We start from the raw sequence: 115,343 nt of genomic DNA on the forward strand, positions 1-115,343 counted from the left end.
GCGACCAAGTTGTGTATCCGGTATTAGCATTCGTTTCCGAATGTTATCCCAGTCTTACGGGCAGGTTACCTACGTGTTACTCACCCGTCCGCCGCTAAGCATCAGGAGTGCAAGCACTCCATCAACTYCGCTCGACTTGCATGTATTAGGCACGCCGCCAGCGTTCGTCCTGAGCCAGGATCAAACTCTCCATTTAGGTCGACTTGCATGTATTAGGCACGCCGCCAGCGTTCGTCCTGAGCCAGGATCAAACTCTCCATTTAGGTGTTTGACTTGCTCATTACTTTTTTGTATCGCTTTACATTAACCGAAGTTAATGTGGCAGTTTCACTCGTTGTTCAGTTTTCAAAGAACAATTTCTCTTGCTTACGTTTCGTTCGTGTCTGCCGTATGTCTCAGCGGCGACTCATATAATATATCACGGGNTTCACTCGTTGTTCAGTTTTCAAAGAACAATTTCTCTTGCTTACGTTTCGTTCGTGTCTGCCGTATGTCTCAGCGGCGACTCATATAATATATCACGGGTGCCTATACCATTGCAAGTGTTTTTTTTAAAAAATATCAATTCTTTTTTTAATAGTGTTTTTCCTTGTACCTCAAAGCCCTGAATCCCTTATATATAAAGGGATAAAGCCGCCCAGCACATACTCTGGACGGCTTTATTTTACTATTACTTTTACGTTTTGACGACCTATACTCTCAATAATAGTAGCTTTATAAAGCTTAATCTATCCCATCTATACTTAGGATGGAATAACCTCATTGATATGCAGATGCCGCTCTACCGTTAAGTTAATAATAGATCCTTCAATGGAAACCCATGGTCTGGTTGGATGCACATGATCAGAAAACACGATCTCTCCTACCCGTTCATCACTAAGCCTAACCTTTGTTCCATTATGGAACTGCGTAACCTTCTCAACAAACACTCGAACATAAGTCGGATCAAGCTTGCCGAAAGCATCGCTTTGGATCTGCTCTAGAACTAGATAAGGCGAGACCGCCTTACGATAAGACTTGTTCAAGGTCATAGCATGAAAAATATCAGCAATAGCTACAATCTTCCCGTATGGATGGATTTTAGCCGCATCAATGCCAAGAGGGTATCCCGTTCCGTCTACCCGCTCATGATGCTGAAGAGCAGCCAGCTTGGCACCATCGTTCAGAGATGCTACATTTTTGAGCATTTGGTAGCCCAGCACGGTATGTCGTTTCATCTCTTCCAGCTCTTCTACGGTTAGCGCAGTCGGTTTGGAAAGAATCGAGCGATCAATACGCGTATTCCCAAAATCATGAAGCAAGCCGCCAAGAGCAACTTGCATCCATTCTTTTTGAGGAAAGCCGTTCCACTGCGCAATAAGATAAGAGGTGAGCGCACAAGCAATGCTATTATGAAGCAAATAATCACGCTCCATAAAACTGCGCGGCACAAACGTCAAAATCTGATAGTTCTTAATATGCTGCAGCAAATTCTCCATCTGATTGCGAATATCCATAATAGGGATGCCTTCCGGCGCTGCATGATCATTAAATACTTGTCTCAGCAGCACCAGCATCTTGTCATATTCATCATGCAGGGATGATGCAGCAATTGGCTTATCGTCCACTTGTTTGGAGTCAGCGCCTGCTTTTGCATCTTCAGACGCTTTAGCAGCAGCTGGTCCATCAACGGCCACGCTTGAAATAATGAAAGCTCTCAAAATTTCAAGCTCGCGGCCAGCAATAACCTTGCCTTTTTGAAGTAGCACCCTTCCTAAAGGGGTAAGGACATCTTCACTAATCTTATCGCCTAACTTCACTTGTGATAAAGTCACCGTTGGCACAACGGTTCCCTCCCCATGTCCTGGATTCCCCTGATATAAAAACTATTCGTTCTCTTCGCTGTCTGAAGGCTGTGCAGCATCAAATTCAGTTGCTTCGCCTTCTTCCAGGTCATCGCTCACTTCTTCACTGCGGGCAATACGAGTAACCGTTGCTACTGTATCTTCATCGCGGGTATTAATCAATTTAACGCCCTGCGTATTGCGGCCCATTGTAGAGATGCCTTCCATGCTTGTACGAATCAATGTGCCTGATGCAGTCATAATCATCAGATCCTCATCATTTACAACGACCTTCAAGCTGACGATTGGGCCGTTCTTATCCGTAACGTTAAGCGTCTTAATCCCTTTACCGCCACGATTTTGAATGCGATATTCGCTCATTGGCGTCCGTTTGCCATAGCCCTTGGACGTAACGATCAGCACATCATTATCATTCATGACGATATCCATATCAATAACAGCATCGCTGTCATCAAGCTGGATACCCTTCACGCCTGTAGCCGAACGGCCCATAGAGCGCACATCATTTTCAGAGAAACGAATCGACATGCCTTCCGCCGTACCCATAACAATCTCCTGCTGACCGTCCGTCAGCTTGACGCCAATCAGATCATCGTCTTCACGCAGCGAGATGGCAATGAGGCCGACTTTGCGAATGTTGATATAGTCATCGAGAGGCGTTTTCTTCACGACACCTTGACGGGTTGCGAAGAACAGATAGTGATTCGGGTCAAAATCCTGTACAGGAATAACCGCATTAATCGTCTCGCCCTGCTCGATTTGAATTAAGTTAATAATCGGCGTACCGCGTGCTGTCCGGCTGAGATCAGGAATCTCATAAGCTTTCAGCTTGTACACCTTGCCCTTATTGGTGAAGAAGAGCAAGTAGTGATGCGTATTGGATACAAAAAGATGCTCGACAAAGTCATTATCCTTCGTATCCATGCCAACGACACCTTTACCGCCCCGCTTCTGGCTCCGATAAGTCGTAACCGGCAGGCGCTTGATATAGCCGCTGTGTGTGATGGAAATAATAACATCCTCACGAGGAATCAAATCCTCATCTAGAATTTCCTCATCACTAGCCGTAATTTCCGTACGGCGCTCATCGCCAAAACGATCTCTAATCTCGTTGAGCTCTGTGCTAATGATTGCAAGCACCAGCTGCTCATCAGCGAGAATCGCTTTGAACTCGGCAATTTTCTGTAGAAGCTCTGTATATTCTGCTTCGATCTTATCGCGTTCCAGACCTGTCAGGCGCTGCAAACGCATATCGAGAATGGCTTGTGCCTGCTCGTGGCTAAGATCGAATCGAGTGATCAAGCCTTCACGAGCAATTTCAGCTGTTTGGGAACCGCGTATTAACGCAATAACCTCATCCAGATGATCCAGCGCAATCCGATAGCCTTCCAAAATATGAGCGCGAGCTTCAGCTTTCTTCAAATCGTATTCCGTACGACGACGGATAACCTCGATTTGATGCTGCAAATAATGATAGAGTACTTCACGCAAATTCAGCGTCTTTGGCTCGCCATTAACGAGAGCCAGCATATTAATGCCGAAGTTGGACTGCATTTGCGTCTGTTTGTATAAGTTGTTAAGCACAACGCTAGGATTCACATCACGGCGAAGCTCGATAACAACCCGCATGCCTGTACGGTCAGACTCATCGCGCAAATCCGTAATGCCGTCGATCTTCTTCTCCCGAACGAGCTCTGCAATTTTCTCAACGAGACGGGCTTTATTTACTTGATAAGGCAGCTCATATACGATAATACGCGCTTTATTGCCATTCTCTTCAATCGTTGCCCGCGCACGCATGGTCACCGTTCCGCGACCCGTCAAATAAGCTTGACGGATGCCGCTTAATCCCATAACAATACCTGCCGTCGGGAAATCAGGACCTTTTACATAATCGATCAATTCAAGCGGTGTTATATCCGGATTAGCAATAAGCGCCTGTACACCGTCAATGACTTCCCCCAAATTATGCGGAGGAATATTCGTTGCCATACCTACAGCTATCCCTGTTACACCATTGACTAGCAAGTTAGGAAAACGCGCCGGCAATACCGCAGGCTCCTTCTCTTCACCGTCATAGTTCGGAATGAAATTCACTGTTTCCTTGTTAAGGTCACGCAGCAGCTCCATTGCAATCTTCGATAGACGAGCTTCCGTGTAACGCATGGCTGCTGCCATGTCACCATCAACCGAACCGAAGTTGCCGTGTCCATCTACCATCATGTACCTCATTGAGAAATCCTGTGCCATACGCACCATGGACTCATACACAGCCGAATCACCGTGAGGATGATACTTACCGATAACTTCGCCTACAATCCTTGCGGATTTTTTGTGAGGCTTGTCCGGTGACATCCCAAGCTCCGACATTGCGAATAAAATCCGGCGATGAACAGGCTTGAGTCCATCCCTTACATCGGGCAATGCGCGACTTACGATAATACTCATCGCATAGTCCATAAAGGAATCGCGCATTTCCGTGCCAATATCACGGTCTTTAATCTGCGAATATTGTTCTTCCGCCATGCTTTACCTCCCTGACGTCTATCTGCAAACCTGTAAACATCATTGTCTCTCTAGTTCTTTCTTAAATAAGACGATACTAAACCTAAATTCCACGAACATAGACGAAAAAATAGGTTAAACACCGTATTCCGTTACGCTCCGATTGCCATAAACTAAACAAATCCAACTTTTATTATACCACTCATTCTAAACTCTGTCTCCTGCCGGAATAAGAATCGATAGGCTCAGGCAGTGATTTAAAGAAAGGGGAATCAAGCTTGTCTATACAGCGCGTTACTAGCAAATGGGCTAAAACGCAGGTGCTCCTGCGCTCCGAACATTTGCGCCAATACATGCCTGCTACCGAGCTGTTCAGCAAAGAAAATCTGCTCGCAATGCTCACCGAGTACAGCATGGTTTATGTGAAACCCGTCAACGGCACCTTTGGAAAAGGAGTCATTCGGGTCGAGCAGTATGCCGCTCCTGGCCGAGGCTTCCGATACCAGATTGAAACCAGCGTTCGCACGTTCGCTACCTTCGACCAATTGTACAACAGCCTTTATCGCTATCAAGTAGGCAAACGCTACCTCATCCAAAGGGGGATCTTCCTGCTTCGCCATCAGAAGCGGCGCTTTGATATCCGCGTAATGGTGCAGAAAAATCCGCAAGCCAGCTGGGAAGCGACGGGCATCATCGGCCGTCTCGCCCATCCCGCAAAAATCGTCACCAACTACCATAGCGGCGGCACGCCAATGCCATTTGAACAGCTTATGAATGGTCATTTGTCAACATCTGAACAGCAAGCGTATAGACAGCGTTTGAACAAGCTTAGCCTATCCATCGTTCACCAAATGCTTCAGGCTTATCCGCGAATAAAAGAAATCGGTGTCGATATTGCAATCGATACGAAGCTGCGCCCATGGATACTAGAGGTCAATACTTGTCCCGATCCGTTTATTTTTCGCAAGCTTCCTGACAAGTCCGTGTTTAAAAAAATATATCGATACGCCGTTGCCTATGGCCGGTACAAAAGAAAATAGCCGCTACTAGTGCATATCTTCATACTGTGAGCATAGCCCCGTACAAAAACGCATTCTAGAAACGACTATTTTTAATTTCAAGCGGCAAGCTATGCCACTGTACTTAAAAGATTCAGCAATTAACGATCCCAAGGAAAGCTAAATGTCGAGATTTTTAACGCTTAGAGCATATTGCTGGATGAAGTTACGACGCGGTTCAACGTTGTCGCCCATCAGCGTATCAAAAATCGTATCGGCTTCAATGGCGTCATCAATCGTTACTTGAAGCATGGAACGGCTTTCTGGATCCATCGTTGTTTCCCAAAGCTGGACAGCATCCATCTCGCCCAAGCCTTTGTAGCGCTGAATGTTAATTTTACCGGTTTGACCAAACTCAGCAATAATTTCATCACGTTCCTTCTCGTTCTGCGCATAACGAATGACCTTGTTGCGCTCGACTTTATAGAGCGGCGGCTGGGCGATATAAATATAGCCCGCTTCGAGAATTTTGCGCATGTAGCGATAGAAGAACGTCAGCAGCAGGGTACGAATATGCGCGCCGTCAACGTCGGCATCCGTCATAATAATGACTTTGTGATAACGCGCCTTCGCCAAATCAAAGTCCTCGCTGATGCCTGTTCCGAGCGCCGTAATAATCGCCCGAATCTCCGCATTGCCGAGAATACGGTCGAGTCTTGCCCGCTCAACGTTCAGAATTTTACCACGCAGTGGCAAAATAGCCTGGAAGTGACGGTCACGGCCTTGCTTAGCCGAACCACCGGCCGAGTCACCTTCTACGATGTACAGCTCGCTGATTGCCGCATCCTTGGAGGAGCAATCCGCTAGCTTACCTGGCAGCGAGCTGACTTCAAGCGCACTCTTACGGCGCGTCAGCTCACGCGCTTTGCGCGCTGCTTCCCGTGCTCTGGCAGCTTGAAGGCCTTTTTCTACAATTTTGCGGGATACAGCCGGGTTCTCATCGAGAAACTCCTGAAGCTTCTCTGCAAGCAGCGATTCGACAATACCGCGAACCTCGCTGTTGCCTAGCTTTGTCTTCGTTTGTCCTTCGAATTGCGGCTCGGGAATTTTGACCGAAATAATCGCTGTCAAGCCTTCACGCACATCATCGCCGGAGAAATTGGAATCATTGTCCTTCAGCAAGTTCGTTTTGCGGGCGTAGTCATTGATAACCCGCGTGAGCGCACTTTTGAAGCCGGACTCATGCGTTCCGCCCTCATGGGTATTAATATTATTCGCGAAGGAATAAATGTTTTCGCTATAGCCGTCGTTATACTGGAGGCCTAATTCCACCTGGATATGATCCTTGGAGCCCTCCACATAAATCGGCGCTTCATGCAGCGCTTCCTTGTTGCGGTTCAAAAACTGGACGAATTCATTAAGGCCGCCTTCGTATCTGAACGTATTGGTCATCCCTGTACGCTCATCCGTCAGCGAAATTTGAATTCCTTTATTTAGAAAAGCAAGCTCCCGAATCCGGGACTGCAAAATATCGTATTCATAAACCGTCGTCTCCGTAAAAATCTCTGGATCCGGCTTAAAGTTAATCGTCGTTCCAGTATCTTCTGGCGATGTCTCGCCGATGACCTGAATGTCTGATTCCGGCGCTCCGCGGCGATATGCCTGCTGATGAATCTTCCCTTTAAGCTTGACGGTTGCTACTACGCGCTCCGACAAAGCATTAACGACAGACACGCCGACCCCGTGCAAGCCCCCGGAAACTTTATAGCCTTCTCCGCCAAATTTACCGCCGGCATGAAGCACGGTCATGACGACTTCAAGCGTCGACTTCTTCAGCTTGGCATTTTCTCCGACAGGGATACCACGTCCATTGTCGACTACGGTAATGCTGTTATCTTCATGAATCGTGACATCAATTTGATTACAATAGCCAGCAAGCGCCTCGTCGATACTGTTATCGACAACCTCCCATACGAGATGGTGGAGTCCCTTGCTGCTTGTGGAGCCAATATACATACCAGGGCGTTTGCGGACGGCTTCCAGTCCCTCTAGCACCTGGATCTGACTCTCGTCATACGTATGCTGCGGATTCAAAGACATTAATGCTCACTGCTCCTCTCAACTGCTCTTGCTACACGTTATTCTGGCCCTTGTCAGCCATTCGCTACAAAATGATGAGCCCGCTTCTTCAAGGTGGAGGATGAAATTGGCGAATAATAGATTTTCTGCTTCGTCACAACGATGGATTTCGGCTCCTCTTCGCCAATCGTCTCCACGTCCTTGCGCTTGCGAGCGCCTGCAACGAACTGCTTGGATAACTTGGAGGATTGCTCTATGGATATATCGAAAATGGCTACCAGCTCGGCAGCCCGAATAATTTTCTCGCCGCCCAAATGGATATACATGCTCCCCCGCCTCCCGATCGTTTGCGCTTATCCGCGCGTCACTTGGCCTTCACGCACATTATAGATACAAGCGTCCTGCAGCTTGCTAATATTGACGCTCTCAAGCCCGGTTGTCGTGATGAACGTCTGCACCTTGCTCTGAAATGTTTCTATGAGCTGCGTCTGCCGGTGCTGGTCAAGCTCAGACAGAACATCATCAAGAAGCAGCAGCGGATATTCCCCAATCTCCTCAGCAATCAGCTCAATTTCTGCCAGCTTTAGCGAGAGTGCGGTTGTGCGCTGCTGTCCCTGGGAACCATATACAGATGCCTCTTTGCCGTTAATAAAAAAGGCCAAATCATCGCGATGAGGCCCAACGAGCGACATCCCTCTGCGAATCTCCTGCTCTTTCACTTGTGTTAACTTTATCATAAATTGCTCAAATAAAACAGATTCATCTTCCGGCTCCCCGCTGCCAAGCGATGGACGGTAGGTAATCGTGAGCTGTTCGCTGCCAGCCGTAATGCCAGAATGGATCTGCTCAGCCCAGCGCTGCAGTTTATGTATGAAGTGTTCCCTTTTTTTCATAATTTTAACACCTAGCTCGGCGAGCTGTGTATTCCATACATCCAGCATCGTCTGCTGCATGGAGCCGGGGGATGCAGACTTCAGGTAGTTATTGCGCTGTACAAGCACCTTGCCGTATTGCTGAAGGGTATGCAAATAACCGGGCTGCACCTGACCGATTTCCATATCCAGAAACCGTCTGCGTACACCCGGCGTGCCTTTTACAATTTCGAGATCCTCCGGCGCGAACATGACCACATTCAGCGACCCGATGAAGTTGCTCAGCTTGCGCTGCTCGAGCCCGTTAATTTTCGCTTTCTTCCCCTGCGTCGACAGCAGCAGCTCAAGCTGCGCCGTACCATAGCGCTTGTCTACCATGCCTTGCAGGCGAGCCGAATCCGCTTCCCAGCCAATCAGCTCCTTGTCCTTGGACGTGCGGTGCGATTTGGTGAGGGCAAGCGCAAATATCGCTTCCAGCAAATTCGTCTTGCCCTGGGCGTTCGGACCGACGAACAGATTGACCTGATTACTCGTCTCCAGCTCAAGCTGTCCGTAGTTGCGGTAATTTTGCAAATGAATATTTTTTAAAAACACGTCTGCTGCCCCTCCCGGTCCTTAGCTAATCGTTATGAACCGGTAACAGTAAAGACGCCGAAGCCTTCTACTTCGACACGGTCCCCGACATACAGCTTGCGTCCACGTCTGTTATCCGTCTCGCCGTTGATCGTAATCTTGTTCTCCTGCAGAAAAAATTTAGCTTGTCCACCTGTGGATATACAATCCGATAGCTTTAAAAACTGCCCCAACGGAATATATTCGGTGCGAATGGCAACTTCCTTCATCGTGGCTTGCCCACCTTCCTCTTCTCGAGCTCTATTCATATCTTTCGCTAGCCTTCTCGCGAGGCTGCTACGTTGTTGTCCGGTAAGGCAAAATCACGTACATGTTGTACGAATGATCGGTCGGCTTAATGATAATCGGGCTCATAGCACCTGTAAAGCCGATGAAAATTTGCTCGCTGTCAATTACTTTGAGCACATCGAGCATGAACTTGGAGTTGAAGGAAATGCGCAGCGGCTCGCCTTCAAATTTCTTGGCATCGATCTGCTCGGTTACGCGGCCAAGCTCGGTCGAGCTTGAAGAAATTTCGATCGAATTGTCATCAAGCGTAATCAGTCGAACAATATTCGTCTTCTCTTCACGCGACATCAAATAAGCACGGTCGATCGCATCCATCAAATTTTTGGTATCGACGACAAGTTCTGTTTTGTACGTCTGCGGAATAATCTTGGAAGTATCCGGATACATGCCATCAAGCATACGTGTATAGAACAGCACATTTCCAAGCTTAAACATGACCTGGTTGTCGGCAACGACAATATCCACGAGGGCATTTTGCTCAGGGACAAGCTTTGACAGCTCGACCAGCGTTTTTGCAGCAATAATGACATTGGAGAAGCGATATTCCGGATCGGTTTCGGTATGCGCATTGCGGCTTGCCAGACGGTGGCGATCCGTTGCTATAAATTTCAGCTGCTGATTGTTAAGCGTCCATAATACGCCAGTCAATACGGCGGTTTGCTCATTGGTGGAAGCGGCTAGTACCGTTTGGCGGATCATCGTTTTCAACAAATCGCCTGGCATTTGAAATAAGCCATTTTCTTCAATAGACGGCAAAATTGGAAATTCCTCAGGATCAAGACCGACCATTTGGATGTCGGAGGAGCCGGAGCGGATCATTGTCTGGAACTGAGCGCCAACCTGAATTTCAACATTATCGGAAGGCAGCTTTTTAATAATCTCGACAAAAAATTTAGCAGGGAGAACAACGCTTCCCGGTTTATCCACATGTGCAATAAATAAATTATCGCGTTCTACCGGGATGAAGCTTTGAATAGATATTTCAGTATCGCTTGCCGTTAAGGTTACACCTTGATGAGTTACATCTATTTTGATTCCACCGAGAATCGGGATGGCTGGTCTGGAGGAGATTGCTTTCGCTACCTGCTGGATCGCATCGTTTAGTTCATTTTTTGAAATCGTTAATTTCATAATTTCTCTCCTATATCCGCAGGGAGACATAGCGAATCATAGTGGATGTTCCGCGAATGTCTTATTCCGCTTATGGATGATGTTTTTTTAAAGATTTTTAGTAGTCGTAGTAGTAGGGGGCCTGAATATGTGGATAAGCGGGACAAGTGCTGATAGATCAAGCCTATCCACATGTGTATAGACTGTGCATAGGCTTGTGTTCGTTTTCCGTATAAAAGTGGATAACTTTTCAGCGCAAATTGTCCTGCTTAACGGCTTACGTATGATTTTTGATTTTTTCAGTCAGGTTTTGCAAAATTTTGTACAAGTCCTGATCAATTTTAAGCTGCTGCGTAATTTTCTCATGGGCATGAATGACCGTCGTATGGTCCCTTCCGCCAAATGCTTCGCCAATCTTCGGCAGCGAGTGGTCCGTCAGCTCGCGAGAGAGGTACATGGCGATTTGCCGCGGATAGGCCACAGCTTTCGTCCGTTTGCGCGCTTTAAACTCCTCAAGCCGCAATCCATAAAACTCCCCGACTTTCTGCTGGATCTCGTTGATGGTGATCAGCTTCGGCCGGCTTGAAGGAATGATATCCTTGAGCGCTTCGGCTGCCAAATGGGAGGAAATATCCTGATTAATGAGCGAGGAGTAGGCGACAACCCTGATCAGGGCGCCTTCCAGCTCACGAATATTCGTATCGATCTGGTTAGCGATATAAACCATCGCTTCATTGGGAATATCGAGATTTTCGGCCTTGGCCTTCTTGCGCAAAATGGCAATTCGCGTCTCCAGGTCAGGCGCTTGGATGTCCGTAATTAAACCCCATTCAAAGCGGGAACGAAGGCGTTCCTCCAGGGTCGGAATTTCCTTCGGCGTGCGGTCGCTGGAGATGACGATCTGCTTGCGCTCTTCATGAAGCGCATTGAAGGTATGGAAAAACTCCTCCTGCGTCCCGTCTTTACCAGCCAAAAATTGAATATCGTCAATAAGCAAAACGTCGATATTCCGGTATTTATTGCGAAAGCTTTCCCCACGGTTGTCACGAATCGCGTTAATAAATTCATTGGTGAATTTCTCCGACGAGATGTACATGATCTTCGTATTGGGGTTGTGATCCTTGATATAGTGGCCGATCGCATGCATCAAATGCGTTTTTCCAAGGCCAACGCCGCCGTAGAGAAACAGCGGATTGTACGCTTTGGCCGGTGCCTCGGCTACCGCAAGCGATGCCGCATGGGCAAAGCGATTGTTGGCGCCGATAACGAATGTCTCGAACGTATATTTGGAGTTCAGCACATGCGTGTGGCTTTCTTCCTGTACGACGGGCACATCCATTGCTCTGGGCGGCATCATAGCTGCCGGTTCAGCGCTTCGAGCCTCTTCAATGGAAAAACGCACATCGACCTGTCTGCCTAGAAATTCAAACAGGGTTGTGCGAATTAGTTTTGTATAACGGCCTTCCAGCCATTCAGCTGCAAATGTTGTCGGTGCCGTAACTTCAAGCAAAGTATCATTCACGAACGAAGCCTTAGTTGCCTTAAACCAAGTATCAAAACTTGGCTTGCTCAGCTTCGTCTGAATAATTGACAACACTTGCTGCCATATATCATAAGCATGGCTGTCCACAGACGTCACTCCTTATCAAAATCGCCGAAACGGCGCAATTAAGCCATATTCTGTCGAATGAATGTCATTTTTCCAAGGAAAACATCCACAATATGAAGAAATGAAAACGGTTGAGTTATAAATAGGGGATTAACTTGTTCACATTTTTATCCACAGGCTGTTAATAAGATTGAGGATAAAGGGAAGGTATCCACATATAAAACATATTCATCATAGCAAAAGATCCCTTGTATTTCAACGGATTCGAAGATTTTATCCACATATTCAATAGCTTGTGTATAAAAGTTGCGCACAACACTAGATATTGTTTATATCTTGTTAAGATTTCGACAAAGTTCGTAAGTCGGCTGAAAAAGTTGTGCACAGCTTATTCATTTTCTGCAAAATCGCCGATTTCATTTATTTATCCACAGCTTTCGATTTCTTGTCTGAAAGGCGCAGGGTGAGTTGACTTTCCGAAGGGTACGTGCTTTAATTGAACTACCTGTTTTTTTTAAGAAGAAGTACGGGAGGTGCAGAGTAAATGAGACCTACATTTAGACCGAATGTTAGCAAACGTAAAAAAGTGCATGGATTCCGCAAACGGATGAGCACGAAAAACGGACGTAAAGTTTTGGCGGCGCGTCGTCAAAGAGGCAGAAAAGTTCTTAGCGCATAAGCAAAAGACCACGTCGGGTGGTCTTTTTTTTTGCCTTGCCCACGATACTTTTGAACATATTAAGGAAAGAACGGTGAAATGGAGTCGTGCAAAGAAGATTGCGTCTGCGTAACCGTAGCGACTTTGGCCGGGTCTACCGGGGAGGCAAATCGTTCGCCAACGGGCAGTTCGTCGTATATTGGTCGAAGCAGCCTGTGGCGGAGCCTTTCCGACTGGGCATTTCAGCAAGCAAAAAAATCGGCAATGCGGTTGTTCGCAACCGGATGCGCCGTGTCATTAAAGAAATCATCAGGCTCAATGAGGCACGGATCGTTCCAAAGGTCGACTTTATTATTATTGTAAGAAAGCCTGCAGTAGCGATGGAGACGAGCCAACTGGAAAAAAGCATTATGCATGTGTTAAGGAAGGCCGGGCTCCTTAAACGCTAAGCGTAGAAGGAGTTATTGTCCTTTGGAAACCGTCCGTTTTGCGTAGAAAAAGAAGCTCCTGAATAATAGAAATGGTTATCCCTGACCATATTAGAAAAACGTTTACATAGGTACCGAAAATACCTCATGACCTTCCTTTCTTTTGTCCTACCAATTATGGTATAGTTTAAAGGATGAGAAGGTATAAGAAATATGTCTGTAACGATGCAGATTTATCTCATGCGAAACTGCGTAGTTTGTGCTGAATGGCGACGAAACCGTTTATGCTGGATAGGCGAAGCATCGGCTCTCAAGAGAGGAGTTTTCATGTTGTTTCGGAAAGAAAACCGTAAATGGCTTTTTGTTTTAGGCATGCTAATGGCAGTGGTAGTCATTGCAGGCTGCGGTTCGCAGGTAGCTCAAACGACGAGTACAGAGGATTTGCTTAAGGGAAACTTCTGGCAGAAAAATGTCGTTTATTATTTTGCGCTTACGCTTGATACGTTCGCAGATTGGTTCGGCGGTGCTTATGGCATAGCCATTCTGCTCATTACCATTATTGTAAGAACAGCCATTTTGCCGCTGACGATTAAGCAATATCGCAGTTCGAAGGCTATGCAGGCTTTGCAGCCGCAAATCGCTGAGATGAAGAAGAAATACAAGGATGACCCGAAAAAGCAGCAGGAAGAGACAATGAAGCTGTTCCAGGCCAATCAGGTAAATCCGATGGCAGGATGCTTGCCGCTCATTGTACAGATGCCTGTATTTATCGCGCTCTATAATGCGATATATATGAACCCTGAGGTGCGTACGCATGCTTTCTTGTGGTTGCAGTTAGGGGAGAAGGACCCTTATTACATTCTTCCGGTTATCGCCGCGGCGACAACTTTCATCCAATCGAAGATGATGCAGAAGCAGCAGACGCAAACAATGCCTGGTATGGGAGCGATGCTTGCCATTTTCCCAGTGTTGATTTTCGTCATGGCGATTAATTTCCCAGCAGCTCTGCCGCTTTACTGGATTTACAGCAACATTTACACAATTATTCAAAACTATTTCTTGTATGTGCGCAATGCTGACAAAAAAGGCAATGACGATACAGGCACCAACGATAAACAATCTAAAGGTAAGGGTAAACGTAAGGGGGCCCTCGCGAAATGAAGAAAATCGTTGCATCAGGGAAAACGGTAGAAGAGGCTGTACAAAGTGGTTTGACACAATTAAATGTGGCTGAGGATCGTGTGAGGGTGGCTGTTCTTGAGCAGCCGTCCAAAGGATTCCTCGGTTTGATCGGCGTGAAAGAAGCGAAAGTAGAACTGGAGCTTATTCCTGATCCAACAAGTGAAGCTGAGCAGTTCCTTCTGGAAGTGGCGAGCACAATGGGACTAGATGTATCCATTGAACGCAAGCAGACGAGGGAAGGCACGCAGCTTTCGATTTCAGGCGGGGGAGATCTCGGCATGATAATCGGAAGGCGCGGGCAGACGCTCGATGCATTGCAGTACTTGGTTAATATTGTGGCAAACCGCTATTCGGACAGTCATCTTCGTATCGTACTTGATGCAGAGGATTTTCGCGAGCGCCGGCGCAAGACGCTGGAAGAGCTGTCAGAGCGCCTTGCGGGCAGAGTGATTCGCACGAAAAAAGAGGTGGTGCTGGAGCCGATGTCTTCCCATGAGCGGAAGGTCATTCATTCCCAGCTGCAAAATCATCCTCGTGTGAAAACATACAGTAAAGGTGATGAGCCGCATCGGCGGATTGTCATTGCACTGAAGTGATAAAGGTAGAACAGATTCGCAGCAATGGCTCCCATGGTCATTGCTGTTTTTCCATTTGAGAGGTGCTGAACACAATGATACAAGATACGATAGCCGCGATTTCAACCGCTGTTGGAGAGGGCGGCATTGCCATTATCCGTATTAGCGGCCCGAATGCTATTGCGGGGACAGCTGCGCTATTTCAGAGCCGAACGGATCTGCGTGAAGCAGACAGCCATACGGTGCATTATGGGCATATCGTTCACCCGGCTACCGGCGAGCAGATTGAAGAGGTGCTGGTGACGCTTATGCGTGGGCCGCGATCTTTTACAGCCGAGGATGTTGTGGAAATCAATGCTCATGGCGGCGTAGTGGCGGTTAAGAAGGTGCTTGATGTCGTGCTGATGCAGGAAGATATGCGATTAGCTGAGCCTGGGGAGTTTACGAAGCGGGCCTTTCTGAACGGGCGCATCGATTTAATGCAGGCGGAAGCGGTCATCGATCTTATTCGTTCAAAGTCGGATCGCGCTTTCTCCATTGCGCGCAAGCAGGCCGAAGGCTTGCTGTCGAAGCGGATTAAAGCACTCCGGCAGACGGTCATTGAGCTGCTGGCGCATATTGAAGTAAATATCGATTACCCCGAGCATGATGTCGAGGAAATGACGACTGCTTATATTCGTGATCAAAGCCAAATTGCGCTGGACGAAATCGCTAAGCTTTTAAAAACAGCAAATGAAGGCAAAATATTAAGAGAAGGTATTATGACGGCAATCGTCGGCAGGCCTAATGTGGGCAAGTCATCATTGCTTAATATGCTGGCGCAGGAAAATAAAGCGATTGTGACCGATATTCCCGGCACAACGCGTGATGTTATAGAGGAATATGTCACGCTTAATAATATCCCGCTGAGGCTGCTGGATACAGCAGGCATTCGCGAGACGAGCGATCTCGTCGAGCAGCTCGGGGTGGAGCGGTCCCATACGGCGCTTGCGGAAGCCGATCTTATTTTATTCGTGCTGAATTATAATGAGCCGCTGCATGCCGATGACCGTGAACTGCTGGACCGTATGGCGGGACGCCAAGTGGTATTGGTCATTAATAAAACCGACCTGCCAGGCAAGCTCGACATGGAAGAAATCGAGAAGCGCTTTAGCCCGGAGGCAATTGTCCGCATGTCGGTTCTGCAGGAAGCGGGACTGGATCATTTGGAGAAGGCGATTAGCGGGATGTTTTTCGAAGGCAAGCTGGATTCCGGCGATTTGACCTACGTCAGCAATGTGCGGCATATTGCTTTATTGAAACGGGCGCAGCAGTCGCTGCTTGATGGTATTGAGGCATCAGAAGCAGGCATTCCGATTGATGTGATGCAAATTGACGTGCGCTCTGCTTGGGAGTCGCTCGGTGAAATTCTTGGGGATGCCGTCGGAGATTCATTGATTGATCAAATCTTTTCGCAATTTTGTTTGGGCAAATAATAAGCGGTCAATAGCCTCCGGACGAACATCCATCAGGCTAGCAGCGCTTTGGGAGGTACTTGGAATGGGATACGAAGCAGGGCAATATGACGTTATTGTCATCGGTGCGGGGCATGCGGGCAGCGAAGCTGCGCTTGCGGCAGCGCGTATGGGCTGTGAGACGCTATTGCTGACGATAAATTTGGATATGGTAGCCTTCATGCCATGTAATCCGTCGATTGGCGGACCGGCGAAAGGGCATGTTGTACGTGAGCTGGACGCTTTAGGCGGCGAAATGGGCCGTAATATTGATAAAACCTTCATCCAGATGCGGATGCTGAATACAGGCAAAGGGCCTGCGGTTCACGCGCTTCGCGCACAAGCTGATAAGTTCGCCTATCAGCATGAAATGAAGAAGACGATTGAGGAGACGCCTAAGCTGACGCTGCGACAAGGAATGGCGGAGGAGCTGATGGTGGAGGAAGGCAAGATAGTGGGGCTTGTGACAAAAACAGGCGCAATCTATCGCTCGAAGACGATTGTCCTGACAACAGGCACCTATTTGCGCGGCAAAATCATTATGGGCGAGCTGATGTATGAGAGCGGACCAAATAATCAGCAGCCGTCGCTGAAGCTGTCTGCAAGCTTGAAGGAGCATGGCTTCGAGCTGGTACGTTTCAAAACTGGTACGCCGCCACGCGTACACAAGGATACGATTGATTTTTCAAAAACAGAAATTCAACCGGGCGATGAGCAGCCGAAATTTTTCTCGCATGAGACAATTTCCTCTAATAATGAGCAGCTTCCTTGCTGGTTGACCTATACGTCAGAGCAAACGCACAAAATCATAAACGATAATTTGCATCGCGCGCCAATGTTCTCGGGAGCAATTGAAGGCACAGGCCCAAGATACTGCCCATCGATTGAGGATAAAATTGTACGTTTTGCCGATAAGCCAAAACATCAAATTTTTCTGGAGCCGGAGGGTCTGCATACGTCGGAGTATTATGTACAAGGACTTTCCACAAGCATGCCGGAGGATGTCCAATTGGGCATTTTACGATCAATCCCAGGATTGGAAAAAGTTGAAATGATGCGCAATGGCTATGCGATTGAATATGACGCGGTCGTTCCAACACAGCTTTGGCCTTCATTGGAGACAAAGGTTGTCGACGGGTTATTCACAGCTGGACAAATCAACGGAACTTCCGGTTATGAGGAAGCGGCTGGTCAAGGTGTTATTGCCGGCATTAACGCTGCCCGTAAAGTGCAGGGGAAAGAGCCGGTCATTATTGCACGTTCCCAAGGCTATATTGGCGTAATGATCGATGACCTTGTAACGAAGGGAACGAATGATCCTTATCGTTTGCTGACTTCCCGAGCGGAATATCGTTTGCTGCTTCGCCATGATAATGCTGACCTGAGATTGACGCCAATTGGCTATGAGATTGGTTTGATTTCGGAAGAGCGTTATGAAAGCTTTTTGAATAAAAAAGCATTGGTTGAGCAGGAAATTGAAAGATTGCGTACAACAAAAGTGAAACCAGAAGAAGCACAGCCCGTATTAAAAGCTGCGGAATCAGCTGAAATTCCGTTTACAGTAGATGCGTTATCGTTGCTTCGCCGTCCGGAAATTACGTATGTGATGCTGGAAAGCATCACACCTTCAGAGCTTGCTTTGACAGAGGAGATGAAGGAGCAGGTCGAAATTCAAATTAAATATGCTGGATATATCGAGAAGCAGCTGCTGCAGGTTGAACGATTGAGCAAAATGGAGAAGAAGCGTATACCGGATGATATCGATTATTTCGACGTGCAGGGACTTGCTTCGGAAGCGAAGCAAAAGCTGTCGGATATCAGACCGTTGTCGATCGGTCAGGCTTCCAGGGTAGCTGGCGTAACACCAGCCGATATTTCCATACTGCTCGTTTATTTGGAGCATTATAACCGCGTTGTAGCGGCGAGAGGATAGAAGAACAAACGATGGAACAGACGATAGAGTGGTTTCCAAAGCTGATGCAGGAGCGGGGAATAGCCTTATCCCAGCATCAGCTCGATCAGTTCGATACGTATTATCGCTTATTGGTCGAATGGAATGAACGTATGAATTTGACCGGTATAACAGAGCGTGAAGCCGTATATGAAAAGCATTTTTATGATTCGGTTTCCCTTTCTTTTTTTATCGATATGGAAGCAGTCAGCAAAATAGCGGATATCGGGTCCGGTGCAGGCTTTCCGAGCATTCCGCTTAAAATTTGCTTTCCGCATTTGAAAATTGTGATTGTTGATTCCTTGAATAAACGTATCCAGTTTCTTAATGCTTTAGCAGAGCAGCTGGGTATTGCTGACGATGTCAGCTGTGTTCATGGCCGTGCCGAAGATATCGGCAGACTGCAAGGCCATCGCGATGCATACGACTTGGTAACAGCAAGAGCGGTTGCCAGGCTGAATGTACTGAATGAGTTTTGCTTGCCATTTGTACGCAAGGGCGGTCTGTTCGCAGCGATGAAAGGTTCGCAAAGTGAGGAAGAGGTTCGGGAAGCGGGGACCAGCTTGAAGGAGCTGAAAGCTGCTGTTCGTTCCGAGCACAGCTTCACTTTACCATTTGAACAATCCGAACGGCATATTGTGCTGATTGAGAAACGTGAAGCCACTCCGCGCAAATATCCCCGTAAGGCGGGAACACCGCTAAAACAACCTATTTTATAAAGAAGATTTAAAGGATCCAATTTATAGATTTTAAGATTGAGGCAGATAAATGGAAATGGTAAGTTTAGGATGTTTCACGTGAAACATTGCTTACTATTTCCAAATTTCTGCTTGTATTTTTATTTGGCATTCAAGGCTGTCAAGCAGGAAATACTTAGGCGCAAGTAGAAATAATAGAGAGAACAAATTAGCAGGATGCGCTGTATTTTTGCAGAGCAGCACACATTTTTTGAAATAGGAGCAGGCATAAGGTTTTGCTATATGCTGCTTATATTTTCTAGAATGAAACGCACCGCGCCGCCAAAGGTTGGAGACAGCCGATTCACCTTATTCGTTAGCATAGATAAGCAAGGCACATAACATCTGCTAGCTGTTTCAAGGCGCAAGTCTTAAATCGTTAGTGGGGCAGATGGATTGTTTTCCTTTAAAAGGATAAGAATTTATAAGGTTCACCCTTATAATTGGCTTATATTTCACCCTCGAAACGGCAGCTTTGCCGTCAGAGGACGACGCAGCCGTTTACGCTTGAAATATAGGAAAGTATATAATTTGGTTATCCTATCTCTATATTTCTCGGAATGAAACGCGCCGCTCCGCCAAGGACGGAGACAGCCGTTTCACCTTGCATTCAAAATCATTTGTAGCCGTCTGTAAATTTTCCGATTGTCTCGATTGAAGTGGAACAGAATACAAGCAAGACTGTTATTTGGCAGCACATCTTTGAAGCTGGCTCTGCTGATGGGGCCGTTTCTTGATCGGGTGGTAGTGGATAAATGAAAGAACAACTTTCTCGTTTGTTTGGTTTGAATGACCAACGCAGCAACAATAATGAAGAGGTTAAACAAATTCCGGTTAATGAAATCGACACGAGTCCATTTCAACCGAGGTCGATATTTGATGATGAACGAATTGATGAGTTATGCCAGACGATTAAGACGCATGGCATTATTCAGCCTATCGTCGTGCGAATGCGGAACAACCGCTATGAAATTATTGCGGGAGAACGCCGATGGCGTGCTGTGACGAAGCTTGGTTATGATACGATACCAGGCATTATTCGTGAGTTTAATGACTCGCAGACGGCATCAATCGCATTAATTGAAAATTTGCAGCGGGAAAATCTAACGGCTATTGAAGAGGCTGTTGCTTATCAGAAGCTGATTGAGCTGCATCAATTGACGCAGGAAAGCTTGGCGCAGCGATTGGGCAAGAGCCAATCAACGATTGCCAACAAACTAAGATTGCTGGCACTTAATGAGGTAGTTAAAAGTGCGTTAATGGAGCGTAAAATTACCGAGCGGCATGCACGGGCATTGCTGGCTCTGCCTACTGAAGAGCTTCAGCTTCAAGTGCTGGAAGAGATTATTTCCAAAGAACTCAATGTAAAGCAAACGGAAATTCGGATTGCTTTCCTGAATGAAACGGTTAAAGCCAAAAAAGCGAAGCGGGTATCTTTTACGAAAGATGTTCGGCTTGCTCTTAATACGATTAGACAGTCTATCGAGATGGTGTCAGGCTCAGGCTTGCAAATTAAGACAAATGAGAAGGATCACGAGGACCATTATGAAATTGTGATTCACATTCCTAAACGTTAAGCGTATGATTCGTTAAAGGGGCTCGCAAATCCTCATTTGCATGTAGATACTATTAAATGCGATAATAGATTTAACTGCTGCCGTCCTCGCTGCTTGCTGAGGGCGGCGAATCCATTTATGCTAATATTACTACTAGGCGATGTCCCGCTACTGGACGGTTACCGCTTGTATTGCTTCTTTGTTAATAGCTTTTACACAGAGTATAGAGGTGAAAGACTTGTCTAAAATTATAGCAATAGCGAATCAGAAGGGTGGCGTCGGCAAGACGACGACATCAGTTAATTTGGGTGCTTGTCTCGCGACGCTTGGCAGACGGGTACTGCTTGTTGATATTGATCCGCAAGGCAATACGACTAGCGGAGTAGGTATAAATAAGGCAGATGTTGAAAGCTGTATTTATGATGTGCTTGTTAATGATATCGACCCACACGAAGCGTTGGCTGATACGAAAATTCCCGGCTTGAAAATTATCCCTGCTACCATTCAACTTGCTGGGGCGGAGATTGAATTAGTTCCAACTATTTCCAGAGAAGTTCGTTTAAAGAAAGCGCTGCATTTATTAAAGGATCAGTTTGATTACATTTTAATCGATTGCCCGCCATCATTGGGTTTATTAACGATTAATTCCTTGACTGCTGCTGATTCGGTCATCATTCCTATTCAATGTGAATATTATGCCCTGGAGGGCTTGAGCCAATTGCTGAATACGGTAAGATTGGTGCAAAAGCATTTAAACACGACGCTGCAAATTGAAGGTGTATTACTTACGATGCTTGATGCCAGAACGAATCTGGGCATTCAGGTTATTGAAGAAGTGAAGAAATATTTTCAACAGAAAGTATACCAGACGATTATTCCACGTAATGTGCGTTTAAGTGAAGCGCCTTCTCATGGACAAGCGATCATTACGTATGATCCCAAATCGAAGGGTGCAGAAGTATATCTTGAACTGGCGAAGGAAGTGATTACGTATGAGCAAGCGGCTAGGTAGAGGTCTGGATGCGCTTATTCCATCGCTTTCGGTAAACGATGATGATAAAGTCATTGAAGTTGCAATTACACAATTGCGGCCGAACCCTTACCAACCACGAAAAACATTTGATGAGCAGTCGATAAAAGAATTGGCCGAATCGATTAAGCAGCATGGTGTCATTCAGCCGATTATTGTTCGTACTGTAATGAAGGGCTATGAGATTATTGCGGGTGAACGTCGCTTCAGAGCGTCTCAGCTTTGTGGCAATACGACCGTTCCGGCAGTTGTCAGATCTTTCTCGGATCAACAAGTTATGGAAATTGCGCTGATTGAAAATTTGCAGCGTGAAGACCTGAATGCGATAGAAGTGGCGATAGCTTATCAGAATCTTATGGACAAATTCAAGTTAACTCAAGAAGAGCTTTCTATGAAAGTAGGCAAGTCCAGATCGCATATTGCTAACTTTGTAAGATTGCTGGCATTGCCAGAGTCGATTAAAGATAATGTTTCACGTGGAACAATTTCCATGGGACATGCTCGGGCTCTTGCAGGCATTAAAGATTTAAAGGTGCAGCTGGAACTGGCTGAACTCATTATCAATCAAGGCTGGAGCGTACGTGAGCTTGAGGAAGCGATTCAAAAGCTTGAGTCACTTAAGGATGAGGACAGCAATGATGGCAAACAAGCGAAAAGCAAAGCGAAAAAACGTGATCCTTATATTGAAAGTTTAGAGGAGTCGCTCAGAGAACGATTCAAAACAACGGTGAAAATTAAGCAGCAAAAGGATAAAGGTAAAATTGAGCTTCAATATTATAATAAACAGGACTTGGAACGGCTTCTGGAGATGCTTCAATACATGGCGTAGTCTTGATAAGATAGCATACCCGAGGTGTAATCTTTGATCCTGAAGATTAAACTAAGGTATGCTATTGTTATGAGAAGACACGTAAGTGATGGTGGGAGTGGATGAATGATGAAGGCTAATGGTGAGGAAATCATTTATTTAGATCATGCTGCAACATCATGGCCGAAGCCTAACTCGGTTATTGAAGCGGTGCAGCATGCTATGATGCATGACGCGGCTAACCCGGGGAGAGGCAGTCATCGCATGGCTGTGCGTGCTAGTCGTGTGTTGTTTGATACACGAAAGCAGCTAGCTAAGTTGTTTAAGGTGAGAAACCCTAATGATATTGCCTTTGCAGGGAATACAACAGGCGCTTTGAATATGGCGATAAAAGGGTATATAAAAGAAGGCGATCATGTAGTTGCTACTGGGATTGAGCATAATTCCGTAAGACGGCCGTTAGAATTTCTAAAGCAGTCGCTCGGGATAAAGGTTACCTATGTTGAGGCAGATGAACAGGGGAACATAACGGTAGATCAAGTGCGAGATGCGCTTATGCCACAGACGACGCTTGTTATCGTAAGTCATAGCTCAAACCTGCTCGGAACCATTGTTCCTTTAGCTGAGATTGGCGAGCTAACCCGCCAAAGAGGTGTAAAGCTGCTAGTGGATGCGGCTCAAAGTGCGGGGATTTTGGAAATTGATGTTGAAGCAATGGGAATTGATATGCTGGCTTTCCCTGGACATAAAGGGCTGCTCGGCCCACAGGGCACAGGGGGCTTGTACATCCATCCGGAGCTAGACCTTGTCCCAATGCTGCATGGAGGAACTGGAAGTCAATCTGAGGCAGCTGAGCAGCCTTATGTGCGTCCGGATCGATATGAAGCAGGGACGCAAAACACACCCGGCCTGGCAGGTTTGAAGGCAGGCGTAGAATATGTTCTGAATGAGACGGTTCATAAAATCCATACTAAGGAATGGACACTTACACAGCAGATGATGGAGGGGTTATCCACGGTAGAAGGAATCAGGCTGCTTGGACCGAGGCTTGGGGAGCAGCGGACCGGCATGGTTTCTTTTGTAGCGGATGGCGTTGATCCTTCGGAGATGTCTTTTATTTTGGACCAGCATTATCAAATCGCTGTACGTGCGGGCTTTCATTGTACGCCGCTTGCCCATGCCAGTGCGGGTACGATGGCTACAGGAGCGGTTAGAGCGAGTGTGGGTTATTTTACAACGGAAGCGGAAGTGAGTGCGCTCGTTGATGCGGTGCGTGAAATACGTGCGCAATATAAAATTTGATTTATTTCTGGGGGCGGAAAGGTTTACATGAATGATTGGATGAACAACCCTTTATACGGTTTGTTGGCATTGCTGGTAGTGCTGCTTTTTATTATTTTAATTTGGATCATAAGGCTTGGAAGAAGGCTTAAAAAATTACGCAAGCAGTACGTAGAGGTTATGGGTGATACGGGTATTACGAACATTGAAGAAGTCGTTATTGGGTTGAAGCAGGAAATAGCCGAGCATGCCAGGCATTCGAGAGTAGTAGAGGCGAAGCTGGAACAACTGGAACGGCGCCAGCTTGAGGAGAAGGGACGCTTGGGTGTTATTCGCTATAATGCATTCTCGGAGCAAGGAAGCGACCTTAGCTTCTCCATCGCGATTGTAAATGCGGCGCAAGACGGAGTCGTCGTGTCGAGTATTCATAGCAGGGATAGTGCATATGTGTATGCCAAGCCATTAGAGGCCGGACAATCAACGTATCCGTTAACACCGGAAGAGCTGCAGGCAATTGCGAAAGCGAAATAAAAAGGATGAGCCAAAAGCTGGAGACTGGATCATTCGGCTGATGCAGCTTGTTCCCTAGCCTGAAGCATAACACGATTGCTGCCCATTATAGCGGAGAAAAGGCTGAAAGCAATAAGGTCGGCCATCTTAATGACAAGATGCAGACGAGTATTTTGCAGCACGAAATATTCCATAAAACCGCCCACATTCACAATACCGGTTATGTGCATATCACCGACAGGCGGGAGCTCCTTATTAACGCCGGCGCCAGGGCGTACCGGACCCGTCCCGATATGAACAGAGCCGATGCTGGAAACTTGTCCTAAACAAGCATCGATGCCAATGATGAATGGATTGTGATGGTTTTGATGGATAAGTGCCAGTGTATCGGTCAAGTTCATCGCGTGAACCGGCTCTTCCAGCGTGCCGTATAAAGTAAAGTAAGGGCTGTTGTATTTTGCGAGAGAGGTTCCGATAATGGGGCCAAGCGAATCGCCCGTTGAACGGTCAGTGCCCACGCATACAATGATGAGCGGTCTGGCGCCTGCAAGCTCGTTGAGCATAAGGGAGAGGCGGTTTACGATTAACGTCATGGCGTTGGTATCGGTATGCGGAACTTTCAACGGCACTTCTTTCAAAAAAGAAAGTTTCATAGAATCCCTCCGTTATAGCTAATATGTTATCTAGTATATGGATAGGACAACCATTTTATACGTCATAAACCCACTGATTACGTTGCGTAAAAAGAGGGAGAGGAGAAAAGTGGCTTATGTTGATTGCTTTTGATTCCACACAGCAGGCGTTGCGAGCGGAAATGCTGCTCGAATATGCAGAAATTGAAATAGATATTTGTCCGACTCCTAAAGAGATTACGGCAGGCTGCGCCTTGTCCATTCATTTTCCAGAGGATGATTTGGATACGGTACAGCAGGTCATTGTGTCTGAGAAGGTTGAAATAAGAGGGATTTTTAAACCTATTCATTCGGGATATGAACAAGTGAATCTGTAGGAGGAAATAGCTCTTGAAAACACTAAACATGTACAAAAACTTCATGGATTGGTTGACGAATGTAGAGACATGGCAGCGTTTTGGTGAATCTGCGATTCGCATAGCGCTCATTATTGTTATTACGCATTTGCTTATATGGATTGTCAACAAATCGATTGATCGTATATTATCAAATAAACAAACGAGTCGTTTGCCGATGCAGACTAGAAGGATGGTCACGGTAGGACGGCTGCTCAAAAATATCGTCATGTACGTCTGCTATCTAATTGGCGGCATGCTGTTGATGTCGGAGCTGGGCATTCAGCTGGGGCCGCTGCTAGCAGGTGCCGGAATCGTCGGTTTGGCTATTGGGTTTGGCGCGCAAAGCCTGGTGAAGGACATTATTACGGGTTTCTTTATTATTTTGGAGGATCAGTTTGCTGTAGGGGATGTCATTCAGGCTGGACAGTTCAAAGGGACGGTCGAGGTTATTGGATTGCGGACGACTAGGCTGCTGAGCTGGACAGGGGAGATTTTCATCATTCCGAACGGCATGATTAATGAGGTGACGAACTTCTCCTTGCGGAATTCTGTAGCCGTCGTGGACGTTTCGATCGGTTATGAGGAAGATGTAGATCGGGCAACGAGCATTATTCAAGCAACGGTAGATAAGCTGGAAGATGAAAATCTTGCGAAGCCGCCGGAGGTGCTCGGCATTCAGCTCATGGGCGCAACGGAAGTGAAAATCCGTATTATAGCGGAATGCTTGCCTAATACGCAGCATGCGCTGGCCAGAAAAATTAATTTGCAGGTGAAGAAAGCACTGGTTGAGAACGGTATGGATACGCCGTATCCACGCATGGTTACCTATCATCGCGATGAGAGGAGCGGAGAAAGAAATGGAGCGTAAGCAATTTGAGCTTGGCGATGTCGTCCAGATGAAAAAGCAGCATCCTTGCGGATCGAATGAAATGGAAGTGATTCGAATGGGCATGGATATTCGCATTAAATGTGTAGGCTGCAAGCACAGTGTATTAATACCGCGGGCTAAATTTGAGAAAAATATGAAAAAGGTGCTGCGTTCCACCGCTTCTGCTGATGGCGGGCAAGCGCCGGCCCAGACAGAGCAGGACCCGATTTAAGATTGTTAACAGAAATGAATGATGAAGGAAATGAATGACCTCCAGCCTTATCGTTAAGGGCGATGGAGGTTTTTTTGTTGTTTTTCGGCACTTTCATTGTTTACAGCTTGGAAACAAGGTGGACGTCTTTCGGATACTTATGCTCCGTATAGTATGTTTTGACATTAGAAATACTATGTCTTAGCGATCAGGAGAGAGTGGAGGAAAGAAGCCGATGTGTGGAATTTCCGGAATCATCCGATATGGCAATGGAAGTGACCCAACGGATAGAGAGATTAGCAGCATGATGGAGCAGATGGGACATCGAGGCCCTAACCAATCCGGCATACAGCTTATGGATAGAGCTGCATTAGGCTTTAACAGGCTTTCTATTGTAGATATTGAAGATGGCGCCCAACCGATGACCAATGAAAATGGACAGGTTTGGCTTATTTTTAATGGAGAAATATACAATTATAAAGAGCTGAGACTCATGCTGCAGAGCAAAGGCCATCAGTTTCGCAATCGAAGTGATTCAGAGATCATCGTGCATCTCTATGAGGAATATGGTATAGACTGCGTGCACCATTTGAGAGGCATGTTCAGCTTTGCCATTTGGGATCGGGCGGAGCAACGGCTGTTTGCTGCGCGGGACCATTTTGGGATAAAGCCGTTTTATTATGCGCAGGAGGGGCACCAGTTTCTTTTTTCATCGGAATTAAAAGGGCTCCTGGCTGTAAGCGGGCAAGTGCCGCAAGTGGATTATGCCAGTATGATGCACTATTTGACCTTTCAGTACGTCCCTCAGCCGCAGACGATGTTTGAAGGGGTTCAGAAGCTGGAGCCGGGACATTTTATGCTTGTCGATCGGGAGGGCAGGGTAACTAAGCGGCGATATTGGGAGCCTGCTTTTGAACCCGAACAGCGGCCGATAGGCACGTTTATCGAGGAAATCAGAGCCGTGCTGCGCGATTCGGTGAAGCTGCATCGCCAAGGGGATGTGCCGCTCGGCAGCTTTTTATCAGGCGGAATTGACTCGTCGGCGATTGCGGCGTTATCGATGCAGGAGCAGTTAACGAAAACGTTCTCGGTAGGCTTTGCAGGAGAGGGTAATGAAAATGAGTATGCCCGGGCAGCGGCAAAGGCGATTGGCTCCATGCATGATGAGGAGGAAATCACGCCTGAGCAATTTTTTGCAAATACGCAGAAGGCAGTATGGCATTTGGACGAGCCCGTTGCTGATCCGTCAGCCATTGCGTTATACAGCTTATCTCAGCTGGCCGGGAAGCAGGTAACGGTCGTGATGTCAGGGGAGGGAGCGGATGAGCTGTTCGGCGGCTATGGCATCTATGGCGAGCCGCGCTCGTTGCGCCCTGTATCATGGCTGCCAAACGGCATGAAGTCGCGGCTGCATCGCATGGTGGAGCGGGTTCCGCTCGCTTTTCGCGGGAAAAACTATTTGCTGCGGGGGTTCTCGCCGATTGAACAGCGTTTTTATGGAAATGCTAAGCTGTTCAATGAATCAGACAAACGACAAATCGCGCTGCTTGGCTCCGAGCGTTTGGAGGCGATGCTGCCTTCGGCTTCATTAACAAGCGACGTTTATTATAACAGCCGCCATCTGGATGATCTGACTCGTATGCAGCTGATTGATATGAACTTTTGGCTGCCGGGTGATATTTTGATGAAGGCGGATAAAATGAGCATGGCGCATTCGCTGGAGCTGCGCGTTCCTTTTCTCGATAAAGAGGTGTTTGAGGTGGCCCGCAAAATTCCAGCCGAATACAAGCTGGCAAATGGCACGACCAAATACGTGCTGAGGGAAGCGATGCGAGGCATTCTTCCAGAGCCGTTATTGCAGCGGCCTAAGCTCGGGTTTCCGATCCCGCTGCGCAAGTGGCTGCATGGCAAGTTCGGGGATCAAATGCTGGAGCAAATTAGCGTTGTGCCGCAATGGTTTGATGTCCATGCTGCGCGTCTCATGCTGATGCAGCACCGGGAAGGCAAGGGCGATTACTCGCGGAAGCTATGGGCACTATATATTTTCGCAGTGTGGCATTCCACCTTTATTGGCGAATATCGCTATGGGCAAGCTCGCACGCAGCAAATGCAAATAAGGACGAATCGACTGCATGCAAGCGGCATAAAAATATAAGAGGTTTTAGTTGCATCGGGGCGGCAAATATGATAAGATCTTCTTATATGCGGAGAGGTACCCAAGAGGCCCAAGGGGGCTGACTCGAAATCAGCTAGGCGTGTCAAAGCGTGCGTGGGTTCGAATCCCACCTTCTCCGCCATTCTCGCACATATGCGCTGTAACGGCGATTGTAATACTATAGAGTTGATATGAAAAGGCTGATTCCTGGTTGAAACGGGAATCGGCTTTTTTGGTTGTGCTTGACTTGAATGAAGCCAGCTCCTTAAGGGGCTGGCTTCACTTCCATCGTTCTTTTGGACAGGATAATAATAAGCGCCGCTGTAACTGACAATAGGGTACAGCACGTAAACATGGCAGGGTAGGAGCTGCTTTGCAGTAGAATGCCCATTGCGAATCCGCCAAGGGAAAAACCAAGATCGTAGGACGATAAAAAAATCGCCATCAGCACATAGCGGCTTTTCTCTGGCAAAATAAAAGAGAGATAGGTCGTCAGCGTCGGATAGAGCAGCGCCACGGCAAAGCCATTACATACGGCTGACACATATACAAATGCGCCTACGATGTCCAGCATGGCTAACAACTGGCTCCCAAGCGCAGCAGACAACAGCAGCCCGGCCATGAGCCACGTATTCCAGCTGCCATTGGACGGGATTTTTTTGCGCAAAACAAAGCGGCAGGTGATGACGACCAGGCCCTGTATCGTTAAATATATGCCTGCATCCCCTGAGCCAGCGGCAAGCATAAATAGCGGAAGAAAGGTAGCAGTGGCTCCAAACACGCAGGAGGCCAGCAGCATAACGATGCTGCTAATGAGCATGGGCGGGCTTTTCCAAATCGTACCGAGTGATACAGCCATATCGCGGAGCGTATAGGTTTTATCCTGCAAGGTCCGTTTCGGAAGCGCCGTACGATAGAAAATGAGCAGAGGAACGGCAGCCAGTACGATCATCAGCAGGGCGAATAGCAGCTCGCTGCTGCTTTGCCATATTTGTAAAGCGGCGATCGGAATAACGAGTGACGGGACCATTGTAAATAACGTGTACATGGACAGCCCCTGGGCGCGATCTTTATTTTCCAACGATTCCACGATCCCCACCTGCATCGTCATGGAGAAAAAAGCCGTTATAGCTCCCTGTAGAGCTCTAAGCCATATGTATTGCTCCGTTCCGCTAACGGTATAAAGGAGAAGGAGGACAGCATGGGCGCAAAGCAGCCATTTCATAACGGAAAGCGGCCCATAACGTCCAATGAGCTGTGCAGCAAAGGGTCTGAGGAGCATGCAGGTAAACATATAGGCCCCCATAATTAAACCAATCTCCGCCTGATTCATGCCCACCGCCTCGCTTCGGAGCGGCAAAATAATCGTTAAAGCAGAATTGGCGGCGAAAAAGAAAAAGGCCAAAACATACAAGCGAATAAAGGAAGCAGAGGAAGGATGCTGCTTCGTCGTTACAGAATGCAAGATAATACCCACCTTTGTGCAAATCAATTGCTGTGAATTATAATCCAAACCCTAAATTCCAAACCCTCAATTTCATACGACATACTCTGATTACTTTACCATGGAACGAGCATTTTATAATGAAAAAAATAAGCATGCAAAAAAGGAGCTCTTGCGAGCTCCTTCTCCTGACGGTGTTTGATCGATTGAGTACATTTTCACACTACTTTGCAACAGAAACATGGGAGCAATCACTGTTCAATCAGTACCAACGTTTCCGCTGCTGCGTATTCGTTAACTGACCTGTCCATTCTTTTGGCAGGCGGCATATACCGCTTTACTTTTGGAGATGGACAAGTGTGCGTGTGTTACGGACATTGTCTTTGGCACAACCCTCCGCTTCTAAAGCTCAGTGGACAAATTCCTCTTGTAGCAGCCCTTGCACTAAAAAGTCCAACGGAACCACACCTCTCTTCACACCGTCATAAATTAGAATGCCCACGCTGGGCGAAAGCTATACATGCGTTTTGAAATATTAGTGGCCCATTCGCTTCCATTTGCGTTCATGGTTCGTGTTGTCCGGGAAGCGCTGGCCTTTGCTCAGTTTCACCTTCTGCGGATTTTGAATGCCTTGGTGAAAGGAATTGACGCCATCCTCGATGTACGTGCCATCATTCGGCGCCTTATCACCAGCGGAAAACAACGTTCCTTCGCCCATCTTAAATTACCTCCTGTATATGATGTAGATTGCCACTTAAGCAGTTATGCCGTAATGGCATAAGCCTGCAAGCAGTATGAGTTCAACTGCCCGCTACCTTAATATGAGCCGGGGGGCGGGCGTTCATGAACACCAGATAACGGGAGGAAATAGAAGCTTGTTTTTGGGCTATATATTTGGTATAGTTAGAGGATGCGAGTAAGAACCTCGCTCCTTGCTCCATTTATGGGGCCGTTAGTCCAAAAGGAGGTGAAACATAATGCGCAAATACGAAGTGATGTACATTGTTCGTCCTGATGTTGAGCAAGAAGCTCTTCAAGCTGTCGTTGAGAAATTTAATGGCATCATCTCCAATGGTGGAGAAGTTACGAAACAAGATGTTAGCGGTAAACGCCGTCTTGCGTATGAGATCAACAAGATTCGTGAGGGATACTACGTTCTGGTTCATTTCAACGGAACTACGGAAGTCGTTAACGAACTTGACCGTATCCTGAAGATTACGGATGAAGTTATCCGCTTCTTGGTCGTCAGAGACGTAGCTTAGTTGAAGCCAAGGATTGATCGATTGGGAGGTCAGAGACGATGTTGAATCGTGTAATACTTATTGGTAGATTGACGAGAGACCCTGAATTGCGTTACACGCCTGCTGGCGTTGCAGTAGCGCAATTTACAATAGCAGTTGACCGTCCGTTTACGAGCGGTCAGGGCGAGCGTGAAGCGGATTTCATTCCGGTAGTCACGTGGCGTCAGCTAGCCGAGACATGCGCCAACTACTTGCGTAAAGGCCGCTTAACAGCGGTTGAAGGTCGTATTCAGGTTCGGAACTACGAGAACAACGAAGGCAAGCGCGTCTATGTGACGGAAGTAATCGCTGACAACGTCCGTTTCTTGGAATCCAACAAGGATGCGGGCGGAGCGCGTGAAGATAGCGGTGGTATGAGCGGCGGAAGCGGTTCTTTCGGAGGCGGTTCTTCCTACGGTAACGGTGGAGGAGGCGGAGGCGGCTATAACAGCAACAACAACAGCAATAACAATAGCGGCCGCTCCAGTAACAACTCACGTAACGACAACCGTGATCCGTTCTCGGATGATGGTCGACCGATCGATATATCTGAGGATGATTTGCCATTTTAATTGAAAGGATGGATTCGAATGAGCTTTAAGCCAAGAGAAGGCGGAGACGGAGAGCGTCCAGAACGCAAATTCGGCGGCCGCAAAGGCGGACGTAACAAACGCCGTAAAGTTTGCTTCTTCACCGTGAACAAAATCACTAAAGTTGATTATAAAGACACGGACCTGCTTAAAAAGTTTATCAGCGAGCGCGGCAAAATCTTGCCACGTCGTGTAACTGGAACAAGCGCAAAGTACCAACGCCTGCTGACTATCGCGATCAAACGTTCGCGCCAAGTAGCATTGCTGCCGTACACTACAGAATAGATTTTTCTATTCGAAAGAAGTCTGCCTGAGATTCGTCTCGGCAGGCTTTTTTTATGCTTATTTACGATGGCTGATTCAGGCAGGCAAGCTGAAAAACGGCAAAAAAATAAACCCACAGCGTGGGTCTAAACATTTATATTAATTAAAAGGGGGGTTGAGTACTAGTATAGAGGTTGTTTATTAAAGCAAGATGAAGAGAACTTTGCAAATACATTACTAATCATTGCAAGTCAATTCATGTCATTTCAAGCCTGTGGAGCGACACTAGGAACGGTTGCTGGCTCGCGGTTGCTGGTCAGCTTGCGTGAAAGGACAATCAGAATCACAGCGAGCAAGACGCCGGATGCGCCAATCCACGTAATGCTAGGCAAGGAGACTTTGGCGACGATTAGTCCGCCTGCGCTTGCCCCAACTGCCATAGCGAGCTGCAGCACGGAAGTGTTCAGGCTCAGCATAATGCTCGATGCGCTTGGCGCAAGCGTCAGCAAATTGTATTGCTGTGTAGGCCCGGATGACCAAGCAGCAAATGACCATAGCATAAGCAGCGGGAAAACAATAGCCGAGGAGCTGGCACTGAAGGAAATGAGCAGCAGGGCAGCGGCATGAACAAGCATGCCACCCATTAATGTACGCTTCACGCCCCATTTGTCTGTGCTGTAGCCGCCTAGCTTGGAGCCGATCAGGCTGGCTACCCCAAATCCGAATAAGGCGATGCTTAGTGTATTTTCGCTCATAGCGGTCACTTGCAGGAGGTAGGGCGATATATACGTATAAGGAATCGAGTAGCCGACTATCCATAGAAAAGTGACGCCTAAAGCAGCAGCAATTTTTGGTGTCTTAAGCAAGGCCAGCTGCTCGCGCAGCGGTACAGAAGGCTCGCCATCGTATCGCGGAATGGCAAAGACAATCATAATGATGGCAAGCAGTCCGAGCACGCCAATGCCACCGAAGACGCTTTTCCAGTCATAAGATGCGGCTACCATACGGCCGATCGGAATTCCGATGATTAGCGCGGCAGTAAACCCGGTGACGACGGTGGCGATTGCGCTGGCCTGTTTGCCGGGAGCGGCCATTTTTGCAGCAAGCGTTAGTGAGGTTACGACGACGACGCCTGATCCAAGCGCCATAATGATGCGCGCAGCGATGAACAAGCCGAAGCCTGGCAGAGCAATGGCAAGCAAGTTGCCAAGCACAAAGACAAACATCGCGTAAAGCAGCAGCTTGCGCCGTTCAATCCGTCCCGTCAGGGCCATCAGAATAGGTGTGCCAAGCGCGTAAGTAAGCGAGAAAAAGGTAATGAGCTGGCCGGCGGCACTGACCGATACGCCAATATCCTCCGAAATTTTATCCAATATCCCAGCAATGACATACTCCGATGTTCCAACCAAAAAACTAATTAAGGCAAGCAAATAAATTTTCAATGTGTTCGACAGCATGATGATAGTCCTCTCCACTTATATTTCTATATTTCTAAAAATATAGAAATATAAACTAAAAAAATTATGCCAGCAAATAAGGAGCGTATTTCTGTATAACGTCCATATCCGGGCTGTAGTAAATAAACGTGCCTTCCTTGCGCATTTTTAACAGGCCGCATTCTGATAGCTGCTTCAAATGATGGGAAAGCGTAGAGCTTGCAACCATTTCTAATTGCTGTCCAAGCGTGCTGCAGCACTGATCAGGCTGCTTGGCAAGCAGTTGGGCGATTTTGAAGCGGGTCGGTTCTCCGAGCGCTTTATAAACTTTAACGGCTGCTTGAATGGCTTCCTGCTCCTCCATGCGTAGTCCCTCCTCCATTGCTATTTCTATATCTGTAGAAATAAGGCTAACATACTGGCCCCTGATTAGTAAAGCTTTAATTTCAGGATATGCTGAGATGAGATTTTCTTTGTTATATCCCCCGTGGGGGGATATAATGAGGGGATTAAGCTTAAAGGATCAGGGGGCTGGGATGCCATGCTGGAAGCTCAACAGGCCGGAATGACAACACGGCGGCAAAAAATAAAAATCATATTAGCGCTTGCTGTGCCGACAATGATTGAGAACTTTTTGCTCACGATAGTTGGATTTATCGATACATTATTTGTTTCTAGAATCGGTCTGAATGAAGTAGCTGCCGTTGGGGTGGGCAACACGGTTATAGCGGTCTATATTGCGCTATTTACAGCTTTAGGAATTGGCACCTCTTCACTAATAGCCAGAGCAGTAGGCGCCGGGGATTTCACTAAGGCTACGGCCATAGCCAGGCAGTCGACATGGATATCGGCGTTTACAGGCTTAGCATTAGGCATTGTAAGCTTATTTTTTGCGGAGTCCATTTTGCGTTTAATGGGGGCAGCTCCAGATGTTCTGGCACAGGGGGTTATTTATTTTCAAATTGTTGCGGTGCCTTCCTTGTTTATATCGCTTATGGCGATCTTCGGAAGCATTTTGCGTTCTGCGGGCAATACAAGAGCGCCGATGATTGTTGGCATATGGGTCAATCTCATTCATATCGTGTTGGATTATGTACTCATATTCGGCATTGGCGGCTGGGAAGGCTGGGGAATTGCCGGAGCAGGCTGGGCGACGTCCATAGTCCGCGTCATTGGAACTGTGGTGTTGTACAAATACATACAGCAATCTAAGCTTTCTTTTTCCCTATTGAAAAAACAATCTGTGCAGAGCTACACATACCCGCTATTAAATTTATCATTACCGGCTGCGGCAGAACGGTTGATTATGCGTGTCGGACAAATGTTTTATTTGGGCCTCGTCATTCGAATAAGTACCGAAGTATACGCTGCGCATTTAATAGCAGGCAATGTGATTGCCCTGTCTTATCTGCCTGGTTATGGCTTGGCAGTAGCAGCTACAACGCTGGTTGGCCAGCAACTGGGGGCGGGGCGAACGCGGGATAGCTATGAATATGGGCTGCTGACGGCGTGGATAGCCGTAGTGTTCATGACCATAATCGGCATCGTTTTCTGGCTTGGATCAGGAATAGCGGCAAGCTGGTTTACAGGTGAGAACGTCATCGTTGAAATGGTCCGCACTGCGCTCGGCATTGATGCATTTGCCCAGCCGTTTCTGGCGATGAGTCTAGTCCTTGCAGGCGCTCTTCAAGGGGCAGGCGACACGAAGAGTCCAATGTATAGTACAATCATTGGTATATGGGGAATACGAGTGCTGGGCATTTATGTGCTGTGCTTGCATTTTCAGATGGGCATCGCAGGCGTCTGGCTGGTCAGCGCGATTGATCAACTAATGCGCTCCATTTATTTGATGCAGCGCTTCAAGTCTCGGATGAATGCGAAACAGACGATCGTTCAAGTCGAGTAGAGGGGGATGTGCATTGGAGCAGGATCATACACACACGCATACACATACGCATGAGCATAAGCATCGCAAACAAATTATTAATCGATTGGCCCGTATTGAGGGGCATGTTCGATCCGTGAAGGAAATGACGGCTGACGGGCGTGACTGCTCTGACATTTTGCTGCAGATTGCAGCGGTGCGCAAGGCGCTCGATAATGCGGCCAAGCTGCTGCTGAAGGATCATCTGGAAAGCTGTGTGGTGGATGCCATTCACCATGGGGAGAAAAAAACGCTGGAGGATTTGAATAAGGCGCTGGAGCATTTTATACGCTAGATAAAGCTTGCTGCAAAAGGTAAAAACAAGCCGTGTTTCTCTGCTGCAGAGAAACACGGCTTGTTCTATGTTTTTTTATTCTAAACAGCTATTCAGTCTTCCTGCGGGTGAGCGCCAGCATAAGGAAGGAAATGAGAACGATGGCAATCGTCCATGCCCAAGCCATCGTCATGTTGCCACCGTCTACAGCGACGTAGATCGCGGTTGGCACCGTCTGGGTAACACCCGGAATATTGCCAGCAATCATGAGTGTTGCCCCGAACTCGCCGAGCGCTCTGGCGAAGCCGAGTATATAAGCGCTGATGAGAGAAGGCCATACAAGCGGCAGCGTAATGTAGCGAAAAATCTGCGATTCATTGCCGCCCATAGAGCGGCCCGCATCCTCTAAATTACGATCTACTCCTGAGAAGCCAACCTTCATCGTCTGGTAGACGAGGGGGAAGGCAACGACTATGGAGGCGATAACCGCCGCCCACCAGGTGAAAATGACTGGAGCATGAAACACCCACTCGATCAGCTTGCCCATCCAGCCTCTGCGGCCGAGCAGCACAAGCAGCAGAAAACCAACGACCGTCGGCGGCAGTACAAGCGGCAGCATAAATAGTGTTTCAAGCAGCAGCTTGCCTTTGAACTTTGCTTTCGACATCCATCTTGCAATAAGGACTCCAAGCAAAAGGGTTACGACACTCGATAGTAAGGCAACCTGTAGAGAAAGCCGGATCGGCGTCCAAAATGCGGGCCAATCTATGCCTGCCCCAATCATTTCGCCGCGGAGAACCCGTATTTAGTAAATACGTTCATGGCATCTTCGGATTGCAGGTAAGCGTATAAAGCTTCCGCTTCACTTTGATGCTTCGTTTCTTTCACAATACCGATTGGATATACAATTGGCGTATAAGTTTCTGGATCAACAGCAGCAGCGATTGTCACTTTATCGGAAGTCAGTGCATCTGTACGATAGACGAAACCGGCGTCTACATTTCCTGTTTCTACATATTGCAGCACTTGGCGCACGTCTTTCGCTTGGACAAGCTTGGATTGCAGGCTGTCCCACAGCTTAGCGTTCGTCAAAGCTTCCATTGCATAGTTGCCAGCAGGCACGCTCTCTGGAATACCGATTGCGATTTTGCCAAGGGTATCTTGGCTGAGGTCGGCAATAGCGGCTACTTCCACTTTGCTGTCAGCTCCCGTTACAATAACGAGTTCGTTAGCCAGAAGTTTTATTTGCTGGTCTTCCGCAATAAAGCCTCCTTCAACGAGTGCTTTCAGGTTTTTGGAAGAAGCAGAGAGGAACAGGTCAGCCGGGGCGCCTTGTTCTATTTGCTGCTGCAATGCGCCGGATGCGCCGAAGTTGAAGTTTAAGGAAATAGATGGATTCGCAGCTTCATAAGCTTGCTTGAGTTCTTGAAGGGCATCGGTCAAGCTGGCAGCAGCAGAGATCGTTAAATCTACTTTCTCGGCAGGTGCAGGAGCCTCGCTCGCCTGCGGAGATGCCGATTCTACAACAGCAGCGCTGGGACTGCTTGCGCTTGTGTCTAAGGCAGCCGTTCCAGTATTGTTCGCCCCGCACGCCGCGCATACAAGCAGCACAGCCAACATGAAAAATAGTGCAGCAGGTTTCTTGAAAGGTGTAAGCATAAACTCTCCTCCAAATATAGTTTATTATATCTATTTATAACTAAACATCATTATAGACTGGTGTCAATTCGACTGTAAAGTGAGATGGGAGGTTTGAAATAGATTATGCTACAATTAAAGGTATGAAAATAATAACCGAATTCAGCCTGCGACCTGGGCTGAACGAGGCTAAGGAGATCCCATATGTCCGCTGACATCTCATATACAACTGAAGAAATTGCCAAGCTTCTAAAGATTTCCAAACTAACCGTATACGATTTGATTAAAAAAGGAGATCTGCCCTCCTATCGGGTAGGCAAGCAGATGCGAATTGACGCTTCCGATCTGGAAGCGTACAAGCTGCGGGCAAAAGGCCTCCAAGCCAGTGCGCCTGCCGGCAAGACAATGGCTTCCCAGCAGCAAGGGTCTCCATACGCGAACGCGCTGGATTTATCGGACCGAAACGCTGCCTTGTCAACAACTGGCGGGGGACGCCCGATCGTCATTACCGGACAAGATATGAGCCTGGATATTTTGGCCAAGCATATGGAGCGGGAGGGACCTGGCTTGCGCCCGCTGCGCTCCTATGTCGGCAGCATGGACAGCCTGATATCGATGTATAGAGGAGAATCAGACATCGTTAGCACGCATTTGCTGGATGGCGATACAGGGGAATATAACGTTCCCTATATTCGTAAACTATTGATTGGGGCACCTTATATCGTTGTTCATATGCTGACGAGGAGCGCAGGCTTGTTCGTGCAGCAGGGCAATCCGCTTAAGCTGGCAAGCTGGGCCGATTTGGCGAAGCCAGGACTTCGCCTCATTAATCGGGAGCGTGGGGCCGGTGCGCGCGTGCTGCTGGATGAGCAGCTTCGATTGCACGGTATTCCGGCAGCTTCAATACTAGGCTATGACCAGGAGCAGACGAACCATCTTGCAGTAGCGGCGCAGGTTGCGTCAGGCGAGGCTGATGTGGGTATTGGAACGGAGAGGGCTGCAGCGATCGTCTCCCGCCTTACCTATATACCACTCGTTCAGGAGCAATACGACCTGGTTATGCTGAAGAAGCCGGACAATCAACTATTCATTAATGCGGTCATTCGCATTTTACGGTCGCAAAGCTTCAAGCAGGAGCTGGGAGCCATCGAAGGGTATGACTTGACCCGTACAGGGGAAATCGTTGCAGAAAGCTGAGAACATCATAAGCAGGAAGAAGGAACAGCGGATGGACCATTTTAAAACAGGAAAAGAACGGTTTGTACAGTTTATTTTAAATAATAAATTCGTCATATTTTTGCTCGTGCTGCTCCTGGTTAGTCTGAATATTTTTGTCATGAGCAAAATCTCCTACGTGTTCACGCCGCTCGCTGTATTGTTCAAGACGGTGCTGCTGCCGATTATTTTGGCGGGTGTAGCTTATTATTTGCTGAATCCGATTGTAGATTATTTGGAGACGAAGAAGGCTCCGCGTATTTATTCCATCTTTGTGATTTTTGCGGTTATTTTAGGGCTGCTTACGATTTTGCTGACGGTGGTCATTCCGCTTGTAACTACACAGATCGTCAGTCTGGTCGATAATTTGCCGGGCTATGGGGATCAGCTGCGAACGAAGTTTGATGAGCTGATGCACAGCGGAGACCTGCGGGATATTGAGCGGTGGCTCAATGTTAACCCTTCGGATTTGAGCGGCAATATTACGAAGCGGGCGACGGAGCTGCTGAATGGGGTATGGCAAAGTTTAGGTTCATTCGTGGGGGCGCTTAAAGATGTCGTGCTTGCCGTCATTACGCTGCCATTTATTCTTTTCTACCTATTAAAAGATGGCAAAAGGCTGCCGGATTATATTGCGGCTATACTGCCAATGAACATGAGAGCGCACACGAAGCGCATTATGGGCGAAATGAACGGCCAAATCAGCAGCTACATAAGAGGTCAGATTATTGTAAGCTTCTGCATTGGGGTGCTGCTATATATTGGTTATTTGATCATTGGGCTTGAATATTCGCTGGTGCTGGCGCTGATTGCCGCATGTACAGCCATCATTCCGTATCTGGGCCCAGCTATCGCGATTACGCCAGCGCTCATTGTTGCGATGGTAACCTCACCCGTCATGCTGCTGAAAATGCTAGTGATCTGGACGATTGTCCAGCTTATCGAAGGGAAGTTTATTTCCCCGCAAATTATGGGAAAAAGCATGCATATTCATCCCATTACGATTATTTTCGTCATTTTGACCGCTGGAAATTTGTTTGGATTGGCGGGAATTATTTTAGCCGTTCCAGGTTATGCGGTGCTGAAAGTTATTGCGACGAATTTCTTCCACTGGCTGCAAGCCCGTTCGCCGCTTTACGCAGCGGAGGAAGTGAATGCGGATAATGATTTTAAGCTATAATATAAGCATTATAAAACGAAGGGCTGCTTGCAAAAGCAGTCTTTTTATTAAAATATAAGGAAGTATAATCTGGCTGCATAACATTTTCCTCTATTTCAACGCGTAACGGCAGTGCCTTCAAAGGGCTGCAATGCCGTTTACGCTTGAACTTTTCAAAAGTAACTAAAAGTTGTAATTGCAGTTTTTGTCGCAAAGGAATAAAATGAACATGAGTGTGGTCAAGTCCCTCTAATGATGCATCCTTATTGTGAAACATTTCACAATTTCAGGTTTTTTTCAGAGGCGGCTTGCAGTTGTAACGGCGTTTAACTAATCATGCAACAATCAACGCAAGGGAGGCATTTTTCGTATGTCGGAAACATTAACAGAGCAAGAAGTACAGACGGGATCTGTACGTAGTGAACTGGACGTTCTGGAGCAATTGCTTAAACCGGAAATCCAAAGCTCGCTGAATCAGCTGGTAGAAAGCTTGCCTAAGCTTGCTGAAATGGTTACTTTGATGACCAAAGCTTATGATGTGGCAACAACTGTAGCGAATGACCAAGTGCTTATGGGCGACATGAAGCATGGTATCGAAGAATTCGTTAAGCCAATTACGGACAAAGCAAAAGGCATTGCATCGGCTGCTGTAGAAGCTAATGATCGTGCACATGCAGAGCCTACGACAATCGGTCTGTTCGGCATTCTCAAAATGCTGAAAGATCCTCAGGTCCAACAAACATTGCGTTTCGCGCAATCGTTCTTGGATGTATTGGCAGAGCGCAACAAACAGCGTTAAGATCGGATCAGAATGAGAACGGAGGATCAGTATGTCTAAGCATATTTTGATTTTGGGTGGCGGTTATGGCGGTTTGCTGAGCGCATTGACAACTCGCAAATATATGTCCCCCGAGGAAGCAAGCATTACCGTTGTTAACCGTATTCCATCGCACCAAATCGTAACGGAATTGCATCGTCTGGCCGTTGGCGGCGTTCATGAGAACAACGTTGCTTTGCCGCTGACGAAGCTGTTTAAAGATAAATCCATCAATTTGGTTATCGACACAGTCGACAAAATTGATCCGGACCAGAAGCAAGTTCACCTTTCCAGTGGTGCAAAAACTTCCTACGATACGCTTGTTATCGCTCTTGGTGGCGAAACAGCATTTTTCGGCATCCCAGGCCTTGAAGAGAACAGCCTGACGCTGAAATCGGTTGAGGAAGCAAACCGCGTGAGCGCGCACATTCAAGAGCGCCTTGCTGCGTATGCAAAATCCAAAGACAAAGCTGACGCAACGATCGTTGTTGGCGGCGGCGGCCTGACTGGTATTGAGCTGATCGGTGAAATTGCCGACATGCTGCCAAAATGGTGTGAGCAGTACGGCGTTAACATCAGCGAAGTATCGGTATACAATGTTGAAGCAGGCCCGTCGATTCTGGCTGGTTTCCCTGTGGAGCTTGTTGACCGTGCGAAAGCAAGCCTTGAAAAACGCGGCGTTCAACTGCTGATGGGTATTGCGGTTACAGAAGTAAAAGGCAACCAAGTTATTTTGAAAGACGGTCAAACGCTTGTGGCTAACACATTCGTATGGACTGGCGGCGTTACAGGCAACCCTGTCGTAGCAAACTGCGGTATTGAAGTAAACCGTGGCCGCGCTACAGTCAATGAGTTCCTGCAATCGACTTCGCACCCTGAAGTTTACCTGGCTGGCGACAACGCAGTTGTATTTAGCCCAGACGGCCGTCCATATCCGCCAAGTGCACAAATCGCATGGCAAATGGGCGAAGCAATCGGCTACAACCTGTTCGCGCAATCCAAAGGCTTGCCGCAAAAATCGTTTACATTCGTTAACTCCGGCGTTCTTGCGAGCCTTGGCCGCAAAGATGCAATCGGAACCGTTGGCGCAAGCCAGCTTCGTCTGAGAGGCACTACAGCTTCCCTGATGAAAGAAGCAAGTAACGTTCGTTACCTGTCGCATGTTAACGGCTTGTTCTCGCTCGTTTACTAATTTAATTTATTAATTAATAACCATAATAAGTCCTCGTTTAAACGGCAGCAGCTGTTTGGGCGAGGACTTTATTTTTCTCACTGAAAAATGGTACGATAAGGCAAAAAGGGGGACAACGGCCATGGAGCATTATATTAAATATTGCCTGGGCAAGAAGGGCGCTTTTGAAGATTATCCTTTCGGACCGGAAGCGCTGGTTATGAAGGTTGAGGGAAAGATGTTTGCCTTAATTTCTGACGACCGGAAATCGATATCGCTCAAATGCGACCCTATCATTGCTGAAAATTTACGCGAGCAGCATGCGGCGGTTATCCCTGGCTACCATATGAATAAGAAGCACTGGAATACGGTGCTGCTGGACGGCAGCCTGGAGCAAGAAGAGGTCGAGAGCATGATCACCCACTCCTATGAGCTGGTTGTAAAGTCGCTTCCGAAGGCGGTACGCGAGAGCATAAGCGGCAGTTAATGGGCGGAAAGTATGGTTTTCGAGGCTCATTTTAGGTATAATAAAAGTATTGAGCGTTTAATTGAATAAAAAGAAGTTTTTCGGAGGAGTCTGTCAACAACGGGATTTCTCTGTCTGCTTGTAAAGAGCCCGTATATATGCGGGCTCTTTTTTTATTTTTTTGCTGCAAATAAGGAGGGAAATTAAATGGAATTTATTTTAACGTTAATGCTAATTATCGCGGTGTCCAAAATAGCAGGAGCACTTTCCGTCAAGGCTGGCCAGCCTGCTGTACTCGGAAAGCTGCTTGCAGGTATAGTCGTTGGTCCCGCCTTGCTTGGGTGGGTAGACAATAGCGACTGGCTGGCTCATTTCTCAGAAATCGGCGTGCTGCTGCTCATGTTTATCGCAGGGCTTGAGACGGATCTGGAGCAGCTGCGTAAAGACTGGAAAGCGTCATTTTCAGTGGCGCTAGGGGGCATTATTTTGCCATTCGCCGGAGGATATGGGGCTGCTGTCTTGTTCGGCTTGTCCTCCGCGCAGGCGATCTTTCTGGGGCTGCTGCTCTCCGCCACCTCGGTCAGCATATCGGTGCAAACGTTGAAGGAAATGAACAAGCTGAGCTCCAGGGAAGGCACGACGATACTAGGAGCGGCGGTTGTAGATGACGTGGTGGTCGTTGTTTTGCTGGCTGTTGTCATGAGCTTGCTTGGATCAGGAGGAGATGTATCGATTCCCCTGATGCTCGGGAAAAAAGTGCTGTTCTTTGCTGTTATTATTGCCGCGAGCTGGTGGCTGGTGCCGTTCGTCATGAAGCGGCTGGCCCGCTTCCCGGTTACAGAGGCAGCGATAAGCGCTGCGCTGGTTATCTGCTTCGGCTTCGCTTATTTCGCAGACGCTATGGGCGTTGCTGGCATTATCGGAGCATTCGCTGCGGGGATTGCGATTGGGCAAACGCCGCTTCGCCACACGGTTGAAACGAAGATCGAGCCGATCGCCTATTCGCTATTTGTACCTGTTTTTTTCATCAGCATTGGGCTTAACGTTACTTTTGCGGGAATAGGCGAGCAAATAGGGTTTATCGCTTTGTTATCCGTTGTTGCGATACTGACAAAGCTGTTCGGCGCCGCAGCCGGAGCAAGACTCACAGGCTTCAATATGCGCTCGTCCATAGGAATTGGGGCGGGAATGATATCTAGAGGCGAGGTAGCGCTCATTATCGCCGCTTCCGGCTTGCAGTCGGCGCTGCTGCCGCAGGCTTATTTTACCCCGGTCGTACTCGTTATTATGGTGACAACGTTAGTCACCCCGCCGCTCATGAAGCAGCTGTTCAAGCGGGAGCAGCCAGCTAACTAACTAATGCAAGGGACAAGGAGTCGGTTATGGGGAAATTGCAAAAAGAATTTATCGTCAATGTCAGCGCAGTGTCCTTTATTTTAAGCGCGATTTACAGCTTTGTATGGATCAAAGCGGATTACTATTTTTTATCGCATGAAACGGACATCAATGGGGATTTCGGTTTTGCTGTGTTCTTTATATTTTTTGCTAGTTTATACGTTATACATGTCCTTATGTGTGCGATCCATTATGCTGCATTTCGTATAGGCGGTACAAGGGCAAGAGCAGCTACTAAGTTTATTCTGTTTAACGGCGCAGGCGGCCTTTTGATCGGGGGTATTTGCTATTTAACGGGCAGCGCTGTTCCGCTTTCGCTTGTCTGCTCGCTCGTTGTAATCTCTATCATTTCAGGGCTTCATCGTACATGGTCTCCGTCATGAGGCAGGGGCAACAAAACATTCGAAAAAACGGGGCGCCTCTCATTTAAGAGATGCACCCCGTTTTTATTTTATTGGCCTTAGGCCGTTGTCTCGACCTGAGTCTCTATTTCATCCGTTTCAATGATCAGCTCAACCTTCTTAATTCGGTGCTTGCCGATCTCACGAATAATAAATCGCATATTATGATGATGAAGTTCTTTGCCGATGCGCGGATCTTGAATTTCGCTGTACAGCCAGCCGCCGACCGTATCGACTTCCTCATGCTCCAGATTGACCCCTGTAAGCTCGCTCAATTCGTCGAGTGATACTTTGCCGTCAAGCAGGTAACAGTTGTCAGCAAGCTTCTCAATGTCCTTGCGCTCGTCAGCATCAAATTCATCACGAATTTCGCCAACAATTTCTTCTAAAATATCTTCAATCGTAATGAGGCCTGACGTTCCGCCGTATTCATCCATCAAAATGGCGATATGCACTTGCTCCTGCTGCATGCGCTTGAGCAGCGTTTTGACAGGCAGCACTTCGGAAACCGTAAGTACAGGATGGATCAGCTTTTTGAAATCAAACTCTTTATTATGATGAAATTGCAAAAACATTTGCTTCGTATTGATCATGCCGATAATGTTGTCTTTGCTGTCTTGTGCGACAGGAAAGCGTGTATATTGTTCTTTATGAATGATTTCCATGTTTTCAACTAACGATTTATTGGAATACAGGCAGATCATATCGGTGCGGGGCACCATAATCTCCTTCGCGAGCATTTCGTCAAAAGCGAAAATGCGGCTCACGTAGCCATACTCCGTGTTGTTGATTTTGCCGCTCTGGTAGCTGTCATTCAGAATAATCTGAATTTCTTCTTCGCTATGAGCGTCTTCATGCTCTTTCACCGGCTTTAGTCCGAACAAGCGCACAAGCGCATTTGCAGAACCGTTCAATACCCAGATGAAAGGATACATAATTTTGTGGAACAAGATGATTGGCTTTGCTACTGTAAAGCTGATGAATTCCGCTTTTTGAATCGCCCACGTCTTCGGAGCAAGCTCACCAATAACGACGTGCAGAAAGGTTACGGAAGCAAAAGCGATAATAAAGGACAATACGTGACTGACTTCACTACTTATACTAAGCTGTTGAAAAAGAGGGAACAGGATTTTCTCCACTGTCGGTTCACCTAGCCAACCTAATCCGAGCGCTGTAATGGTAATACCAAGCTGACAGGCCGACAGATAACCATCCAAATTGCTTGTAACCTGTTGTACGGCAAGAGCGTTTTTCTTGCCTTCAAGCACTAATTGATCGACCCGGCTTGCCCGGAGCCTGATAACAGCAAATTCCGTTGCTACGAAAAAGGCAGTCATCACAATTAATAATGCAATCAATAACAGATTAAGTCCTATACCCATGTCTACTTTTCACTATCCTTTTTAAATGAATTTTAAGTTCTTATGAACTAATATACCGAACTCAAGGGTCAATATGCAATCTCGCCATTCGTTGTTAGCAGGCCATATGAGGCAAATTACAGGCAAAAATGCGAAAAATGTTGATATTATTGGCTATTATCTCATCTTTACATTCCTATATCGCGGGCGTATGATAAGTTCATTCGAACTTGAAATGGTTCAGTACAAGTAGGAGGAAAGCGATATGGAGTCTTTCACGCTTACTCGAAAAGAAATGGCTTGCCTGCTGATGGCGCTGGATGGACAGGATGGACATCGTCCTTTGCAGGTGCTGCAGGATGCCTGGAAGAAGACGCACCGCAATGCATTGGAAGCTGGAGCTTCCCTGCCAGCCTTCTTATCCACGGCCCTTCCCCCCATTCTGGAGAAGATGATAAAAGGCAATGAGGTGAGAGGCTTCTCACTGCAGGAAATCGCTACGCTCGGCCATATGGTGGAGTATTCCAACATGTCTATTACCTCTATGCAGAATTGGGTGAAGCGCGATTTTAAGGCGTATTTCAATTGTCCAAAAATGGGCAAAAAATATTCGCTGAATCAAGCGGCGCTGTTGTTCGTCATTGATGATTTGAAGTCGAATCTCGATTTTGAGTCGATTCGCAAGCTGCTTGAGATTTTATTCATCAAGCCGGAGGATGAATCGGCCGATCTAATTGGCCCGCTTGAGCTATATGCGTCTTACTCGGCCATGTTTGAAGAGCTGGATGCGAATAATGACCAGCTTCTAGATACCTTTGGCCATGTGAAGGGCGGCAGCAAGCAGGATGCATTGACGGAAAATGCGATTAGAGCATCGGCGGACCGTTTTGCCCAGAAGCTGCCGGATTTGACGAACGACCAGTCGGAGGCGCTCCGCAATATTTTGTTCATTGCGGCGATTTCGATCCAGACGGCGTATTTCCACTCGCTGGCTCGCCGGTATTTGAATGCTACCCTGTTTCTGCATCGGTAATGATGCGGCAGGGGACCTGTCCGATTAGACCGGCTGTGCAAGTGTGCGCAAGGCGGGTAAATAATAAGGCTCCTATCCTAAAGCGGACGGGAGCCTTATTTTTGAAATATAGGAAAGTATATCGAAACGCTATCCTTTCTCTATATTTCTCGGAATGAAACGCGCCGTCCCACCAAAGGATGGAGCCAGCCGTTTCACCTTGAAATATAGGAAAGTCTATTATAACGTTATCCTTTCTCTATATTTCTCGGAATGAAACGCACCGTCCCGCCAAAGGATGGAGCCAGCCGTTTCACCTTGAAATATAGGAAAGTCTATTATAACGTTATCCTTTCTCTATATTTCTCGGAATGAAACGCGCCGTCCCACCAAAGGATGGAGCCAGCCGTTTCACCTTGACCAAATTACTTGAATTGTGCAGCTTGCTTCTCGGCGATGTCGCCAACGTAAGGCAGCTTGAATTGTTTGCCTTGGTAAGCTTGAAGCATCAGGAAGATCCAGAGAGCGAAGCCGAGAATACCAAGCAGGGCGCTAATCAGTGACCCGATAAACGGAATGATGTTCAGCACCATCATGACCACGGTTAAGCCGCCGAATGTAATAATCGATTGCATTGCATGAAATTTCACGTACCGGCTGTTTTTCTCCAATACAAGGAAGATAATTCCAGTGACAAAGCTCAAAACATAACAAAGCAGCGCTGCGACCTTAGGATCGAGCCCAGTTGAGGATTGATCAGGTTGATTAAATTGTTGCATTTGTGTAGGTCATCCTTTCTGATTCTAAAAATGAATGTGCGTTACACTATATTCTTCCTTACCCGCTATTATTCCTGCCAAAACTCGCTAGAATACATCATTTGGTAGCAAAGTCTTGTAAAAGTTTTGTAACTTATGGCTTAGTGTTGTCGTTTATGATGATGAGTGTGCTTCTTGAGCACTATAATCTTACTAGTTAGGAGTTAGAGCAATGTCAAAATGGACAAAAAAGAAGAAGTGGATATATACGCTCTGCGCAGCGGTGCTTGTGCTTGGAACGGCGGGCTATTTCAATCGTGGAGCGCTTGCTATGCTGGGCTTCAACTGGTTTCTCTCCGATCAGGTAGCTACCCAACTGGAGCAAACCTATAAACCAATAGAAGGCCGCGAACCTATTCAGGTCGGCAATATGAATACGAATCCGTTCGCCCTTATGCTGCTCGGCGTTGACCAGCGCGGCAAGGAGACGGGAAGATCGGATACGATGATTTATACGGTCATACGTCCGAAGGACGGCGCTATTCTCATGGTGTCCATCCCGCGTGATACGTATACGGAAATTGTGGGTAAAAACAAAGAGGACAAAATTACGCATGCGTACGCATTTGGTGGAGCCAAGATGGCGATAGAGACGGTCGAAAATCTATTTAACCAGCCTATCAACTATTATGCCGCTATTAATTTTCAAGGGTTCAGAGATGTTATTGATGCAATGGGAGGGATTTCCCTGCCGATTGCAGAAGATATAGTAAATAAAGATCCCGATCACGAAAAGTTTGTCGTGAAAGGCGGTCAGGATGTATATAATGGCAATGATGCGCTGAATTATGTTCGTTACCGTGAAGATGCCGGAGGCGATATGAGCCGTACGGGAAGACATCAAGTTTTTCTGAACCAGCTGCTGGATAAAGTATCTGAGGTCGGCCAATGGAGCAAAATTCCTGATCTGATTGACATTATGGGTGAAAATTTCAGTACGGACATCCAGCCTGACCAGATGATCAAGCTGGCGCAGCAGTTGCTGCAGCAGGATAACCGCACGATATACAGCCATACGCTGAAAGGCGAGGGACACAGGCTGACGAACGGCGGCGCATGGTATTATTTTGCGGATAAAGACGATTTGTCCAAGACGCAGGCGATGATTGGCAGCTGGCTGAACCCCGATACGGCAAAGCAGGATTTAATTATGCCGGATGAGTACGCTTCGAAAGTGCAGAAGCCGGTTGGCTCATTGTCCAGCGCAAGCGACGCTGAGTAGACTGCGGGCAGTCTCATGGCGGTAAGCGAAGGAAGAAATGGAGTTGAGTGACGGATGAACATTGCGTTTTTTCTGCTGCCCAAGCAGGAAGTCGTAACGGTAACGCATGACGCAACACTTAGGCAGACGCTGGAGAAAATGGAGCATCACCGTTATACAGCCGTACCGATTATTAATGCCGAAGGCGAATATGCAGGTGCTGTCACAGAAGGCGATTTATTATGGTTTATGAAAAATAGGCCGGAGCTGACTTTCGAAATGACGAATAAAGTCAAGCTGGCGGACGTCCCGCTGCGGCTGAATCACCGCTCGGTTCGAATTGACGCGAACATGGAAGACCTCATTATGCTGGCGAAGGTGCAGAACTTTGTGCCGGTCGTCGATGACAGCGAGCATTTTATTGGCATTGTGCGGCGCAGTGAAATTATTGATTATTGCCAGACGATTATGCAAAGCGCGATTGCGATTGAAGCATAGTCTTTTTCAAGGAAGGCGGAGAGCAGCGGCTCTTCGCCTTTTATCAATGTAAGACCTCTGTTGCTGAGATCACGCAGTTCGGGAGGCTCACTCCATTTTTGACGGACTGAGGTTCCGCTATTCTGGCTTTTGATACGGTTTCTGGCTCTAAGCGGACTGGAAAGGCGTTATTGTCTTAATTTTCCCGCCAAAATGGCTATTTGCAGCGCATTAGCGGCTCCTGAGTCCGCAAGCTGTACCCAAACCTGCGATTCTGTTGAAATAGCTGCTGCTGTGTCCGCCAAGTTTATCTTTGTTCAAGATGTAAAGGCATAAAGCCCCTAATCGAAGAGTACGCCATTGCCTTTCGTTACGTGGATTCACATTCAGGATAGGTGATATTCCCAGTAGGAGTAGGAATACGTATGAAGCTACATTCGATTATCATTTGGCTCGCTTACGTTGGCATACACGTCCTAACATTTCATCGCGAAACGAGCATTGCCTACAAAGTAAGGCAAAGCCGTTTACGCTTGAAATATAAGGTATTATAAATTTGTCTATATAAATAAGCTTCTATTTCATCGCGAAACGAGCATTGCCCACAAAGTATGCCAATGCCGTTTACGCTTGTTGGATGCGGTGAAGCTTATTTATGATATAATGGGGTCTGGCAAGCATGGCGGCAAGAATTACGAATATACATGTGCAAGAGGTGAACGGTTTGAAGACCGGTATGAAATCTGTTTTATGGAGCGCGGCAGCACTGCTCCTGTTATTGTCCATAGCTGTACCTGTTCTTAATATTTTGACCATATTGTTTCTTATGGTTCCTTATGTGGTGTTGTACACAGCGCTTCCCGCGCGTGGGTTCATTCTGCATATGCTGCCGGTATGGGTGCTGTCCTTCCTCATATTAGGAGCTCCAGCGTTAATTATCGGTTTGTTTTTCCTTGTTCCCTCTATAGTGATGGGGCATATGTTCAAGAAGCAGCTGCCTGCACATAAAGTGCTGTCAAGAACGGTTATTACGCTGCTTGTACTGTTTTTGATGGAATTTGCAGCTTTTGAAGTGATTTTAGATTTGTCTCTGACTAGCGAAATGGGCAATTTTGTTCGCTCCGTATTTAATGATCCACAATTGCAGCCTTTGCTTCCTGTGGAATGGAGCGATGAGTATACCGAGATGCTCATTCAAATGATGCTGAATACGATTCCGCTCGCTGTTATTAGCGTATCGTTCTTTTACGCTGTTGTTACCCAGTATATTTCACGGCGTGTGCTTGGTTCTTCAGGCATTGAGGTGCCGAGAATGCCGCTGGCGAAAGATTGGATGCTGCCGCGGGTTTTAGTCATTTATTATGTGATTGTTTACATTCTAAGCCTGTTTGTCAGTCCTGACAGCAAATCCTTCATCGGAGTAGCAGTGCTTAATTTGCTGCCATTGCTGAGGCTGGCTTTTGCAATTCAAGCCGTCGGTTTCTTCTTCTATTTGGCTCATGAACGTAAATGGAACCCGGCTATCCCGGTGCTGATTGCAATACCTGTACTAATTTTCTCACCGCTTAGCTTAATCGGTGTGCTTGATGCTGCTTTCCCCATCCGCAAGTCATTTACGAAGAAATCCTAGCACAGGAGCGATCAGGAAATGCCAAAGTTTTTAGTTGTTCGCTGGCATGGCATGCATCAGTTGGCGGCTTTCGCTATTATGGCGGTTATGACGACAGCACTTGCTTGGTTCGAATGGCGAATCGGGCTTATTGCTCTGCTGTTTATGATCGGTTTCAGCGTATATGGTTTTCTGGCGGAGCGGGCGTTCCGCAAAGATTTAAAAACGTATTTAGGTACGATTTCTTACCGGGTAAAGAAGGCTGGCAATGATGTGATTAGCGAGCTTCCTTTCGGTATTATATTGTATAATGAAGACAAGACGGTTGAATGGCATAACCCTTATATTGCTGAGATTTTGGGCCATGATTCTGTCGTGGGCCAGACCATCGCAGAGCTGTTCCCCTCCTTGCACCAGTCAAAGGACAAGGAACGCGAGGCAGAGCAGCAGGTTATAGTGGGGAACTATGTTTTTCAACTGATTTTCAAGCCGGAAGAACGTATTTTGTATGTGAAAAATATTACGGAGCTCTGGCATCTCTCCAAGAAATATGAAGAAGAGAAGCTGGCACTTGGTATCGTCATGATTGACAGCTTGGATGAAGTGACGCAGGGCATGGACGATAATCAGCGTTCGGCGCTGCTGTCCAAGGTGACGACAGAGATTACCGAGTGGGCGCAGCGCTATCAGCTTCATATTAAGCGGCTTACCTCAGACCGGTTTATGCTCATTACGGACCTCAAGACCCTTAGACAGCTGGAGCAATCGCGGTTTGTCCTGCTCGACGAGGTTCGTGAGCTGACCTGTGATCAGAAAATCCCAACAACGCTCAGCATTGGCTTTGCAGCCGAGGCAGAGAGCATCGTCGAGCTGGGACAGTGGGCGCAATCCAGCCTTGATATTGCCCTTGGGCGCGGCGGGGATCAAGCAGCTGTCAAAATCGGCGGCAGGCAGTCCTTCTATGGCGGCAAGTCCAATGCGGTCGAGAAGCGGACCCGCGTTCGGGCTCGCGTCGTGGCGCATGCGCTTAGAGATTTGATTAAGGAAAGCGGCAATATTATTATTATGGGCCATAAGATGCCGGACATGGATGCAATCGGCGCAGCTATTGGGATTACGAAGGCGGCGCAAATATTCGGCAAGGAAGCTTTTATCGTGCTGGAGGGCATTAATCCTTCGATTCAGAAAATGATGGAGATGCTGCGCGAGGATGAGCGTTTCTCCAAACGGTTCATTACGCCGGAGCAGGCGATGTCCATGACGAACAATAAGACGCTGACGGTTGTCGTCGATACCCATAAGGCATCGATGGTGAAGGAACCGCGGCTCATTGGAGCGCATGGGAAAATCGTGGTCATCGACCATCATCGCCGCGGCGAGGAGTTTATTGCGAATGCGCTGCTGGTTTATATGGAGCCGTATGCGTCCTCCACTTGCGAGCTCGTTGCCGAGCTTCTTCAATACATTGCGGATCGGATTGTGCTTGATGTCCGGGAAGCGACCGCGCTGCTCGCTGGCATTACGGTAGATACGAAGAGCTTCTCCCTTCGTACCGGTGCCAGAACGTTTGAGGCGGCATCGTTCCTGCGTCGCAACGGTGCGGATTCGATGCTGGTGCAGCGGATGCTGAAGGAAGATTTGGAAGAGTATGTCCGCAAGGCGGAAATTATTAAGCATGCGAGCGTGCATTATGAGCATATCGCGATTGCGGTTACCGAGCCGGGCCGCAAGGTTGGCCAGCTGTTGATTGCGCAGGCAGCAGATACGCTGCTCAATATGACCGATATTTTGGCATCGTTCGTCGTTGGCGAGCGCACAGACGGCCTAATTGGTATTAGCGCGCGTTCGCTTGGCGACATGAACGTGCAGGTCGTAATGGAAAGAATGGGCGGAGGCGGGCATTTAACGAACGCTGCCGCCCAGCTTGAAGGCACCGTTAGTGAAGTTGCGGAGAAGCTTAAAGCGGTACTAAAAGAAATTGATAAGGAAGAGGGGTTATTTGAATGAAAGTAATTTTTTTGGCAGATGTTAAGGGACAAGGAAAAAAAGGCGAGGTTAAAGACGTATCCGAAGGTTATGTGCGTAATTTTTTACTTCCTAAAGGACTGGCAAAGCCGGCATCAGACGGCAATCTGAAGACGCTCGAAGTGCAAAATGCTTCCGAGCAGAAGCGTAAAGCGCAGGAGAAGGAAGATGCGAAGACGCTTGCGAAGAAGATGGAGGAAATGACGATCGTGCTGAAGACGAAGGCTGGCGAAGGCGGCCGCCTGTTCGGCGCCATCACATCCAAGCAAATCGGCGAGCAGCTTGCTGCACAAGGCGTTAAGGTCGACAAACGTAAAATTGAGCTGGAAGAACCGATCCGCACACTTGGCATGACGGAAGTGCTTGTGAAGCTGCATCCTGAAGTGAAAGCCAAGCTGCGCGTTCAAACAACGGAGGAATAATAGATTATAGGGGGAAATGATGAGTACAGAGCTGAAGTTTGATCGCGTTCCGCCGCAGAACATGGAGGCGGAACAAGCCGTTATCGGTGCCGTACTGCTGCAGGCGGAAGCGCTGATTACAGCTATGGAGCGTCTTCGCAGTGAAGATTTTTACAGCGGCCCCCATCAGCGCATATATGAAGCGATGATTGAATTGGCTGAAAATAATCAGCCGATCGATCTTGTCACGCTGACTGCGCATTTGCAGGACCAGCAGCTGCTCGACGAAATTGGCGGCGTGTCTTATTTGGCACGGCTGGCCAGCTCCGTTCCAACGGCAGCGAATGTCGATTATTACGCGCAGATCGTAGAGGAGAAATCCTTGCTGCGGCGTCTGATCCGCACGGCTACGAATATCGTAACCGAAGGTTATGCCGGAACAGAGCAGGTGGGTGCGCTGCTCGGCGATGCGGAGCAGAAAATTCTCGAAATTTCCAATCGGCGTTCCAGCAGCGGGTTTATATCTATCCGCGACGTGCTGATGGAAGTGTTTGAGAAGGTCGAGCATTTGTATATGAACAAAGGCGGTACGTCAGGCATTCCATCGGGCTTTGTCGATTTGGATAAAATGACGTCCGGCTTCCAGCGCAGCGATCTTATTATCGTTGCAGCCCGTCCTTCCGTTGGTAAGACAGCATTTGCGCTGAATATTGCCCAAAACGTCGGCGTGCGCGCACGCGAGACCGTCGCCATATTCAGTCTGGAGATGTCGGCAGCCCAGCTTGTGCAGCGTATGATTTGTGCAGAAGCGAACGTGGATGCAGGACGGATGCGGACAGGTTATCTGGAGGGCGACGACTGGGAAAAGCTGACGATGGCGATTGGTGCCTTATCCGAGGCGCAAATCTTTATTGATGATACGCCCGGCATAACGGTTGCCGATATTCGTGCGAAATGCCGTCGTCTGAAGAAAGAGCGCGGGCTTGGCATGATTTTGATCGATTATCTCCAGCTCATTTCCGGCCGCGGCAAGGCAGGGGAAAATCGGCAGCAGGAAGTATCGGAAATTTCCCGTACCCTGAAGCAGATTGCCCGTGAGCTTGAAGTGCCTGTTATCGCGCTGTCGCAGCTCAGCCGGGGCGTTGAGCAGCGTCAGGACAAGCGTCCGATGATGTCCGACCTTCGGGAATCCGGTTCGATTGAGCAAGATGCTGATATTGTATCCTTCCTTTATCGGGATGATTATTATGATAAGGAATCGGAGAAAAAGAATATTATCGAGATCATTATCGCCAAGCAGCGGAATGGACCCGTTGGTACGGTAGAGCTGGTGTTTCTGAAAAATTTCAATAAATTCGTCAGCTTGGACCGTTCTCATGAGGATCCATCGCAGGCATCTTAATGATATCCGAACAATTGTAGAGCTACTTCTACAATTGTTCGTTTTTAGTTTGACTTCTATTTCGGGTACTGCTACACTAATATTGCTGTCTTCGTGTGACACCCGTTGTTCTCGTACGAAAGGGAAAACCGGTGCAATAGAAGAACAGTAAATTTCGGTGTGTCTATACACCGGACGGGGGTATGTTTATGTCTACGGTTGTTGTGGTTGGTACGCAGTGGGGAGACGAAGGAAAAGGCAAAATTACCGATTATCTGGCTGAAGGCGCCGACGTCGTCGCTCGCTATCAAGGCGGTAACAATGCCGGGCACACTATTCTCATTGACAATAAGAAATATAAATTAACGATGGTACCTTCGGGTATTTTTAATCACAATAAAGTGTGTGTCATCGGTAATGGTATGGTTATTAACCCTAAAGCGCTAATTGAAGAAATTAACTATATTCAAGAAAACGGGTTTTCGACTGAGAACTTGAAAATCAGCGATCGTGCCCATGTCATTATGCCTTATCATATCGTACTTGATGCATTGGAAGAAACGCGTAAAGGCGATAATAAAATTGGTACAACGGGCAAAGGCATCGGTCCTTGCTACATGGATAAAGCCGCTCGCAACGGCATTCGGATTGCCGATCTGATGGATGCAGAAGAGTTTGAGCAAAAGCTGCGCCGTCTTGTTGTTGAGAAAAACCAAGTGATTGAGCAAGTATTCGGCGGCGAGCCGCTGAATGCAGACAGCATCGTTGAGGAATACCTCGCTTATGCTGAAGTGCTTCGCTCGTATGTAACGGACACGTCCGTTGTACTGAATGATGCGATTGATGCTGGCAACAAGGTGCTGTTCGAAGGCGCGCAAGGCGTTATGCTGGATATTGACCAAGGTACATATCCATTCGTAACTTCGTCCAATCCATCCGCTGGCGGCGTATGTATCGGTTCTGGCGTAGGCCCATCGAAAATTCAGCAAGTTATCGGAGTAGCGAAAGCTTATACAACACGTGTAGGCGATGGCCCATTCCCAACGGAGCAAAACAATGCAATCGGCGATTTGATTCGCGATAAAGGCCACGAGTACGGTACAGTTACTGGCCGTCCGCGCCGTGTAGGCTGGTTCGACAGCGTCGTTGTGCGCCACGCTCGCCGTGTTAGCGGAATTACAGGCTTGTCGCTTAACTCGCTTGACGTTATGACGGGCATTGAAACGGTTAAAATTTGCACTGGCTACAAATATAAGGGCGAAATCATTACGCACTATCCAGCAAGCCTGAAAATGCTTGCGGAATGCGAAGCGGTATATGAGGAGCTTCCAGGCTGGTCCGAGGATATTTCTGGCGCAAAAACGCTGGATGATCTGCCAGTGAACACGCGCAATTACTTGAACCGCGTATCGGAGCTGACAGGTATTCCGATTGCGATTTTCTCAGTCGGCCGCAACCGCGAGCAGACAAATCCGGTTGTAGCTATTTACGAATAGACGAATCCGTTAGACGGATATAGAAGGGGAAGACAGCTGCGAATGCTGTCTTCTTTCTTTTTTTTCACAATAATGAATGAAAAGGGATGATGAGGGATGAAGAAGGAGATTCAGCTTTTGGCCATTTCGGGGAGCTTGCGTGAGAAGTCTTCCAATACTGCGCTTATGAATGCTATTATCGCGCTTGCTGAGGAGCATGTACGTTTCAGCGTTTACAGCGGGCTGGGCGAGCTGCCGCATTTTAATCCGGATTTGGATGTAGAGGAAGGGCCAGCAACGGTTGGGGAGCTGCGGAGACAGCTAAAGGAGGCAGACGGCGTCCTCATCTGTACACCGGAATACGGGAATGGCGTTCCAGGCTCCTTGAAAAATGCGCTCGACTGGATCGTGTCCTCTGGCGAATTCGTCAATAAAAGGGTGGCGGTCGTCACCGCATCGCCATCTCCGATGGGCGGGGATAAAGCCAATGCTTCGCTGCTGCTCACGCTGAATATGATTAATGCTATTATCGTAGATCACGGCGTAGTGATGATTCCGCATATCACTCTCAAGATGAGCAAAGAAGGCGCAATTACGGATGAAGAAACGAAGCAGCAGCTGCTCGCCATGCTGGCTAGTCTGGGACAGCCCCATTCCAAAGCTTTATAGATTCATCGCGCCAAGCAGCGGTTATGCGCCCTTTCTCTTGTCCATAATGGTAAAAGAAACCATTCAAATGTTATGAGCTAGCAGGTCTCATTATACGGATGGGTCAAGCAGGAAGGGTATGGTGGAGAGCATGTGGAAGATGACGGGCTGGCTGGCGAAAACGGTGGCGGCAGGAATCATTATAAGCTTTTTGTCGATTTGGACGACGGGCTATATTGTGAGCAGTTACTTGGATACGATTTTGAAGCAATATAATTTGCCCCTGGAAGTAAAGCCGATGGCGCTAACTGGATTATGGGGAAAAATGTGGGGCGCTGATCCGCTGATGGCGGATACAGGCGGCTCTAAAGGGCAGTCTGGCGCCTCGCAGACTGGAAAGGATAGCTCAGGGGCGAGCAGCGGCAGCTCGGCTGAGCAAGGAGAGACGGGGGCGCAGAAGCCGGATGGATCGATTTCTTCAGGCGAGGACGCAGCGGCAGGGGAGGATTCCCCGCTCGCCATCGATGCTTTCGGGCAGCAAGCGGAGCCGCCGCTTACCGATATTGGCATTGGCGGCGGGACGAAAGCGGATAGCGGCGCGGCCTCAGGCATAGGAGCGGGCAGCACAGAAAGCGGTACAGAAGGCAGCACGACGAACGGGGATGCGGAAGCAGTGGACGGAGAGCAGCCTTTAGCGGAATCAGAATCCGGCACAGGCAGCTCCTCCATTGACGGTACGGAAACAGCGGTTACGACGGATCAGCTGAACCAGGTCAAGAGCCAAATGAGCGACACGGACAAGACGGAGCTGTTCGGATTATTAATGACCAAGCTGCCCCAAGAAGCTTGGCAGACGATATCCGGCTACATGGAAAATGGCCTTACAGATGAAGAGCTGACCCAGCTTCAGCAGGTCATTGCCCAGCATTTGAGCAAGGAAGAATACGAGCAAATTATGAGTATTCTGAAGAAATATTAATATTAAGCGGTATTCGGAGAGGTTGCTCCTCGTATTAAGGCTATGTTAAAGTAATATTCGGGTGTTCTGTCGGGACAAAGGGCCCTGATATGAATCGGAAGACCTAATTAAGATAGCGGCATTAAGGCGAGAAGGAGACGATCATGACCGATTTTAGGGGAACGGGTCGGATCCGAAAGGCGTGGAATACCTCCATTCAGTTCTTTCGGCAATTCCGAACACAAGACTCGAAAGGCATCAATCAACAACCGTCCGCAGCAGTGCAAGCGACATCGACAACTACAGCAGCTACTAACTATAAAAAACCTATCATCCTTGCAGGCGGAATAATCGCGATTTTGGCAGCAGTCGGAATTGGCGGTATACAATACGTTAAGGCTAACACGAATGACTATTATCACTTATATATGAACGGCACCGAAGTAGGAACGGTCGGCAGCCCGCTGGAGGTTGGAGCGCTGCTTGAGCAGAAGACATCCGAAGCACAGCAGGAAACGCCAGATATTCCAATTATGGTGGAATCAGGTCAACTTACATATACGAGTACAAGTGCTTACAAAGGCAGCCCGGATACGCAGCAGACGCTTGCGAAGCTGGAAGGTCTGCTTACAACCCACGCAGTTGGCGTAGAGGTGAAGGTAAATGGCAAAGTAATCGGTATTGTGAAGAGCCAAGCAGCAGCAGACGCCGTACTCGCACGGGTGCAGAGCAAGTATGCACCGGAGGAGAAGACGGAGAAGGATTCAACGAAGGTTCGCGCACTCGCTTTTTCACCAGAGGAAGAAAAGGCGGACGAGAATACACCTAAGGCAGGCAAGGAACTGACGGATGTTGCTTTCGTAGAGAAGGTGGAGACGGATGCGGTATCGACTTCGCCTAGCGACATCGTTTCAGACAATGATATGTACAAGCTGCTCGTAGAGGGCACGATTAAGCCAACGAAATATACGGTACAGCAAGGCGATTGCGTCGGTTGTATCGCTCAGAAATTTGATATTTCACCGCAAGTGATTTATAAGAATAACAAAGGTATTGAAGATGATATGATCAAGGTTGGAGATGTACTTGATCTTACCGTTCGCCAGCCGGAGCTGTCGGTCCGGACAACCGAGAATTTGACGGAAATCGTGACGATCGACCCGCCAACTGAGGTTCAGAAAAACGATGATATGCGTGTTGGAGAATCCAAGCTGATTAGTGCAGGCGTCAGCGGCTCCAAGAGCCTGACCTACAAAATCGTGAAAGAGAATGGTTACCTAATCAGCGAAGAGCTGGTAGACCAGCAGGTCATTAAGGAAGCTGTTCCAACGGTCATGATGAAGGGCACGAAGGTCATTTTGGGCGAAGGAACGGGATTATTCTCTGCTCCCGTATCGGGCTATTCGGTGTCCAGTACGTTCGGAACGCGTTGGGGCCGATTGCATAAAGGGATTGACATGACGGGCGGCAAAACGATTACAGCAGCCGACAATGGCGTTGTTATTTTTGCAGGCACGAAGAACGGCTACGGCAATGTAGTCATCATTGATCATAAGAATGGATATGAAACGCTGTACGGGCATCTTGACTCGATTAGCGTCAGCGTAGGCGATATATTAGAAAAAGGCGATACACTGGGTATTATGGGCAACACGGGACGTTCTTACGGTGTCCACCTTCATTTTGAAATTCATAAAGACGGAGAGCTTCAAAACCCGTTGAAATATTTATAATCGGACTTATACCATCAGGGGGAGTGCAGCCGAAGCGAAAGCTTGCGGCGGCGCTCCCTTTATTATTTTAAAAATATAAGCATTTATAAGTTTCACATCTATAAATTGGCTTATATTTCTCGGACTGAAACGCGCCGCGCCGCCAAAGGACGGCGATAGCCGTTTCACCTTGGCCCAGTCGCATGAAGGAACTTTAATTGGGAACTAGGTATGGCAGTATGGTAAGATAGTATTGCTATGTGTATAAAGTTATACCCTAAAGTATGGGAAGATTAAACAGATAAGAATTAGGAAGCGACAGGCGGTGTGACGATGCACGGTAAAATTTTAGTGGTCGACGACGAACAGCCGATTGCAGATATATTGAAGTTCAACTTGGAGAAAGAAGGCTACGAGGTCATTTGTGCTTTTGACGGCGGACAGGCTGTGGAGCTTGCTTTCGCAGAGAAGCCGGATTTAATGCTGCTTGACTTGATGCTTCCGGTGAAGGATGGCATGGATGTGTGCCGCGAGGTTCGCGCAAAGCTGCATATGCCGATCATTATGCTGACGGCGAAGGATACGGAAATCGATAAGGTGCTGGGCCTAGAGCTTGGCGCAGATGATTATGTGACGAAGCCGTTCAGCACCCGCGAGCTGCTGGCAAGGGTGAAGGCCCATCTAAGAAGGCAGCAGAAGTCGGCTGAGGTTACGGTAAGTGCTGCAGGCGTGCACGGTTCGGATGGCGGACAGGACGCGCAGCAGGAGAAGCAGGGTCTGCGTCTGTTTAATTTGTTCATTGATACCGACATGTATGTCGTCTACAAGGACAATCAGCCGCTTGATTTGACGCACCGGGAATACGAGCTTGTGTATTATATGGCGCGCAACAGCGGCAAGGTCATGACGCGTGAGCATTTGCTGCAGGCGGTATGGGGCTTTGAGTATTTTGGCGATGTGCGAACGGTGGATGTGACGATCCGCAGGCTGCGCGAGAAGATCGAGGATGATCCGAGCAGGCCGGAGTTCATTATGACACGGCGCGGGCTTGGCTATATGATGCGAAGCACGAAGCCAGGAGGTTACGGTTACGTATGATGGGGCGGCGATTTTTTCGCACGATCCAAGTGAAGCTGGTCATTATTTATTTGCTGCTGATTTTGGTAGCGATGCAGTTAATTGGCGTTTATTTCATCAGCACGGTTAAGACGTCGCTGACGGACAGCTTCACGAACAACCTCAAGGAGCAGGCCGATATATTGTCCAAGCTGGCGGCGCGCCACTTATCGATCAAGCCCGGCGGGGATTTGGATACGAATGTGGAAAGCGCGGAAGGGCTCAGTCTCGTCGTTCGCAACTTGTTCAGCATTAGCGGCACAGAGGTGCAGGTGCTCGACGCGAACGGCAAAATCGTTGCGACGTCCGTTCAGGTGCCGGAATCCTATGTAGGCAAGAAAAACCCGTCGCTCGCCGTGAGCCGGGCGCTGGTGGGCATTCCAGAGAACGAGGAAGAGATCATTGACGAAAATAATGTCCGGAAAAAGATCATTGCGCTGCCGGTAACGGACAACGACAATGACAATGTGCTCGGCGCGGTCTACATGGTCGCGTCGATGGACAGCCTGTATGACACGGTGAACCGGGTCAATCAGATTTTTTTCTCAGGAACGCTTATTGCTTTGGGGCTGACGGGGGTGCTGGGCATTTTGCTTGCCCACACGATCACGAGCCCGATTCAAGGACTGACCCGGCAGGCGGCAGCGGTCGCTGAAGGCAAGTTCGATTTCAAGGTTCCGGTGCTTGGTGATGATGAAATTGGGCGGCTCAGCATGGCGTTTAACGATATGACGATCCGGCTGAAGGAGGCGCTATCGGTCAATGAGGAGGAGAATGAGAAGCTGAATTCCATTCTCTCGAATATGAGCGATGGCGTAATTGCAGCGGATGAGCATGGGAAGGTCATCGTCTGGAATCGGCGGTCGCTGGAAATGCTTGATCGCAAAAGCTGCGAAAATTGCAGCCTGACCGAGCTGCTTGCGCTGCCTCAGCAGCGGCTGGACGAGCTGCGGCAGGGCAAGGAGCAGACGCTCATTCTGGACCGGGGCGAGGAAGCGGAAATGGATGAGGCGGAAGGGATTATGCGCGTCACCTTTACGCCCATTCATCGCCGGGATAAAGGGACGACCGGCACTATTGTCGTCCTGCAGGATGTCACCGAGCAGGAGAAGCTGGAGCAGTCGCGCCGGCAGTTCGTTGCGAATGTCTCCCATGAGCTGCGGACGCCGCTGACGACGATCAAGAGCTATGCAGAGGCGCTGAATGACGGAGCGCTGGCAGAGCGGGAGCTGTCGGAGCGATTCGTTGGCGTCATCAGCAATGAGACGGAGCGGATGATTCGTCTCGTAACCGATCTGCTGCATTTATCGCGGCTGGATTCCAATCAGGCGCCTATGCGGCGCAGGCAGACAAATATCCACGATATGCTCGACGAGGTGGCAGACCGGTTCTCGTTCCAGCTGCGCCAGAAGTCGATTCGGGCTTCTATCCAGGTCGATAGCGAGCTGACGGAGGCTTGGCTGGACCGGGATCAAATTGATCAGGTGCTGGACAATCTTTTTTCCAATGCGATTAAATATACGCTGGACGGCGGCAAAATTCAGCTGAGCGCCCGCAAGCAGGAGCAATCGCTAATAGCAATCAGCGTCAAGGATACGGGGATTGGCATTCCGAAGCGGGATTTGCAAAAAATCTTTGACCGCTTCTACCGCGTAGACAAAGCGCGTTCGCGCAATATGGGCGGAACGGGGCTCGGCTTGTCCATTGCCCGGGAAATCGTCAAAGCGCATGGCGGCACGATTTCGCTTGATTCGGAGCTGAATGTCGGGACGACGGTTACGTTCACGCTGCCGATGCTGGAAGAGGACGGTGAGCGGAGCTAATGGAACGGGCGAAAACGATGATATTAATTTTTTTGGTCGCCTTTAGCCTCATGCAGAGCTATTTTCTCGCTTATAGTATGCCAGGACTTGGCGCTACGGTACGCACAGAGCAGGACTACATCAATGCGGAGCCGCTTGGCGAGGAGACGACGGTGGAAAACGTTATTTTTCCCGATGAGCTGATTATCCACTTCGGCGGGGACAAGCACACGGTGCTGTATCCAGGCATGACCTTCTATAACATGATTCTCAAGGATCGCATACAGGGCCGCGAGTTTAAAGGGTTTCAGCGGAGCCCGATTGATGTAATGGATTGGGAGCAGGTGCGGAAAAAGGATGCCGGCGTTGAGCTGCGCTTCCAGAATGGCGTGCCTGTTGATCTGCTGCGCAAGCTGCTTAAGGTGCAGGGCGACATTATGTTTCTAAATGAGACGATTGACCGCATCTGGATTTTCAAAACGAGCAATACGGAAGAGGTGCGGACCTTCTTCTTTAGCGAGGGTGGCGATATCGTCTATGAATCGGTTCAGGCCGATTTGACGGTTCGCGATGTGCAGGATTACGTCGGCTTCGGGGAATATCAGACGAATTACCAGTATGCGGACGGCGATCTGTATATCCCGGATAAGCCGCTGCAGTCGGTGGAAATGGTTTATCCGTATACGGTTTATTCTGCGGATGTGGTGCAGCGCAATCTGTTCTTCGATCCAGGAACGACGAAGGCGCTCAAGGATCGAAGCGGCGCACAAATCTATACCGATGGCAAACGCGGGCTTCAAGTGGAGCAAAGCGGCAACTGGATGATTTATACCGATCCGGCAGCGTCGAAGAGCGCGGATAATATATTGAGCGATAATATGTACGCCGCAGTGGAGTTTGTGAATCAGCATGGCGGCTGGGATGGCACGCATCGCTTCGTTAATCCTGTACTGGATACGGACAGCAAGCTGGGCAGAACGGTGCTGTTCCAGCAGTATTTGGAGCAATATCCGGTGTTGGAGGCGGCAGGCTTTCAGTACGGCTGGATTCGGCTGATTTTGCAGCAGGGCGTGGTGACCGAGTATAACCGTTCGCTGATTACGCTTGGCGATCAGGCAGAATCGAGGGAGCCGCGTTATTTGCCGGGTGGCGATGATCTGCGCAATGCGTTGGAGCGTTATGCAAGGCTATCGGAGGTCGTTAGTATGTTCCCAGCACTGCAGGCGGTGCCGAAGGAAGGCAGCAAGCTGGATTTTGTCCCCGTATGGGGCGTGAAGCTTGCGGATGGGACGCAGGAAGTGCTAATGGAGGCTTATCCAACGGGCTACATTCCGCTGGAAGCAACGAATGGTGCTGAAGGAACGGCTGGAGCGGCGAAGTAGGAGGTGAGAGGCGTTTGGATTGGAGCAGAGCGAAAAGTGTGTTGATCGGCAGCTTCCTGCTGCTTAATATTTTGCTTGGCTATCAGGTATGGCTAGAGGTGCGGGAACAGTTGGACATCAACAATCACTCCGCGGAGCTTCCGCCGGACACCGCCCTGGTCATGAAGCAGAAGCGCATCGAGCTGAACGCCAACTTGCCGCTTGAAACGCCAAGCATGCGTGATTTAACGTACCAGCTCCAGTCGCAAAGTCTGGAGGAGCAGGAAGTTGTGAAGCTGGAGACGCCAGTGGATAGACGAATTGTATTCTCGCAAGCGGATTTGCTGACCGCATTAGGCGATCAAATTCCGGACATTGAACAGTATGCTTTCGATCCATTGGGCAGCAAGGCAGGTGTATTCGTCTTGTACCGGATGGTCGAAAACCGGCCGTTGTTCGAGGTCAAGCTGGAGCTGTATTACAGCAATCAGAAAATTACAGGTTTTAAGCAGTCGCGCATTGAGGTGCTGGAGAGCAATGATGCGAAGCAGCAGACGGTGCTGCCTGCAGCGAAAGCGGTAGCGCCGTTCATTGAGCGGAATTTGCCGGATGGCTCGGTCATTACCGATATCCAGCTTGGCTATCATGGACAGACGTTTGATACGGAGATGCAGGTATCCGCGCCCTATTGGCGTGTGCTGGTGGAGGATGCGGACCGCCCTTATTATATCCATGCGGTAAGCGGTGAGGTTGCCCAGGATAAGGAGCAGTAGGTGAAGGCGCAGAGTTATTCAGCGACAGGCTCAAGTGGGAGAAAGGATAGGACGAGGCGGAAATGGGACTATGGTTTACAGTACTGGCAAGCGGTTCAACGGGGAATGGCACAATTATTAATAATGGCGACAAGATGGTACTCGTCGATGCGGGGCTTAGCGCCAAAAAAATGGAGGAGCTCATGAAGGAGCGCGGAGTGTTCGGCCATCAGCTGGACGCGCTGTTCGTCACGCATGAGCACTCCGATCATATTAAAGGGCTCGGCGCGTTTGCGCGCAAGCACGAGCTGCCTATTTATGCGAATGAAGCGACTTGGGGCGCAATGGAGCGGCATGTCGGCAAAATCGATGCCGATAAGCGCATTGTAATCGAGACGGGAGATACGCTTAACTTTGGATCGCTGCAAATACAGTCTTTTCCGATTTCGCATGATGCTGCGGAGCCGGTGGGCTATACCTTCGTCGATCAGGGCGTTAAGCTGAGTTTGGCGACCGACCTTGGTTATATGAGCGATAAGGTGAAGCAGGCGATCATTGATTCGGATGTGCTGGTGCTGGAATCCAATCATGATACGGAGATGCTTCGGATGGGGCGTTATCCATGGAATACGAAACGGCGCATCTTAAGCGACGTCGGACATTTATCCAATGTAGCGGCTGGGGAAGCGCTCTGCGAGCTGCTGACTGACCGGACAAAACGGGTGTATTTGGCCCATCTTAGCCTTGATCATAATTTAATGGACTTAGCGATGCTAACCGTTAATAACATATTAGAAGACAACGGGATTTTCTTCAAAAAAGAGGACTTCCCCCTGCGGCACACGTATCACGACAAGCCTACTGAATGGGACGAAGTGAAGAAGAAATAAGCTTGTGCAGCTGTTCATCCATTTGCCCGTCAAGCTGGCTAGTCTTGGCTTGTAATTCCTCTACTGTAACAATGCCTTTCTCTAGCAGAAGCTCTAGCAATGCGCTTAAGGTCAGAACGGTGCGATAGTGCTCCTCTTTCAGATCTGCGAGCATCGCGCCGAGCTGCACATGCTCCCAAGCGGATGGGATGGAAGTAGGTTTTTTCATTAAAAATCAAGCTCCTTTGGCAATGAAGTGGAAAGCAAATCATCTTTTAACAAAAAATTTTTCTAGCTGCGGATTGTAATCTATTATTATTGTAGTCCAATCTTCCGAAATTATTCCTAGCAGCATTTATTTCGATCGAGAGATATACCAAATAGTCTTGATGTCGGCCGGACATCGAGAGGAGAGATAGATATGGGATTATTCGATGACGATTTCTATTCGACGAAAGTATCCAGACGCACACGCGCCTTCAGCAAGGAGCGGCGCATCTTGTCAAGCAAGCAGACGAGGCGGAATTGGTCCAGTGTGCGCATTGCCTTTATCTCTTCATCTACAAGCGCAATAGCGGCTGTGCTGCTGTTCGGGCTGTTCTTTAATGGCGGGGTTGGCGGCAGCGCCAAAGTGCAGGCGGTTTCTACGGCGAAGATGTCCGATGACAGCGAATCGCTGGAAATGAAGACGATTCAAGCTTCAGCGAAGGTCAGGCCAGCTGTCGTTAGCGTTATTAATGAGCAGCGGCAGGCTTTCAGCATGGGCGTTCCGAATGATGAAGGCGATGGCAGCAAGAGTGAAAGCAAAGACAGTATAGAGAAGAACAGCTTGCAGCAGGCCGGCGTTGGTTCAGGATTTATTTTCAAAAAAGAAAATGGCAAAGCCTATATAATGACAAACTACCATGTCACCGTCGATGCGGATGCGCTTAAAGTGACGCTCATTAGCGGCGAAGAGCGTGCGGCGAAAATGATTGGCGAAGATCAAATTTCTGATCTGGCTGTATTGGAAATCGACGACAAGGGCATTGATACCGTTGCGGAAATTGGCGATTCCTCTGCCTTGCAGCCGGCTGAATTCGTCATTGCCATCGGCAATCCGCTCGGGTTGGGCGATTCCTTATCCATGGGTATCGTGAGCAAAACACGTCAAATCGTTCCTGTATCGTTGAACCAGGATGGCAACTATGATTGGGAGCAAGAGGTTATTCAAGTGGATGCGTCCATCAACCAAGGCAACAGCGGCGGACCGCTCATTAATTTGAACGGCCAGGTTGTCGGCATCAATAGTATGAAAATCGCAGATATCGGCGTGGAAGGCCTCGGCTTCGCCATTCCGACGAATAATGCGATGCCAATCGTAAACGATTTGCTGGAAAAAGGCTATGTGCCGCGTCCGTATTTGGGCGTGTACACGATGGACCTGGCGCAATATTTTGCGCAGCAGGGCGGCAGCGCTGGCGGGAAAGCCGGCAGTTCGACAGATGGCAGCGACGATGAGGCTGAAGGCGCGGCGCAGCTTATTTTGCCGGAGGATGTCCGTGCGGGCGTCATTGTGCTGGAGGCGGTCGGTCCAGCGAAGGAGGCTGGTCTCCTCTTCAACGATGTGATCGTCAAGCTCGATAAGCAAGCGGTTGGCAGCACGATGGAGCTGCGGAAGTACCTGTACTCCAAGAAGCATATCGGCGACAAGGTAGAAGTGACCTTCTACCGGGACGGCAAGCTGACGACGGCGCAACTTTCGTTAACCGATAAGGTGGAAGAATAAAATATCGTCATCCTATTAGGGAGAGCGGTCGTGGACAGGAGGAAGCCTGTTGCGGCGGCTCTTTTTTTCTTTAAAATATAGGAAAGTATATGATGTTTCCATCCTTTCTCTATATTTCTTGGAATGAAACGCGCCGCCAGAGGACGGCGCGTTTCACCTTGACGTATAGGAAAGTATATGAATTTTCTCATGCTTTCTCTATACGTTTCGCCAAAACGATGGCGTCTAATAGTAAGGACGCCGCCAGGCGTTTCTCTTAGGACGGAAAGGTGCGGGCTTCACAATATGCAGGTTGTTTGTTATGCTAACGGAAGGCAAAGGGACAACACCCTGATTAAATCAAGCAGAAGAGGAAGCGAACCAACTATGTATTGTGTATGCAAAAAACACGTGGAGCTAGCGATCGATAAGTTCGTTGATGAGTATGAGGACGCGCCGGATATCGTGGATTTGAAGGAAACGGAATTTGCAGACTGGGACCCGCCGCGCAAATGCGATTTATGCGATGATGGGGCACTGTTTTTGGTCGTATAAGGGAAGAACCGATATAAGAATAGTGTTCATCTATCGCTGGGCGTATCTATATGCCCAGCGATTTTTTGCGGATTTTAAAATGTGTTCCTCTGCGTGTCAAGCTGTCGGTCAATATTAACATTGACATGAACCTGACAGCCCGATATATTGAAGTTAACTTGTTGCAGGGGCGAAAAAAACTTGAAATCTGCTTATGCGGTTTCGTTAGCAGCGCACTCTTTTTCAAAAGGGAGTGTGTTTTTATTTGTCCGAATATGACACTTAGGAGAATGAACGTGGACAATGGAAGTAAGCAGCAGTTTAGGCGGAAAATGCAGACGCGGCATATCGTTATGCTCTCGCTGGGCGGTGTTATTGGGACGGGCTTGTTCTTAAGCTCCGGTTATACGATTCAGCAGGCAGGCCCGTTTGGCGCGATTTTGTCCTATCTGGTTGGCGCTATTGCTGTGTATCTCGTGATGCTGTGCTTGGGCGAGCTGTCGGTACATATGCCCGAGACAGGCGCTTTTCACAGCTATGCGGCAAAATATCTCGGACCCGCTACCGGCTACACCGTCGCTTGGCTGTACTGGCTCACCTGGACGGTGGCGTTAGGCTCGGAATTTACGGCGGCTGGGCTGCTCATGCAGCGCTGGTTCCCTTCGGTTAATGTATGGATTTGGAGCGCGTTATTCGCTGCGTTAATCTTTGTCTTAAATGCACGATCGGTGCGGTTTTTCGCGGAATCGGAATTTTGGTTCTCGTCTGTAAAGGTTTTGACGATTGTGCTGTTTATAGTTATCGGAGCGGGAGCGATCTTCGGCATTGTCCCAATGGCGGATGCGGCTCCAGCGCCCTTGTTGACCAATATTACGAGCGCAGGCTGGTTCCCAAATGGAGCCTTTGCCATTTTATTGACGATGCTGGCGGTGAATTTCGCCTTCTCCGGCACGGAGTTGATCGGGATTGCAGCGGGAGAATCGGTGAATCCCGAGCGGACGATACCGAAAGCGATTCGCACGACGCTGTTCCGTCTCGTTATTTTTTTCATTGGAACGATTGTTGTGCTGTCGGCACTGCTGCCTATGTCGGAGGCGGGGGTAACGGAAAGTCCCTTCGTCACGGTAATGGAGCGGGTCGGCGTGCCGTATGCGGCGGATGTGATGAACTTTGTTATTTTGACAGCGATTTTGTCGGCGGCGAACTCGGGATTGTATGCGTCGTCACGGATGCTGTGGTCGCTAGCCGACAAGAAGACCATTTCGCCTTTGTTCGCCAAGCTGACGAAGCATGGTGTGCCGCTGAATGCTGTCATTCTTAGTATGATGGGCGGCGGACTTGCGCTGCTCTCCAGCATTGTCGCGCCGGATACGGTGTACATTGCTCTAGTTTCGATATCAGGGCTTGCCGTGGTCGTTGTGTGGATGAGCATTAGCGCTTCGCAGTTTATGTTCCGCAGGCAGTATGTTCGCGAGGGGAACTCGGTGGACAAGCTGGCTTATCGGACGCCTTGGTATCCTTTTGTGCCGATTGCTTCGTTCGTGCTGTGTCTTGCGTCCTGCATCGGTATTGCGTTCGATCCGACACAGCGGATTGCGCTGTATTGCGGGGTTCCGTTTATTGCGCTGTGCTACATTAGCTATTATTCGTTTTATCGTGTGAAGAAGTAGCGAGTTAGGCAGGGCGTGACGTGAAGTGACGGAAAATATAGAGCTGAAAGAGAACGAAAAAAAGAAAGAGAACGAAAAAGAAAAAGAAAAAGAAAAAGAGAACGGAAAAGGGAGGAGAAGTGTTATGGAAAAGTTTAATGGTGCTACGCACAATGTAATAGAGGATATTTTGCAGAAGCATGAGATTATGGTGCTGGATGGCGCAATGGCAACGGAGCTGGAGCGTCATGGCTGCGATCTGAATGATTCGCTTTGGTCCGCGCGAGTGCTGCTGTCACAGCCTGAGCTGATCTATCAGGTGCATCTGGATTATTACCGCGCAGGAGCGGATTGCGCGACGACGTCGAGCTATCAGGCGACAGTGGATGGTTTTCGCAAGCGAGGGCTTAGTGAAGAGGAAGCTTTGAAGCTGATTAAAAGCACGGTCGAGCTGGCGCGGAAAGCGCGTGATGATTATTGGGAGCAAGAGGGTACAGGTGCTGCTCAGGAGGGTAATGGTGATTTGGCTTCTGCGCGGGGCGCTAATTCCGCTAACAGGCCGAAACCGCTTGTTGCTGCATCCATCGGGCCATATGGCGCTTATCTGGCGGATGGTTCGGAGTATGTCGGCAACTACGGCGTGTCGGATGAGGTACTGACGGAGTTCCACCGTACAAGAATGGCGGCGGTTATTGAGGCTGGCGCGGATCTATTGGCGTTCGAGACGGTTCCTTCTCTACAGGAAGCCAGAGTGCTGGATGCCTTGCTGAAGGAATTTCCGGGCGTGTATGCGTGGTTGTCGTTCTCATTGAAAAATGAAACGGCGATCAGCGAAGGTACTCCGCTGGCGGAATGCGCGGCTGCCTTCGCGCAAAGCGAGCAGATTGCCGCGATCGGCATGAACTGCGCCCCCGGCGCTGTCGTGACGGAGGCGATTAAGGTGCTTCGCGCTCACTCGCAGAAGCCGATTATTGTTTATCCGAATTCCGGGGAAAGCTATAATCCGGAGACAAAGACGTGGCATGGCGAGGGCAGCTGCCCGAGCTTCCTGAAGGAAGCGGAGGGCTGGTACGAAGCCGGCGCCCGTATTATTGGAGGCTGCTGCCGGACTTCGCCGCAGCAGATTGAAGCGATCGCTAGGAAATGGCGAGCTTGAGATGCTGTGCAAGAGCCTGATGGATATTAGTGAGTAGTAGAGCCTAATGGACATGCGAGGATAATGTTTAGGTTTTTGAATCACAAGGCCAGCCAGAGAGCTCTCTGGTTGGCCTTTTTTTCTAGGCCTAATAATGTGTTGTTGCTGCGGACGAATGGTATGATTGGTACTAATAGGACAGGCCGATATATAGGCTGCGAATAAAGGAGACGTTGTCAGTGCAAATACAGATTATTTCAGTGGGCAAGCTGAAGGAGAAATATTTAACGCAAGGGATCGCGGAATACGCTAAGCGCTTGGCTCCGTATGCAAAGCTAACGCTAGTCGAGGTAGCGGATGAGAAGGCGCCGGAGCAGCTTAGTGCGAGTGAAGAGCAGCAGGTAAAGGCGAAGGAGGGCGAGCGGATACTGAGCCATATCAAGCAGGATACGTACGTTGTCGCAATGGCAATTGAAGGCGAGATGTGGACGTCGGAGCAATTGGCGAAGCATGTCGAGGAGCTTGGTACGTATGGGAAGAGCCAGATCGCTTTTGTCATTGGCGGGAGCTTGGGACTCGCTGATGAAGTGCTGCGCCGCGCTAATATGAAGCTTTCTTTTGGGCGGATTACCTATCCGCATCAGCTGCTCCGTCTTGTGCTGACGGAGCAGGTTTATCGGGTGTTTAAAATTATGCGGGGTGAACCGTATCATAAGTAGGGGCAAGTTTTTTTGAAAAATCGCGCTGAGGGCTTGGAACGGAGCCTTGAAGGACATGGGTTGAAGAGCGGTCACGCGCAGCAGCGAAGATGGAGCAAACGGACTTTTGCGAGCTTTTTGGAGTTGCAAATTACAAAATAATGGAGGGTTATAAATGAAGTACTTTTACGGAGTATTATCTTTTTTGGGACTCGTCTTGCCCTATTCGCAATTCATCCCTTGGGTCGTGCGCAACGGCCTCGATTTGTCTCTCCTATTTGAAGCCATAACCAGTACGCGTATCGGAGCTTTTGCATGGATGGATGTTTTAGTTACCGCGATCGTGCTTATGGGATTTATTCTGTTAGAAGGCACCAGAAAGAAAATGAAATATTTATGGTTGCCGATTGCAGGTACGCTACTGGTAGGTCCTTCACTGGGTCTTCCCTTGTTTTTGTTTCTTCGACAATTACACTTGGAGAAAAACATTCTAAAATAGCATCAAAGATGGGAACGGAAACATGGTTAAACGAATCAGTTTAAAATGTTCGGCATTTCTTGAACGTCATGATGCCATCGACGCAGCAAAGAATGTTATCTAGGATACAGGGGCATAGATCGTAAACTTCAAAACGTTCGCCAAACACATGACCACCTTTCATTTCATTATTGAAACAGATAGCGTGGGTCGTTTGCTTGCTCAGATTGAGGCATCTTCCCTTACTCTATTTTCAGAGTCATCAACAGAATTAAAGCTGCGTTTAGAAGAGTGGGAAACGAAACGTCCGACAATAGAACTTAATGGTTCTTTAGTAGTGTACATCGTAAACGATGGGCCTGATGTTGAAGTTGACGTACCAGCGGTACCAGGCTAAAGGCTTCCTGCAAATGAATTGAAGGGTTGTCCACTATAATCTGTTTTAGTATGAAAGCTTGCCGGTACAGACTGAGCGGAGAACCGTGCCATAAGTGACGGCGAAAAGTTGAGTTGAGGATTGAAGCTACGATGCTAAATCTATGAAGAAGCGCGTAAAGACCCAACTCATGTGGAATCGGTCATATAGGCCGAGACGAGACCTTGATCAGGAATAGTTCTCCATCATTTGATATAAATAATTTCGAAAGTCTTCAACATAGGTTTTGGGCTCTACAACTTTTAGATGAGTGCCGAAGCTTGCTAATAATTGAAATCCCGTACGATTTTGAGGGACATAAAGGGTTGCTAATAAAAATCCAGAACTATGGTCTTCAATACTTCTTCGACCATACCTTTCGATGATTTGATCTTTTATGCTGGGCGATATCCGTGCCTTAATCGTGACGAATTGCGGTACATAACTTGCTTCGTGTCTTTGCTCGGACCAATCGTCTCTAGGATGAAACGCGCGTTCATCCATAGTAATAGGATCGATTCGAGATAACTTGAATGTTCGATATCCCTGTCGATGTAAACAGAATCCTTTCAAGTACCAACTCGATTCGCTAAAATGCAGTTCATAGGGCTCGACCATTCTGTTCGTTGCAGCCCCATCTTTATCTGTATAATCAAATGAAACCAGCCTTCTCTTTAAAATGGATTCTTGACATGTCTTTAAGGTTTCAAGAATCTCGGACCGACCCTCCCAATCATAAAACGACAGTTGAATGGTACGATTCAGAGACAATGGACTAACCATTGCCTCTATTTTTTTAATCGTTCTTTCAACTTCTTCAGTAAGGAGAATTTGTTCCAATCCGCCGAGTGCAGTTAATATATTCTGTAAATCGGAGCTGCTTAAAAGGCGTTTATCAACCTTGTATTCATCCATTATGCCGTAGCCGCCTTTGACCCCAATGACGGAGTAGATCGGGATGTTCGATAAGCTCAATGTTTCCATATCGCGAAGGATCGTTCTTTTGGATACATTGAATAGTTGTGAGAATTCCTTTGTAGAAACAACCTCTTTTTTCAGCAATATCATAATAATCGAAATGAGTCTCTCCACTTTATCCATAATTGCCCTCTTTTTTTCTACATAATTTCAGAACGGTGCCACCTAGATGTCACCTTTTGTCCATTATACTACATGTATCACAAGAAGGAGGTTTTGATTAATGTTTAATCCAACCGATTTTCCCAATCCCACCCTTATTTTAGTCAACGGTGTGGAACTCGAAGTTTTTGAAGCAGGCCGACAAAATGCCGGAAAACCCATAGTCCTATGTCACGGCTGGCCAGAGCATGCCTTTTCTTGGCGTCATCAGATGGTCGCTCTTGCCGCAGCGGGCTACCATGTCATCGTCCCAAACCAGCGGGGTTACGGCAATTCATCCCGTCCGACCGAAGTAACAGACTATGATATTGAACACTTGTCGGGCGATCTCGTCGCACTACTCGATCACTACGGTTACGAAGACGCCACCTTTGTCGGTCATGATTGGGGTGCAATGGTCGCTTGGGGACTGACCTTATTGCATCCAAACCGTGTAAGCAAAGTGATAAATCTGAGCTTGCCTTACCAAGAGCGCGGAGAAAAACCCTGGATCGAGTTCATGGAAGAAATACTTGGCGGCGACTTCTATTTCGTCCACTTCAATCGACAGCCAGGCGTCGCGGACGCCGTATTCGAAGACAATACGTTCCGGTTCCTTCGCAACCTGTACAGGAAGAACGAGCCCCCCACAGAGCCTCAGCCAGGTATGGCGTTGATCAAACTCGCCAGAGCAGAAACACCACTGGGTGAGCCCTTGATGAGCGACAGCGAACTGGCCGTTCTCGTCTCTGCTTTTGAAACATCAGGGTTCACGGGCAGCATAAATTGGTACAGGAACCTTGACCGCAACTGGCGCTTATTGGCGGAGGTGAACCCAATCATTCAACAGCCGACTCTCATGATCTACGGCGACCGGGATGCGGTTCAAAAGTCAGAAAACTTGACAAAGTTCGTGCTCAATGCGGAAGTGGTCAATCTGGATTGCGGTCATTGGATCCAGCAAGAAAAGCCGGAAGAAACAAACCAAGCGATTTTGAGATGGCTGAAACAGCAGGATGCCAAGGTAAATAAGTGCATTTCGTCATAATTCACTTCAATTTATTTAATATCCCTTGGTAAGGAATTCGGTGAGTTATTGAGTTCAAGTGTTTGATGTTCATTAGATGTACTAGAAGGGCTATCCCCACAAGGGATGGCCTAAAAAACTTGCCGTTACAGACAGCGCGGAGAACCATACCATAAGTGACGGCGATTTGAACTATTTTACGATACAAACAGGGCGTTTGCCGCTACTAGGTCAAGTATCCCTACATAAGCTGATGAGAAAGGCTAATGCCATGAACAGGGATGGTGTAAAGTGGATGACACAAAATCGGAAAAAGAGAGGTACACGATTAACAGGGCGGCTCGTATTTCCGGGCAATCCGTCATATAATGCCGCCAGAATGGAGTTCAATAGGCGATTTTCCAAATTTCCAAAGGTCATTGTTTTTTGCAGACGAACTCAGGATGTGATCAACGCAGTAAAATGGGCTCGTGAGCATGGTGTACGGCTGCGAGTGCGCAGCGGGCGGCACAGCTATGAAGGTTTTTCGGCTGTAAATGGCGGTATTATTATCGATGTAAGCGAGATGAATAAGGTTAAGGTTGATCGAAAAAATAGGGTGGCCGTTGTACAGACGGGAAATCCACTTGCCCGAGTGTACAAAAAGCTGTGGAATAAGCGTGTGGCACTTCCGGCTGGGACAGCGCCCGACGTAGGCGTAGCCGGGCTTACCCTGGGAGGCGGTATTGGACTTCTGTCCCGCAAATATGGACTTACGTGCGATAACTTGAAACAAGTGAAGATGGTCGTAGCTTCGGGGCGGTATGGAGCAAAGACGATTGTGGCAAACAAGAGGAAACATTCCGATCTATTGTGGGCATCACGAGGCGGCGGGGGAGGAAACTTTGGCGTTGCTACAGCCTATACTTTTCGGGTTAGACCCATTTCAACGGTTTCTATATACAGCGTCACTTGGAAATGGGGCGATTTGGAGAAGGTGCTGCCGGTTTGGCAGCGCTGGGCCCCGTCTGTCACGAACCGCTTAACCTCAACCATTGAGGTGGCTGCCAAGAAGGTGGGAACGATTGAATCTGCCGGGCAATTGCTTGGCGGTGCAGAGGAGCTGCGTCGATTGATTAGACCGCTCTTACGAGCAGGCACTCCGGTAAAGGTACTGGTGAAGACAGTGCCTTTTATTGAAGCAACCAAATTTTTTGCCGAATCGGACCTAAATTTGGAGCCGAAATTTAAAATAAGCGGGGCTTATGGGCTTCAACCTTTGCCTCGTGAAGGAGTACGAATTATACGTGATTTTTTATCCAAAGCACCCAACAGGCATTCTACCGTGTGGAGTCAAAGCTTAGGTGGTGCAGGAAGCGCGGTGAGTCGGGTATCGCCTACTGCAACGGCCTATCCTCATCGGAAAGCTGAGACCATCTACGAACTGTCAGCACGCTGGAGGAACAACGGGGAGCAGAAGCGGAATATTCAGTGGGTGAAAAGGTTCCGCAGAGCGTTACGTCCTTTTGTAAAGGGGGATTATGTGAACTTTCCCGATTTGCAGATTAAGAACTGGCCCAAGGCGTATTATGGCGTGAACTTTTGCAGATTGAAGCAGGTGAAACGAAAGTACGATCCTCATAATGTGTTTCGTTTTGCTCAGAGTATTCCAGTGGGTAAACGGACCAGAAAATGATATACTCGCACCAGAATTAATTGAAGCAAAGGAGCTGTCGGCGGCAGCTCCTTTCGCATTTTTAGCCAATTGCCCCATTAAGCTGAACCGTATCATAAATAAGGGCAAGCTCTTTTTGTAGCGGAGCGACGCAGGGAAGCACTTCCGCGCGATGCAAAATGACAATGTCCGGCCCTGTTTTAATGATTCTCAATCTATATACCTCCTGAAAAGGGGGCTTGGCTCTAGTTCACGATTATGATATATGTACCAAAAACTGCTTGAATCGGTTTCAAGCTAAAGGGTAGATCATTGCAACATTCCACCTGTTTAAGAAGTCAATAAGGATGTATAAAAAACATCATGAGAGCAGGTGAGAAAATTGAAACTTCGTTTACTCACGTTAATATTTTTTTTCACTACCGTATTTTTTGTTTCAACTGGACAAGAGGCTAAAGCTTTGTCCTGTGCTGAAGTGGGAAGTCCCAAAGAAGCATTAGAGATATATAGTGGAGCCGTTTACGGTGAAGTTAAGCAAATAAAGGTTGACTTGAAGCAAGAGGGGTTTACGGGGACAAAAGAAAAAATTAGATATCTTATAGTAGAAGTTGAACGAAGTTGGAATATTGAAGTTGACTCTCAAATCATTGTCGCAACTGACTACAATTGGGGTTTTGAATTCAGGGAAGGCAAAAAATACTTAATATACGTTAGCGAAGTGGATGGCGAATTAAGCAGTAGTCCGTGCAGTTCGACAATCGAAATGAATAACCTGAGCCAAGCAACTGAACTATTCGGTGAAGGAGTTCAACCAAAACAACAAGTAAACTTAGAACACAAGATGTGGTTTATGTTTGAACAAGATATCGATTTGTATATCGTAGTTGCAATAGCAATAATACTTGCGGTGATTGTAGTCTTTTTCGTAAGGGCAAGAAAGAAAAAGTTCTAAGTGTAATCTTGTTGCGTATGGGTACGATATTTGAATAAAGCGAGAAAAAGAAAGGGCCATCCCTCAGAGGATGGTCCTAAATCTTGCTGTTACAGATAGCGCGGAGAGCCATATTACAAGTAACGGCGAAAAATTAAGAATTAGCCCTGCAATTAAAGTGAAGCGAGAGAGATATGGAATAAATTATACCCTTCCAATGATGGCAGCTGTTCAGGATCACAAAATCAACCGTCCGACGGGGCGTACTTCCCCACGTCCGGCTCGAATGCCGCTCCGCTTGCCAGGTCCAGCTCCACGTGGGTAGTTCCGCGACCGTCGGTCAGCACGATCATTCGCGACCCGACGAGGGGAACGCGGTCGGCGCTGGTGCGCATGTGTGCTGAGACGACACGAGAAGCACCGTAAACGATATAATTTACCTCAACCGTGAACAACGGGAAATTAAAGAGCCAACTGTTAGTAAAATTGACGGCGGTCAACGTCCCGGTGCATGACGAACCCTCCACGCGGAGTCGCTCGATGTCCGCCTGACGCCGCCGGGCATGGGCGATAGAGCCGGGCAACCGCAGGAGCGTAATGGCGGCCCAGAGGGCGAAGCTAGCTCCGACGACTGCGCCGAGCTCTAGCGGGATCGTCGGCGATGTTGCTATGGCCTCGAGGTCAAAGGGGCGCGACAGGTCGCTTGTCAGCGTCCAGAACAGGAGGACTCCCGCGACTGCTGCGAGCCCTCCTGTTACCGATAGCGTCGCGAACAGGCCGGCCACCCTGGTCTGTCCGAACTGCTCAATCGATCGCGAGTACACTCCGCCGCTCGTACCTATCGCGACGAACAACAGCAAAACGGCGACGCCGACTGTGACCGGATGACCGAGGAGCATGCTGATTGCCGGTGTCGGCGCCATGCCGAGCAATGCACCGAACGGCACGGAGCCTGTCAGCGACCACAGTGCAGCAGCTGTAAGCAGCCACGGCATCAACGGAGCCGCGCGTCCGACGCGATGTCCCGGCCGGAGCATAGTCATCCGTCCGTTCTTATCCGTGGTGGAGAACAGCGGCAGCATCTCGATATGTGCATGCTGCCCGTGCTTATGCTGACCCTCCGCAGCATCCCTCATTGGCGTCGCCCTCCTGAGGAAGATACTCGCGCCCTGAGCGGCGGAGGGGGATTCCCCGTGACACGGCCGGGATGATCAACTATAAAATGGGGGAGCTTCTTCCCCTTTTCTTCCTCATTATTGAACGTTTTATTGTAGGTATAATGATATTCTAGGTGCCGTAATAGAAAGTTTAACTTCCTACTATCTTTGTACTCAGCCATACATACCTTCACCTCCAATATTTCTTATCTATATTTTACCACTATAAGGTTGCCCACTGTAAGTACCCCAAGTCGACATGCATTTCAAAAATGCCTAACCATACGATCGGTTAGGGTTATTCGATGTGAATAAAGAAAACAACACGTAGTGCGCTATGCACTCGTGTTGTTTCGTTGTTAGATGGAGGTATTATTATGGTTTTCAACTGTTCCCTAAAACATCCACCCTCTCCTGCAAAATCTCCAAAACCTCTTTCGGCACCTTCCTAACCTTGATGTCACCCCCTAGAAAAAGCAGCCAATTTGTTATTTCAGCCAATTCCTCCGCATGATGAACATTGATAAATGTTTTTAGAACAGCTGTAGTTTGATAAGGATTTGTGTATGAAATGGAAATATGTAAGGGATAGTATTTTTTGTACTGGGCAATCGCCTTTGGACCGAGTTCGAGGACCAGGTTGATGGCTTCTTCCTGCTTGCTTAGTTGTTCGACAATCATCTTCTTGCTTATTCTTTTTTTCTCAGGGTATGGTTTGACATCGGTGAGATTGTCGACAGGAATGATCCGCCTCTTTTCCTCATCTAAGTCAAAGCCTTCAATTTGCCATGAGCTTTTTTCACGATATAGATGCATGAGGTAAATGGGATAAGACTTTAGTTCTCTTCCTTCTTCGACGGAAACCACTAAATAGCTGTCAATAAGAAGAATTTGGATGAGTTGTTCTAAAGTAGGATGGGGCAGATCTGTCAGATCAAGCAGGTCGGGATTGTGGGGGTTGGTTCCTTCGAACAGCAAAATTTGATTTAACAGAACAAGATCATCCTGCTGGTTTTTCGGGATGAGGCCGAGTATTTTTTCCGCTAAAGATTGGCGACTCTTAAGATAGGGGAGTTGTTGGTTTCTTGTGGCCATAAAGGCAATAAAAAGAGCTTTAATTTCATTATCGGTAAAGCGGACAGTGGGTAGGACAGAGTTACTCATGACAAAATAACCCCCGTCCCTCCCGACTTCGGCGACAAGCGGCATTCCCATCGCCTCAATTTCTCTGACATCTCTAATCGCCGTCGAACGAGAGATGTTGAATTCTCGCATGATTTCAGAAATAGTAAAGTGGGCGCGGTTGTTGATGTACCGCATGATGATGTTAATCCGTTCAACTTTTTTCATGTGTCCCTCTAAACAGTATCATATTTTGACATGATTTATAGCTATTATAAACGTATCAAGTGAAAAAACAAATTATTTAGTTCATTCAAAAAAAGGAGTGTTGATCATGGCAGTGTATACCCTTGAGGAAAAAGAAAGCTTTATCGTTCTAGGTATTGGCACGGAGTTGAAGAGCGATTACACAGATTATGCCGGCATGAATAAGGAAAAGGAAAACTTTTGGCGGGCAGTGGAGCAGGATGGAAGGCTTAACGCTTTAAAGGCCATTGCCATGAATGACTACATTTTTGCCGTGAACGAAGCTGTAAATCACAAAATGATGTATTATGCTGGTGTCATGACAGAAGCATCGGTACCGGAAGAGCACAGAGTTATTCAATTCCCGAAGGGGCAATACCTCGTCGTTAAAGGCGAAGGAAATACGGCCGAAGAGATGAGCAATAAGCTTACAGGTATTGCCTTTGGTCAAGTCTTGCCAGAAGCCCAAATTTTTGCCTATGTTGGTGGACCCAATGCAACGGTTGAGATGGGGCAGCGAGACGGCCTCGTCTATGGTGAAATATGGATTCCTGTTGTTAGAAAATAAACGAATTCATTGGAGAGATGAGAATGTCCTATATCGTTGATTTTAAAAATGTGTCTACAGTTGGTTTAGAGTCTTCACCTGTAGCAGAAGCGCTAGCTGGTTTACGTGCTAATGAAGCCCGCTACTTTATGAACAAATACAAACATGAATTTACGATCGTACCCGCAAGCGAAAGTCAGGAAAACCTTGAGTATGTGAACCGCATTTTGAAAGAGCGTGATATTGCGTTTACGGCCAAACCTTTAGAAACGTCGCGTTTTCAAGTGGAAAATATCCAATTTACCTACGTCTTTTATGAGGATGGTCTTGGCATTAATGTCATGTATACGGTTGATGACCCTAAGAAGCGGGCCGTTGGTTTTAAGCTTGCTGAGGGGATGGAGGTACCAAAGGAGTTGGAAGGGAAGTTTAAGTTTGCTAGGCAGAAGTCTAAACTAGCTGGAACCATTCGGGGCTCGTTTTTTGTAATTAAAGGACAATATTAAAGTAAGTAAAAGCGTAAGCGGGCAGATTTGAGACTACTAAGCTTACTTGTTTTTGATATTGCAAGGGGCTCATTGCAGTAACTTCTTTAAAATGAGTGTGCAAGGAAGATGCGCTCATGCTAGCAGTTGTTGCTAGCTAGCTCATCAATACGCAGAGGCTTAGCGTAATCTCGGTTAATGAGAGTAATCACTTTAGCAATCCGTAGGGCATTACTGCCAATTACAGCGAACTGTAGGACGGAAGCCCTCTGTTCATCTTTTAAAATCGTCCGGTAATCGGCAAATGTACGGAGGCAACCATTTTATCCCGGTGCTTTCCGTACCAGCTTCCTAACCAAAGAATCATTGGTAATCTCTTCAAATCGAGCTCGGGATATTCGGCATCACGAATCCCTACCTGCACAAGAGCAGCCTGCTCGTCAAGATTCGGACCAGTGACAATTGACCGACGTATCTCCTCGCAGCATAGCCACAGACGAGTCCTGCGCCATTACCGGCAGGCTCGTTTTGCTTTTTACAGTACCGTTTACGAACACCCTCTAATGGAATAAAATTTCTAGAAAAAAAAATAAATCACACATTCTCCACACCCCGAACTATGCATATAAAGGAAAAAACTCACACGAGGAATAGGCCAAATTTTTTTTGGTTTCTCAAAATTAATGCGATGTTAGAAAGCTATTATTGCGATCTATATTTAACGCTTTGAAGTCTGTCAGTGGTTGATTTTTATTGAAATTTAAAAGGAGAAGGAAATTATATACATTGTAGAGATTTTGTAGAGTCCAGGTTTTTAAACTAGGAAAGAAAGTGTCGAAATTTGGGTGGAAGTATATCAGTAGTTTCGGGAATGGAGGAGAAATGTGTCTTGAAACGTAAACGCAGCATAGGTAAAGCAATACTCTCTTTCTGCCTGGCAATTATGCTTGTCTTGCAGACGGTGGCATTCTCTGTCCCTGCATATGCGGAGAGCGCGCCGAGTGCGGACGAACCGCAATCAGTAACTGAGGCAGTGTACGATGTGCCGAACAATTCCATAATGATGGCGGCAGCCGTGACGGACAAAACGGTGGTGTTCATGGATGCTAATTCAACCTTTCCGCTGAAGGTGACGCAGGGAGCTGAAATTGCTCCAGGCGGTACAATTCAGGGCCGACAGGCATTTACCCTCAAATCAGAGGGCCTCAAGGTGCCGGTAAAGGGGGATTATGCAAATACGCCGGATGAAAATGACACGACCAAGTACATTCAGAAGGGAGACTCGATCGAGCTAAACAGGGATCCCTACTTCAAGGAAGTGGTGCTGCCAACAGCAACCAAATCCTTGATGGCCACAACTGATTTTGGAGTGAAACAGCTTGGCACCGCTTATTTCACCCCAAATAGCATCAAGATTGTATTTAATGGCGACGATTGGTTTTTCAATGGTGTTGGAAAAGCGGTTACCTTCGGCTTTGAAACCACTGCCAATTCGGATGTAACGGGCATAAATTACGGCGATACAAAGCCTATCTCGATTTTCGGGGGAGCGTATGAGCTAAAGAACCCTGATGTTACGCCGGCGTACAGCATTAGCTTGACAGGAAACAACTGGCCAAAGAATGGGAGCTGGACTTGGTGGTATGTGACCGTGCCAGCCTATCAGGATGGTTATCTGACCATCCAGTCTACTCCATCCTCCTTTGATGTGCTTGATGCAGCAATCAAGCTGCCACTAGATGGGATGACTTTCTATACGAAGCCTGCCGATTACCGAATGGTCTATGTACCGGGCTCCTTCAAGGTAAACGGCACTACGGTAGAGCCAACCATAGATGCTGATGGCGGGCTGAGCTACATCTTCCCAGCGGGAACTGGTGTGGACCCGAAGGTTGAGTATCAAGCATGGTTCAATAAGGATTTGTTTTATAAAGAGTATCGGGGCGTGGGGCTTGATCCCGGTCGATCTAATGGACAGCGTTTTGATCCAAAAGTTGAACTGAGGGATGAGAGTGCTGCTGTAAAAGCCAGCGCAGTACGGGAAACGTGGGTAGCACCCGACTGGATTCAAGCCTCGGCTTCATATGACCATCCAAATGAAACGATTACATGGAAAGTAACAGTTAACCAATATAACAAAAAAGGGTTAAAGGACTTTTCTATAACCAATGTATTACCTGCTGGGCTGGAATTTGAATCGGCTGCATGGAAGACAACGGTAGATGGCACTGTATCTGAAGAAACACAAATTACACCAGATTCAAACGGAGTTTATTCCTTTGGGGATATTAACGGTAAAGTAGAATTAGTAATTAAGAGCAAGGTGAAAAGCGGTTCCAGCTTCAGAATCGATCCTCGTGCCAACTGGAATTTGGATACACCAAATGGCATACAGAACAACGATGTAATGACTGGCACAAGACCTAACGCAGTGACTGACGAGGCAATTGTCACCATTGGGGCGCACACTTTTACAAAAACAGGCGCTATTACGATGGAGGATTATAACCTGGGCAGTATCACATGGACCGTTAATCTAACGCCACAGTATGCTTTGCCAAATGCTGCGGTATACGATGTGCTGGTGCATGGCGGAGATTTGAACGTCTTGGACAACGCTGTGGATGAAACGGGCGAAGTGAGTGCGGAAACGATTGCGAAAATCAAAGGAAACGTCAATTCTGCGCAGCTTTGGAAGCAATACCAGTCGGGAACTTTGAAGACCAATGCAACTAGCCTGACCATGAAAAATATTCCTTTGACCGTGGACGGTAAAGTGGTGGCTGATTTGATCAAGGTGACCGGTTATACCGAAGTAGCTTCATCCTTCAGCTTCCGTGCCCTTGAGACCAACACAGACATCCTCTTCAGACAGGATATTAACGCAGGGAAAACAATCTGGAATCGGGCTTTGCTCATTGACGGCGAAACCGTAAAGCAAGCGCAAAACAGCGCCAACCTTCACCTGCGTATGCTGAACAAGGATATGCTTACGGCATCCTACCCTATTAAGGGGGATGGGACGGCTGACACATGGTATACTCCGAACAACGTTCAACGCTATATCGGTTATGACAGCTCATCAAGCGGCGATGCATACACCTTAGCTGGTTATGACCGAATAACTAAGACGGTCACCTTCCGCCTAAGCATCAATATGCCGGGCTACAACACAGTCGAAATGGCGAAAGACGGCGGAAGTCGGGTTATCACCGATGTTAAGCTGGTGGACACCTTGCCCGAGGGTTGGGAGTTCGTTCCTTTTGGAGAGGGAAAGGACTATGAGCTTTATAAGGGCTACTCGGATAATGTCAGCGGCACTGGCTATGGGGTCCGAAACAACGCCGTGTCAATCATTGAGCCAAACAGTCCTGCTCATGTGGCGAGTTTCTCCCATAGCGGCAATGAAGGCACCTTTACCTTCTCCAAGTTGGAAAGCCCTTATGTCATTCTGGTTAAGGCAAGACCTTCCAATACGGCTCTAGAGAAATATTTAGAGGAGTACACCACCAACGGCACAGACAAGCAGGTGCTGTATAACAAAGCCGACCTACATATGACATGGGGCGGAGAAGAGAAGGTTCTCACCGAACAGCGCAAAGTTATTGTACCTATTCAGACTCTGGGCAAATCGGTAACTAAGCCAGTTCCAGGGGTGCTGGAATGGACGGTAAACTATACCCCGCCATTCAACATGGAGCAGGGTGTTTATTTACAGGATACCCTAGGTGCAGGTATGAATCTGCGCTATGAAGTAAACGGAAAGCTTGTGCTGACAGCGCCTAGTATGGCAGTCTATCCTGCTAAACTGACTGCCGGCGGTGCTCTTGAACGAGACGGTGCTGCACTGAATCTCAGCGACCCGAATTCAGAAGTTCAGGTGGAGGCCGGGCCAGGTGAGGGCGGCACCACGGTTCTATTATTTAAAATGGACGACCCTAATAAGTTTTACCAGTTTGTGTACCAAACCGAGGTTGATCCTTCTAAAGCGAATGCTGGCGATAAAATGGGCAACGAGGTAAAGCTGATGGGCGATGATAAGCTGAAATCTGTCAGTGCCAAAAGTGAAAGCACGCTGGACAGTTCAGACGTGGCCGGCAGTTCAAGCTCCAATGCCCTGCTGCCCCTGAAAAAGGTAGATCCCGACAACAATCCGCTAAAAGACGTAGAGTTTACGCTCTATAAGAAAGGCGACGGAACTCAAGTCGCTAAAGGAACAACCGATAGCGGAGGAAAACTTAATCTGCTATTCCCAGATCCAGGGTATTATGAGCTGAAGGAAACTTATATTGACACAACGACATGGTTGCCAACTACGAGAATTTATCAGGTTTACGTCGGGAATACGCCTGGAAAGCCCATCTGGGTAGACGGTGTGAAAGTAACCTCTGATAATCCGTTGGTCGTGCCTACGCCAGCGCAAGGAAAGCTGACCATCAGCAATAAGGTGGAAGGAAACGGCAGCGACTCTTCCAAGAATTTTGAATACACCGTGAACTTCACCGGCGAAGGCAAGGACGGAGAGTACGCCTATCAGAAGTCGGATAATACGTCTGGCACGATTAAGAGTGGAGACAAGATTACCCTCAAGGACGGAGAATCTCTGACGCTCCCTACATTGCCTGCGGATCTGGTCTATACCATAACGGAGGCCGATTATACGACCGTTGACGGTTATACCATCACGCCGGATACGAGAGAGCTGTCCGGAACAATCGTGAATAAAGGCGACCACAAGGTGGACTTCATCAATGAGCGAACCGTTAACAAGCTGACCGTCAGCAATACGGTCATGGGCAACGGCGGCGACAAGACGAAGGAGTTCGAGTACACCGTCATCTTTGAGGATACAGGCAAGGATGGAAGCTACTCTTACTTGAAGTCGGGCGGTGGCACAGGTACGATCAAGTCCCGTGATACCTTCAGGCTCAAGGATGGAGAGACACTGGATATTTTGGATCTGCCTAAGGGTCTGAAATATACCATTACCCAGAAGGAATACACAGCCGACGAATACGTGACCATTCCTGAGGAACGGTATTATACCGGAATCGTGGAGGGCAAAGATGAAGCTGCCCCGTTTACGAACTTGCGAGTCTTGAAGGGCGGCCTACTAATCAGCAACACGGTTAAAGGCAAAGACGAAGACAAACAGAAGCCGTTCAAGTACACGGTCACCTTCACAGGCGAAGGAGAGAGCGAATCCTACTCCTATGAGAAGTCAGACGGCAGCAAGGGCACAATTAAGAGCGGAGAGACCTTCGAGCTTGCAGATGGCCAGACGCTCGTTGTGCAAGGACTTCCGACAGATCTCCAGTATAAGGTGACCCAAGATGATTATACGAATGACGGCTATGTGACGGATCCCGAAAGTCTCGTTCGCACAGGCACCATTCCGGAGAAAAAAGTGGCCGAAGCACACTTTGTCAATACCCGCCCGTATCTGGAAGGCGTACTGCGTGACAACAACACAGGAGAAGCCATTCCGAATGCGCCCATTACAGTGACCGATCTGAAGACAGGCAAGGAGCTTCAGGTGGAGACGAATGAGAAGGGTGAATATTCGGTCCCAGTCACAGCGGATACCGACTATACGATCACATATACGAAGAGGTATCAGATAGGCGGGAAGGATGTCCCTGTCGAGTTCACGCAAAAAGCAAATGTGGACGGCAGCGTGACCGGCGAGACCGTTCCGGCGGACATTACGGCGGTAGGGATCGTTCTGTTCAAGCAGCCGGATGGAGCGAAAGAGTTATTCAACGATTCGTTTACCAGCCATATGCATATCTATTTGAAGGATCAGCACGGCAATTATATTATGGAGAACGGTCGTCCCAAGGCGTTTCCGATGGCTTCGAACGGAACTTTCTCTGTGGAAGGGCTAAGCGAGCAGAAGTACACAATGGAAGTTCGTTATAAAGCTGAGACCGGCGAGGAACTGCTCCTCAAAGTGACGCAACTGGACGTGAAGGCTAACGGAGAGTTGAATATTTCCGAGGAATTGGTCGACCCTTACGGTACGGTTTATGATGAAACGACAGGAAATGCCAACACTGGCAAGAAAATTGATGGAGCCAAAGTTACATTGTATTATGCGGATACGCAGCGGAATAGAGATAACGGCCGCATTCCGGATACGAAAGTAACGCTTCCTCAGGTTCCGAATTTTCCGCCGCACGACAATGAGAGCCCGGAGCAGGATAGCGACGCAAATGGCTTCTATGCTTACATGGTGTTTCCTGAAGCGGATTACTATCTGATCGTAACGAAGGACGGATACGAAACGCACAGGAGTGATACGATTTCTGTCGATTTTGACATTGTAAAATACGATGTGCCAATGAAGCCGATCAGTTCCGGCGGCAACGGTAACGGCGGAACTGGCGGCAACGGTAACGGCGGAACCGGCGGCAACGGTAACGGCGGAACCGGAGGCAACGGTAACGGCGGAACCGACAATGGTAACGGCGGAACCGACAACGGTAACGGCGGAACCGGCAACGGCAACGGCGGAACCGACAACGGCAACGGCGGAACCGACAACGGCAACGGCGGAACCGACAACGGCAACGGCGGAACCGACAACGGCAACGGCGGAACCGACAACGGTAACGGCGGAACCGACAACGGTAACGGCGGAACCGACAACGGTAACAGCGGAACCGACAACGGCAACAGCGGAACCGACAACGGTAACAACGGAACCGACAACGGTAACAACGGAACCGACAACGGTAACAGCGGAACCGGCAACGGTAACGGCGGAACCGGCAACGGTAATAGCGGAACCGACAACGGTAACAATGAAATCGGCAACGGTAACAACGAGCTGGACGATGCTCCGTTGACTGGCGACAACAGCGTACCGCCAATCTTCTATATGGCTTTGGCGCTGATGTCTTTGATGACGATCGGGTTCTGTCTACTCGGTAATAAGAAGAAAAAGCACATCCAGTGATCGGAAAGGCGGTAAGAAAATGAGCAAAACTAAAAAAATTCTTATCGCCGTTTCCTTCCTTGTGTTGGTATTTTCTCTCGTTAGTGCTGCGAGAACTCTCCTGCGGGATTATGCTGAGCAGCAGAAAATCGAAGAACTGACAAAAGTTTGGGAGGAAGGGTCGGACAAAGTCGGAGGGGATGCATTCCCCTCCCTTTTGTTCAATAAGGCGAATGAGCCGGTCATGCTTCCCGAATTTCGAGAGCTTTACGAGAGGAACCCGGACATCGTCGGCTGGCTGAAGATTGACGGTACCCGAATTGAGTACCCAGTCATGCAGAATCAACAGGATGCGGAGTACTATCTCAATCATGATTTCGATAAAAAGGAAAACAAAGGCGGCCTCCCATTTTTGGACGCGCATAGCCGGACTAACGGTTCGGACATTTTGCTGATTCATGGACATCACATGAAAAGCGGCTGGATGTTTAAAGATTTAATGAAGTACAAGAACGAAAGCTTTTATAAAGAGCATGCTACGTTCCAGTTCAGCACGCTTTACGAACAGGAAGAGTATGAGATAGTTGCCGTTATTCTTTCAAAAGTTTATCGCAAATCGGACGACGTTTTTAAATACTACCAGATTGAGAATGTAAGTACGTCCGCCGAGTTCGATTCGTATGTTCAGAACATCAATGAACTCGCTCTTTATGACACTGGAGTAACAGCCCGGTATGGCGACAAGCTTATTGTGCTGTCCACGTGCGAGTACTCGACCGAAAACGGCCGGTTAGCGGTGGTTGCCCGAAAGCGTTAATGACGATATTGAAACACGAAATCAAACTGCTTCATATCGCGTTCTCCACTTGGAGGACGCGATTTTTTTGCCTCCGAAACTCTGTGGTATTATATCCTTGTCCTTACAATGCCCCTGCATCTTTCGCCGAATAGAACGACGGGTAAATCGGTCGATATTGTAATTCCTTTCTTATACGTGTTGTATCAACGATCATGTCCTATGGATAATAATCCTGATGCAGTGCTTCCGACAAAATTTCGCTATTATGAAGCTGAAGCAACTCTGCAACGGAAATCGGCGCATCGTCGAGGGCATTGTAGATACGACCATCAATACCCGGTATGGAAGCTGTGATTATCAGCATATGTTCCATTTTTCAAGATTTAATAGTTATCATCAAAGGGATTTCCTGGTTTTTGTCGAAATAGGTTGGATTATGATGACAAAACGAAAAGCGGTCCTTATTACAGGGTCATTCTTTATCACCTTAATCCTGATTCGAATCATTTGGGCATTTCTTCTGACGTCGCCGGATCACCCTCATGCGGTTCGGGGCGAGTTGGATTTGCGCGGTTTCGACTTCACCAATGATCGCACGATTACATTAGACGGAGAGTGGGAGTTTTATCCCGGCAAATTTGTGAAACAAGGCGAGTCGAACACACTCTCATCCCGAGAAGGGAGGATGTTCATCCCGGTTCCCGGAAAGTGGGACTCGTTATTATCCGCGAACAACTCGCCATATGGCTATGGCTCTTATCGTCTGCGCGTCAAGGTGGACCTGGATAACGAACTAACCTATGGCATCCGCGTTCCGAATGTGGCTACATCGTCCGAGCTATACGTAAACGGTCGTCTATTGGCGAAAGATGGGCAACCAGCAAAGAACAAACAGCAGTATACAGCCCGAAGCACGCCCTATACCGCTATTTTCAAGGCCGATACTGACGAAATTGATATTGTCGTACATGCCGCGAATTATGACAACAGCATAAGAGGCGGTGTGACTGGATCGATCAAGTTCGGCAGTGAACGAGCGGTGAAAAAAGAAGTAGGGTTTTCCGTTAACATGCAGATAGTCGTAGTTGTCGTTCTGATGATTCATGCCTTGTATGCCTTGATTCTTTACGTGATCGGAACACGGAATAAATCTTTGATCAACTTTTTTATGCTCGTTGTTAGTACTATTGTCATGACACTGCTCGACGACGATAAACTTTTGCTGGCATGGCTGCCGGCCCTCAGCTACGAGTGGTCCATTAAACTCATCCTTCTGTCCTTTATTGGAGTAGGCGCCTTCCTGCTGCAGTTTGCCAAAAGTCTCTTGCCGGAGCATGAGGAGAACAGGGTGTTCCGATGGTTCCCCTTGCTCTGCGTGATTGCTACACTGGCGATTGTACTATTGCCAGCGGGATATGGGCTGAGCGCATTGGCTGTATACTACACCATAGATTTAATAGCTTGTTTGTACTTTCTGATGTTCTCGCTGCGTACAGCCCTGATAAGCGATAAGAATGCCATTTATTTGGTCTTTGGTCTAACCTGCATTTTGACTAATATCATTGGGGGTTATCTTAAGGGTCTGCTCGCTATGGGTTATTACCCGATTGACTTGATCGTTGCGTTCCTCGCTTTTGCGTCTTTCTGGTTCAAACGCTATTTCCACGTTACCACCCAAACGGCGAAGCTCGCCGAGAAGCTGCAGAAAGTGGACAAGCTGAAAGACGATTTCCTGGCAAACACATCCCATGAATTGCGGAATCCGCTGCATGGCATACTTAACATCGCCCAGACCGTTCTGGATACCGGAATTAACGATAAAGACGACAAAAACAGAGAGAACATGAAGCTGCTTATTTCCGTAGGCAAGCGAATGTCATACATGCTTAACGATCTGCTGGACATGAGACGACTTCAGGAGAATGGGATCCGCCTGCACATAGGGAGTGTCCGCGTTCAGGGAGTCGCATCCGGTGTAACCGATATGCTTCGTTTCTTGACGGAAGGCAAGCCGGTTCGTATCGTCAACGACATTCCGGTCAACTTCCCTAGTGTCATGGCCGATGAAAACCGGCTTACGCAAATTTTGTTCAACCTGCTTCACAATGCGGTGAAATATACAGATCAAGGACAAATCACAATAAAGGCTGAGGTGAAGGACGGTAAGGCGAATATTGTCGTCGCCGACACCGGCATGGGGATAGATCTGGAGACACAGCAAAGGATGTTTGCTCCTTACGAGCAGGGGGACTCTGGCATAACGGCGATTGGAAATGGGCTCGGGCTCGGGTTAAGTATATGCAAGCAACTGGTGGAGCTGCATGGAAGCATGTTGGAGGTTAGCTCCATTCCGGGCCAAGGTTCAGTATTCAGCTTAGCCTTGCCGTTCTCCGATGTATCGAGCAGGCAAAGCGAGACTGCAATGATTGCACCGGTAACGGCCGTTTATGCAGAAGCGGCCGTTACTGTTTCCTCGGGACCTCGCGTTGACATTACCAAACTGGAGTCGGCGGCCGATGCTGATTGGCCAAACATTCTGGTCATAGACGATGATGCCGTCAATTTAAATATACTGAGCAATCTCCTTGCTTCGGAAAAGTATACCGTCGTCACAGCTGTAAGTGGATCTGAAGCGCTTGCCATTTTGGATACCAGAGAATGGGACTTGATCATTACCGACATTATGATGCCCCATATGTCGGGGTATGAATTGTCCCGCTTTATTCGTGAGCGATTTTCCATTTCGGAGCTACCCATCTTGCTCCTGACCGCTCGTAGCAGACCGGAAGATATAGATATCGGATTCTTGTCTGGCGCCAACGATTACGTAACGAAGCCGGTTGATGCGATGGAATTGAAGTCCAGGGTGCGGGCATTGACTGAATTGAGGCAATCGGTGCGTGAAAGGCTGCGCATGGAAGCAGCCTGGCTTCAGGCGCAAATCCAACCACATTTTCTTTACAATACGCTCAATTCAATAGCCGCTCTCAGCGAAATCGATAATGATAAAATGAGCGCTTTGCTTGAAGCATTCGGCCACTACTTGCGGGCAAGCTTCGATTTTCGGAATTTGGAACGGCTCGTTTCACTTGACCAGGAGCTTGGTCTTGTCCGCTCATATCTGTATATCGAAAAGGAACGTTTTGAGGATAGATTAAACATTCGCTGGGAGGTCGACTCAAGGCTTCATTTGCAAGTCCCCCCGCTCAGCATCCAGCCTCTTGTCGAAAACGCAATACGACACGGCCTACTAAGTCGTGATGAAGGTGGAGAGATTCATATCCGAATTACTGAAAAAGAACATGATGCGGAAATTTCGGTTGCAGATAACGGTTTAGGTATGGATGAGGAAACGGTGAGGCGTATCCTGGACAGTCGGCTGGAAGGAAGGGCGGGAATCGGCTTGTTCAATACGGATCGGCGATTGAAACAAATATACGGCAAAGGACTGCAAATCCGAAGTGTTCCGAATCAAGGCACAATTGTCAGTTTTGTAGTTCCAAAAATTGGTAGAAAAAAGGCTTAGCCTAAATCCGTAAATGAACCAAACATAAATATAAGAACACTCGCGCTTACACTTGCGTTATCAATAGGATTTAATAAGTCCCACCACCGTTCGTTCAATCCCTTGGTACAACGATCGGACGAACGGTTTTTTTGTCAACCGACTCCATGCAGCCCAGGTAACGCGCTTGATTTCAGGTACAGATTGCGTCCAATCGTCTAATGGTGCACCACGCTTTTATCTGACTTTTTCCATCGTGTATACCATTCCAATATGCCAATACTGGGATCGGCCGCTACTTCTTGTTTCAATATTCGAACTATAAATTCATATTGTTTATGAACAGAATCGGCGTCACTCAGCCGAGCATATATATTCATAAGCGTGAGGTAACTATCTTCATTCAGAGGATCCTGCTTTTGTATTTGATGATAAACCCCAAGCGCTTCCATATTCATGTCGTTAGAACAATAGAATTGCCCCAACTGCTGGGCATGTTGCAACCATAGTCCCTTGAGCCTTTGGCGTTCGCTCTCCGCCCACACATAATGATCCTCTTCGTAAAAATTAGCGCGATACATATCGAGCAATCGCTGATGTTCAGGGGCCTGCTCAATGGACACAGGGTTTAATCGGCGAAGCTCTTGTTCCCATTCCTCCGCATCGATTAGCAGCTGTTTCGACTCAAGGACATATCCGTACTGAGAATATCGGATGGATATATAGCCTTCTCCGAACGTATTCTTCCATAAGCTCCGAATCCGATTAATACTTGTCTGCAGGTTGGCGAGCCCTTTGCGTTCGTCCAATTCCGGCCACAGCAGCTCCAGCAAGGCGTTCTTGCTAATGAGTTTCCCGCGATGATGCAGTAAGTAGGCAAACAACTCTTTCGCTTTCGTCGTTCTCCACTTCAGGAACTCCATTTCCCCGTTTGGCTTCCGGATTTGCATGGCACCCAAGCAATGGTACAACAAACCTTCTTCCGGAGACTCCAATTTATGCTCAACAACGCGCTCCCGTAGACGCTGTATGGTTCGGCTCACGCGTTCGCGTCTTAACGGCTTCATTAAGTAATCGGTCGCATCCAGTTCGAATGCCTCAATCGCGTATTCGTCATAGGCTGTCACATAGATGATTTTCGTGTCCGGCGAGACAGAACGTATTCTCTCGGTTGCTCTCAAACCATTCAATCCCGGCATATGAATATCCAGAAAGACGGCGTCGGGTTTGAATTCGCCAATATGATTGATCGCCAACTCTGCCTTCGAAAAGGAGCCGATTACTTGGCAATCGTGAAATTCCCCCAGCATTTTTTCCAACCTGACTAACGCCAGCCGCTCATCGTCTATCAACATGACCTTCATTCGTACGCAGCCCCCAATCGTCGAACATTGAATCCATATTTCTGATGCTATATCTATATCGGTAAGAAACGATATCTATTTAATAAGGAAATGGTTGGATTTTTGGTCCGAAGTTGAGAGCAGGCTCACTTCCGTCAAATCTATTATTTGTGGTTAGAGTTTGGTTAGAAGTTTTGTCTATAATGTGGTTTATAGAAAACCGCTCATTACGGTCTCTCTCCGCTATTTGTTTAGTTGAACTCAGAACGGGGTGTTGCGACATGACAAGATAGCGTTATAATCATCTGACCATGGCGGGGAGAATTTCAATACTTTCATTAGGAGGAAAGAACCAAAGATGAAATTAAAAAATCGAAGCATGTTATCTTTTCTAATGGCAATCGTTATGGTGTTGACGACGATGCCTTTTTATCCGTTAGAGGCAAGAGCGGCGGATACACCAACATTTGATCTTGGTACTCCTGTTCGATTATCCGAATCAACCTATCAGCTATCCAATGCTACATTTGGAGGACTTGATGAAGAGAGCGGATACTTTACTGTGACTGTAAATAATGGCACAATTACTGTTGGAACTCTTTCAAGCGGTATTACCGAGTTGACGAATGGCATAAACATTAGTGGCGTTATTACTGACGAATCTACACCTACAAATAGAGTATTCAATTTTTCAAGCGGTACAACTAATGAAGAAATTCAAGCCATTATTCGAAATCTGACATTTACACAAAATTCAGGTCAAACCCAAAGTGTAACAGTAAATGTAGCACCAGGAGCACCATTGAACGATGGAAAAACATCTGTACGTACCTACAATGGACGTCATTTTGTATATGTGGCAAGACAGAATACCATGGGTTTTAAAGATGCTGTGGATATTGCAACAAACAATCACGGACATCTTGTAGAGCCGACAGCAGACAATCCTGGTGAAATGTTTGCGATTGCCAGTATGTTTAAAGAATTTAAAAGTCAAAGTCCCTGGGCGGGGGATGGAGGGATTTGGCATTTTTTAAGCTTTATAGGCGCTACTAAAACTCAAGGACCTAATTGGGACACTTCTGTTTATAGCGAAACAAGGTATGTAACAAACCCGAATCAGCAAACAGGTCTGGAAGCAACTCTTCTGCCAAATGGAATCCCTACCCATCTTACACTTATGCTAGACAAAGATGATACTAAAATAGGATACTTACCCGTAAATAATACACACGGTGTTACTAGCCAATATAAAGATCCAGGAGTTATCGTTGAGTATGATTCTGGTGTCATTAACGTCATCACTGCCACAAAAGATGTTGCAAGCTTTTCAAGCGGTATCAAGAGTGTAACGTCAGCAGTTTATTCCGTTTATAACGGTTCCGGCACAATCATTGGAACCCCTCTTGACGTAAGTACGGTGATGAGCGTTACCGATCTGGACGGGAACCCGGTTACAGGATATAAAGCATATGATCAAAACGGCAATGAAATTATGGCCGATTCACACGGGTGGTATCCAAGCAACGGAAACCCAATTGTCTTTCAACCTTTAATGCCTGGTGGTACTTACAAAGTTGCCGCTTCGACGACATTTAATGCAAGTACAACAACTCCAGGTACGGTTACTGAGACGCAAAGTATTACATTGCCGACAGTAAATGATAACGTTGCAGTAGGAAAGGATTCGGTAAATCCCGGTAAAACAACAATTACTGTAAACCCTTCATCGACTCTGGTTAAATATGCTATAGCTGATGCACAAGGCAATGTGGTCAGTGATTGGAAAACAGGTACGGGTTCAGATTTAACCTTTTATAACCTTGACCCTGGGACCACCTATCAAATTGTGACAGTTCCTGAAGATATGATCGGTGAGCCTCCTACAACAGACTTAAGTGGCACGAGAGTTACAACACCGGAATATTCGGTAATGGGAGGCACCGTGTCGATCAGGGGTACAGCCCAGATTGGTCAAACGTTGACGGCCGATCTATCGGGTATCAACTATACGCCGGACACGACGGAAGACGCGACGATGTACCAGTGGTATCGCGACGGAGTCGCCATTCCGGGAGCGGAGAGTGCCAGCTACGCGTTAACTGAAGACGATATCGGCAAGGCTATTACCGTGAAGGTTATAGCTGATGGCACGCATGCGACTGGCAGTGTAGCAAGCGAGGCTACGGCACCGGTCGCGAAAGTGGATGGTCCACCGGCACCTAGCGTTCCGGTAGAGGATAGTAAGACCGCAACGAGCATCACGTTGCAGGCCGTTGACGGCCAGGAGTACAGCAAGGATGGCGGCTTGACGTGGCAAAGCAGCCCGACGTTCATTGGACTGACGCCGGATACGGAGTATTCGTTTGTAACGCGAGTGAAAGCAACGGTGACACAAAGCGCGTCCACCATCAGCGCGTCCGCCAAGATTCGCACGTCGGCTTCAACATCAAATGGAAACAATAGCGGAACTGGTGGCGGAAGCACGACGACTCCAATAACACCTACAAAGCCGGATGAGTCGGGAATCCAAACCTCTGTGAACGACAAGGATGGCACGTTTGCAACCGGCAAAACGTCAACTTTAGAAGACCGTACGACAACGTCGGTTCAAGTTGATCTGAACAAGCTGAACGAGTCCCTGGCACAAGGCAACGGACAGAAACTTGTAATCCACTCACCTAAAAATGGCGATCTTAAAGTAGACGGATTAACGGCAGGAACTGTGAAAACATTGGCTGATAAAAAGGCAAACCTCGAAATCAGCAATGAGCTGGCAATCTATCCTGTTCCTGGCGGAAAGATGGACCTTGACTCGGTGTCCAAGCAATTGGGGAACCCCGCATTAAACGATATAGCTGTTCAAATCAACATCTCCCGTTCAGCGGATGCATTGATTCAGAGCGCTAAGAATAAAGCGACAGCGCAAGGTTACCAACTGCTGGTTAACCCGGTTGATCTCGACTTGACCTTCACGAATAGCGGTAAGACGAAAAGATCTGGGCAGCTGAGTGGATATGCGCCTAAGTACATCGCTCTTCCGGAAGGTATCGATCCGAACCGTATCACGACAGGTGTCGTTGTTAATTCGGACGGAAGTGTATTCCATGTGCCGACGGTTTTAGCGAAAATCAATGGCCGTTATTACGCACAAATTAACGACTTGCGCAGCCATGGTTCCTATTCGGTCATCTGGAATCCGCGAGATTTCGACGATGTGAAGAACCATTGGGGCGAAATGGACACGAACAATGTTGCAGCAAGACTTGATCTTGAAGGAACGGGCAACAATTCGTTTTCGCCGAACCGCAATGTTACGCGCTCGGAATTTGCTGACATTGTTGTATTGGGTCTGGGCTTAATGCGTCAGGATGCACCGCAAAATATTTTCCCGGATGTTACGGATTCAGCATGGTACGGTGCTTCCGTAGCCATTGCGAATGAGTTCGGGATCGTTCGCGGCTACAACGATGGAAGCTTCTACGGCAATCAGGAAATTACTAGAGAACAGGGATTTTCGATGATTGCCCGTGCATACCGTATGATAGACTCGGGAGCCGCGTTGAGTGAAGAACAAGCAGCTTCGGCACTGGCTGGATACAAGGATGCGCCTGACGTATCTGCTTGGGCAAAAGCAGATGTTGCCCAACTGATCGCAGCGGAAATTATTCAAGGTAATGGACCAGAGGTTCTCAGTCCGAAAGCACCAATGACGCGTGCGGAGGTCACGGCATTAATTGCAAGAATGTTGAAAATAACGGACATTATTGATAAGTAATCTTGTAGATCGAACAACCTTTGCTTACATTTAAAGTGAGCAAAGGTTGTTTTTATGCTTAATACATCTATTTTTGCCGATAGATCCGTTTAGCTGAACTGTTTCATAAATAACAGCAAGTTTTTTGGAAATAATAAAATAAAAGGAGAGATGGAAATGTCCTATATCGTTGATTTTAAAAATGTATCTACAGTTGGTTTAGAGTCTTCACCTGTAGTAGAAGCGCTGGCTGGATTACGTGCTAATGAAGCCCGTTACTTCATGAACAAATACAAGCATGAATTTACGGTTGTACAAGCTAGTGAAAGCCAGGAGACCCTTGATTATGTAAACCGGATTTTGAAAGAAGAACGTAATATTGAATTTGCGGCCAAACCTTTAGAAACGTCGCAGTTTCAAGTGGAAAATATCAAATTTGCCTATGTCTTTTATGAGGATGGTCTTGCAATCAACGTCATGTATACGGTTGATGACCCTAAGAAGCGGGCCGTTGGTTTTAAGCTTTCTGAGGGGATGGAGATACCAAAGGAGCTAGAAGAGAAGTTTAAGTTTGCCAGACAGAAGTCTAAACTAGCTGGTACCATTCGGGGTTCGTTTTTTGTAATAAAAAAAGAATATTAAAATAAGTAAAAGCGCAATTTGAAGGGGGCTAACCACTTATTCTGTTTGCAAAAAATACGAGATCAAAGAAAGGGCCATCCCGCAAAGGATGGCCCTAAATCTTGTCATTACAGACAGCACGTTGAATCGTGTCATAAGTGATGGCGAAAAATAGGATACCCTTTTAAAAATCATTTCCAAAATTCAGGTGAAAAGGAGGTGGACTCAGGAAACACGAGCATTATAATAAAAATAACAAACGTAAACAGGACTTCGTCATATAACTGGGTTTGTCAGTAATATGAAAAGTCAGATAGGAGGGATTGTGTTGCAGCAGCTCTTTAACGATCTGATTAAGCAGGATGTAAAGCCGTTCCTTGCTAAGCATGGCTTTGCCAAGAAAAGTTTGAATTTCAGTAAAACGACAGAAGGCCTCATCTACATGTTCAATTTCCAAAAATCCTCGGGCAATTCGGCGGAAAATGTTATGTTTTATGTGAACTGCGGCATTTATGCAGCGAAGTTGGCGCAAATTCAATCGAAAGAGATTTTGACGGCTCCTCAGGAAGCGGAGTGTCACTTCAGAGCAAGAATCGGGGAAATTGCCCCGGCTGCTCCAGATCGATTCGCAATTACTCCTGATACGGATAGGGATGAGTTGAGAAAAACGCTGTTAGGCGGTTTGGAAGAAGTTATTCATTTCTATGATACGATGACCAGTGCTAGATCCATTGTGGACTATTACATTTCGGGTCCATTTTTGCATCTGGGCGAAGAGAGCTTTCATCTGCTTTTGCAATCGAACGATACAGCAGCGGCTAACCAATATTTGAAGGCTTTGCAGGAAAAGTACGGAGCGGAAAATCGGTGGGCCATATTCGAAAATAAGTACGAGGCCATCTTCAATAAATACGGAGATGAATTTAATAAGCTATAACCTCAGACATGATTATTGCAGTTAAAGGGCATATTTTGCGGAAAATTAGTGTGGAATTCATTGGTTAAGAGGAACGCTTGTCTTAATAGAGGAGAAATTAAATGAAACTTAAAGATAAAGTTGTTCTTGTAACAGGTGTTTCGGGAACTACAGGGGACAAAATTGCGACTAAGTGCCTCAAAGAGGGGGCAAAAGTCAAAGGGCTTATACGTGACAAAGAAAAAATTTACCTCTGCAATAATCTTGGCATAATACCCATAATTGGAAACTTAACGGATAGGGAAGCGATTAAGGAAGCGCTAAAAGATGTTGACATTGTCATTCACGCTGCGGCGTATCTCGGTGGCGATAGAGCCACTGCTGAGCAATCTAATATTCATGGGGTCCAAAATCTGGTTGAGGGGGCTATATCGGCAGGAGTTGAACGCTTCGTACATATTTCCACTGTATCTGTTTATGGTCATCTTGAAGGAGATGTGGAGCTGGATGAAGCACGCAATTTAGCATATGGCCACTCTGAGGTATACACTTCAACGAAATGTGAATCGGAACGGATTTTACAAGATGCAATGGCTAATGGACTAAAAGGTGTCATTTTGCGCCCAGGCATTATTTGTGCCGAAAAAAACTCCCACTGGGGCGACAAGCTGGTCGCAAAGCTTGCTGCTGTAGAAAAGGTGGATTGGATTCATCCTGAGGATTTGACACCATGGGTGCATGCGGATAACTTAGCTGAGATGTGCGTATTAGCAGCGACGCATCCTGCGGCAGTAAATCAGACCTACAACGCTGTGGACGGAAACTATACAGAAAATGAGTTTACTGTACGTCTTGCGCATGCTATGAAAAAAACGCTCATAATACCCGATGGAAACCCAATTAGAATGACGTATAATTGCAACAAAATAAGAAATGACTTAGGCTACCTTCCAATAAAAAAATTCGAAGAAACCGTTGTTCAATTGGAGGAACAAGCCAAAAGTTGGATTGTGCCTCACGAAGAGCATCGGCCTAAAAACGGCTGACCGCAACAAATACAGCGAGCGCGAAGAAGACGATGTTCACGCTGATTTCCCGGTATTCCTTACGCTTAATATGAAAGAGGGCGCCAAAAAGAACGACTGCGGCAAGTGCAATTGCGGCAATTGGCGTCAGTACAGGCAAGATATTTGTCGCTTGAGGCAAAATGATTCCAATTGCCCCGAGCAATTCTGCTAACCCAATAAAGACCACGAACGCTTTTGAAACGTCCTTTACCCAGCCCCAGGACGCCTTGGCTTTTTCATACTGAAACGCCTTCAACCACCCTGAATAAACAAAACCCAGTGCTGCCAGACCTTGAACGATCCATAACACGATATTCATTAATAAAGCCTCCTCCTGGCTGCGTATTCGCTATTTGCTAAAGGTATAATAGACCTTAGTCATTCATTTAAGGAAGTAGGCACTTTAACTAAACATAGTTAACAAAAAGTTACCTTTACCTAGCAAAGAGCAATACCGGATATCAACAAAAAGATGCTCACGCAGCAATTAAGAGAGCTTGAGTATAACGACATCGTTTATCGCAAGGTGTATAACCAGATTCCGCCGAAAGTGGAATACTCCATTTCAGAATACGGCAAAGGCTTAAGCACGGTGTTGCAGGCACTTAACGATTGGGGAGAGACCCATAGCGAGCATATGAATGAGCTGCACGGAGAAGTTGGTTCAGATGATTAATTTGGGTAAAAAATAGAGCGAGCAGAGGTTATATAAGCCTGCTAGGCGTTAAATAATGCGAAGGGCACCTGTTAAGGTGCCCAAAAACTTGCCGTTACAGACAGCGTGGTATACCGTATCACAAGTGATGGTAAATAGAGGATAGATCTATGGCTAAGTTAGCAAATACTACAATTGGAATCCATGCTATGATCACTTTTATAAAAATCTATTTAACGGGGGTGACTTCATTCGAATTAAGCAGTGTAAGTGTGACCGCTATCGCCTGATCAACAAATGATCGCTCTGGACGAGATTTCAAGATTACGGTTAGTCCGATTAACGATAAGATTAGCGCCTGCGCCAAAGCCTTCGCATTGATACCACGCTTGAGCTCACCTGATTGAATACCTCGTTCAATGGTCTCTTGAAATATGACAGATAGGTACATTTGATGTTCTCTGGTGAGAATTTCAAATTTCTCGTCATGGGGCGCAAGTTCGACCATGGTATTGATGCAAAAACAGCCCCGACTTCGATCTTCTGCATATTCCTCAACAACCACGCTTTCAAAATAAGCGGAAAAAGCTTCTATTACAGAAGAATGGTTCTGTAGTCTAGCTCGTACTTCGGATGCGCGGGACATTGTGTATCTTCGTAGCGCAGCTTCGAACAATTCTTTCTTGTCTCCAAAGGTCGAGTATATACTAGGGCGTTGAATCCCCATTCTGGAAGTTAAATCGCTTAATGAGGTAGCTTCATATCCCTTTTCCCAAAATAGCTCCATCGCTGCTTCTAATACTTTTTGTTCATCAAATTCACGGGTTCTTGCCATAATGAATACCCCTCGTTAATCTTGAATTTTTGTTCATTACTCCATGATTCCGGACATCTCAACTGTCGATTTTTCTGTACCAAAAAGTATATTATCATTTTATATTTAGCCGGATAATTTGTCAAATGAAGCCGGGTCTATTTCAACAAAGGAGAAGATTTATAAGGAAATGACCAGTAAAATCATTTTTTTATTGACATTAAGTATAACAGCGGTCTATATTTACTGGGGATAATAACGTACCGATTGGTATGTTATTATTATTATCATGTCATATGAAGGGGGAAAGGTGTGTACAAAACAGAGGAGGTTTTAGAAATGGCAGCAGTCAACGCCAATAGCAAGGCAGATTCGTCACAGGCACCGCTGATCGGGTCTGATTCAGAGCAACCTGCTTCTATGTCTCGCTATGTGACTCTATTGTTTGCGGTTGCCTGCGGGATGTCGGTTGCCAATATCTACTTCGCACAACCGATACTCGATCGGCTGTCAAGTGAGTTCGGTATTGACTATTCTATCATTGGCATCGTTGTTACCATCACGCAGATTTTTTATGGATTGGGCCTGCTGCTCTTGGTACCGCTTGGAGATTTACTGAACCAACGCCGCTTGGTTATCGGTCAGATGTTATTGTCCATGATAGCTCTGGTTATCGTTGGAACAGCGGCCAACAGCACCGTACTATTTGCAGGTATGGCTATGGTGGGCCTGCTAGCCGTTGTGACGCAGACTCTTGTGGCGTTCGCGGCAACTATGGCGGCGCCTGCTGAACGGGGACGTGTCGTTGGCATGGTAACAAGCGGGATCGTAATCGGCATACTTCTTGCGCGGTCCATTTCAGGCATATTAACCGATCTTGCGGGTTGGCGATCCGTGTATATGGTCTCTGCAGCGCTGATGCTTGTTATGGTTTGTATGTTTTATAAGGTACTGCCTCGTGTTGAACGCGAGGTGAAATCACTGTCCTATCCTCAACTGCTAGGATCGGTGTTTAGGTTATTTATTCAAGAACGAATATTACGTATCCGTTCTATTCTCGCTCTGCTGATTTTTGCTGATTTCAGTATTTTATGGACTTCACTCGTACTGCCTCTTAGCTCTGCACCATTATCGCTTTCGCACAGTGCAATTGGAGCATTCGGTCTTGCAGGTGTAGCTGGAGCGTTAGCTGCAGCTCGAGCGGGGAAGCTTGCTGATCGAGGTTACGGACAGAGAACGACGGGCACTGCTCTAACCTTGTTATTGGTTTCATGGTTGTTTATCAGCTATACAGAACAATCGCTGTTTGCATTGGTCATTGGTATCGTGCTTCTCGATTTGGCCGTACAGGCCGTACATGTTACGAATCAGACGATGATCCTCCCGTTGCGTGCAGAGGCTCGTAGTCGACTTACCGCCGGGTATATGGTGTTCTATTCGATTGGAAGTGCTGGTGGTTCCATTGCTTCGACCCACATCTACGCGCATTACGGCTGGGAAGGAGTATGCATGCTTGGGGCTTCTGTTAGTGCTGCAGCGCTGCTGTTTTGGGCAATGACTCTCCGCACTACGGCTGCCGCAATAAAGTAAGCTTCTGTCGCATGAGTACAGATTCATCGTCATAAAACTGCAGCTACAAATCAATCTGAATTAATTTCTCTCAATGCAATAGAAACTTTTTGATTAAAGGAGCGGGTGTTCGTGGAAATAGGTATAACCTCGTTTGTAGAAACCAAGCCGGATGTTCACACGGGTGAAGTGATCAGTCACGCACAGCGGCTGCGTGAAGTTGTCGAGGAAATTGTCCTTGCTGATCAGGTGGGACTTGATGTGTTTGGCATAGGTGAGCATCATCGGGAGGACTATGCGGCATCTTCACCAGCTATTGTACTGGCTGCGGCTGCAGCTCAGACGAAACGGATACGGCTGACCAGCGCTGTGACAGTGCTTTCTTCCCTTGATCCGGTGCGTGTGTTTCAGGATTTTGCTACGCTCGACGGCATTTCAAATGGACGTGCGGAGATTATGGCGGGCCGAGGGTCCTTTATCGAATCTTTCCCATTGTTTGGCTATGATTTGGACGATTATGCTGAGCTGTATGAAGAGCATTTGGAATTGCTCCTTAAAATACGGGGATCCGAGAAAGTAACCTGGAAGGGCGGGCATCGGCCAGCGATTAACAATTTGGGCGTATATCCACGGCCCGTTCAGGATTCAATACCGATATGGGTTGGCAGCGGGGGGAGACAGGAGTCGGCTGTCCGTGCAGGTTTGTTAGGACTACCACTGATGCTGGCGATCATTGGTGGAAGTCCAACGGATTTTGCACCGCTCGTGCAGCTGTATAAGAAAGCAGCGGCGCACGCTGGCCATGACGAATCGCGGCTTAAGGTTGGGGCGCACTCGATAGGATTTGTTGGAGAGAATACGAAGCGAGCTGCAGATACATTTTTTCCTTCTACCATGGCAGGTATGAATCGATTAGGCATGGAGCGGGGATGGGCGCATTATGATCGCTCTAGCTACGATGCCGCGCGCAGCTTCGAGGGTGCACTGTATGTCGGCGACCCCGAGACGGTTGCCCAGAAGATCATTCACCTTCGCAAAAATGTAGGCGTTACACGCTTTATGCTGTATGTACCGTTAAGCACGATGCCGCATGCCGAGGTAATGAGAGCCATTGAACTGCTTGGAACAGAGGTAGCACCCCGAGTTCGGGAGGAAGTAGCCAAGTGGGAAGCTGAGATGGACATTTGAAAGTACATTGAATGATATTGGAGGAATTTGCATGGATCTCGAAAGTCGGGTATTACCGGAATTAAGGCCGATATTAACACAATTTCCTGGTTTTCAACTGGAGGGAAATTTAGAATTGAGCAGGAGCTATTTGTCGAGTTCTCCTATTGAGGGGTCAACGCATGTACGCACGACAAGCCGCATGATCCCAAGCGCAGAAGGGGAGGTGCGGGTCAAAATTTACGAACCAAGTGAGCGAACGGAAACGGATGCTAAGCTTCCGGCGATGTTATGGATTCACGGGGGAGGTTATGTGCTGGGGAACCCTGATATGGACGATGCATTGTGCGAACGTTTTGTGCAAGCGGCTAATTGCGTCGTCGTGTCTGTTGATTATCGACTTGCCCCGGAGCATCCCTATCCAACTGCTATCAATGACTGTTATACCAGCTTAACGTGGATGACGGGCGAGGCTGAGTCGCTGGGCATCGATCTGAATCGGATCGCAATTGCAGGTGCAAGCGGGGGTGGTGGTCTGACTGCAGCTCTTGCTCTAATGGCCCGTGACAAGGGTGGTCCAGCCCTCATTTTCCAAATGCCGCTGTATCCGATGATCGACGACCGAAATGTTACGGCGTCAAGTTATGAGATTACGGCCGATAACGCAATCTGGAATCGGACGAATAATTTGGAGGCTTGGAACATGTACTTAGGTAAGCACACAGAAGACAGCGAGTTATCTCCATATGCGGTACCGTCGAGAGCGGAAAGTTTGGCAGGGCTACCGCCTACCTATACGTGCATAGGTCAGCTCGATTTGTTTCGAGATGAGACGATCGAATATGTGATACGACTTGCGCAAGCGGGTGTAGACGTCGAATTTCATATGTATCCCGGCACTTTCCACAGCTTTGAAATGATGGTTCCACAAGCGGAAGTCAGTCAACGCGCCAGTCAGAGCTATATAGATGCGATGGCGAGAGCGCTTAATCCTTGAACACATAGATGACCTTTAAGCTGAACCGTACCATAAGTAGGGGCAAGTTTTTTCGCAATATAAGTATGATACGATATCTTGAAGTAGAACCTGTTGATCCGCAGCTAAAGCCCCTTTCCTAGTCAACGGCGATGGCTTTACCGCTACCGCTTTTTATTCTGGGTTGTGGTCCCTTTTACCTCGCCAATCTTGATTAGTCCGTTTCCGGATTGCGTAATGACAACGTTCGTACCCACATGGTCGATATCCAGTGCACCCCCTAACGTTTCCCCGCCGTTCTCTCCGAGACCTAAGTCCAGTAATGAATTGAACCTAAGACAGATATGGAAAAGGTAATTTTTAGTTAAAGTAAGTTGCAGGGGTATTTAATTAACATATAGGCGGGGTGCATTTATGGAATTAATCATTGAAAATGTGAGCAAGAAATATAAGGGGGATTTTTATGGACTTAGGGACTTATCTCTAGAGATAACAACAGGCGTTTTGGGATTGCTGGGCCCGAATGGTGCTGGGAAATCGACGTTGATGAGAATTTTATCCACCATTACTCGGCCGACAGGGGGCAAGGTGAGCTGGAACGGCATCGATATTACGAAAGAACCCAATGCTGTGCGGCACATTTTAGGCTATTTGCCACAAGATTTTGGCGTCTACCCGCATTTAAATGCGGTTGAGTTTTTGGAATATTTGGCGTCAATCAGAGGGCTGGATTATAAAATCGCAAGAAAAAGAATTGACGAGCTGCTGCACCTGGTTAATCTGCATGAGGTTCGCAAAAAACCGCTGAACGGTTTTTCTGGCGGGATGAGGCAGCGAGTAGGCATAGCACAGGCGTTACTGAACGATCCTCAGCTACTGATTGTTGATGAGCCCACAGTTGGGCTTGATCCTGAGGAACGTATTCGGTTCCGTAATCTGCTATCCGAATTATCTGGAGAACGTATTGTTATTTTATCCACCCATATCGTATCCGACATTGAAGCGACCGCAACCGATATCGCCATTGTCAATCAAGGTCGAAGTGTCATACAGGCGGCTCCAAGCGAACTATTGGCAGCAACGGTAGGCAAAGTGTGGGAGTGGCTGATCCCGAGTCATACATGGATGGAGGTACGCAAACAACTGCTGGTCAGCAGCACCATTCAAACCAGTGAAGGGGTACGTGTAAGGGTTATTGCCGATACTCAGCCTTCTGCGGAGAGCCGCTTGGTTACGCCGACTTTAGAGGATGCATATTTGTATTACATTTCAGCACACAAGCAGGGGGCAACAGCATGACCTCGCTTCGTATTCTCTTTCATATGATGAAAGCTGACTATTTGGAAAGGGTCCGACGCTATAGCTTTTTGATTACAGTGCTCCTCTCCATTTTCCTCGTATATAAGTGCATACCTTCAAGTGATGAAAATTATTTAACCTTATCGCTGCAATCGATGCGCGGCCTATATAACTCTGCATGGGTCGGTAGCGGAGTCGCGGTATTAGCATCCATGCTATTAAGTCTTCCGGCGTTTTTTCTAGTGAAAAATGCGATAGAACGAGATGTGCAGACTGGGGTTGGGCAAATCATTGCGACGACTCCGATTACTAGGTGGATGTACACCATGGGCAAAATGTGGAGCAACTTCGTTTACTTGCTGTCTATCGTTGCTGTGTTAATGGTATCTGCGCTTGCCATGCAGCTCATTAGAGGGGAAGATTACGCGGTTGATTTGGTCGCTTTATGGCTACCATTTATGTATTCGACATTGCCGACAATGGCTTTGGTGGCTTCAGTTGCCATCTTTTTTGAAGCTGTACCTGGGCTGCGTAAGGGATTGGGCAATTTAATATATTTTATGATATGGATTTTTTCGCTGATTTTTTCGACCAAGGCAACTCACTCCACCCAGGATATGTTCGGAATTTCACCGATTATTACCAACATGTCGAGCGAGGCAAACGAAAGGATTCCTAATAGCCATGGAGGCCATGTCTCAGGGATAAGCCCCTTGAAGGGAGACCTGCTAACCTACGACTGGAACGGCGTACATTGGACGATCCAGATGTTTTTAGAACGGTATATGTGGCTTGCTGCGGCAGTAATGATCGTAACAGTGGCTTCATTCTTTTTTCACCGATTTGATCTGACACGTTACGTTAAAATAAACAGAACAAGCAAGCCCGATGAAGCTAAAAAAGCAGAGCCGCACAATAAGCCTGCATATAGGAAGGAAACAGAAATAAAGCTAACTCCTTATGCTGCTGCAAAGGGGCAACCAAACTATTTTAAAACATTTGCTCTGGAACTGCGTCTTATGCTCAAAGGGCAACGCGTGTGGTGGTACTTGGCAGCGTTGGTTATGATCGTATTAGGTTTAGTACTGCCGATAGAATCTTTAACAGCGTATGTTGTACCTTTTACATGGCTGCTGCCTATCCTCATTTGGTCGACTATGGGGACAAATGAAACGGATTACCGTACCCATTCATTGATTTTCACAGCGGTGCATCCCGTTCGAAATACATTTATCGGATTGTGGCTTGCTGGAATTATCGTTGCTTATTTGACGGGCAGCGGAGCGCTCATTCATTTTCTTATTGCAGGCGAATGGGAAAGTTTAAAGGCTATGGTCGTTGGCGGAATATTTATACCTACATTAGCTGTAGCGTTGGGCATATGGTCTGGGAATGGCAAGCTGTTTCAAGTGGTATTTATGCTGCTGTGGTATCTGGGTCCCTTGAACAAGTGGGAGGCTGTGGATTTTATAGGGTCGACACCGCAAGGTCTGGACCGAGGGGTATATGTGTATTACTTGCTAGCGACTATTATTTTGCTGATACTGGCCGTCATGGGAAGAGCACGTCAAGCGAGAATGTATAGTTAAAAGTAGTTAAAGCGTCAAAGCGTCAAAGCACAGTGATGTGCTTTTGACGCTTTTTTGGTCTGATTTTTCAATTTTTCATGTAAGGGGCAAATGGGGGATAAGAAGCTCGTGTTATTGATCGGCGGCCAATTCCATAAAGTGGTTTGCGGCTAGCCGAACAGCCAGCACACTTCCTGTATTAAGGGAATTGTCGAAATAAAGGACATGATTGTTTTTGACTGCCTCAAGTGATTGCCATACCGCCAGGCTCTCGTTTTGCTTAACGGCGGCTTTGGCCACCGCTATATCATGCTGAAAAATAATGTAATCCGGGTTCATATCGGACAGAGCTTCCACGGAAAGCACATCGTTGTCTGCGGGATAGCCTTTCGGCACTAGCAAGCCAAAGCCAGTCGTTTCATTGTAGTACGTCGTGTTGTTTGTGCCTTGGGCATGAAAGGTGCCGTCATCGCCAACCCGCAGCAGGGCAAACGTTTTATCTTTCAAAGCGCCAAGCTGCTGCCTGGATTTTTCAATGTTTTCTTTCGTTTCTTTAATGTATTGCTCTGCCAATTCCTCTTTGCCTACAATTTGGGCGCTAAGCATGGTGGCCTCTTCCCATGTATCTGCGTAATTGATTTGAACGACCGGAGCGATTTTGCTCAATTCGTCATAAAGGGCGTCTATATGCCCTTTAAAGGTCACAATGACATCCGGATTTGTCTCGATAATCTTCTCAAGATTGAGCTCCCGTCCGCTACCCAAATCAATAACCTCGGCTGTGTCGGCATAAGGCTTCAGTGTAGCGTATTCTGCGAGCGCGCTTGCCGCACTGCCGGACGCAATAGGAGGCGTGTCCAAGGCGAAAAAGTAGTCCAAATACAAAGGATGAAGCACCGCTACGCGCTTGGGCTGCTCCTCTAGCACAACGTCATGGCCCGCGCCATCGGTAATCGTTCTTGGCCAAGCGGCAGCGGCTGCGGCAGTGCTTTCTTCGTCTGCGCTTGTATCGGCGGTCTGTGCGCTTCCAGAAGGAGAGGGACTGCTCGCGCTTGGAGCAAGATCGCTTTCTGTTGGCTGATTATTTCCGCTTGCGCCAGAACAACCGGCGATGAGAGCGGTCAGAATAAAAAAGGAAACAATGAGTCCGAGCAGTTTGCTCATGAGGAATCCTCCAGATTAAGTGTGTGATTTTGTATAAAGATGCTTCATTAAATCGCGATTCTTTTCCGTGAACAGTTCGTTATGCGAGGATATCATCCCGTTAGCGCTAGCATCTGGTGTTATAAACTGCTTGGCTTTATTGACGGCATTGGCGGCATCCTGGAACGCTCCCGCTATGAGGTGCAGCTTGCCTTCATGATGCAGAATATCGCCAGCGGCATAGAGGCCCGGCACAGAGGTTTCGCTCGATGGTGTTCCCGCAACCTGATAATTGAGCAGCTCGATATTGATTTTGCTGTTGCCCAGCAATTCCTTGTCGCGCTCGTAGCCGTGATTGATGATGACCTCATCGATTGCCAGCTTGAATAGGTTTTCCCCTTCATTCTGGTTCAGCAGCACAGTTTCGATCCGGCTATGATCCTCCGTTGCGATCAGCTTGTCGATGGTGCTGTTAAGCAGGCATTCCACACCGTTTTTTTGCAGGCGGGTCACTTCCGCTTCATGTCCCTTTAAAGCATCCTTCCGGTAGGTCAAATAAACCTTCTTGGCAATATGAGCGAGCTCATTGGCCCAGTCTACTGCAGAATGGCCGCCGCCTGAGATCAATACGGTTTTATCCTTAAAGCGGGCCAATGATTTGACGGTATAGTGCAGGTTGGTGACCTCGAACCGTTCTGCCCCTTCAATCTCCAGCTTAATGGGCTTCAAAATGCCCCCGCCAACCGCGAGCAGCACCGCTTTGGACAGATGCGTCTGCTGGGTCGCTGTATGCAAGACGAAATGGCCGTCTTCGTTTTGGTCAATCGAGGTGACCTTCTCGCCGAGCACCACCTCCGGATGGAACGTCATCCCCTGCGTTACGATCTGGTCAATCAGCTGTGCTCCCAGTATCGGAGTCACGCCTCCTACGTCCCAGATCATTTTTTCGGGATAGACATGAACCTTGCCGCCAAGCTGGGGCTGAAATTCAATAATCTTGGTTTTCATTTCCCGCAGCCCGCTGTAAAAGGCTCCGAACAATCCGGCGGGACCGCCACCAATAATCGTAAGGTCATATAATTCTTGTTCATTTATCATGCCTATTCACCTCGTTTTGTTGTTGATCCCTCATTTAATCAACAATGATTATTATTATCAATATGTAGTATAGCAAGAACCGGAATGCTTGCGAATGCACAAATCACAAATGGGATATGGATTATTATCAAAGGGGAGAAAGAAGGAGCGGGAGCATGGGGGATTTGTTAGTTCCTGTTTATAAATGTTCATGCTCCTGTTTTTCGGAATAAGCGGAAGGGGACAAGCCAAACTTCTTTTTGAAAATGCGGCTGAAATACAGCGGATTGGAATAGCCGACACTTCCCGCAATGTCGCGGATGGGGAATTGACCTATTTTTAATAGCTCGCTGGCTCGTTCCATTCGATAATGAATGACATAGTCAATCGGGCGGAATCCGGTATATTTATGAAAGAAATAAGAAAAACGTTTTGGGCTCATCGCATGCAGCTCGGAAAGCTCGCCCAGTGTCAATGGATGCATATAGTGGCCGTTAATATAGGCAACTGCTTCTTCGATCGCTGTTTTGTCAGGCGGATAGCCGCTTTCACCACTTTCTCTGTGCTTGCAGCCTACGAGCACCTGATGCATAATGCCAAGAAACAATTCCTTAGCTCGAAGCTTTCCAATCCCGCCTGGGGAATGCATATGCTGATGAAGCATGGCCAAATGTTCATGTACGCGCGAGTGGACACCCGGCTCTAGTCTGAAATGGGTATCGCATGTGTGGGCACTATCCGTGTCTTGCTGGTTATCAAGCCGGTATAACACGAGATAATATTCATACACCGATTGGCTTGTCACATGCGAATTCAGCAGCTTGTTCGGGGGTGAATGAAAAATCGCTCCCGGCTGCAGATCATAGGTGGCATCATCCACCTGTAATCGGGCTTCTCCACGAATGGGAAACAATAGCCCGTGTCTTGTTGTTTTATAACCGCGCAGGATGTTGTCGGGCTGGATGACGAACCGATGGACTTCAGCTATATCATAGGAACGGCCCGCAAACATTTCGGCTAATTCTTCGACATTAATCATGCTCCCTCACTTCTTCCGTTAGTATCTATTTATATAGAAGTATACGTCAGAACGGAGCAAAACTGTAGCGGGATGGCGGCTATTGGTTCACTTCATAGGCGAAAAAAGGGCGGCAACCAGCGGTTGCGGGGCGCTGCAACCAAAGCGGTCTTTACTTTGGCATAAGGATCAGCAAATAATGACGTATAGAAAACGGAAGGGTTGCTGCTGAAATATGGTTTTTGGAGGACACAGATTCCGCTATTCTGGCATTTTCTACGATTTCTGGCCATAAGCGGACAGGAGATCCGTTATCGCCCTAATCCTCCCTCCAAAATGGTCATTTGCAGCACAATAGCGGCTCCTGAGTCCGCAGCCTGTGCTATAACCCACGATCCGCTTGAAATAGCTGCTGCTGTGTCCGCCGAACCTATCTTGATCCTGGGAGAAAACTCTTGAAACGAAGAGCATGAAGCTGCCTTTAAGTACACAAGTTCATATTCACGGGGACTGATCTTCTCGGCAGTACAGGAAATACGTGTGACATGCTGGGCTTGGCTTGATCTGGCTCTGTCTCTGGATCTAGCTCTAGTCGCGCTTACATTTGCATACATGCCCTAGTGCCTGCCCAAACAAACAGTGAATGAGGGTAAGCTGCTTCCCTCTCAGAGATAATGGCCGGGGAGCCTTTATCAACGCAGCCAATGAGGCTTCGTTTTTAGCTAGGGCCTTGCCCGCAAGTGGCTCCCGGCGCCCACTTATCGCTGGGTCATTAACTTTTTGGATTCAAAATAAAGGACTTGAATAAATTTTTTGGTGTTTTGCCTGATCATGCTAATGGACGCCGATTCTTCATCCTCTATATCCTTCATCCGTTTGCGGATGTCGCTTAAATCAAAAAACTTATTCGCGTATTGCTCGAATTTCGGATTGGAGTAATCAAGTAACCCCAGGGAGGCCAAGTGGGTTAGCGCTTGGTTCACCGTTCGCCGTACACGCTGTTCGGCGGCTTTTCCCTCCTTTTTCAAGTCGGTCTCAGAAGCGGTGGGGCCGAGTTTTTTCAAGGCGAGCTGTTTGTACGTGTCTTGAAGCGGAGGGAAGCCTTGCTCCAATGGATGCTCGCTATCGTAACGGAACAAATAATCGAGCATCTCCAGCAAGTCCTTGCAGCCGGCTTCGCCGATTAGCCCAAGGTCCGACAGCACATAGTTTCCGCAAGTGATGATGCTTTTATCAGGAGAGGCTGCCTCTTTCTCCGTTATTGCGCCGCCTAAGCCTAAGGCACTGAGCGACTTTTGAATATCTCGAAGCGATTGATGCAATCGCAGCAGCTCGGAAACTTTGCGTATGACCGAAATAAATTCCAAACGATTTATCGGCTTGGTGATATAATGTTCAATTCCGAAGGAATAGGCTTTGCCGATCATGTCCTTCGACTCCACTTGAGACAGCATGACGATTTTTCCTTTGAAGCTGCTTGATATTTCTCGAACCGTTTCTATGCCGTCGCGAATGGGCATCAGCAAATCAATCAGAACGATATCCACCTGCTTAAGGTCGAGCAGCGTATTATCGACATACGCTCCGTCTTCGGCTTCCCCTACAACACTTCCTAAATCCTCATCCTCAATCATTTGCTCCAGCATGGAGCGTACGGCCGGATCGTCATCGATTATAAAGAAACGCATCCTTCGACTCCTCCTTTCCTATTTGACCCACAGGCAGTGTGATCGTGAAAATAGTGCCTTGCTCATCGTTCCCAGCTTGAACTTGGACGGTTCCAAGCAGACGCTCCGTCTCTTGCTTGACATAAGCCAGACCGATTCCTGTAGAAGGGTTGCCGGATTTATCGTATTTCGTCGTATATCCGGGTATGAAGATTTTCTCCCGATACTTGGGTGCAATTCCCGGGCCATTATCGGCTACGCGGAAAACGACAGCTTCCTGCTCCCGTTTAACCTCCACTCGGATAGACCCCGCTTCATTTAGTGCCTCGACGGCATTCACGACCAAGTTATTGAGCAAGGACAATGAAACGTATACGTGACACAAAGGAAAGGCGCCTTCCGTATGCAGCGAGAAATCGATCTGCTTGCCGAGCGAGCGGGCATATTTCTGATTCGATCGTAGAACAATATCAACTAAGGCTTCCAATGGCATATAGTCGCTTTCGTGCGATATTAAGCCGGACAGCCCGGCATAAATGCGTTGATTGTCCTTTTTGATATCGTGAACCTGTCCAGCAATTTGTAGAGCCTTTTGAGCTAGCTCGTCAAGCGGCTCGGGTTGTTCAGCTTTTAAAGATTGATATAACCCGTAGCTGTCCCGGGCGATATTCTCCGCATTGTGCAGCGTTTTCTTCAATTGAATGGATTCCTCGTACAGCTCAGAGATAAGGAGAAGCATCTTCTCGTTTTCCTTGCGCGTCAGCTCCTCGGCCGCCTTCGACTGGCGCAATATGACGAGATTGAATAAGGAAAGCACAAAGAAGCTTCTAAAAATCCCGATGAGCAAAATTTGATTCCAAGTATAGAAGCTCACGACTTGCTCCGTAACCGAATAGCGCATCAGCAGTTCTGCCAACGATGCAGCAATTTCAATCGTCACGCCTAATAAGCCGAGAACAATGGGGCGGTTATGATAACGATTCAGTCGTACAGCTCTAAATGCCACCGCATAGGTCAAATAATAGAAGAATACCGGATAGTGGTGCAGAAAAGCAGCGTCCCAGCTCCTGGCCGATTCGATGGCCACCTCAAGCCCCGTGCGAAAAAAGGTAACCGCAGCGCCGACAAGCAGACCGGAGACAAAAGGGGAAGGAAACCTCAGCCAGAGTAAAAACAGAAAGAAGGTGGGCGTTCCCAGACTGACCCGAAAATCATTATGAAACGGATAAAAATTCAATTCCCCCGCAAGCGGCACCGAAACAACCATCAGCAGAAACAAAAGCCATTTGTCTTTCAATGCTACATCCCAGCCTCCTTTCTTGCACGACGTAACAGTCATTCGACATCTTTTTCCATATTCCTCCGTAAAAAGCTTTCTTTCTTCCTCCTCATTATGCCGAAATTAATAAATTCTTATAACGAATATGTAGATTTAAATAGATTTGTGTAGCTTGCCTGTACAATGAAACCATTCAAAGGAATAGCGAAATTATACAATATGAAAGCGCTTAATAACCTACAGAAAAGGGGAAGCATGATGAAAAAATTTGGTTTGGCTTTTCAAATTTTAGTCGGCCTCGTATTAGGGGTAGCTGTAGGGGCTATCTTTTATGGCAACCCAACCATCGAAAGCTACTTGAAGCCGGCGGGGGACATTTTCATACGATTGATCAAGATGATTGTCGTTCCCATTGTCGTCTCCTCTCTAGTTGTCGGAATAGCTGGTGTTGGAGATATTAAAAAACTCGGCAAGCTGGGCGGGAAGACGATTCTTTATTTTGAAATCGTGACGACAGCAGCCATTGTTTTCGGCCTGCTCATCGCGGATATTTTTCAGCCCGGAGCTGGCGTTAATATGACGGGGTTAGCCAAGTCGGACATCTCGGGTTATGTGGAAGCAACGGAAAAGGTGACCAATCATAGCTTTATGGATACCTTTGTAAACATTGTTCCAAAAAACATTTTCGAATCATTAGTAGCTGGCGATATGCTCGCCATCATCTTTTTCTCGGTATTTCTGGGTCTAGGCATTGCTGCCATCGGTGAAAAAGGGAAGCCGGTTCTGGCTTTTTTCCAAGGTCTTGCCGAATCGATGTTTTGGGTAACGAATCAAATTATGAAATTTGCTCCGATCGGCGTTTTTGGATTAATCGGCATGACGGTATCTAAATTTGGCATTGCCTCGCTGCTTCCTTTGGGGAAGCTAGTATTGGCCGTGTATGTGGGCATGATTCTGTTTGTAGTGCTTATTCTTGGCCTGATAACGAAGCTATGCGGAACTAGTCTTATATCGATCATTCGCATATTGAAAGATGAACTCATACTCGCGTATTCGACAGCAAGCTCCGAAACAGCGCTTCCCAAGATGATGGAGAAGATGGAGAAGTTCGGAGTTCCTAAATCCATTACCTCTTTCGTCATCCCGGTCGGATATTCGTTCAATTTGGATGGGTCGACCTTGTATCAAGCGATAACGGCATTGTTTATCGCACAAATGTACGGCATTCACATGCCGATCAGCTCTCAAATTATGCTGGTGCTTGTGCTGATGCTGACCTCAAAAGGAATTGCCGGGGTGCCGGGCGCTTCGTACGTCGTTCTGCTGGCCACTCTTGGGTCAGTCGGCATTCCGCTCGAAGGGCTTGCCTTTATCGCGGGTATTGACCGCATTTTGGATATGGCCCGTTCAGTAGTCAATGTCCTTGGAAATTCCATCGCCGCGGTTGTAATGGCGAAATGGGAGAAACAATATGATCAGAATAAGGGACAACAATATTTGGAGACGCTCAAAAAAAGTTCGTAAGACCATAACAAGGGGGAATGTCCAATGTCAGCTCATTTTAGAATCGAAAAAGATTTCCTTGGCTCTAAAGAAGTGCCGGAAGACGCCTATTATGGCATTCAAACGATGCGAGCAGTAGAAAACTTTCCAATTACAGGTTACCGCATTCATGAAGAGCTAATCCGTGCGATGGCTATCGTTAAACATGCGGCAGTTGAAGCGAACATGGAAATTAGACAGCTGAACCCGGAAACCGGAAAAGCCATTATGCAAGCGGCGCAGGAAATTATAGATGGGAAATGGCATGAGCAATTTATCGTTGACCCGATACAAGGCGGAGCAGGCACGTCCATTAATATGAATGCCAACGAGGTCATTGCCAACAGGGCGATCGAAATCCTTGGAGGAACGAAGGGCGATTATTTCAATGTTAGTCCTAACACGCATGTGAATATGTCCCAGTCGACCAACGACGCTTTTCCGACAGCGATTCATATCGCCGTACTCGTTTTAATTGATAAGCTGCTGGCGACGATGGAGGAAATGCTGGCGGCGTTTCGGAAAAAGGCTGTGCAGTTCGATGGCATTATTAAAATGGGGCGGACGCATCTTCAAGATGGCGTACCGATCCGCCTCGGGCAGGAGTTTGAGGCCTACAGCCGGGTTCTGGAGCGTGATATTAAGAGGATCAAGCAAACCCGCGGCCACTTGTACGAGGTCAATATGGGGGCAACGGCCGTTGGAACGGGCCTCAATGCCGATCCCCGCTACATTAAGCGGGTCGTTGAATCGCTTGCCGAGCTTAGCGGCTTGCCGCTTATCAATGCAGAGCACTTGGTCGACGCTACGCAAA

103 protein-coding genes, 1 tRNA gene and 1 rRNA gene (1 of these 105 running past the window's edge) are annotated in these 115,343 nt (G+C 47.7%); 72 read left to right on the plus strand and 33 right to left on the minus strand.

Going from position 1 to position 115,343, the window contains the following annotated elements:
* The 3 genes from ASF12_RS14755 to gyrA form a co-directional block, all read right to left on the minus strand.
* Positions 1–196 (minus strand): 16S ribosomal RNA (locus tag ASF12_RS14755); the annotation flags it as partial.
* Between the two features lie 547 nt (positions 197–743).
* Positions 744–1,823, minus strand: coding sequence for an HD-GYP domain-containing protein (locus tag ASF12_RS14760; protein ID WP_056035990.1), 1,080 nt, complete (start codon positions 1,821–1,823; stop codon positions 744–746).
* A 42-nt stretch (positions 1,824–1,865) separates the two neighbouring features.
* Entirely contained in the window at positions 1,866–4,370 is a 2,505-nt protein-coding gene (gene gyrA / locus ASF12_RS14765) for a DNA gyrase subunit A (RefSeq protein ID WP_056035993.1), read from the minus strand.
* 257 nt (positions 4,371–4,627) lie between these two features.
* Between gyrA and ASF12_RS14770 the strand changes: the two genes are divergently transcribed.
* The gene (locus tag ASF12_RS14770) at positions 4,628–5,389 is read left to right on the plus strand and encodes a YheC/YheD family protein (protein WP_081418828.1); all 762 of its coding nucleotides are present in this window, start codon (positions 4,628–4,630) and stop codon (positions 5,387–5,389) included.
* Between the two features lie 138 nt (positions 5,390–5,527).
* Here ASF12_RS14770 and gyrB read toward each other — a convergent pair whose 3' ends face one another.
* The 6 genes from gyrB to dnaA form a co-directional block, all read right to left on the minus strand.
* On the minus strand, positions 5,528–7,447 hold the full coding sequence (gene gyrB / locus ASF12_RS14775; protein ID WP_056035999.1) for a DNA topoisomerase (ATP-hydrolyzing) subunit B: 1,920 nt from the start codon (positions 7,445–7,447) through the stop codon (positions 5,528–5,530).
* 53 nt (positions 7,448–7,500) lie between these two features.
* The gene (remB, locus tag ASF12_RS14780) at positions 7,501–7,752 is read right to left on the minus strand and encodes an extracellular matrix regulator RemB (RefSeq protein WP_028608695.1); all 252 of its coding nucleotides are present in this window, start codon (positions 7,750–7,752) and stop codon (positions 7,501–7,503) included.
* Between the two features lie 27 nt (positions 7,753–7,779).
* On the minus strand, positions 7,780–8,892 hold the full coding sequence (gene recF, locus ASF12_RS14785; protein WP_056036002.1) for a DNA replication/repair protein RecF: 1,113 nt from the start codon (positions 8,890–8,892) through the stop codon (positions 7,780–7,782).
* A 32-nt stretch (positions 8,893–8,924) separates the two neighbouring features.
* Positions 8,925–9,140 carry a S4 domain-containing protein YaaA gene (gene yaaA, locus ASF12_RS14790; protein ID WP_046234561.1) on the minus strand — a complete coding sequence of 72 codons (216 nt, stop codon included), beginning with the start codon at positions 9,138–9,140 and terminating at the stop codon, positions 8,925–8,927.
* A 67-nt stretch (positions 9,141–9,207) separates the two neighbouring features.
* Positions 9,208–10,350: a DNA polymerase III subunit beta gene (dnaN, locus tag ASF12_RS14795; protein WP_046234562.1), complete on the minus strand. Its 1,143-nt coding sequence runs from the start codon at positions 10,348–10,350 to the stop codon at positions 9,208–9,210.
* A 256-nt stretch (positions 10,351–10,606) separates the two neighbouring features.
* Entirely contained in the window at positions 10,607–11,959 is a 1,353-nt protein-coding gene (gene dnaA, locus ASF12_RS14800; RefSeq protein ID WP_056036004.1) for a chromosomal replication initiator protein DnaA, read from the minus strand.
* Positions 11,960–12,482: 523 nt separating this feature from the next.
* On the opposite strand from dnaA, the gene rpmH reads away from it, so the two are divergent.
* The 12 genes from rpmH to ASF12_RS14855 all read left to right on the plus strand — a co-directional run bounded on the left by rpmH (position 12,483) and on the right by ASF12_RS14855 (position 24,168).
* On the plus strand, positions 12,483–12,617 hold the full coding sequence (gene rpmH / locus ASF12_RS33745; protein ID WP_074904820.1) for a 50S ribosomal protein L34: 135 nt from the start codon (positions 12,483–12,485) through the stop codon (positions 12,615–12,617).
* 86 nt (positions 12,618–12,703) lie between these two features.
* A complete protein-coding gene (rnpA, locus tag ASF12_RS14805) occupies positions 12,704–13,045 on the plus strand; it encodes a ribonuclease P protein component (RefSeq protein ID WP_056036007.1) in 342 nt (113 codons plus the stop codon).
* A gap of 306 nt (positions 13,046–13,351) precedes the next feature.
* The gene (gene yidC, locus ASF12_RS14810) at positions 13,352–14,185 is read left to right on the plus strand and encodes a membrane protein insertase YidC (protein WP_056036010.1); all 834 of its coding nucleotides are present in this window, start codon (positions 13,352–13,354) and stop codon (positions 14,183–14,185) included.
* Positions 14,182–14,802, plus strand: a complete 621-nt coding sequence (jag, locus tag ASF12_RS14815; RefSeq protein WP_056036014.1) for an RNA-binding cell elongation regulator Jag/EloR — start codon at positions 14,182–14,184, stop codon at positions 14,800–14,802. The genes yidC and jag overlap by 4 nt, the downstream gene beginning before the upstream one ends.
* Before the next feature lie 74 nt (positions 14,803–14,876).
* Positions 14,877–16,256 carry a tRNA uridine-5-carboxymethylaminomethyl(34) synthesis GTPase MnmE gene (gene mnmE, locus ASF12_RS14820; protein WP_056036017.1) on the plus strand — a complete coding sequence of 460 codons (1,380 nt, stop codon included), beginning with the start codon at positions 14,877–14,879 and terminating at the stop codon, positions 16,254–16,256.
* 64 nt (positions 16,257–16,320) lie between these two features.
* Entirely contained in the window at positions 16,321–18,207 is a 1,887-nt protein-coding gene (gene mnmG / locus ASF12_RS14825) for a tRNA uridine-5-carboxymethylaminomethyl(34) synthesis enzyme MnmG (protein WP_056036028.1), read from the plus strand.
* Positions 18,208–18,218: 11 nt separating this feature from the next.
* Positions 18,219–18,944 carry a 16S rRNA (guanine(527)-N(7))-methyltransferase RsmG gene (rsmG, locus tag ASF12_RS14830; RefSeq protein WP_056036029.1) on the plus strand — a complete coding sequence of 242 codons (726 nt, stop codon included), beginning with the start codon at positions 18,219–18,221 and terminating at the stop codon, positions 18,942–18,944.
* A gap of 773 nt (positions 18,945–19,717) precedes the next feature.
* The gene (noc, locus tag ASF12_RS14835) at positions 19,718–20,539 is read left to right on the plus strand and encodes a nucleoid occlusion protein (RefSeq protein ID WP_056036035.1); all 822 of its coding nucleotides are present in this window, start codon (positions 19,718–19,720) and stop codon (positions 20,537–20,539) included.
* A gap of 217 nt (positions 20,540–20,756) precedes the next feature.
* On the plus strand, positions 20,757–21,530 hold the full coding sequence (locus tag ASF12_RS14840; RefSeq protein ID WP_056036038.1) for a ParA family protein: 774 nt from the start codon (positions 20,757–20,759) through the stop codon (positions 21,528–21,530).
* A complete protein-coding gene (locus tag ASF12_RS14845) occupies positions 21,511–22,377 on the plus strand; it encodes a ParB/RepB/Spo0J family partition protein (RefSeq protein WP_056036041.1) in 867 nt (288 codons plus the stop codon). The genes ASF12_RS14840 and ASF12_RS14845 overlap by 20 nt, the downstream gene beginning before the upstream one ends.
* A 108-nt stretch (positions 22,378–22,485) precedes the next feature.
* Positions 22,486–23,658, plus strand: coding sequence for an aminotransferase class V-fold PLP-dependent enzyme (locus tag ASF12_RS14850; RefSeq protein WP_056036044.1), 1,173 nt, complete (start codon positions 22,486–22,488; stop codon positions 23,656–23,658).
* Positions 23,659–23,685: 27 nt separating this feature from the next.
* A complete protein-coding gene (locus tag ASF12_RS14855; RefSeq protein WP_056036047.1) occupies positions 23,686–24,168 on the plus strand; it encodes a DUF4446 family protein in 483 nt (160 codons plus the stop codon).
* 29 nt (positions 24,169–24,197) lie between these two features.
* Here ASF12_RS14855 and yyaC read toward each other — a convergent pair whose 3' ends face one another.
* A complete protein-coding gene (gene yyaC, locus ASF12_RS14860) occupies positions 24,198–24,800 on the minus strand; it encodes a spore protease YyaC (protein ID WP_056036050.1) in 603 nt (200 codons plus the stop codon).
* A gap of 116 nt (positions 24,801–24,916) precedes the next feature.
* Between yyaC and ASF12_RS14865 the strand changes: the two genes are divergently transcribed.
* From ASF12_RS14865 to ASF12_RS14885, 5 genes are all read left to right on the plus strand, one after another.
* Positions 24,917–25,156 carry a DUF3343 domain-containing protein gene (locus ASF12_RS14865; protein WP_056036053.1) on the plus strand — a complete coding sequence of 80 codons (240 nt, stop codon included), beginning with the start codon at positions 24,917–24,919 and terminating at the stop codon, positions 25,154–25,156.
* Positions 25,157–25,169: 13 nt separating this feature from the next.
* Positions 25,170–26,045, plus strand: a complete 876-nt coding sequence (locus ASF12_RS14870) for a mechanosensitive ion channel family protein (protein WP_056036056.1) — start codon at positions 25,170–25,172, stop codon at positions 26,043–26,045.
* Positions 26,035–26,277: a DUF951 domain-containing protein gene (locus ASF12_RS14875; protein ID WP_056036059.1), complete on the plus strand. Its 243-nt coding sequence runs from the start codon at positions 26,035–26,037 to the stop codon at positions 26,275–26,277. The genes ASF12_RS14870 and ASF12_RS14875 overlap by 11 nt, the downstream gene beginning before the upstream one ends.
* 214 nt (positions 26,278–26,491) lie before the next feature.
* Positions 26,492–28,411 (plus strand): asparagine synthase (glutamine-hydrolyzing), encoded by a 1,920-nt coding sequence (asnB, locus tag ASF12_RS14880; protein WP_056036062.1) that lies wholly within the window; start codon positions 26,492–26,494, stop codon positions 28,409–28,411.
* A 51-nt stretch (positions 28,412–28,462) separates the two neighbouring features.
* A tRNA-Ser gene (locus tag ASF12_RS14885) sits at positions 28,463–28,553 on the plus strand.
* Positions 28,554–28,676: 123 nt separating this feature from the next.
* Here ASF12_RS14885 and cntE read toward each other — a convergent pair.
* The gene (gene cntE / locus ASF12_RS14890; RefSeq protein WP_056036065.1) at positions 28,677–29,876 is read right to left on the minus strand and encodes a staphylopine family metallophore export MFS transporter CntE; all 1,200 of its coding nucleotides are present in this window, start codon (positions 29,874–29,876) and stop codon (positions 28,677–28,679) included.
* Positions 29,877–30,390: 514 nt separating this feature from the next.
* Positions 30,391–30,573, minus strand: coding sequence for a YjzC family protein (locus ASF12_RS14895; protein ID WP_056036068.1), 183 nt, complete (start codon positions 30,571–30,573; stop codon positions 30,391–30,393).
* 259 nt (positions 30,574–30,832) lie between these two features.
* Between ASF12_RS14895 and rpsF the strand changes: the two genes are divergently transcribed.
* From rpsF to rpsR, 3 genes are read left to right on the plus strand one after another with little or no spacing between them, the layout of a single operon-like run.
* Entirely contained in the window at positions 30,833–31,117 is a 285-nt protein-coding gene (gene rpsF, locus ASF12_RS14900; protein ID WP_046234581.1) for a 30S ribosomal protein S6, read from the plus strand.
* Positions 31,118–31,155: 38 nt separating this feature from the next.
* Entirely contained in the window at positions 31,156–31,707 is a 552-nt protein-coding gene (gene ssb, locus ASF12_RS14905) for a single-stranded DNA-binding protein (RefSeq protein ID WP_056036071.1), read from the plus strand.
* Between the two features lie 18 nt (positions 31,708–31,725).
* Positions 31,726–32,010 carry a 30S ribosomal protein S18 gene (rpsR, locus tag ASF12_RS14910; RefSeq protein WP_046234583.1) on the plus strand — a complete coding sequence of 95 codons (285 nt, stop codon included), beginning with the start codon at positions 31,726–31,728 and terminating at the stop codon, positions 32,008–32,010.
* A 245-nt stretch (positions 32,011–32,255) separates the two neighbouring features.
* Here the strand turns inward: rpsR and ASF12_RS14915 are convergent, their stop codons facing one another.
* The gene (locus ASF12_RS14915; protein ID WP_155973218.1) at positions 32,256–33,443 is read right to left on the minus strand and encodes an MFS transporter; all 1,188 of its coding nucleotides are present in this window, start codon (positions 33,441–33,443) and stop codon (positions 32,256–32,258) included.
* Positions 33,444–33,510: 67 nt separating this feature from the next.
* The gene (locus ASF12_RS14920) at positions 33,511–33,789 is read right to left on the minus strand and encodes an ArsR/SmtB family transcription factor (protein ID WP_056036077.1); all 279 of its coding nucleotides are present in this window, start codon (positions 33,787–33,789) and stop codon (positions 33,511–33,513) included.
* A gap of 177 nt (positions 33,790–33,966) precedes the next feature.
* On the opposite strand from ASF12_RS14920, the gene ASF12_RS14925 reads away from it, so the two are divergent.
* Positions 33,967–35,331 carry an MATE family efflux transporter gene (locus ASF12_RS14925; RefSeq protein WP_056036081.1) on the plus strand — a complete coding sequence of 455 codons (1,365 nt, stop codon included), beginning with the start codon at positions 33,967–33,969 and terminating at the stop codon, positions 35,329–35,331.
* 13 nt (positions 35,332–35,344) lie between these two features.
* A complete protein-coding gene (locus tag ASF12_RS14930) occupies positions 35,345–35,644 on the plus strand; it encodes a metal-sensing transcriptional repressor (protein ID WP_327204919.1) in 300 nt (99 codons plus the stop codon).
* 88 nt (positions 35,645–35,732) lie between these two features.
* Here ASF12_RS14930 and modB read toward each other — a convergent pair whose 3' ends face one another.
* Positions 35,733–36,407 (minus strand): molybdate ABC transporter permease subunit, encoded by a 675-nt coding sequence (gene modB, locus ASF12_RS14935; protein ID WP_056036086.1) that lies wholly within the window; start codon positions 36,405–36,407, stop codon positions 35,733–35,735.
* Positions 36,404–37,282 (minus strand): molybdate ABC transporter substrate-binding protein, encoded by an 879-nt coding sequence (gene modA, locus ASF12_RS14940; RefSeq protein WP_056036096.1) that lies wholly within the window; start codon positions 37,280–37,282, stop codon positions 36,404–36,406. Before modA ends, modB begins: the two co-directional genes overlap by 4 nt.
* A 183-nt stretch (positions 37,283–37,465) precedes the next feature.
* On the opposite strand from modA, the gene ASF12_RS14945 reads away from it, so the two are divergent.
* The 7 genes from ASF12_RS14945 (at position 37,466) to ASF12_RS14975 (ending at position 43,867) form a co-directional block, all read left to right on the plus strand.
* Positions 37,466–38,458 carry a helix-turn-helix transcriptional regulator gene (locus tag ASF12_RS14945; RefSeq protein ID WP_056036099.1) on the plus strand — a complete coding sequence of 331 codons (993 nt, stop codon included), beginning with the start codon at positions 37,466–37,468 and terminating at the stop codon, positions 38,456–38,458.
* Positions 38,459–38,489: 31 nt separating this feature from the next.
* Positions 38,490–39,656 carry an AI-2E family transporter gene (locus ASF12_RS14950; RefSeq protein WP_056036102.1) on the plus strand — a complete coding sequence of 389 codons (1,167 nt, stop codon included), beginning with the start codon at positions 38,490–38,492 and terminating at the stop codon, positions 39,654–39,656.
* A gap of 349 nt (positions 39,657–40,005) precedes the next feature.
* Positions 40,006–40,434 (plus strand): DUF1641 domain-containing protein, encoded by a 429-nt coding sequence (locus ASF12_RS14955; protein WP_056036104.1) that lies wholly within the window; start codon positions 40,006–40,008, stop codon positions 40,432–40,434.
* A gap of 31 nt (positions 40,435–40,465) precedes the next feature.
* Positions 40,466–41,644, plus strand: coding sequence for an NAD(P)/FAD-dependent oxidoreductase (locus ASF12_RS14960; RefSeq protein ID WP_056036107.1), 1,179 nt, complete (start codon positions 40,466–40,468; stop codon positions 41,642–41,644).
* 121 nt (positions 41,645–41,765) lie between these two features.
* Entirely contained in the window at positions 41,766–42,110 is a 345-nt protein-coding gene (locus ASF12_RS14965; protein WP_056036111.1) for an MmcQ/YjbR family DNA-binding protein, read from the plus strand.
* Between the two features lie 186 nt (positions 42,111–42,296).
* Positions 42,297–43,445 carry a cation:proton antiporter gene (locus ASF12_RS14970; RefSeq protein ID WP_056036115.1) on the plus strand — a complete coding sequence of 383 codons (1,149 nt, stop codon included), beginning with the start codon at positions 42,297–42,299 and terminating at the stop codon, positions 43,443–43,445.
* A gap of 26 nt (positions 43,446–43,471) precedes the next feature.
* The gene (locus ASF12_RS14975) at positions 43,472–43,867 is read left to right on the plus strand and encodes a hypothetical protein (protein WP_056036118.1); all 396 of its coding nucleotides are present in this window, start codon (positions 43,472–43,474) and stop codon (positions 43,865–43,867) included.
* A gap of 77 nt (positions 43,868–43,944) precedes the next feature.
* Here the strand turns inward: ASF12_RS14975 and ASF12_RS14980 are convergent, their stop codons facing one another.
* On the minus strand, positions 43,945–45,267 hold the full coding sequence (locus tag ASF12_RS14980; RefSeq protein WP_056036120.1) for a hemolysin family protein: 1,323 nt from the start codon (positions 45,265–45,267) through the stop codon (positions 43,945–43,947).
* A gap of 244 nt (positions 45,268–45,511) precedes the next feature.
* Between ASF12_RS14980 and ASF12_RS14985 the strand changes: the two genes are divergently transcribed.
* Positions 45,512–46,279 (plus strand): DUF1836 domain-containing protein, encoded by a 768-nt coding sequence (locus ASF12_RS14985; RefSeq protein WP_056036123.1) that lies wholly within the window; start codon positions 45,512–45,514, stop codon positions 46,277–46,279.
* A 404-nt stretch (positions 46,280–46,683) separates the two neighbouring features.
* On the opposite strand, the gene ASF12_RS14990 is transcribed toward ASF12_RS14985, so the two are convergent.
* Positions 46,684–47,037 carry a DUF4870 domain-containing protein gene (locus ASF12_RS14990; protein ID WP_056036127.1) on the minus strand — a complete coding sequence of 118 codons (354 nt, stop codon included), beginning with the start codon at positions 47,035–47,037 and terminating at the stop codon, positions 46,684–46,686.
* A 211-nt stretch (positions 47,038–47,248) separates the two neighbouring features.
* Here ASF12_RS14990 and ASF12_RS14995 point away from each other — a divergent pair, with 211 nt between their 5' ends.
* The 15 genes from ASF12_RS14995 (at position 47,249) to ASF12_RS15065 (ending at position 64,884) form a co-directional block, all read left to right on the plus strand.
* Positions 47,249–48,298 carry an LCP family protein gene (locus ASF12_RS14995; protein WP_056036130.1) on the plus strand — a complete coding sequence of 350 codons (1,050 nt, stop codon included), beginning with the start codon at positions 47,249–47,251 and terminating at the stop codon, positions 48,296–48,298.
* 54 nt (positions 48,299–48,352) lie between these two features.
* Positions 48,353–48,775: a CBS domain-containing protein gene (locus ASF12_RS15000; protein WP_046232653.1), complete on the plus strand. Its 423-nt coding sequence runs from the start codon at positions 48,353–48,355 to the stop codon at positions 48,773–48,775.
* A gap of 658 nt (positions 48,776–49,433) precedes the next feature.
* Positions 49,434–50,384 (plus strand): DUF2232 domain-containing protein, encoded by a 951-nt coding sequence (locus tag ASF12_RS15005; RefSeq protein WP_235533169.1) that lies wholly within the window; start codon positions 49,434–49,436, stop codon positions 50,382–50,384.
* Positions 50,385–50,402: 18 nt separating this feature from the next.
* Positions 50,403–52,370 carry a DHH family phosphoesterase gene (locus ASF12_RS15010; RefSeq protein WP_056036133.1) on the plus strand — a complete coding sequence of 656 codons (1,968 nt, stop codon included), beginning with the start codon at positions 50,403–50,405 and terminating at the stop codon, positions 52,368–52,370.
* Positions 52,367–52,810, plus strand: a complete 444-nt coding sequence (rplI, locus tag ASF12_RS15015; RefSeq protein WP_056036137.1) for a 50S ribosomal protein L9 — start codon at positions 52,367–52,369, stop codon at positions 52,808–52,810. Before ASF12_RS15010 ends, rplI begins: the two co-directional genes overlap by 4 nt.
* Positions 52,811–52,829: 19 nt before the next feature.
* Positions 52,830–54,191 (plus strand): replicative DNA helicase, encoded by a 1,362-nt coding sequence (dnaB, locus tag ASF12_RS15020; protein WP_056036140.1) that lies wholly within the window; start codon positions 52,830–52,832, stop codon positions 54,189–54,191.
* 188 nt (positions 54,192–54,379) lie between these two features.
* Positions 54,380–55,666 (plus strand): adenylosuccinate synthase, encoded by a 1,287-nt coding sequence (locus ASF12_RS15025; RefSeq protein WP_056036143.1) that lies wholly within the window; start codon positions 54,380–54,382, stop codon positions 55,664–55,666.
* A 96-nt stretch (positions 55,667–55,762) separates the two neighbouring features.
* Positions 55,763–56,314: an NADPH-dependent FMN reductase gene (locus tag ASF12_RS15030; protein WP_056036148.1), complete on the plus strand. Its 552-nt coding sequence runs from the start codon at positions 55,763–55,765 to the stop codon at positions 56,312–56,314.
* 118 nt (positions 56,315–56,432) lie between these two features.
* Positions 56,433–57,272, plus strand: a complete 840-nt coding sequence (locus ASF12_RS15035) for a hypothetical protein (protein WP_056036151.1) — start codon at positions 56,433–56,435, stop codon at positions 57,270–57,272.
* 143 nt (positions 57,273–57,415) lie between these two features.
* On the plus strand, positions 57,416–58,984 hold the full coding sequence (locus ASF12_RS15040) for a M23 family metallopeptidase (protein ID WP_056036154.1): 1,569 nt from the start codon (positions 57,416–57,418) through the stop codon (positions 58,982–58,984).
* Positions 58,985–59,296: 312 nt separating this feature from the next.
* On the plus strand, positions 59,297–60,061 hold the full coding sequence (gene yycF, locus ASF12_RS15045) for a response regulator YycF (RefSeq protein WP_056036157.1): 765 nt from the start codon (positions 59,297–59,299) through the stop codon (positions 60,059–60,061).
* On the plus strand, positions 60,058–61,902 hold the full coding sequence (gene walK, locus ASF12_RS15050; protein WP_056036160.1) for a cell wall metabolism sensor histidine kinase WalK: 1,845 nt from the start codon (positions 60,058–60,060) through the stop codon (positions 61,900–61,902). The genes yycF and walK overlap by 4 nt, the downstream gene beginning before the upstream one ends.
* The gene (locus ASF12_RS15055) at positions 61,902–63,263 is read left to right on the plus strand and encodes a YycH family regulatory protein (RefSeq protein WP_056036163.1); all 1,362 of its coding nucleotides are present in this window, start codon (positions 61,902–61,904) and stop codon (positions 63,261–63,263) included. Before walK ends, ASF12_RS15055 begins: the two co-directional genes overlap by 1 nt.
* A gap of 14 nt (positions 63,264–63,277) precedes the next feature.
* The gene (gene yycI / locus ASF12_RS15060) at positions 63,278–64,015 is read left to right on the plus strand and encodes a two-component system regulatory protein YycI (RefSeq protein ID WP_056036167.1); all 738 of its coding nucleotides are present in this window, start codon (positions 63,278–63,280) and stop codon (positions 64,013–64,015) included.
* Positions 64,016–64,077: 62 nt separating this feature from the next.
* Positions 64,078–64,884: an MBL fold metallo-hydrolase gene (locus tag ASF12_RS15065; RefSeq protein WP_056036170.1), complete on the plus strand. Its 807-nt coding sequence runs from the start codon at positions 64,078–64,080 to the stop codon at positions 64,882–64,884.
* On the opposite strand, the gene ASF12_RS15070 is transcribed toward ASF12_RS15065, so the two are convergent.
* Entirely contained in the window at positions 64,853–65,092 is a 240-nt protein-coding gene (locus ASF12_RS15070; protein WP_056036173.1) for a hypothetical protein, read from the minus strand. The two genes, ASF12_RS15065 and ASF12_RS15070, sit on opposite strands and share 32 nt — an antisense overlap.
* A 192-nt stretch (positions 65,093–65,284) precedes the next feature.
* Between ASF12_RS15070 and ASF12_RS15075 the strand changes: the two genes are divergently transcribed.
* The 6 genes from ASF12_RS15075 to ASF12_RS15095 all read left to right on the plus strand — a co-directional run bounded on the left by ASF12_RS15075 (position 65,285) and on the right by ASF12_RS15095 (position 71,125).
* Positions 65,285–66,631 carry a S1C family serine protease gene (locus tag ASF12_RS15075; RefSeq protein WP_056036177.1) on the plus strand — a complete coding sequence of 449 codons (1,347 nt, stop codon included), beginning with the start codon at positions 65,285–65,287 and terminating at the stop codon, positions 66,629–66,631.
* Between the two features lie 366 nt (positions 66,632–66,997).
* Positions 66,998–67,165, plus strand: coding sequence for a CxxH/CxxC protein (locus ASF12_RS33285; protein ID WP_063838033.1), 168 nt, complete (start codon positions 66,998–67,000; stop codon positions 67,163–67,165).
* A gap of 275 nt (positions 67,166–67,440) precedes the next feature.
* Entirely contained in the window at positions 67,441–68,814 is a 1,374-nt protein-coding gene (gene mmuP, locus ASF12_RS15080) for an S-methylmethionine permease (RefSeq protein ID WP_056036179.1), read from the plus strand.
* Positions 68,815–68,938: 124 nt separating this feature from the next.
* A complete protein-coding gene (gene mmuM / locus ASF12_RS15085) occupies positions 68,939–69,949 on the plus strand; it encodes a homocysteine S-methyltransferase (protein ID WP_056037010.1) in 1,011 nt (336 codons plus the stop codon).
* A 218-nt stretch (positions 69,950–70,167) separates the two neighbouring features.
* Positions 70,168–70,647, plus strand: a complete 480-nt coding sequence (rlmH, locus tag ASF12_RS15090) for a 23S rRNA (pseudouridine(1915)-N(3))-methyltransferase RlmH (RefSeq protein WP_056036182.1) — start codon at positions 70,168–70,170, stop codon at positions 70,645–70,647.
* Positions 70,648–70,801: 154 nt separating this feature from the next.
* A complete protein-coding gene (locus tag ASF12_RS15095; protein WP_056036185.1) occupies positions 70,802–71,125 on the plus strand; it encodes a DUF2834 domain-containing protein in 324 nt (107 codons plus the stop codon).
* Between the two features lie 583 nt (positions 71,126–71,708).
* Here ASF12_RS15095 and ASF12_RS15100 read toward each other — a convergent pair.
* Positions 71,709–72,620: a helix-turn-helix transcriptional regulator gene (locus ASF12_RS15100; protein WP_056036188.1), complete on the minus strand. Its 912-nt coding sequence runs from the start codon at positions 72,618–72,620 to the stop codon at positions 71,709–71,711.
* A gap of 100 nt (positions 72,621–72,720) precedes the next feature.
* Here ASF12_RS15100 and ASF12_RS15105 point away from each other — a divergent pair, with 100 nt between their 5' ends.
* Together ASF12_RS15105 and ASF12_RS15110 are read left to right on the plus strand one after the other, a co-directional pair.
* Complete coding sequence (locus ASF12_RS15105) at positions 72,721–73,686, plus strand: alpha/beta fold hydrolase (protein ID WP_056036191.1); 966 nt, start codon at positions 72,721–72,723, stop codon at positions 73,684–73,686.
* A 274-nt stretch (positions 73,687–73,960) separates the two neighbouring features.
* Positions 73,961–75,340 (plus strand): FAD-binding oxidoreductase, encoded by a 1,380-nt coding sequence (locus ASF12_RS15110; RefSeq protein ID WP_056037012.1) that lies wholly within the window; start codon positions 73,961–73,963, stop codon positions 75,338–75,340.
* Positions 75,341–75,401: 61 nt separating this feature from the next.
* On the opposite strand, the gene ASF12_RS36165 is transcribed toward ASF12_RS15110, so the two are convergent.
* Positions 75,402–75,533 (minus strand): hypothetical protein, encoded by a 132-nt coding sequence (locus tag ASF12_RS36165; RefSeq protein WP_268795437.1) that lies wholly within the window; start codon positions 75,531–75,533, stop codon positions 75,402–75,404.
* A 168-nt stretch (positions 75,534–75,701) separates the two neighbouring features.
* Here ASF12_RS36165 and ASF12_RS15115 point away from each other — a divergent pair, with 168 nt between their 5' ends.
* Positions 75,702–76,271 carry a hypothetical protein gene (locus ASF12_RS15115; protein ID WP_056036194.1) on the plus strand — a complete coding sequence of 190 codons (570 nt, stop codon included), beginning with the start codon at positions 75,702–75,704 and terminating at the stop codon, positions 76,269–76,271.
* A gap of 224 nt (positions 76,272–76,495) precedes the next feature.
* Here ASF12_RS15115 and ASF12_RS15120 read toward each other — a convergent pair whose 3' ends face one another.
* Entirely contained in the window at positions 76,496–77,386 is an 891-nt protein-coding gene (locus ASF12_RS15120) for a hypothetical protein (RefSeq protein ID WP_056036198.1), read from the minus strand.
* Positions 77,387–77,791: 405 nt separating this feature from the next.
* Positions 77,792–78,757, minus strand: coding sequence for a helix-turn-helix transcriptional regulator (locus ASF12_RS15130; RefSeq protein WP_056036203.1), 966 nt, complete (start codon positions 78,755–78,757; stop codon positions 77,792–77,794).
* 106 nt (positions 78,758–78,863) lie between these two features.
* Here ASF12_RS15130 and ASF12_RS15135 point away from each other — a divergent pair, with 106 nt between their 5' ends.
* Positions 78,864–79,343 carry a GyrI-like domain-containing protein gene (locus ASF12_RS15135; protein ID WP_056036206.1) on the plus strand — a complete coding sequence of 160 codons (480 nt, stop codon included), beginning with the start codon at positions 78,864–78,866 and terminating at the stop codon, positions 79,341–79,343.
* A 23-nt stretch (positions 79,344–79,366) separates the two neighbouring features.
* Positions 79,367–79,828 (plus strand): hypothetical protein, encoded by a 462-nt coding sequence (locus ASF12_RS15140; RefSeq protein ID WP_056036209.1) that lies wholly within the window; start codon positions 79,367–79,369, stop codon positions 79,826–79,828.
* A gap of 259 nt (positions 79,829–80,087) precedes the next feature.
* Here ASF12_RS15140 and ASF12_RS34515 read toward each other — a convergent pair whose 3' ends face one another.
* The gene (locus ASF12_RS34515) at positions 80,088–80,231 is read right to left on the minus strand and encodes a hypothetical protein (RefSeq protein WP_155973188.1); all 144 of its coding nucleotides are present in this window, start codon (positions 80,229–80,231) and stop codon (positions 80,088–80,090) included.
* A 465-nt stretch (positions 80,232–80,696) separates the two neighbouring features.
* On the opposite strand from ASF12_RS34515, the gene ASF12_RS15145 reads away from it, so the two are divergent.
* Positions 80,697–86,768, plus strand: a complete 6,072-nt coding sequence (locus ASF12_RS15145) for a DUF7601 domain-containing protein (protein ID WP_056036212.1) — start codon at positions 80,697–80,699, stop codon at positions 86,766–86,768.
* A gap of 19 nt (positions 86,769–86,787) precedes the next feature.
* A complete protein-coding gene (locus ASF12_RS15150) occupies positions 86,788–87,564 on the plus strand; it encodes a class B sortase (protein WP_056036216.1) in 777 nt (258 codons plus the stop codon).
* Between the two features lie 199 nt (positions 87,565–87,763).
* On the opposite strand, the gene ASF12_RS35675 is transcribed toward ASF12_RS15150, so the two are convergent.
* The gene (locus ASF12_RS35675) at positions 87,764–87,910 is read right to left on the minus strand and encodes a hypothetical protein (RefSeq protein WP_235533170.1); all 147 of its coding nucleotides are present in this window, start codon (positions 87,908–87,910) and stop codon (positions 87,764–87,766) included.
* A 72-nt stretch (positions 87,911–87,982) separates the two neighbouring features.
* On the opposite strand from ASF12_RS35675, the gene ASF12_RS15155 reads away from it, so the two are divergent.
* Positions 87,983–91,072: a hybrid sensor histidine kinase/response regulator gene (locus tag ASF12_RS15155; protein WP_235533171.1), complete on the plus strand. Its 3,090-nt coding sequence runs from the start codon at positions 87,983–87,985 to the stop codon at positions 91,070–91,072.
* A 197-nt stretch (positions 91,073–91,269) separates the two neighbouring features.
* Here ASF12_RS15155 and ASF12_RS15160 read toward each other — a convergent pair whose 3' ends face one another.
* Complete coding sequence (locus ASF12_RS15160) at positions 91,270–92,415, minus strand: response regulator (protein ID WP_056036219.1); 1,146 nt, start codon at positions 92,413–92,415, stop codon at positions 91,270–91,272.
* A 337-nt stretch (positions 92,416–92,752) separates the two neighbouring features.
* Here ASF12_RS15160 and ASF12_RS15165 point away from each other — a divergent pair, with 337 nt between their 5' ends.
* The 4 genes from ASF12_RS15165 to ASF12_RS15180 all read left to right on the plus strand — a co-directional run bounded on the left by ASF12_RS15165 (position 92,753) and on the right by ASF12_RS15180 (position 98,734).
* Positions 92,753–96,172, plus strand: coding sequence for an S-layer homology domain-containing protein (locus ASF12_RS15165; protein ID WP_056036222.1), 3,420 nt, complete (start codon positions 92,753–92,755; stop codon positions 96,170–96,172).
* Between the two features lie 156 nt (positions 96,173–96,328).
* Positions 96,329–96,793, plus strand: coding sequence for a hypothetical protein (locus tag ASF12_RS15170; protein ID WP_056036225.1), 465 nt, complete (start codon positions 96,329–96,331; stop codon positions 96,791–96,793).
* Between the two features lie 304 nt (positions 96,794–97,097).
* On the plus strand, positions 97,098–97,709 hold the full coding sequence (locus tag ASF12_RS15175; RefSeq protein WP_056036228.1) for a DUF4304 domain-containing protein: 612 nt from the start codon (positions 97,098–97,100) through the stop codon (positions 97,707–97,709).
* 101 nt (positions 97,710–97,810) lie between these two features.
* On the plus strand, positions 97,811–98,734 hold the full coding sequence (locus ASF12_RS15180; protein ID WP_056036231.1) for an NAD-dependent epimerase/dehydratase family protein: 924 nt from the start codon (positions 97,811–97,813) through the stop codon (positions 98,732–98,734).
* Here the strand turns inward: ASF12_RS15180 and ASF12_RS15185 are convergent.
* On the minus strand, positions 98,721–99,074 hold the full coding sequence (locus ASF12_RS15185) for a DoxX family protein (RefSeq protein ID WP_056036233.1): 354 nt from the start codon (positions 99,072–99,074) through the stop codon (positions 98,721–98,723). The genes ASF12_RS15180 and ASF12_RS15185 overlap by 14 nt on opposite strands.
* A 132-nt stretch (positions 99,075–99,206) precedes the next feature.
* Here ASF12_RS15185 and ASF12_RS33755 point away from each other — a divergent pair, with 132 nt between their 5' ends.
* Positions 99,207–99,431, plus strand: coding sequence for a winged helix-turn-helix transcriptional regulator (locus ASF12_RS33755; RefSeq protein WP_442952534.1), 225 nt, complete (start codon positions 99,207–99,209; stop codon positions 99,429–99,431).
* A gap of 208 nt (positions 99,432–99,639) precedes the next feature.
* On the opposite strand, the gene ASF12_RS15195 is transcribed toward ASF12_RS33755, so the two are convergent.
* Positions 99,640–100,245 (minus strand): TetR/AcrR family transcriptional regulator, encoded by a 606-nt coding sequence (locus ASF12_RS15195; protein ID WP_056036235.1) that lies wholly within the window; start codon positions 100,243–100,245, stop codon positions 99,640–99,642.
* A 318-nt stretch (positions 100,246–100,563) separates the two neighbouring features.
* Between ASF12_RS15195 and ASF12_RS15200 the strand changes: the two genes are divergently transcribed.
* The 5 genes from ASF12_RS15200 (at position 100,564) to ASF12_RS15220 (ending at position 106,824) form a co-directional block, all read left to right on the plus strand.
* A complete protein-coding gene (locus ASF12_RS15200) occupies positions 100,564–101,814 on the plus strand; it encodes an MFS transporter (protein ID WP_056036236.1) in 1,251 nt (416 codons plus the stop codon).
* Positions 101,815–101,925: 111 nt separating this feature from the next.
* Positions 101,926–102,981, plus strand: coding sequence for an LLM class flavin-dependent oxidoreductase (locus ASF12_RS15205; protein WP_056036238.1), 1,056 nt, complete (start codon positions 101,926–101,928; stop codon positions 102,979–102,981).
* Positions 102,982–103,012: 31 nt separating this feature from the next.
* A complete protein-coding gene (locus ASF12_RS15210) occupies positions 103,013–103,957 on the plus strand; it encodes an alpha/beta hydrolase (protein ID WP_056036240.1) in 945 nt (314 codons plus the stop codon).
* Positions 103,958–104,350: 393 nt separating this feature from the next.
* Positions 104,351–105,235 carry an ABC transporter ATP-binding protein gene (locus ASF12_RS15215; RefSeq protein WP_056036242.1) on the plus strand — a complete coding sequence of 295 codons (885 nt, stop codon included), beginning with the start codon at positions 104,351–104,353 and terminating at the stop codon, positions 105,233–105,235.
* A gap of 242 nt (positions 105,236–105,477) precedes the next feature.
* Entirely contained in the window at positions 105,478–106,824 is a 1,347-nt protein-coding gene (locus ASF12_RS15220; protein ID WP_235533172.1) for a hypothetical protein, read from the plus strand.
* Between the two features lie 111 nt (positions 106,825–106,935).
* On the opposite strand, the gene ASF12_RS15225 is transcribed toward ASF12_RS15220, so the two are convergent.
* The 5 genes from ASF12_RS15225 to ASF12_RS15245 form a co-directional block, all read right to left on the minus strand.
* Positions 106,936–107,967 (minus strand): iron-siderophore ABC transporter substrate-binding protein, encoded by a 1,032-nt coding sequence (locus tag ASF12_RS15225; RefSeq protein WP_056036246.1) that lies wholly within the window; start codon positions 107,965–107,967, stop codon positions 106,936–106,938.
* 15 nt (positions 107,968–107,982) lie between these two features.
* Complete coding sequence (locus ASF12_RS15230; RefSeq protein ID WP_056037018.1) at positions 107,983–109,041, minus strand: NAD(P)/FAD-dependent oxidoreductase; 1,059 nt, start codon at positions 109,039–109,041, stop codon at positions 107,983–107,985.
* A 181-nt stretch (positions 109,042–109,222) separates the two neighbouring features.
* Entirely contained in the window at positions 109,223–110,062 is an 840-nt protein-coding gene (locus ASF12_RS15235; RefSeq protein WP_056036248.1) for an AraC family transcriptional regulator, read from the minus strand.
* A 737-nt stretch (positions 110,063–110,799) separates the two neighbouring features.
* Complete coding sequence (locus ASF12_RS15240) at positions 110,800–111,729, minus strand: DNA-binding domain-containing protein (protein WP_056036250.1); 930 nt, start codon at positions 111,727–111,729, stop codon at positions 110,800–110,802.
* On the minus strand, positions 111,707–113,005 hold the full coding sequence (locus ASF12_RS15245) for a sensor histidine kinase (protein WP_063892566.1): 1,299 nt from the start codon (positions 113,003–113,005) through the stop codon (positions 111,707–111,709). Before ASF12_RS15245 ends, ASF12_RS15240 begins: the two co-directional genes overlap by 23 nt.
* A gap of 240 nt (positions 113,006–113,245) precedes the next feature.
* Here ASF12_RS15245 and ASF12_RS15250 point away from each other — a divergent pair, with 240 nt between their 5' ends.
* Together ASF12_RS15250 and aspA are read left to right on the plus strand one after the other, a co-directional pair.
* Positions 113,246–114,511 (plus strand): cation:dicarboxylate symporter family transporter, encoded by a 1,266-nt coding sequence (locus ASF12_RS15250; protein WP_056036255.1) that lies wholly within the window; start codon positions 113,246–113,248, stop codon positions 114,509–114,511.
* A 24-nt stretch (positions 114,512–114,535) separates the two neighbouring features.
* A protein-coding gene (aspA, locus tag ASF12_RS15255) for an aspartate ammonia-lyase (RefSeq protein WP_056036256.1) crosses the window boundary here: on the plus strand, positions 114,536–115,343 show its 5' portion. It continues 614 nt past the right edge of the window; the window shows 808 of its 1,422 coding nt (coding positions 1–808); the start codon lies at positions 114,536–114,538; its stop codon lies off the right edge, out of view.

The sequence above is a fragment of the Paenibacillus sp. Leaf72 genome, assembly GCF_001422685.1.
In the GTDB taxonomy this organism is placed as follows: domain Bacteria; phylum Bacillota; class Bacilli; order Paenibacillales; family Paenibacillaceae; genus Pristimantibacillus.

Coding starts and splice junctions, on each gene's coding strand:
- gyrA (WP_056035993.1), bottom strand. CDS start 4,370: ATGGCGGAAGAACAATATTCGCAGATTAAAGACCGTGATATTGGCACG.
- gyrB (WP_056035999.1), bottom strand. CDS start 7,447: ATGTCTTTGAATCCGCAGCATACGTATGACGAGAGTCAGATCCAGGTG.
- remB (WP_028608695.1), bottom strand. CDS start 7,752: ATGTATATCCATTTGGGCGGCGAGAAAATTATTCGGGCTGCCGAGCTG.
- yaaA (WP_046234561.1), bottom strand. CDS start 9,140: ATGAAGGAAGTTGCCATTCGCACCGAATATATTCCGTTGGGGCAGTTT.
- dnaN (WP_046234562.1), bottom strand. CDS start 10,350: ATGAAATTAACGATTTCAAAAAATGAACTAAACGATGCGATCCAGCAG.
- rpmH (WP_074904820.1), top strand. CDS start 12,483: ATGAGACCTACATTTAGACCGAATGTTAGCAAACGTAAAAAAGTGCAT.
- yidC (WP_056036010.1), top strand. CDS start 13,352: ATGTTGTTTCGGAAAGAAAACCGTAAATGGCTTTTTGTTTTAGGCATG.
- jag (WP_056036014.1), top strand. CDS start 14,182: ATGAAGAAAATCGTTGCATCAGGGAAAACGGTAGAAGAGGCTGTACAA.
- mnmE (WP_056036017.1), top strand. CDS start 14,877: ATGATACAAGATACGATAGCCGCGATTTCAACCGCTGTTGGAGAGGGC.
- mnmG (WP_056036028.1), top strand. CDS start 16,321: ATGGGATACGAAGCAGGGCAATATGACGTTATTGTCATCGGTGCGGGG.
- rsmG (WP_056036029.1), top strand. CDS start 18,219: ATGGAACAGACGATAGAGTGGTTTCCAAAGCTGATGCAGGAGCGGGGA.
- noc (WP_056036035.1), top strand. CDS start 19,718: ATGAAAGAACAACTTTCTCGTTTGTTTGGTTTGAATGACCAACGCAGC.
- ASF12_RS14845 (WP_056036041.1), top strand. CDS start 21,511: ATGAGCAAGCGGCTAGGTAGAGGTCTGGATGCGCTTATTCCATCGCTT.
- ASF12_RS14850 (WP_056036044.1), top strand. CDS start 22,486: ATGAAGGCTAATGGTGAGGAAATCATTTATTTAGATCATGCTGCAACA.
- ASF12_RS14855 (WP_056036047.1), top strand. CDS start 23,686: ATGAATGATTGGATGAACAACCCTTTATACGGTTTGTTGGCATTGCTG.
- yyaC (WP_056036050.1), bottom strand. CDS start 24,800: ATGAAACTTTCTTTTTTGAAAGAAGTGCCGTTGAAAGTTCCGCATACC.
- ASF12_RS14865 (WP_056036053.1), top strand. CDS start 24,917: ATGTTGATTGCTTTTGATTCCACACAGCAGGCGTTGCGAGCGGAAATG.
- ASF12_RS14875 (WP_056036059.1), top strand. CDS start 26,035: ATGGAGCGTAAGCAATTTGAGCTTGGCGATGTCGTCCAGATGAAAAAG.
- asnB (WP_056036062.1), top strand. CDS start 26,492: ATGTGTGGAATTTCCGGAATCATCCGATATGGCAATGGAAGTGACCCA.
- ASF12_RS14895 (WP_056036068.1), bottom strand. CDS start 30,573: ATGGGCGAAGGAACGTTGTTTTCCGCTGGTGATAAGGCGCCGAATGAT.
- rpsF (WP_046234581.1), top strand. CDS start 30,833: ATGCGCAAATACGAAGTGATGTACATTGTTCGTCCTGATGTTGAGCAA.
- ssb (WP_056036071.1), top strand. CDS start 31,156: ATGTTGAATCGTGTAATACTTATTGGTAGATTGACGAGAGACCCTGAA.
- rpsR (WP_046234583.1), top strand. CDS start 31,726: ATGAGCTTTAAGCCAAGAGAAGGCGGAGACGGAGAGCGTCCAGAACGC.
- ASF12_RS14920 (WP_056036077.1), bottom strand. CDS start 33,789: ATGGAGGAGCAGGAAGCCATTCAAGCAGCCGTTAAAGTTTATAAAGCG.
- ASF12_RS14925 (WP_056036081.1), top strand. CDS start 33,967: ATGCTGGAAGCTCAACAGGCCGGAATGACAACACGGCGGCAAAAAATA.
- modB (WP_056036086.1), bottom strand. CDS start 36,407: ATGATTGGGGCAGGCATAGATTGGCCCGCATTTTGGACGCCGATCCGG.
- modA (WP_056036096.1), bottom strand. CDS start 37,282: ATGCTTACACCTTTCAAGAAACCTGCTGCACTATTTTTCATGTTGGCT.
- ASF12_RS14945 (WP_056036099.1), top strand. CDS start 37,466: ATGTCCGCTGACATCTCATATACAACTGAAGAAATTGCCAAGCTTCTA.
- ASF12_RS14950 (WP_056036102.1), top strand. CDS start 38,490: ATGGACCATTTTAAAACAGGAAAAGAACGGTTTGTACAGTTTATTTTA.
- ASF12_RS14955 (WP_056036104.1), top strand. CDS start 40,006: ATGTCGGAAACATTAACAGAGCAAGAAGTACAGACGGGATCTGTACGT.
- ASF12_RS14960 (WP_056036107.1), top strand. CDS start 40,466: ATGTCTAAGCATATTTTGATTTTGGGTGGCGGTTATGGCGGTTTGCTG.
- ASF12_RS14965 (WP_056036111.1), top strand. CDS start 41,766: ATGGAGCATTATATTAAATATTGCCTGGGCAAGAAGGGCGCTTTTGAA.
- ASF12_RS14970 (WP_056036115.1), top strand. CDS start 42,297: ATGGAATTTATTTTAACGTTAATGCTAATTATCGCGGTGTCCAAAATA.
- ASF12_RS14975 (WP_056036118.1), top strand. CDS start 43,472: ATGGGGAAATTGCAAAAAGAATTTATCGTCAATGTCAGCGCAGTGTCC.
- ASF12_RS14980 (WP_056036120.1), bottom strand. CDS start 45,267: ATGGGTATAGGACTTAATCTGTTATTGATTGCATTATTAATTGTGATG.
- ASF12_RS14985 (WP_056036123.1), top strand. CDS start 45,512: ATGGAGTCTTTCACGCTTACTCGAAAAGAAATGGCTTGCCTGCTGATG.
- ASF12_RS14990 (WP_056036127.1), bottom strand. CDS start 47,037: ATGCAACAATTTAATCAACCTGATCAATCCTCAACTGGGCTCGATCCT.
- ASF12_RS14995 (WP_056036130.1), top strand. CDS start 47,249: ATGTCAAAATGGACAAAAAAGAAGAAGTGGATATATACGCTCTGCGCA.
- ASF12_RS15000 (WP_046232653.1), top strand. CDS start 48,353: ATGAACATTGCGTTTTTTCTGCTGCCCAAGCAGGAAGTCGTAACGGTA.
- ASF12_RS15005 (WP_235533169.1), top strand. CDS start 49,434: ATGGCGGCAAGAATTACGAATATACATGTGCAAGAGGTGAACGGTTTG.
- ASF12_RS15010 (WP_056036133.1), top strand. CDS start 50,403: ATGCCAAAGTTTTTAGTTGTTCGCTGGCATGGCATGCATCAGTTGGCG.
- rplI (WP_056036137.1), top strand. CDS start 52,367: ATGAAAGTAATTTTTTTGGCAGATGTTAAGGGACAAGGAAAAAAAGGC.
- dnaB (WP_056036140.1), top strand. CDS start 52,830: ATGAGTACAGAGCTGAAGTTTGATCGCGTTCCGCCGCAGAACATGGAG.
- ASF12_RS15025 (WP_056036143.1), top strand. CDS start 54,380: ATGTCTACGGTTGTTGTGGTTGGTACGCAGTGGGGAGACGAAGGAAAA.
- ASF12_RS15030 (WP_056036148.1), top strand. CDS start 55,763: ATGAAGAAGGAGATTCAGCTTTTGGCCATTTCGGGGAGCTTGCGTGAG.
- ASF12_RS15035 (WP_056036151.1), top strand. CDS start 56,433: ATGGTGGAGAGCATGTGGAAGATGACGGGCTGGCTGGCGAAAACGGTG.
- ASF12_RS15040 (WP_056036154.1), top strand. CDS start 57,416: ATGACCGATTTTAGGGGAACGGGTCGGATCCGAAAGGCGTGGAATACC.
- yycF (WP_056036157.1), top strand. CDS start 59,297: ATGCACGGTAAAATTTTAGTGGTCGACGACGAACAGCCGATTGCAGAT.
- walK (WP_056036160.1), top strand. CDS start 60,058: ATGATGGGGCGGCGATTTTTTCGCACGATCCAAGTGAAGCTGGTCATT.
- ASF12_RS15055 (WP_056036163.1), top strand. CDS start 61,902: ATGGAACGGGCGAAAACGATGATATTAATTTTTTTGGTCGCCTTTAGC.
- ASF12_RS15065 (WP_056036170.1), top strand. CDS start 64,078: ATGGGACTATGGTTTACAGTACTGGCAAGCGGTTCAACGGGGAATGGC.
- ASF12_RS15070 (WP_056036173.1), bottom strand. CDS start 65,092: ATGAAAAAACCTACTTCCATCCCATCCGCTTGGGAGCATGTGCAGCTC.
- ASF12_RS15075 (WP_056036177.1), top strand. CDS start 65,285: ATGGGATTATTCGATGACGATTTCTATTCGACGAAAGTATCCAGACGC.
- ASF12_RS33285 (WP_063838033.1), top strand. CDS start 66,998: ATGTATTGTGTATGCAAAAAACACGTGGAGCTAGCGATCGATAAGTTC.
- mmuM (WP_056037010.1), top strand. CDS start 68,939: ATGGAAAAGTTTAATGGTGCTACGCACAATGTAATAGAGGATATTTTG.
- ASF12_RS15095 (WP_056036185.1), top strand. CDS start 70,802: ATGAAGTACTTTTACGGAGTATTATCTTTTTTGGGACTCGTCTTGCCC.
- ASF12_RS15100 (WP_056036188.1), bottom strand. CDS start 72,620: ATGGATAAAGTGGAGAGACTCATTTCGATTATTATGATATTGCTGAAA.
- ASF12_RS15105 (WP_056036191.1), top strand. CDS start 72,721: ATGTTTAATCCAACCGATTTTCCCAATCCCACCCTTATTTTAGTCAAC.
- ASF12_RS15110 (WP_056037012.1), top strand. CDS start 73,961: ATGACACAAAATCGGAAAAAGAGAGGTACACGATTAACAGGGCGGCTC.
- ASF12_RS15120 (WP_056036198.1), bottom strand. CDS start 77,386: ATGAGGGATGCTGCGGAGGGTCAGCATAAGCACGGGCAGCATGCACAT.
- ASF12_RS15130 (WP_056036203.1), bottom strand. CDS start 78,757: ATGAAAAAAGTTGAACGGATTAACATCATCATGCGGTACATCAACAAC.
- ASF12_RS15135 (WP_056036206.1), top strand. CDS start 78,864: ATGGCAGTGTATACCCTTGAGGAAAAAGAAAGCTTTATCGTTCTAGGT.
- ASF12_RS15140 (WP_056036209.1), top strand. CDS start 79,367: ATGTCCTATATCGTTGATTTTAAAAATGTGTCTACAGTTGGTTTAGAG.
- ASF12_RS15150 (WP_056036216.1), top strand. CDS start 86,788: ATGAGCAAAACTAAAAAAATTCTTATCGCCGTTTCCTTCCTTGTGTTG.
- ASF12_RS35675 (WP_235533170.1), bottom strand. CDS start 87,910: ATGCTGATAATCACAGCTTCCATACCGGGTATTGATGGTCGTATCTAC.
- ASF12_RS15155 (WP_235533171.1), top strand. CDS start 87,983: ATGATGACAAAACGAAAAGCGGTCCTTATTACAGGGTCATTCTTTATC.
- ASF12_RS15160 (WP_056036219.1), bottom strand. CDS start 92,415: ATGAAGGTCATGTTGATAGACGATGAGCGGCTGGCGTTAGTCAGGTTG.
- ASF12_RS15165 (WP_056036222.1), top strand. CDS start 92,753: ATGAAATTAAAAAATCGAAGCATGTTATCTTTTCTAATGGCAATCGTT.
- ASF12_RS15170 (WP_056036225.1), top strand. CDS start 96,329: ATGTCCTATATCGTTGATTTTAAAAATGTATCTACAGTTGGTTTAGAG.
- ASF12_RS15180 (WP_056036231.1), top strand. CDS start 97,811: ATGAAACTTAAAGATAAAGTTGTTCTTGTAACAGGTGTTTCGGGAACT.
- ASF12_RS15185 (WP_056036233.1), bottom strand. CDS start 99,074: ATGAATATCGTGTTATGGATCGTTCAAGGTCTGGCAGCACTGGGTTTT.
- ASF12_RS15195 (WP_056036235.1), bottom strand. CDS start 100,245: ATGGCAAGAACCCGTGAATTTGATGAACAAAAAGTATTAGAAGCAGCG.
- ASF12_RS15200 (WP_056036236.1), top strand. CDS start 100,564: ATGGCAGCAGTCAACGCCAATAGCAAGGCAGATTCGTCACAGGCACCG.
- ASF12_RS15210 (WP_056036240.1), top strand. CDS start 103,013: ATGGATCTCGAAAGTCGGGTATTACCGGAATTAAGGCCGATATTAACA.
- ASF12_RS15215 (WP_056036242.1), top strand. CDS start 104,351: ATGGAATTAATCATTGAAAATGTGAGCAAGAAATATAAGGGGGATTTT.
- ASF12_RS15225 (WP_056036246.1), bottom strand. CDS start 107,967: ATGAGCAAACTGCTCGGACTCATTGTTTCCTTTTTTATTCTGACCGCT.
- ASF12_RS15235 (WP_056036248.1), bottom strand. CDS start 110,062: ATGATTAATGTCGAAGAATTAGCCGAAATGTTTGCGGGCCGTTCCTAT.
- ASF12_RS15240 (WP_056036250.1), bottom strand. CDS start 111,729: ATGCGTTTCTTTATAATCGATGACGATCCGGCCGTACGCTCCATGCTG.
- ASF12_RS15250 (WP_056036255.1), top strand. CDS start 113,246: ATGAAAAAATTTGGTTTGGCTTTTCAAATTTTAGTCGGCCTCGTATTA.